General features: G+C 52.9%; 111 protein-coding genes, 1 tRNA gene and 6 pseudogenes (1 of these 118 running past the window's edge). 30 read left to right on the forward strand and 88 right to left on the reverse strand.

What is annotated here, in order from left to right:
* The 7 genes from MON37_RS10870 to MON37_RS10900 all read right to left on the reverse strand — a co-directional run.
* A protein-coding gene (locus MON37_RS10870) for a hydrogen peroxide-inducible genes activator (RefSeq protein WP_003742769.1) crosses the window boundary here: on the reverse strand, positions 1 to 195 show its 5' portion. The gene continues 726 nt to the left of window position 1, outside the view; only the first 195 of its 921 coding nucleotides appear in the window; it begins with the start codon at positions 193 to 195; its stop codon lies off the left edge, out of view.
* A gap of 3 nt (positions 196 to 198) precedes the next feature.
* A complete protein-coding gene (gene minE, locus MON37_RS10875) occupies positions 199 to 474 on the reverse strand; it encodes a cell division topological specificity factor MinE (RefSeq protein ID WP_003742768.1) in 276 nt (91 codons plus the stop codon).
* Positions 475 to 477: 3 nt separating this feature from the next.
* Positions 478 to 1,293 (reverse strand): septum site-determining protein MinD, encoded by an 816-nt coding sequence (gene minD / locus MON37_RS10880; protein WP_039406013.1) that lies wholly within the window; start codon positions 1,291 to 1,293, stop codon positions 478 to 480.
* A gap of 27 nt (positions 1,294 to 1,320) precedes the next feature.
* Positions 1,321 to 2,025 (reverse strand): septum site-determining protein MinC, encoded by a 705-nt coding sequence (gene minC / locus MON37_RS10885; protein WP_039406010.1) that lies wholly within the window; start codon positions 2,023 to 2,025, stop codon positions 1,321 to 1,323.
* A gap of 224 nt (positions 2,026 to 2,249) precedes the next feature.
* On the reverse strand, positions 2,250 to 3,761 hold the full coding sequence (gene lysS / locus MON37_RS10890; RefSeq protein WP_039406007.1) for a lysine--tRNA ligase: 1,512 nt from the start codon (positions 3,759 to 3,761) through the stop codon (positions 2,250 to 2,252).
* A gap of 178 nt (positions 3,762 to 3,939) precedes the next feature.
* The gene (aldA, locus tag MON37_RS10895; RefSeq protein WP_039406004.1) at positions 3,940 to 5,382 is read right to left on the reverse strand and encodes an aldehyde dehydrogenase; all 1,443 of its coding nucleotides are present in this window, start codon (positions 5,380 to 5,382) and stop codon (positions 3,940 to 3,942) included.
* 151 nt (positions 5,383 to 5,533) lie between these two features.
* Positions 5,534 to 5,609 (reverse strand) — tRNA-Lys (locus MON37_RS10900).
* Positions 5,610 to 5,794: 185 nt separating this feature from the next.
* Here MON37_RS10900 and MON37_RS10905 point away from each other — a divergent pair.
* Complete coding sequence (locus MON37_RS10905) at positions 5,795 to 6,226, forward strand: Ag473 family lipoprotein (RefSeq protein WP_039406002.1); 432 nt, start codon at positions 5,795 to 5,797, stop codon at positions 6,224 to 6,226.
* A 125-nt stretch (positions 6,227 to 6,351) separates the two neighbouring features.
* Positions 6,352 to 7,134 carry an indole-3-glycerol phosphate synthase TrpC gene (gene trpC, locus MON37_RS10910; RefSeq protein ID WP_039406000.1) on the forward strand — a complete coding sequence of 261 codons (783 nt, stop codon included), beginning with the start codon at positions 6,352 to 6,354 and terminating at the stop codon, positions 7,132 to 7,134.
* A 271-nt stretch (positions 7,135 to 7,405) separates the two neighbouring features.
* Here the strand turns inward: trpC and MON37_RS10915 are convergent, their stop codons facing one another.
* From MON37_RS10915 to rsmI, 9 genes are all read right to left on the reverse strand, one after another.
* Entirely contained in the window at positions 7,406 to 10,243 is a 2,838-nt protein-coding gene (locus MON37_RS10915) for a valine--tRNA ligase (RefSeq protein ID WP_039405996.1), read from the reverse strand.
* Positions 10,244 to 10,379: 136 nt separating this feature from the next.
* Positions 10,380 to 10,673, reverse strand: a complete 294-nt coding sequence (locus MON37_RS10920; protein WP_242883671.1) for a helix-turn-helix domain-containing protein — start codon at positions 10,671 to 10,673, stop codon at positions 10,380 to 10,382.
* Between the two features lie 403 nt (positions 10,674 to 11,076).
* Positions 11,077 to 11,568: a hypothetical protein gene (locus tag MON37_RS10925; protein ID WP_039405990.1), complete on the reverse strand. Its 492-nt coding sequence runs from the start codon at positions 11,566 to 11,568 to the stop codon at positions 11,077 to 11,079.
* Positions 11,569 to 11,639: 71 nt separating this feature from the next.
* Positions 11,640 to 12,449, reverse strand: coding sequence for a zinc transporter ZupT (gene zupT / locus MON37_RS10930; RefSeq protein ID WP_039405987.1), 810 nt, complete (start codon positions 12,447 to 12,449; stop codon positions 11,640 to 11,642).
* Between the two features lie 260 nt (positions 12,450 to 12,709).
* Positions 12,710 to 13,240: an alpha/beta hydrolase gene (locus MON37_RS10935; RefSeq protein WP_039405985.1), complete on the reverse strand. Its 531-nt coding sequence runs from the start codon at positions 13,238 to 13,240 to the stop codon at positions 12,710 to 12,712.
* A gap of 10 nt (positions 13,241 to 13,250) precedes the next feature.
* Entirely contained in the window at positions 13,251 to 13,595 is a 345-nt protein-coding gene (locus MON37_RS10940) for a hypothetical protein (RefSeq protein ID WP_039405982.1), read from the reverse strand.
* Positions 13,582 to 14,361, reverse strand: a complete 780-nt coding sequence (locus MON37_RS10945) for an exodeoxyribonuclease III (RefSeq protein ID WP_039405973.1) — start codon at positions 14,359 to 14,361, stop codon at positions 13,582 to 13,584. Before MON37_RS10945 ends, MON37_RS10940 begins: the two co-directional genes overlap by 14 nt.
* Positions 14,362 to 14,459: 98 nt before the next feature.
* Positions 14,460 to 14,831, reverse strand: a complete 372-nt coding sequence (locus MON37_RS10950; RefSeq protein WP_039405971.1) for a DUF488 domain-containing protein — start codon at positions 14,829 to 14,831, stop codon at positions 14,460 to 14,462.
* A gap of 67 nt (positions 14,832 to 14,898) precedes the next feature.
* Complete coding sequence (gene rsmI, locus MON37_RS10955) at positions 14,899 to 15,786, reverse strand: 16S rRNA (cytidine(1402)-2'-O)-methyltransferase (protein ID WP_039405969.1); 888 nt, start codon at positions 15,784 to 15,786, stop codon at positions 14,899 to 14,901.
* Between the two features lie 55 nt (positions 15,787 to 15,841).
* On the opposite strand from rsmI, the gene MON37_RS10960 reads away from it, so the two are divergent.
* The 6 genes and pseudogenes from MON37_RS10960 to MON37_RS10985 all read left to right on the forward strand — a co-directional run.
* Positions 15,842 to 16,189 carry a YraN family protein gene (locus MON37_RS10960; protein WP_003760451.1) on the forward strand — a complete coding sequence of 116 codons (348 nt, stop codon included), beginning with the start codon at positions 15,842 to 15,844 and terminating at the stop codon, positions 16,187 to 16,189.
* A 4-nt stretch (positions 16,190 to 16,193) separates the two neighbouring features.
* Complete coding sequence (locus tag MON37_RS10965; RefSeq protein ID WP_019270777.1) at positions 16,194 to 16,787, forward strand: phosphoheptose isomerase; 594 nt, start codon at positions 16,194 to 16,196, stop codon at positions 16,785 to 16,787.
* A 72-nt stretch (positions 16,788 to 16,859) separates the two neighbouring features.
* Positions 16,860 to 17,471 (forward strand): BON domain-containing protein, encoded by a 612-nt coding sequence (locus tag MON37_RS10970; RefSeq protein ID WP_039405963.1) that lies wholly within the window; start codon positions 16,860 to 16,862, stop codon positions 17,469 to 17,471.
* A 69-nt stretch (positions 17,472 to 17,540) separates the two neighbouring features.
* Positions 17,541 to 18,155 carry a hypothetical protein gene (locus MON37_RS10975; RefSeq protein WP_039405960.1) on the forward strand — a complete coding sequence of 205 codons (615 nt, stop codon included), beginning with the start codon at positions 17,541 to 17,543 and terminating at the stop codon, positions 18,153 to 18,155.
* Between the two features lie 109 nt (positions 18,156 to 18,264).
* Positions 18,265 to 19,044 carry a type I methionyl aminopeptidase gene (map, locus tag MON37_RS10980; RefSeq protein ID WP_003768885.1) on the forward strand — a complete coding sequence of 260 codons (780 nt, stop codon included), beginning with the start codon at positions 18,265 to 18,267 and terminating at the stop codon, positions 19,042 to 19,044.
* A gap of 77 nt (positions 19,045 to 19,121) precedes the next feature.
* Positions 19,122 to 19,235 (forward strand): annotated as a pseudogene (locus MON37_RS10985) (IS5/IS1182 family transposase); the annotation flags it as partial.
* A gap of 24 nt (positions 19,236 to 19,259) precedes the next feature.
* On the opposite strand, the gene MON37_RS10990 reads toward MON37_RS10985, so the two are convergent.
* A complete protein-coding gene (locus tag MON37_RS10990; RefSeq protein WP_003741993.1) occupies positions 19,260 to 20,030 on the reverse strand; it encodes a ParA family protein in 771 nt (256 codons plus the stop codon).
* A 211-nt stretch (positions 20,031 to 20,241) separates the two neighbouring features.
* Between MON37_RS10990 and MON37_RS10995 the strand changes: the two genes are divergently transcribed.
* Positions 20,242 to 20,553 carry a periplasmic protein gene (locus tag MON37_RS10995; RefSeq protein ID WP_039405955.1) on the forward strand — a complete coding sequence of 104 codons (312 nt, stop codon included), beginning with the start codon at positions 20,242 to 20,244 and terminating at the stop codon, positions 20,551 to 20,553.
* 74 nt (positions 20,554 to 20,627) lie between these two features.
* On the opposite strand, the gene pdxA is transcribed toward MON37_RS10995, so the two are convergent.
* Entirely contained in the window at positions 20,628 to 21,638 is a 1,011-nt protein-coding gene (gene pdxA, locus MON37_RS11000; RefSeq protein ID WP_039405952.1) for a 4-hydroxythreonine-4-phosphate dehydrogenase PdxA, read from the reverse strand.
* A 181-nt stretch (positions 21,639 to 21,819) separates the two neighbouring features.
* On the opposite strand from pdxA, the pseudogene MON37_RS12545 reads away from it, so the two are divergent.
* Both MON37_RS12545 and MON37_RS12310 read left to right on the forward strand, forming a co-directional pair.
* Positions 21,820 to 21,882, forward strand: a pseudogene (locus MON37_RS12545) (transposase); the annotation flags it as partial.
* 331 nt (positions 21,883 to 22,213) lie between these two features.
* Complete coding sequence (locus tag MON37_RS12310; protein WP_019270783.1) at positions 22,214 to 22,345, forward strand: hypothetical protein; 132 nt, start codon at positions 22,214 to 22,216, stop codon at positions 22,343 to 22,345.
* 352 nt (positions 22,346 to 22,697) lie between these two features.
* Here the strand turns inward: MON37_RS12310 and MON37_RS11005 are convergent, their stop codons facing one another.
* From MON37_RS11005 to MON37_RS11190, 38 genes are all read right to left on the reverse strand, one after another.
* Positions 22,698 to 23,663 carry an IS30 family transposase gene (locus MON37_RS11005; protein ID WP_242883620.1) on the reverse strand — a complete coding sequence of 322 codons (966 nt, stop codon included), beginning with the start codon at positions 23,661 to 23,663 and terminating at the stop codon, positions 22,698 to 22,700.
* A gap of 110 nt (positions 23,664 to 23,773) precedes the next feature.
* Positions 23,774 to 24,550, reverse strand: a complete 777-nt coding sequence (gene lpxA / locus MON37_RS11010; protein ID WP_039404531.1) for an acyl-ACP--UDP-N-acetylglucosamine O-acyltransferase — start codon at positions 24,548 to 24,550, stop codon at positions 23,774 to 23,776.
* An 85-nt stretch (positions 24,551 to 24,635) separates the two neighbouring features.
* Entirely contained in the window at positions 24,636 to 25,085 is a 450-nt protein-coding gene (gene fabZ / locus MON37_RS11015) for a 3-hydroxyacyl-ACP dehydratase FabZ (protein ID WP_003741990.1), read from the reverse strand.
* 124 nt (positions 25,086 to 25,209) lie between these two features.
* Positions 25,210 to 26,253, reverse strand: a complete 1,044-nt coding sequence (gene lpxD, locus MON37_RS11020; RefSeq protein ID WP_039404529.1) for a UDP-3-O-(3-hydroxymyristoyl)glucosamine N-acyltransferase — start codon at positions 26,251 to 26,253, stop codon at positions 25,210 to 25,212.
* 195 nt (positions 26,254 to 26,448) lie between these two features.
* Entirely contained in the window at positions 26,449 to 26,952 is a 504-nt protein-coding gene (locus MON37_RS11025) for an OmpH/Skp family outer membrane protein (RefSeq protein ID WP_372338583.1), read from the reverse strand.
* A gap of 162 nt (positions 26,953 to 27,114) precedes the next feature.
* Positions 27,115 to 29,514 (reverse strand): outer membrane protein assembly factor BamA, encoded by a 2,400-nt coding sequence (bamA, locus tag MON37_RS11030; RefSeq protein WP_003758915.1) that lies wholly within the window; start codon positions 29,512 to 29,514, stop codon positions 27,115 to 27,117.
* 4 nt (positions 29,515 to 29,518) lie between these two features.
* Entirely contained in the window at positions 29,519 to 30,859 is a 1,341-nt protein-coding gene (rseP, locus tag MON37_RS11035; protein ID WP_039404523.1) for an RIP metalloprotease RseP, read from the reverse strand.
* A gap of 211 nt (positions 30,860 to 31,070) precedes the next feature.
* Positions 31,071 to 32,255, reverse strand: a complete 1,185-nt coding sequence (gene ispC / locus MON37_RS11040; protein WP_039404520.1) for a 1-deoxy-D-xylulose-5-phosphate reductoisomerase — start codon at positions 32,253 to 32,255, stop codon at positions 31,071 to 31,073.
* Positions 32,256 to 32,376: 121 nt separating this feature from the next.
* Entirely contained in the window at positions 32,377 to 33,171 is a 795-nt protein-coding gene (locus MON37_RS11045; protein ID WP_039404517.1) for a phosphatidate cytidylyltransferase, read from the reverse strand.
* Positions 33,172 to 33,173: 2 nt separating this feature from the next.
* On the reverse strand, positions 33,174 to 33,920 hold the full coding sequence (locus MON37_RS11050; protein ID WP_003758925.1) for an isoprenyl transferase: 747 nt from the start codon (positions 33,918 to 33,920) through the stop codon (positions 33,174 to 33,176).
* Between the two features lie 57 nt (positions 33,921 to 33,977).
* On the reverse strand, positions 33,978 to 34,535 hold the full coding sequence (gene frr, locus MON37_RS11055; RefSeq protein WP_003758927.1) for a ribosome recycling factor: 558 nt from the start codon (positions 34,533 to 34,535) through the stop codon (positions 33,978 to 33,980).
* A gap of 256 nt (positions 34,536 to 34,791) precedes the next feature.
* The gene (locus tag MON37_RS11060; protein ID WP_039404510.1) at positions 34,792 to 35,760 is read right to left on the reverse strand and encodes a TerC family protein; all 969 of its coding nucleotides are present in this window, start codon (positions 35,758 to 35,760) and stop codon (positions 34,792 to 34,794) included.
* 80 nt (positions 35,761 to 35,840) lie between these two features.
* A complete protein-coding gene (locus MON37_RS11065; RefSeq protein WP_016686900.1) occupies positions 35,841 to 36,290 on the reverse strand; it encodes a CopD family copper resistance protein in 450 nt (149 codons plus the stop codon).
* A gap of 54 nt (positions 36,291 to 36,344) precedes the next feature.
* The gene (locus MON37_RS11070; RefSeq protein WP_039404506.1) at positions 36,345 to 37,490 is read right to left on the reverse strand and encodes an FUSC family protein; all 1,146 of its coding nucleotides are present in this window, start codon (positions 37,488 to 37,490) and stop codon (positions 36,345 to 36,347) included.
* A 122-nt stretch (positions 37,491 to 37,612) separates the two neighbouring features.
* On the reverse strand, positions 37,613 to 38,896 hold the full coding sequence (locus MON37_RS11075) for an FAD-binding domain-containing protein (protein ID WP_039404503.1): 1,284 nt from the start codon (positions 38,894 to 38,896) through the stop codon (positions 37,613 to 37,615).
* 536 nt (positions 38,897 to 39,432) lie between these two features.
* Positions 39,433 to 40,557: a glutamate 5-kinase gene (proB, locus tag MON37_RS11080; RefSeq protein ID WP_039404500.1), complete on the reverse strand. Its 1,125-nt coding sequence runs from the start codon at positions 40,555 to 40,557 to the stop codon at positions 39,433 to 39,435.
* Between the two features lie 54 nt (positions 40,558 to 40,611).
* Positions 40,612 to 40,911, reverse strand: coding sequence for a DUF2818 family protein (locus MON37_RS11085; protein WP_039404497.1), 300 nt, complete (start codon positions 40,909 to 40,911; stop codon positions 40,612 to 40,614).
* 128 nt (positions 40,912 to 41,039) lie between these two features.
* Entirely contained in the window at positions 41,040 to 42,515 is a 1,476-nt protein-coding gene (nuoN, locus tag MON37_RS11090) for an NADH-quinone oxidoreductase subunit NuoN (protein ID WP_039404494.1), read from the reverse strand.
* Positions 42,516 to 42,524: 9 nt separating this feature from the next.
* Positions 42,525 to 44,021 carry an NADH-quinone oxidoreductase subunit M gene (locus MON37_RS11095; protein ID WP_039404491.1) on the reverse strand — a complete coding sequence of 499 codons (1,497 nt, stop codon included), beginning with the start codon at positions 44,019 to 44,021 and terminating at the stop codon, positions 42,525 to 42,527.
* A gap of 108 nt (positions 44,022 to 44,129) precedes the next feature.
* Positions 44,130 to 44,591, reverse strand: coding sequence for a type II toxin-antitoxin system VapC family toxin (locus tag MON37_RS11100; protein WP_039404489.1), 462 nt, complete (start codon positions 44,589 to 44,591; stop codon positions 44,130 to 44,132).
* A complete protein-coding gene (locus MON37_RS11105; RefSeq protein ID WP_039404486.1) occupies positions 44,591 to 45,763 on the reverse strand; it encodes an AAA family ATPase in 1,173 nt (390 codons plus the stop codon). Before MON37_RS11105 ends, MON37_RS11100 begins: the two co-directional genes overlap by 1 nt.
* Positions 45,764 to 45,866: 103 nt before the next feature.
* Entirely contained in the window at positions 45,867 to 46,187 is a 321-nt protein-coding gene (locus tag MON37_RS11110) for a cupin domain-containing protein (protein ID WP_039404483.1), read from the reverse strand.
* Positions 46,188 to 46,411: 224 nt separating this feature from the next.
* Positions 46,412 to 46,717: a chorismate mutase gene (locus MON37_RS11115; protein ID WP_039404480.1), complete on the reverse strand. Its 306-nt coding sequence runs from the start codon at positions 46,715 to 46,717 to the stop codon at positions 46,412 to 46,414.
* A gap of 197 nt (positions 46,718 to 46,914) precedes the next feature.
* Positions 46,915 to 48,939 carry an NADH-quinone oxidoreductase subunit L gene (gene nuoL / locus MON37_RS11120; protein WP_039404477.1) on the reverse strand — a complete coding sequence of 675 codons (2,025 nt, stop codon included), beginning with the start codon at positions 48,937 to 48,939 and terminating at the stop codon, positions 46,915 to 46,917.
* Between the two features lie 177 nt (positions 48,940 to 49,116).
* On the reverse strand, positions 49,117 to 49,653 hold the full coding sequence (locus MON37_RS11125) for a hypothetical protein (protein WP_039404474.1): 537 nt from the start codon (positions 49,651 to 49,653) through the stop codon (positions 49,117 to 49,119).
* 5 nt (positions 49,654 to 49,658) lie between these two features.
* The gene (nuoK, locus tag MON37_RS11130) at positions 49,659 to 49,964 is read right to left on the reverse strand and encodes an NADH-quinone oxidoreductase subunit NuoK (protein ID WP_002215628.1); all 306 of its coding nucleotides are present in this window, start codon (positions 49,962 to 49,964) and stop codon (positions 49,659 to 49,661) included.
* Complete coding sequence (locus tag MON37_RS11135) at positions 49,961 to 50,632, reverse strand: NADH-quinone oxidoreductase subunit J (protein ID WP_039404433.1); 672 nt, start codon at positions 50,630 to 50,632, stop codon at positions 49,961 to 49,963. Before MON37_RS11135 ends, nuoK begins: the two co-directional genes overlap by 4 nt.
* Positions 50,633 to 50,643: 11 nt before the next feature.
* A complete protein-coding gene (nuoI, locus tag MON37_RS11140; protein WP_002216341.1) occupies positions 50,644 to 51,123 on the reverse strand; it encodes an NADH-quinone oxidoreductase subunit NuoI in 480 nt (159 codons plus the stop codon).
* 79 nt (positions 51,124 to 51,202) lie between these two features.
* Complete coding sequence (gene nuoH / locus MON37_RS11145) at positions 51,203 to 52,279, reverse strand: NADH-quinone oxidoreductase subunit NuoH (protein ID WP_039404290.1); 1,077 nt, start codon at positions 52,277 to 52,279, stop codon at positions 51,203 to 51,205.
* Between the two features lie 2 nt (positions 52,280 to 52,281).
* The gene (gene nuoG / locus MON37_RS11150) at positions 52,282 to 54,543 is read right to left on the reverse strand and encodes an NADH-quinone oxidoreductase subunit NuoG (protein WP_039404288.1); all 2,262 of its coding nucleotides are present in this window, start codon (positions 54,541 to 54,543) and stop codon (positions 52,282 to 52,284) included.
* Between the two features lie 214 nt (positions 54,544 to 54,757).
* Entirely contained in the window at positions 54,758 to 55,108 is a 351-nt protein-coding gene (locus MON37_RS11155) for a hypothetical protein (RefSeq protein WP_141752699.1), read from the reverse strand.
* Positions 55,109 to 55,128: 20 nt separating this feature from the next.
* The gene (nuoF, locus tag MON37_RS11160) at positions 55,129 to 56,424 is read right to left on the reverse strand and encodes an NADH-quinone oxidoreductase subunit NuoF (RefSeq protein ID WP_039404282.1); all 1,296 of its coding nucleotides are present in this window, start codon (positions 56,422 to 56,424) and stop codon (positions 55,129 to 55,131) included.
* 114 nt (positions 56,425 to 56,538) lie between these two features.
* Positions 56,539 to 56,850 carry a DUF1801 domain-containing protein gene (locus MON37_RS11165; protein WP_052242800.1) on the reverse strand — a complete coding sequence of 104 codons (312 nt, stop codon included), beginning with the start codon at positions 56,848 to 56,850 and terminating at the stop codon, positions 56,539 to 56,541.
* A gap of 165 nt (positions 56,851 to 57,015) precedes the next feature.
* Positions 57,016 to 57,489, reverse strand: a complete 474-nt coding sequence (gene nuoE, locus MON37_RS11170; protein ID WP_003741945.1) for an NADH-quinone oxidoreductase subunit NuoE — start codon at positions 57,487 to 57,489, stop codon at positions 57,016 to 57,018.
* A complete protein-coding gene (gene nuoD / locus MON37_RS11175; protein WP_009310869.1) occupies positions 57,489 to 58,745 on the reverse strand; it encodes an NADH dehydrogenase (quinone) subunit D in 1,257 nt (418 codons plus the stop codon). The genes nuoE and nuoD overlap by 1 nt, the downstream gene beginning before the upstream one ends.
* Positions 58,735 to 59,328: an NADH-quinone oxidoreductase subunit C gene (locus tag MON37_RS11180; RefSeq protein ID WP_039404276.1), complete on the reverse strand. Its 594-nt coding sequence runs from the start codon at positions 59,326 to 59,328 to the stop codon at positions 58,735 to 58,737. The genes nuoD and MON37_RS11180 overlap by 11 nt, the downstream gene beginning before the upstream one ends.
* A 13-nt stretch (positions 59,329 to 59,341) precedes the next feature.
* Positions 59,342 to 59,824, reverse strand: a complete 483-nt coding sequence (locus MON37_RS11185; RefSeq protein ID WP_003677002.1) for a NuoB/complex I 20 kDa subunit family protein — start codon at positions 59,822 to 59,824, stop codon at positions 59,342 to 59,344.
* The gene (locus tag MON37_RS11190; protein ID WP_003741940.1) at positions 59,815 to 60,171 is read right to left on the reverse strand and encodes an NADH-quinone oxidoreductase subunit A; all 357 of its coding nucleotides are present in this window, start codon (positions 60,169 to 60,171) and stop codon (positions 59,815 to 59,817) included. Before MON37_RS11190 ends, MON37_RS11185 begins: the two co-directional genes overlap by 10 nt.
* A gap of 359 nt (positions 60,172 to 60,530) precedes the next feature.
* Between MON37_RS11190 and MON37_RS11195 the strand changes: the two genes are divergently transcribed.
* Complete coding sequence (locus MON37_RS11195) at positions 60,531 to 61,148, forward strand: tellurite resistance TerB family protein (RefSeq protein ID WP_039404261.1); 618 nt, start codon at positions 60,531 to 60,533, stop codon at positions 61,146 to 61,148.
* Positions 61,149 to 61,237: 89 nt separating this feature from the next.
* On the opposite strand, the gene MON37_RS11200 is transcribed toward MON37_RS11195, so the two are convergent.
* The 5 genes and pseudogenes from MON37_RS11200 to MON37_RS11215 form a co-directional block, all read right to left on the reverse strand.
* On the reverse strand, positions 61,238 to 65,446 hold the full coding sequence (locus tag MON37_RS11200; protein WP_039404258.1) for a translocation/assembly module TamB domain-containing protein: 4,209 nt from the start codon (positions 65,444 to 65,446) through the stop codon (positions 61,238 to 61,240).
* Positions 65,447 to 65,784: 338 nt separating this feature from the next.
* A complete protein-coding gene (locus tag MON37_RS11205; RefSeq protein ID WP_039404255.1) occupies positions 65,785 to 66,279 on the reverse strand; it encodes a GlcG/HbpS family heme-binding protein in 495 nt (164 codons plus the stop codon).
* A gap of 187 nt (positions 66,280 to 66,466) precedes the next feature.
* A complete protein-coding gene (locus MON37_RS11210; protein WP_039404253.1) occupies positions 66,467 to 67,312 on the reverse strand; it encodes a mechanosensitive ion channel family protein in 846 nt (281 codons plus the stop codon).
* Positions 67,296 to 67,457 (reverse strand): annotated as a pseudogene (locus MON37_RS12550) (hypothetical protein); the annotation flags it as partial. The gene MON37_RS11210 and the pseudogene MON37_RS12550, both read right to left, overlap by 17 nt.
* The gene (locus MON37_RS11215; RefSeq protein ID WP_039404250.1) at positions 67,397 to 69,235 is read right to left on the reverse strand and encodes an autotransporter assembly complex protein TamA; all 1,839 of its coding nucleotides are present in this window, start codon (positions 69,233 to 69,235) and stop codon (positions 67,397 to 67,399) included. The gene MON37_RS11215 and the pseudogene MON37_RS12550, both read right to left, overlap by 61 nt.
* Before the next feature lie 298 nt (positions 69,236 to 69,533).
* Between MON37_RS11215 and sstT the strand changes: the two genes are divergently transcribed.
* Positions 69,534 to 70,757 (forward strand): serine/threonine transporter SstT, encoded by a 1,224-nt coding sequence (sstT, locus tag MON37_RS11220; RefSeq protein WP_039404247.1) that lies wholly within the window; start codon positions 69,534 to 69,536, stop codon positions 70,755 to 70,757.
* 218 nt (positions 70,758 to 70,975) lie between these two features.
* Here the strand turns inward: sstT and MON37_RS11225 are convergent, their stop codons facing one another.
* Entirely contained in the window at positions 70,976 to 71,962 is a 987-nt protein-coding gene (locus MON37_RS11225; RefSeq protein WP_242883674.1) for a Slam-dependent surface lipoprotein, read from the reverse strand.
* Between the two features lie 222 nt (positions 71,963 to 72,184).
* Between MON37_RS11225 and MON37_RS11230 the strand changes: the two genes are divergently transcribed.
* The 3 genes from MON37_RS11230 (at position 72,185) to purB (ending at position 74,782) form a co-directional block, all read left to right on the forward strand.
* On the forward strand, positions 72,185 to 72,586 hold the full coding sequence (locus MON37_RS11230) for a helix-turn-helix domain-containing protein (protein ID WP_039404244.1): 402 nt from the start codon (positions 72,185 to 72,187) through the stop codon (positions 72,584 to 72,586).
* 131 nt (positions 72,587 to 72,717) lie between these two features.
* Complete coding sequence (locus MON37_RS11235; protein ID WP_039404242.1) at positions 72,718 to 73,311, forward strand: YdcF family protein; 594 nt, start codon at positions 72,718 to 72,720, stop codon at positions 73,309 to 73,311.
* 100 nt (positions 73,312 to 73,411) lie between these two features.
* Positions 73,412 to 74,782 (forward strand): adenylosuccinate lyase, encoded by a 1,371-nt coding sequence (purB, locus tag MON37_RS11240; RefSeq protein ID WP_039404240.1) that lies wholly within the window; start codon positions 73,412 to 73,414, stop codon positions 74,780 to 74,782.
* Between the two features lie 541 nt (positions 74,783 to 75,323).
* On the opposite strand, the gene truC is transcribed toward purB, so the two are convergent.
* The gene (truC, locus tag MON37_RS11245; RefSeq protein ID WP_039404537.1) at positions 75,324 to 76,031 is read right to left on the reverse strand and encodes a tRNA pseudouridine(65) synthase TruC; all 708 of its coding nucleotides are present in this window, start codon (positions 76,029 to 76,031) and stop codon (positions 75,324 to 75,326) included.
* A gap of 186 nt (positions 76,032 to 76,217) precedes the next feature.
* Between truC and MON37_RS11250 the strand changes: the two genes are divergently transcribed.
* Together MON37_RS11250 and rsgA are read left to right on the forward strand one after the other, a co-directional pair.
* Positions 76,218 to 76,946, forward strand: coding sequence for an LOG family protein (locus MON37_RS11250; RefSeq protein WP_039404238.1), 729 nt, complete (start codon positions 76,218 to 76,220; stop codon positions 76,944 to 76,946).
* 276 nt (positions 76,947 to 77,222) lie between these two features.
* Complete coding sequence (rsgA, locus tag MON37_RS11255; protein ID WP_039404237.1) at positions 77,223 to 78,089, forward strand: ribosome small subunit-dependent GTPase A; 867 nt, start codon at positions 77,223 to 77,225, stop codon at positions 78,087 to 78,089.
* Between the two features lie 95 nt (positions 78,090 to 78,184).
* Here the strand turns inward: rsgA and MON37_RS11260 are convergent, their stop codons facing one another.
* A complete protein-coding gene (locus MON37_RS11260; protein WP_039404235.1) occupies positions 78,185 to 80,047 on the reverse strand; it encodes a ribonuclease catalytic domain-containing protein in 1,863 nt (620 codons plus the stop codon).
* A 226-nt stretch (positions 80,048 to 80,273) separates the two neighbouring features.
* A pseudogene (locus MON37_RS11265) lies at positions 80,274 to 80,387 on the reverse strand (IS5/IS1182 family transposase); the annotation flags it as partial.
* A gap of 105 nt (positions 80,388 to 80,492) precedes the next feature.
* Between MON37_RS11265 and MON37_RS11270 the strand changes: the two are divergent.
* Positions 80,493 to 82,262: an acyl-CoA dehydrogenase family protein gene (locus MON37_RS11270; protein ID WP_039404234.1), complete on the forward strand. Its 1,770-nt coding sequence runs from the start codon at positions 80,493 to 80,495 to the stop codon at positions 82,260 to 82,262.
* A 67-nt stretch (positions 82,263 to 82,329) separates the two neighbouring features.
* Here MON37_RS11270 and dinG read toward each other — a convergent pair whose 3' ends face one another.
* On the reverse strand, positions 82,330 to 84,480 hold the full coding sequence (gene dinG / locus MON37_RS11275; protein ID WP_039404233.1) for an ATP-dependent DNA helicase DinG: 2,151 nt from the start codon (positions 84,478 to 84,480) through the stop codon (positions 82,330 to 82,332).
* 138 nt (positions 84,481 to 84,618) lie between these two features.
* Entirely contained in the window at positions 84,619 to 84,885 is a 267-nt protein-coding gene (locus MON37_RS11280) for a DUF3079 domain-containing protein (RefSeq protein WP_003766405.1), read from the reverse strand.
* Between the two features lie 204 nt (positions 84,886 to 85,089).
* On the opposite strand from MON37_RS11280, the gene MON37_RS11285 reads away from it, so the two are divergent.
* From MON37_RS11285 to MON37_RS11300, 4 genes and pseudogenes are all read left to right on the forward strand, one after another.
* Positions 85,090 to 85,680: a sigma-70 family RNA polymerase sigma factor gene (locus MON37_RS11285; protein WP_039404232.1), complete on the forward strand. Its 591-nt coding sequence runs from the start codon at positions 85,090 to 85,092 to the stop codon at positions 85,678 to 85,680.
* 18 nt (positions 85,681 to 85,698) lie between these two features.
* Positions 85,699 to 85,869, forward strand: coding sequence for an anti-sigma factor family protein (locus MON37_RS11290; protein ID WP_003779645.1), 171 nt, complete (start codon positions 85,699 to 85,701; stop codon positions 85,867 to 85,869).
* A gap of 6 nt (positions 85,870 to 85,875) precedes the next feature.
* Positions 85,876 to 85,989, forward strand: a pseudogene (locus tag MON37_RS11295) (IS5/IS1182 family transposase); the annotation flags it as partial.
* 394 nt (positions 85,990 to 86,383) lie between these two features.
* Positions 86,384 to 86,902, forward strand: a complete 519-nt coding sequence (locus MON37_RS11300; protein ID WP_039404231.1) for a c-type cytochrome — start codon at positions 86,384 to 86,386, stop codon at positions 86,900 to 86,902.
* Positions 86,903 to 87,066: 164 nt separating this feature from the next.
* On the opposite strand, the gene MON37_RS11305 is transcribed toward MON37_RS11300, so the two are convergent.
* From MON37_RS11305 to MON37_RS11325, 5 genes and pseudogenes are all read right to left on the reverse strand, one after another.
* Positions 87,067 to 87,399, reverse strand: coding sequence for a zinc ribbon domain-containing protein YjdM (locus tag MON37_RS11305; RefSeq protein WP_003741903.1), 333 nt, complete (start codon positions 87,397 to 87,399; stop codon positions 87,067 to 87,069).
* An 89-nt stretch (positions 87,400 to 87,488) separates the two neighbouring features.
* A pseudogene (locus MON37_RS11310) lies at positions 87,489 to 87,608 on the reverse strand (IS5/IS1182 family transposase); the annotation flags it as partial.
* 49 nt (positions 87,609 to 87,657) lie between these two features.
* The gene (locus MON37_RS11315; protein WP_039404230.1) at positions 87,658 to 88,383 is read right to left on the reverse strand and encodes a septal ring lytic transglycosylase RlpA family protein; all 726 of its coding nucleotides are present in this window, start codon (positions 88,381 to 88,383) and stop codon (positions 87,658 to 87,660) included.
* A 150-nt stretch (positions 88,384 to 88,533) separates the two neighbouring features.
* Positions 88,534 to 88,998, reverse strand: a complete 465-nt coding sequence (trmL, locus tag MON37_RS11320) for a tRNA (uridine(34)/cytosine(34)/5-carboxymethylaminomethyluridine(34)-2'-O)-methyltransferase TrmL (protein WP_039404228.1) — start codon at positions 88,996 to 88,998, stop codon at positions 88,534 to 88,536.
* 63 nt (positions 88,999 to 89,061) lie between these two features.
* The gene (locus tag MON37_RS11325) at positions 89,062 to 89,799 is read right to left on the reverse strand and encodes a ComF family protein (RefSeq protein ID WP_039404535.1); all 738 of its coding nucleotides are present in this window, start codon (positions 89,797 to 89,799) and stop codon (positions 89,062 to 89,064) included.
* Between the two features lie 13 nt (positions 89,800 to 89,812).
* Here MON37_RS11325 and bioH point away from each other — a divergent pair, with 13 nt between their 5' ends.
* Together bioH and MON37_RS11335 are read left to right on the forward strand one after the other, a co-directional pair.
* Positions 89,813 to 90,559, forward strand: a complete 747-nt coding sequence (gene bioH, locus MON37_RS11330; protein WP_039404225.1) for a pimeloyl-ACP methyl ester esterase BioH — start codon at positions 89,813 to 89,815, stop codon at positions 90,557 to 90,559.
* A gap of 321 nt (positions 90,560 to 90,880) precedes the next feature.
* Entirely contained in the window at positions 90,881 to 91,669 is a 789-nt protein-coding gene (locus tag MON37_RS11335; protein ID WP_039404223.1) for a class I SAM-dependent methyltransferase, read from the forward strand.
* A gap of 41 nt (positions 91,670 to 91,710) precedes the next feature.
* On the opposite strand, the gene MON37_RS11340 is transcribed toward MON37_RS11335, so the two are convergent.
* Positions 91,711 to 92,688: an IS30 family transposase gene (locus tag MON37_RS11340; protein ID WP_242883676.1), complete on the reverse strand. Its 978-nt coding sequence runs from the start codon at positions 92,686 to 92,688 to the stop codon at positions 91,711 to 91,713.
* A gap of 344 nt (positions 92,689 to 93,032) precedes the next feature.
* Positions 93,033 to 94,601, reverse strand: a complete 1,569-nt coding sequence (msrAB, locus tag MON37_RS11345) for a bifunctional peptide-methionine (S)-S-oxide reductase MsrA/peptide-methionine (R)-S-oxide reductase MsrB (RefSeq protein ID WP_039408639.1) — start codon at positions 94,599 to 94,601, stop codon at positions 93,033 to 93,035.
* A gap of 145 nt (positions 94,602 to 94,746) precedes the next feature.
* On the opposite strand from msrAB, the gene ftsY reads away from it, so the two are divergent.
* Positions 94,747 to 96,198, forward strand: coding sequence for a signal recognition particle-docking protein FtsY (ftsY, locus tag MON37_RS11350; RefSeq protein WP_039408641.1), 1,452 nt, complete (start codon positions 94,747 to 94,749; stop codon positions 96,196 to 96,198).
* Positions 96,199 to 96,321: 123 nt separating this feature from the next.
* Here ftsY and MON37_RS11355 read toward each other — a convergent pair.
* The 6 genes from MON37_RS11355 to recQ all read right to left on the reverse strand — a co-directional run bounded on the left by MON37_RS11355 (position 96,322) and on the right by recQ (position 102,151).
* Positions 96,322 to 97,114, reverse strand: a protein-coding gene (locus MON37_RS11355; protein WP_242883678.1) for an IS5 family transposase whose coding sequence is annotated in 2 segments (ribosomal slippage) — positions 96,322 to 96,849 and positions 96,851 to 97,114 — 792 coding nt in all. Because the reading frame shifts where the segments join, the coding sequence is not laid out codon by codon here.
* Between the two features lie 70 nt (positions 97,115 to 97,184).
* Entirely contained in the window at positions 97,185 to 97,871 is a 687-nt protein-coding gene (locus MON37_RS11360) for an HvfC family RiPP maturation protein (protein ID WP_039408985.1), read from the reverse strand.
* Positions 97,861 to 98,703: an HvfB family MNIO-type RiPP peptide maturase gene (locus tag MON37_RS11365; protein ID WP_003755855.1), complete on the reverse strand. Its 843-nt coding sequence runs from the start codon at positions 98,701 to 98,703 to the stop codon at positions 97,861 to 97,863. The genes MON37_RS11360 and MON37_RS11365 overlap by 11 nt, the downstream gene beginning before the upstream one ends.
* Positions 98,704 to 98,810: 107 nt before the next feature.
* The gene (locus MON37_RS11370; protein ID WP_003755853.1) at positions 98,811 to 99,122 is read right to left on the reverse strand and encodes an HvfA family oxazolone/thioamide-modified RiPP metallophore; all 312 of its coding nucleotides are present in this window, start codon (positions 99,120 to 99,122) and stop codon (positions 98,811 to 98,813) included.
* A gap of 81 nt (positions 99,123 to 99,203) precedes the next feature.
* Complete coding sequence (locus MON37_RS11375; protein ID WP_039408982.1) at positions 99,204 to 99,659, reverse strand: HvfX family Cu-binding RiPP maturation protein; 456 nt, start codon at positions 99,657 to 99,659, stop codon at positions 99,204 to 99,206.
* A gap of 179 nt (positions 99,660 to 99,838) precedes the next feature.
* Positions 99,839 to 102,151, reverse strand: a complete 2,313-nt coding sequence (gene recQ, locus MON37_RS11380; protein ID WP_039408979.1) for a DNA helicase RecQ — start codon at positions 102,149 to 102,151, stop codon at positions 99,839 to 99,841.
* Positions 102,152 to 102,535: 384 nt separating this feature from the next.
* On the opposite strand from recQ, the gene MON37_RS11385 reads away from it, so the two are divergent.
* Positions 102,536 to 102,982: a surface-adhesin E family protein gene (locus MON37_RS11385; RefSeq protein ID WP_003755842.1), complete on the forward strand. Its 447-nt coding sequence runs from the start codon at positions 102,536 to 102,538 to the stop codon at positions 102,980 to 102,982.
* 191 nt (positions 102,983 to 103,173) lie between these two features.
* On the opposite strand, the gene MON37_RS11390 is transcribed toward MON37_RS11385, so the two are convergent.
* Both MON37_RS11390 and purD read right to left on the reverse strand, forming a co-directional pair.
* Entirely contained in the window at positions 103,174 to 103,743 is a 570-nt protein-coding gene (locus MON37_RS11390; protein ID WP_039408976.1) for an L-threonylcarbamoyladenylate synthase, read from the reverse strand.
* Positions 103,744 to 103,953: 210 nt separating this feature from the next.
* Positions 103,954 to 105,225, reverse strand: coding sequence for a phosphoribosylamine--glycine ligase (gene purD / locus MON37_RS11395; protein WP_039408973.1), 1,272 nt, complete (start codon positions 105,223 to 105,225; stop codon positions 103,954 to 103,956).
* 158 nt (positions 105,226 to 105,383) lie between these two features.
* On the opposite strand from purD, the gene MON37_RS11400 reads away from it, so the two are divergent.
* Positions 105,384 to 105,701 carry a DUF4298 domain-containing protein gene (locus MON37_RS11400; protein WP_039408970.1) on the forward strand — a complete coding sequence of 106 codons (318 nt, stop codon included), beginning with the start codon at positions 105,384 to 105,386 and terminating at the stop codon, positions 105,699 to 105,701.
* Between the two features lie 52 nt (positions 105,702 to 105,753).
* Here MON37_RS11400 and MON37_RS11405 read toward each other — a convergent pair whose 3' ends face one another.
* The 5 genes from MON37_RS11405 to MON37_RS11425 all read right to left on the reverse strand — a co-directional run bounded on the left by MON37_RS11405 (position 105,754) and on the right by MON37_RS11425 (position 109,991).
* Positions 105,754 to 106,365: an IMPACT family protein gene (locus MON37_RS11405; protein ID WP_039408967.1), complete on the reverse strand. Its 612-nt coding sequence runs from the start codon at positions 106,363 to 106,365 to the stop codon at positions 105,754 to 105,756.
* A 62-nt stretch (positions 106,366 to 106,427) separates the two neighbouring features.
* Positions 106,428 to 107,363, reverse strand: a complete 936-nt coding sequence (locus tag MON37_RS11410) for an electron transfer flavoprotein subunit alpha/FixB family protein (protein ID WP_039408964.1) — start codon at positions 107,361 to 107,363, stop codon at positions 106,428 to 106,430.
* Positions 107,364 to 107,373: 10 nt separating this feature from the next.
* Positions 107,374 to 108,123 carry an electron transfer flavoprotein subunit beta/FixA family protein gene (locus MON37_RS11415; protein WP_039408961.1) on the reverse strand — a complete coding sequence of 250 codons (750 nt, stop codon included), beginning with the start codon at positions 108,121 to 108,123 and terminating at the stop codon, positions 107,374 to 107,376.
* A gap of 215 nt (positions 108,124 to 108,338) precedes the next feature.
* Positions 108,339 to 109,319 carry a lipopolysaccharide heptosyltransferase I gene (gene waaC / locus MON37_RS11420; protein WP_039408958.1) on the reverse strand — a complete coding sequence of 327 codons (981 nt, stop codon included), beginning with the start codon at positions 109,317 to 109,319 and terminating at the stop codon, positions 108,339 to 108,341.
* 36 nt (positions 109,320 to 109,355) lie between these two features.
* A complete protein-coding gene (locus MON37_RS11425) occupies positions 109,356 to 109,991 on the reverse strand; it encodes a nicotinamidase (protein WP_039408955.1) in 636 nt (211 codons plus the stop codon).
* A gap of 114 nt (positions 109,992 to 110,105) precedes the next feature.
* Between MON37_RS11425 and tsaA the strand changes: the two genes are divergently transcribed.
* Entirely contained in the window at positions 110,106 to 110,780 is a 675-nt protein-coding gene (gene tsaA / locus MON37_RS11430) for a tRNA (N6-threonylcarbamoyladenosine(37)-N6)-methyltransferase TrmO (protein WP_039408952.1), read from the forward strand.
* Between the two features lie 99 nt (positions 110,781 to 110,879).
* Here tsaA and gap read toward each other — a convergent pair whose 3' ends face one another.
* Complete coding sequence (gap, locus tag MON37_RS11435; RefSeq protein WP_039408949.1) at positions 110,880 to 111,884, reverse strand: type I glyceraldehyde-3-phosphate dehydrogenase; 1,005 nt, start codon at positions 111,882 to 111,884, stop codon at positions 110,880 to 110,882.
* Between the two features lie 569 nt (positions 111,885 to 112,453).
* Between gap and lpxC the strand changes: the two genes are divergently transcribed.
* Positions 112,454 to 113,368, forward strand: coding sequence for a UDP-3-O-acyl-N-acetylglucosamine deacetylase (gene lpxC / locus MON37_RS11440; protein ID WP_039408946.1), 915 nt, complete (start codon positions 112,454 to 112,456; stop codon positions 113,366 to 113,368).
* Positions 113,369 to 113,501 lie beyond the last annotated feature (133 nt).

The following is a 113,501-nucleotide window of genomic DNA, read 5'->3' on the forward strand; positions in this document are numbered from 1 at the left end:
AACGATGCGCTCGCCCGCTTCGGTGGTGATGATGTCGTTGCTGCTGCGGTCAAACAGGGATACCGACAGCTCTTCCTCCAGCTTTTTGATGGCAATGGAAAGGGTGGGCTGGCTGACAAAGCAGCGGCGTGCGGCACGTCCGAAATGACGCTCCTGCGCGACGGCTACGATGTAACGCAATTCGGTCAAGGTCATGTGTTAAGCCTTTTTCTGTTCCGTTTTTTGTTCAGGCAGGGTGATGTTCAATTCGAGAACATCCATACCGTCCTGCTTTTCTTGGGAAATGCGGATGTCGTCCAAAGAAACGTTGACGTATTTGGACAATACTTCCAGCAATTCTTTGCGCAGGGTCGGCAGATAGTCGGGGGCTTTCCCTTCTTGCGCGCGTTCTTGAGCAATGATGATTTGCAGGCGGTCACGCGCGACGGCGGCGGTTTTCGGCTTTCTGCCGAACAACATATCTATTAATGACATGGCTTAGCCTCCGAACAGTCGTTTGAAGAAGCCTTTTTTCTCAGCTTCAAGGAAACGCATTTCGCGGTTTTCACCCAAGAGGCGCGCGATGACGTCTTTGTAGGCTTCGGCAGCGGAAACGCTGTTTTGGTGGATGACGGGTTCGCCGGCATTGGATGCTTGCAGGACGTTTTGCGATTCGGGAATGACACCGATGAGCGGGATGCGCAGGATGTCGCAAATATCTTGTACGGACAGCATTTCGCCTTTGTTGACGCGTTCGGGAGAATAGCGGGTAATCAGCAGGTGTTCTTTGACCGTACCGCCTTGTTCGGCTTTGCGGGATTTGCTTTGCAGGATGCCCAAGATACGGTCGGAGTCGCGGACGCTGGATACTTCGGGGTTGGTTGTAACGATGGCTTCGTCGGCGAAGTAGAGTGCCATCAATGCGCCCTGTTCAATACCGGCGGGAGAGTCGCAGATGATGTATTCGAATCCCATTTTGTCACTGCTCAATTCCTGCATGACTTTCTCAACGCCTTCACGGGTCAGTGCGTCTTTGTCGCGGGTTTGCGATGCAGGCAGAATGAAGAGGTTTTCGCAGTTTTTGTCTTTAATCAGTGCCTGGGTGAGCGTGGCTTCACCCTGGATGACGTTAATCAGGTCATACACAACGCGTCGTTCGCAACCCATAATCAGATCGAGGTTACGCAAACCGACGTCAAAGTCGATAACGGCAGTCTTGTGGCCTCGCAATGCCAATCCGGCTGCAATACTGGCGCTGGTCGTGGTTTTACCTACGCCGCCTTTACCTGATGTTACTACGATGATTTTTGTCACGATATTTCCTTTCAAATTTTGGAACGGTTAATCTGTGTCGATTGCGCTGATAACCAAACGGTTGTCTTGCAATGAAACCTGTACGGCTTTTTTGTGCAGGTGGTCGGGCAGGTCTTGTTCGAAATTGCGGTAGATGCCCGCTACGGAGACCAGCTCCGCCTGCATGGAGTGAATAAAGATGCGCGCGTTGGTGTTGCCTTTCGCGCCTGCCAGCGCCCTGCCGCGCATGGGTGCATAGACGTGAATGTTTCCGTCGGCAATGAGTTCCGCACCTTCACTGACGATGCCGGTTACGATAAGGTCGCCGTTTTCCGCATAAACCTGCTGTCCGGTGCGGACGGGGGTGCTGATGAGGACGGTCGGGTTATTGATGACGGTTGCCTGAACGGGGGCAGGCTCTTGGTTGATTTTGGGTTGTTGCGGCTCGGATTTGTCGCTGCGGCTGAAAACCAAATGATAACGTGCAGCAAAAGACGACCAACTTTCACTTTCATGGCGCAGCCCTAAAATCTGCATGCCATAACGGGCAAAAAGGGTCAGCATGGCTCCGATGTCCAATGACTCGGGATGATCGAAATCCTGTACGTCTAAAACAAAAGGAACAATATCCAATTCTTGATACTGACCGGCGCGCTGGCGCAAAAATTCTTCCAGTTCGGTCAAGTCTGCGGTATGCAGGTGAATAGCCAGTACGTCAAGCCGGGCTGACTTTATGTCGAAGGCGGGTTTCATAGTGAGTAAATCATAAAATTTTTTAATTGTATAAGTTTACCGTGTAAATCTTGGCTATTCAATCCGTTTGGGTCGTCTGAAGTGAAATTTCCCATTCTCTTCTGAATTTCATGAGAAATCGATATAGGTTAATCAAAGTTACAAAGTGGTACAAAAACGACAAAGGTCGTCTGAAAACCAATTTTCCGGTTTTCAGACGACCTTTTCTTTATTATCTGCCTACCTTATTCGGGACGCATCTGCGGGAACAAAATCACGTCGCGGATGGTTTGCGAATCGGTCAGCAGCATCACCAGGCGGTCGATGCCGATGCCGCAACCGCCTGTCGGCGGCAGGCCGAATTCCATCGCGCGGATGTAGTCGGCATCGTAGTGCATGGCTTCGTCGTCGCCCGCGTCTTTTTGCGCCACTTGCGCTTTGAAGCGTTCGGCTTGGTCTTCGGGGTCGTTCAACTCGGAATAGCCGTTTGCCAGCTCGCGGCCGACAACGAACAATTCGAAACGCTCAGTCAGACCTTGTTTCGTATCCGAAGCGCGTGCCAACGGGGAAACTTCGACCGGGTAATCGACGATGAAGGTCGGGTTCCACAGTTTGCCCTCGGCACAACCTTCAAACAGGGCAAGCTGCAGGCTGCCGATGCCGGGGGACGGCGGCAGGCTTTCGCCGTGTTTGACGATTTCTTTTTTCAGCCACTCCGCATCGTTCAACTGCTCGTCGGTGTAGTGCGGATTGTATTTTTTGATGGCTTCGAGAATGGTCAGGCGTTCGAACGGGCTTTCCAAATCGACTTCTTTGCCGTTGTAGCTGATTTTCGCCGTGCCGTTGACCGTGCGCGATGCGTTGCGGATGATGTCTTCCGCCATCTGCATCATGCGTTCGTAGTCGGAGAAAGCTTCGTAGAATTCAATCATGGTGAATTCGGGGTTGTGGCGCACGGACATGCCTTCGTTGCGGAAGCTGCGGTTGATCTCGAACACGCGCTCCAAACCGCCAACCACCAAGCGTTTCAGATACAACTCGGGGGCAATGCGCAGGTAGAGCGGGATGTCCAAAGCGTTGTGGTGGGTCACGAACGGTTTCGCCGTCGCGCCGCCGGGAATCGGGTGCATCATCGGAGTTTCGACTTCGAGATAATGCTCGTTCACCATGAAATTACGCACGGATTGGATGATTTGGCTGCGTTTGATAAACGTATTGCGCGATTCTTCGTTGGCAATCAAATCGACGTAGCGTTGGCGGTATTTGGTTTCCTGATCGCTCAAGCCTTTGTGTTTGTCGGGCAGCGGGCGCAGGGATTTGGACAGCAGGCGGATGTCGGACACGCGCACGGTCAATTCGCCGTGGTTGGTTTTGAACAAAGTGCCTTCCGCGCCGACGATGTCGCCCAAGTCCCAATGGTTGAAATCGTCCAAAACTTCCTGACTCACGCCTTTGTTGTTCAGATAAAGCTGGATTTGGCCGGTCACGTCTTGGATGGTGGCAAAGCTCGCCTTGCCCATTTGACGCTTCAGCATCATGCGGCCGGCAATTTTGACGGGAACGGCTTGCGGGTCGAGTTCTTCTTTGCTGATTTCGCCGTATTGGGCGTGCAAATCGGCGGCAAAGCTGTCTCGCTTGAAGTCGTTGGGATAGGCAATGCGCTGTTGGCGGATGTTGTGCAGTTTTTCACGGCGCAGGGCGATGATTTGGTTTTCGTCCAACTGCGGCTCGGTTTGCGGATTGTTTTGTTCGCTCATGGTGTTTTCCGGAAAAATAAATCAGGCGCAATCTGTTTCAGACGACCTGATTGAATCACAAAATTTGCGCATATTTTACGCGATGTCGGTGTTTTTTTCTATAAAGGCAAAAATGCCGCCCGAAACCCGAAAATCGGTTGCAGGCGGCATTTCGTTTAACTGAGGCTAATATCGGCAGTTAAATATTGGTTTCCAGATAAACGACTTGGGTTTGCAGATATTCTTCCAAACCGTGTTTGCCGTCCGCGCCGCCGATACCGGATTTTTTCCAGCCCGCATGGAAGCCCTGCATGGCTTCGAAGTTTTCGCGGTTGATGTAGGTTTCGCCGAATTGCAGGCGGCGGGTGACGTAGAAGGCTTCGTTCAGGTTGGTGGTGTACACGGAGCTGGTCAGACCGAATTCGCAGTCGTTTGCCAAGGCGATGACTTGGTCGAGCGTGTCGAAAGTGGCAACAGGCAGGACGGGGCCGAAGGTTTCTTCCTTCATGATGTCCATGTTGTTGTCGGTGTCGGTCAGCAGGGTCGGTTCGAAGAAGTAGCCGCGTCCTTTGGCGCGTTTGCCGCCGCAGACCAGCGTCGCCCCTTGTTTGATGGCGCGTTCCACTTTTTCGGCAACGGCTTTGACGGCGCGCTCTTCAATCAGCGGACCCATTTCCAGCGCGCCTGCTTCGGCTTCGGCAGGGTTGCCGTAGCGCACACCTTTCATGGCGGCGGTCATTTTTTCAATGAACGCGTCTTTCAGGCTGCTGTGGACATAGACGCGCTCGGCGCAGTTGCAGATTTGACCGGTGTTGCCGACGCGCGAAGCCAAGATGGATTTCACTGCCAAGTCCAAATCCGCGTCTTTCAAAACGATGGCAGGCGCTTTGCCGCCGAGTTCCAACGAGACTTTGGTGATGTTGGCGGAAGCGGCTTCCATCACTTGGCGGCCTGCTTCGACGGAGCCGGTCAGGCTGACCATATCGACTTGCGGATGGGCGGACAGGGCATTGCCGATTTCCGCGCCGGGGCCGTTCACGACGTTGAACACGCCTGCGGGCAGTCCGACCGCATCGACGATTTCGGCGAAGATGTGGCAGTTGATCGGGGTCACGCTGCTGGGTTTGACGACGATGGTGTTACCCGTGACCAAAGCAGGGCCCATTTTGCGGGCAATCAGGAAGAAGGGGAAGTTCCACGGCAGGATGCCTGCCACGACGCCCAACGGACGTTTGAACAATAAAATATTTTCGCGCGGGCGGTCGCTTTGGATGATTTCGCCTTCGTAACGGCGCGCCCATTCGGCTTGGTAATCGAGATAGTCGGCGGTGAACATGACTTCCACGCGCGCCAAGTCTTTGGTTTTGCCGCCTTCAGCAACGATGGTGTCGGTCAGCTTGTCGGCGCGTTCACGTATGCCTTGGGCGATTTTGCGCAAATACGCGCCGCGTTCGACCGCAGGCAGCCGCTCCCATGCCGGTTGCGCCGCACGCGCCGCCGCTACGGCGCGGTCAACGTCCGCTTTGCCGCCTTTAGGTTCGCGGGCGATGGCCTCTTCGGTGGACGGGTTCAATACATTGCGCCATTCGCCGTTGAAATCGTTTTCAAAGCGTCCGTTGATGTACATGGCCAATTGTTTCATTTTAAGTTCTCCTGTTGTTGTAGTCGCGTGTAGTTTTAGTCTATGCTTAAATTGCCTGGCATACAAGTATATTTAGCATATTTACAGGGGAAGTAGATTATTCCGGAGAACATAAAAAAAACCTGCTTTTTTCAAAGCAGGTTTTGATATTTGGTGGGTCGTGAGCGATTCGAACGCTCGACCAACGGATTAAAAGTCCGCTGCTCTACCGACTGAGCTAACGACCCGACAAGCTATGAATTATATTGGCCGACATCCTGCTCGTCAATAAGTTTTTTGAATTTTTTTTCAATAAAAGTAAACAGCCTGTTATTTACCGTTAAACTGCCCTATTTTACTGGTCCGTTATGTTATGATTCCCACGCCTGCCTGAAAAGGGGTAGGTGTTTTCCAGATTAAGAAAGGATAAAACATGAAAAAATTACTGATTGCTGCGATGATGATGGCCGGCTTGGCTGCATGCTCTCAAGAGGCCAAACAACAAACCCAAGAGGCTGCTTCTGCCGTAGCTTCTGATGCCAATGCTGCCGCTTCCGAGGCAAAAGATGCGGCTGATAAAGCAGTCTCCGACGTTAAAGATGCGGCTGCCGATGCCAAAGATGCTGCTGAAAAAGCTGTTTCCGATGTTAAAGATGCGGCTGCCGATGCTAAGGCAAGTGCAGATAAAGCTGTCTCCGACGCTAAGGAAACCGCAGATAAAGCCTTATCAAATGCAGCCGAAGCCACAGGAAAAGCAGTTGAAGAAGCTGCCAAAGATGCAAAAAATGCTGCTAAAGATGCTTTAAACAAAGCCGCCGATGCAACTCAAGATGCTGCGGACAAAATGAAAGACGCTGCCAAATAATTGTTTGGGTTTCGTATCAACAAGCCGTCGGAAAGATTCCGTACGGCTTGTTTTGTTTACCTCGTTTTATTTTTCAGGCGACCTCTTGTGTTAAGATGACGGCTTTGCCGTGCAGGAAACCTGTTATGACCGATATTCTGAATAAAATCCTTGCAACTAAAGCCCAGGAAGTCGTCGCCCAAAAAGCTTCTGTCTCTTTGGATGAAATGAAAAAACAGGCAGATGCTGCCTTGCCCGTGCGCGGGTTTTTTGACTCTATCCGTACCAAACACGAGCAAAACCGCCCTGCCGTCATTGCTGAAATTAAAAAAGCCAGCCCGAGCAAAGGACTGATCCGCCCAGATTTCCATCCTGCACAGATTGCCCGTGCCTATGAAAATGCCGGAGCTGCGTGCTTGTCGGTATTGACTGACGAACAATATTTCCAAGGCTCTCCCGAATATTTGAAAGCGGCACGTGTGGCAGTCGGGCTTCCCGTTCTACGAAAAGACTTCATCATCGATGAGTATCAGATTTATCAGGCGCGTGCCTGGGGGGCTGATGCCGTCTTACTGATTGCCGCCGCGCTGGAGCAAGAGCAATTAGGACATTTCGAAGCAGTAGCCCATCAATTAGGCATGAGCGTATTGTTGGAGCTGCATGATGCTTCAGAATTGGAAAAATGCCGAAACCTGACAACACCCCTATGGGGCGTAAACAACCGCAACCTGCGGACATTCGACGTATCTTTACAGAAGACTCTGGATTTACTGCCTGCGCTGACAGGTAAAACCGTCGTTACCGAAAGCGGCATCCGCGGCAAATCCGACGTGGATTTTATGCGCAGCCACGGCATACATACCTTCTTAATCGGCGAGACCTTTATGCGTGCCGACGATATTGAAGCAGAAGTGCGGAAGCTGTTTTAAGGTTTCATATTGCGGAATCATGTAAAAGGTCGTCTGAAAACAGATTTTGGTTTTCAGACGACTTTTTCTTCAAACTCAAATAACGGGCAAAACATTCCTTATATCCGAATAAAAACTCAGACGGCGTCATTCCAATCCACGCCATACCAATAATCCCGTTCCTCAAGAAACTTGCCGTATGGGTTCTGCCTGCAAGGATAATAAAAAAGAGGTCGTCTGAAAACCTGAAACCAAGGTTTTCAGACGACCTCTGTAATTGTTCACCCAACAATCAGTCTTTCAACTTCGCCAACTGATTTTGAACTTTCGCCATTTTGTCTTCCAACTCCGCCAAATCGGCTTTGTCTTTTTCCACCAGATGCGCGGGGGCTTTTTCGGTGTAGCCGGGTTTGGAGAGTTTGGCGTTGAGTTTGTCCAAGGCTTTTTGCAGCTTCTCGGCTTCTTTGCTCAAGCGGGCGGTTTCGGCGGCTTTGTCGATTTCGACTTTCAGCATCAGGCGCGCGCCGTTGCAGACGGCGACGGGGGCGTCTTCGCTTTCGGGCAGGGCGGCGACTTGCTGTGCTTCGGTCAGTCGGGTCATCATCGGCAGGTATTTGAGGTAGTCCGCCAGGTCGTCCGTGCTTTCGACAAACAGCGGGGCTTTTACGTTGGGCTGGATGCCCATTTCGCCGCGTAGGTTGCGGACGGCGCCGATCAAATCCTGCAACACGGTCATTTGCTCGAAGGTCGTCTGAACAATTTGTTCGCGGTCGGCTTCGGGGAAACGGGCGAGCATGATGCTGTCGGCGGTTTTCGCGTCGCACATGGGGGCGACGGTTTGCCAGAGTTCTTCGGTGATGAACGGGATAATCGGATGCAGCAGGCGCAGGGCGGCTTCGAGTACGCGCAATAAGGTATGGCGTGTGGCGCGTTGGCGGCTGGCGCAGCCGGTTTGGAGCTGTACTTTGGCGAGTTCCAGATACCAGTCGCAATAGTCGTTCCACACGAAGCTGTACAGGGTTTCCGCAGCCAAATCAAAGCGGTAGGTTTCATAGGCTTGCGTAACCTGTTCGATGGTCTGATTCAGACGACCTATGATCCACATATCGGGGAAGGAGTAGCCGCGCGGTTCGGTGGCGGTTGCGCCGTAACCGCAGTCTTGGTTTTCGGTGTTCATCAAGACAAAGTTGGTAGCGTTCCAGATTTTGTTGCAGAAGTTGCGGTAGCCTTCGGCGCGTTTGAAGTCGAAGTTGACGCTGCGCCCCAAGCTGGCGTAGCTCGCCATGGTGAAGCGCAATGCGTCCGCGCCCATGCTGGGGATGCCTTCGGGGAAGAGTTTTTTCGTGGCTTCTTCCACTTTCGGCGCGGTTTCGGGTTTGCGCAGGCCGGTCGTACGTTTTACCAGCAGCTTGTCCAAGTCGATGCCGTCAATCAAATCGACAGGGTCGATGACGTTGCCTTCGGATTTGGACATTTTTTTGCCTTCGTGGTCGCGCACGATGCCGTGGATGTACACGTCTTTAAACGGTACTTTGCCGGTGAAGTGGGTGGTCATCATAATCATGCGCGCCACCCAGAAGAAGATGATTTCGTAGCCGGTAACCAAGACGTTGGACGGCAGGAAGGCTTTGAGTTCGTCGGTTTCAGACGGCCAGCCGAGCGTGGAGAACGGCACGAGCGCGGAGGAGAACCATGTATCCAATACGTCTTCTTCGCGGGTCAAGCCTGTTTTGCCGGCTTGTTTTTCGGCTTCTTCCTGATTGCGGGCGACGTACACATTGCCTTCGTTGTCATACCACGCAGGGATTTGATGGCCCCACCACAGTTGGCGCGAAATACACCAGTCTTGGATGTTGTTCATCCATTGGTTGTAGGTATTGACCCAGTTTTCAGGGATAAAACATACCGCGCCGCTATCAACGGCTTTTTTGGCTTTGTCGGCCAGGCTCAAACCTTTGAACTCGCTGTCAGGCTCGCCTCCGTTTGGGGTGGCGGACATGGCGACAAACCATTGGCTGGTCAGCATCGGCTCAATCACTGAGCCGGTGCGGTCGCCTTTCGGCGTCATCAGCGTGTGCGCTTTGATTTCGACCAAGAAGCCTTGTTCCTGCAAATCGGCAACCATTTGTTTGCGCGCGGCAAAGCGGTCTAAGCTTGCGTATTTTTCAGGCAGGGCAAAGCCTTGTTGCGCTTCGCCTTTGAAGTTGAACACTTCGGCGTTTGCCAGCACTTTGGCTTCTAAATCGAACACATTAACCAAGCGCGTGTCGTGGCGTTTGCCGACTTCGTAGTCGTTGAAGTCGTGCGCAGGCGTGATTTTCACGCAGCCGGTGCCGAAGTCTTTTTCAACGTATTCGTCGGCAATCACGGGGATGGTGCGGCCGGTCAGCGGCAGGATCAATTCTTTGCCGATCAAATGGGTATAACGTTCGTCTTCAGGATTGACGGCAACGGCAACGTCGCCCAGCAGCGTTTCGGGACGGGTGGTCGCCACGATAACGGCTTCGGCGGGATTGTCCGCCAGCGGATAGCGGATGTGCCACATAGAGCCTTGTTCTTCCACGCTTTCCACTTCCAAATCCGATACCGCCGTACCCAAAACCGGATCCCAGTTTACCAAGCGTTTGCCGCGATAAATCAAGCCCTGTTCATACAGGCGTACGAACACTTCGGTCACGGTTTCGGCGCGCACGTCGTCCATCGTGAAATACTCGCGCGTCCAGTCGGCAGAGCAGCCCACGCGGCGCATTTGTTGGGTAATCGTGCCGCCGGAAACTTCTTTCCATTCCCACACTTTTTCCAAGAATTTTTCACGACCCAAGTCATGACGGGACACGTTTTGCGCGGCAAGCTGGCGCTCAACCACGATTTGCGTGGCGATGCCCGCGTGGTCGGTGCCCGGAATCCAGGCGGTGTTGCAGCCTTTCATGCGGTAGTAGCGGGTCAAACCGTCCATAATGGTTTGGTTGAAGGCATGGCCCATGTGCAGCGTGCCGGTTACGTTGGGCGGCGGCAGCTGGATGGAAAAAGACGGTTTGGTCAAATCCATATCGGGCTGGAAATAACCTTGGGTTTCCCAGTTTTGATAGTGTTTGGATTCGATTTCGGCGGGATTGTATTTGTCTAACATGGTAAAAAATGCTGTCTGTAAAAGGGTTTGCGGGCAAACGTCTGTTTAAAAAAATAATTGCGGATTATAGCGCAAAAAGGTCGTCTGAAACGGAATATCGTTTCAGACGACCTTTTTGAAACAAATCGAAACGGGCTTATTTGCCTTTGTCGGATTTGGCTTCTTTTTTCAGGGAAGCGTACAACTCAGGGTCGCGGTTTTTCAGCAGGGAGGCAATCGCCAAATCGTCGCGGTTTACTTTTGCCAAGTCAACGCGTTCGATGTGCACCAAGCGCAGCAGCTCGCGTACAGGTTCGGGCATATTGCGGCCGGATTCGTAACGTGAACCACCGGATTGGGTTACGCCGATACGGCTCCAAAAGTCCATTTGGTTCAAACCGAGTTTTTTGCGGATATCGCGGATGTTGTCAATTTTCTCAAACGACTTCATGAAAATTCCTTTTTCTTCTGTATTGTTTGTTGATAAGCAAGAATCTGCTTCTCAGCATCGGGATGCGGAAGCTTTCAACACAGACCAATCGTTACACGAATGACAATCGGCTGCGCGATAGAAAACTATCTATACTGAATGTTTAGACAGTATATTCGAAAGAAGTTTTGTCAGATTCTTGATAATTTGCAAAAATATTTCCAAGTCAAATAATTTCAACACATTTTTCTTTATAAATCAGAAATATATATTTTAAGCATCAGCAATATTTTACAAAAATAAACAATCCAAACAGGAATATTGCACCCGTAATTATCAATTTATCATAATATTTTGCACAAAAAATACGCAATAGAACCATATTCCAATGCGTATTTTTAGCTATTCGGTCCCAAAACGCTGCCTAGCGTTTTCTCGGATAAAAGGCAATCGGCTGGACGATGGCGCGTGTCAGCTGTTTCGGCAAGGTCATCATTGCAATCATCCACACGCCCACCGTGTAACACAATATCCCGCCGTTACGCATCCCTCCCAATGCGGTACTGCCTAAAACTGCCTCCAGCATCAAGCAAACGGCGGCAGCCGCACAAGCTGCCATGCCGGCGAGAAACAGCGCATGGCGGGCATATCTGCGCAACATTTTTTTCAAAGCCGCTTTGACCAAAACGGCAGCAATCAGGAGGTTAAAAAAGAAAAACACGCCTGCAACCAGCCACACTGCCGAATCGTTCCAGCCTTTCGCCACGGACCATCCGCCATCCTGCCGACCAAACAGCAATCCGCCGCCGCCCGCTATCATGGAGAAAACATCATGAATCAATAACGCCAGCGGCAATGCGGCAAAAATCAATGCCGTCAGCAAAGGCCGATAAGGTTTTTCCTGTTCGAGATACATCATGCCGTTCCAAAATCGAAAACAACGGCAATTATAGAACAATCGCTTCAAAGCATCAGCCTGAAGCGGAATCAAAAATGGAACAACACCAAACTCAAGGCAATCACTGCCATGCCGGACGTCAAGCCGTAAACGGTTTCGTGCCCGTCGGAATAACGCTTGGCAGCGGGCAGCAATTCGTCCAACGCAAGGAACACCATCACACCCGCAATTACGCCGAACACCGCGCCGAACACGAAAGGCGATAAAAACGGCTTGAGCATGGTGTAGCCCAAAACCGCGCCCAAGGGTTCGGCCAGTCCTGAAGCGAGACAGGCGAGGACGGTTTTTTTGCGGTTGCGGGTGGCGAAATAAACGGGCGCGGCAATGGAAATGCCTTCGGGAATATTGTGTATCGCAATCGCGAGCGCCAGCGGCATCCCGACGGCGGGATTTTCCAGCGTGGCGAAAAACGTTGCCAAACCTTCGGGAAAATTGTGCGCGGTAATCGCAAACGCCGCCATCATGCCGACGCGGGCGATGTGGCGGCGTTTGTTTTCCTGAAAGGCGGGGTCGTGCGGGTCGAGCGTTTCATGCGGGTTCGGCACAAGGCGGTCAATTAGCGCAATCGCCCCCATGCCTGCCAGAAAAGCCAGCGTCGCGGCGGCGAAGGCTTTGTCTTTATCGTAAACCTGCCCGAAGGCTTCGCTGGATTTGTTGAAAATCTCCGTCAGCGACACATACACCATCGCCCCGCCCGCGAACGCCAATCCGAACGACAATACGCGCGGGTTGGGCGTTTTAGAAAACATCACCAGCCCGCTGCCCAATACGGTAAACAATCCGGCGGCAAGGGCGATGCCGAAGGCGGTGATAAGGTTGGGCAAGGCAATATCAAGCATGAAAATCGGTTCTTCAGTGAATGTAATGCCATCAGGCTAACACATATTTCCACAAAAGAGAATAGTTATTATTTTCATAAATAAAGATTAAGATGGAAAAATATTGAAACTGTCATTCCCTACCCGCTTACGCAAAGGCGGCTGCGCAGGCATGACGGCACAGACTTTTCATTTCACTTTAACGTAACAAAAAGGTCGTCTGAAACCTGATTTCCGGTTTCAGACGACCTTTTCTTCTTTAATCCTTACAAGCGTTTTACTCAACTCAAGAGCATTTCCTGTATCAGCTTCATGCCCCATTGCCAGCCGCCGAGTGCGCCGTTGAGCGTGCCGGAGTGCGGCGACAGGAGGAGGCGGGCGTTCCACAGGTTTGCCCGCTCTTCCGCCCAGTTGCGCGGCGTGCCGTTTTGTTCGGCGATGACAAGCGCGGTGCGGCAGGGGCAACGGACGCGCCGGAGGGTGTGTATTTCATCGTCGGGGAATGCTTCGGGGCGCGGCGAGACGAGGATGATGTTGACGATTTTTTTCTGCGTCAGGATGTCGGTTTGGTAGAGCCAAGCCAAAAAGGCGGATACGCCTGCGCCGTGGGCGACGACGGCGATGTGTTCGCCGCTGATGCCTTCAAACGCTGTTTTAATATTTGCCTGCCATTGGGCGACGCTTTGGCTGGCGGAAGCGGCAGCGGTTTGGACGACGGGATAGCTGACCGCCCAGCGGTCTATCCACATTTCCGCTTCGTCCGCGTCGCGTATCAAGAAAAGCGTCAGGTCTTCGAGTTCGAAAGTTCGCATTTCAGACGACCTATTTGAGCAAATCTTTGAGCGTAAAGGTAATCAAGAGTGCGGCAGGGACGCTTAAGATGGCACAGGTGGCGAGGCAGATCAGGATGTTGGCAATCAACCGCCAGCCTTTCCAGCCGAAACACTTGGCGGCAATCATGAGGCAGGGCAGTGAAAACAGCAGCCACACCACCGCCCAAAGCGGATTGGCGCGGGTCATTTCAACCCAGCCGGACATCCGCGCCAGCATGAATATCGTCCACACCAGCATAGGCAGTACAAACGCGGCGACCACCCATGCCGCACCTATGCCGGTTTTACCGTTCACATTCCAATCGTATTTGCCGAAAACTTTATTGGGCAGCATAGTCGTACTCCACGACCAAAGGTGCATGGTCGGAAAATTTCTCGTCTTTATAAACATGTGCGGACACCGCTTTGGCGGCGAGTTCGGGCGTAACCATCTGATAGTCGATGCGCCACCCGACATCTTTCGCATACGCCTGCCCGCGGTTGCTCCACCAAGTGTAGCCCGGATCGTCGGGATAGAGCGTGCGCCACATATCCGTCCAGCCGAGCGTATGGATGACTTTGCCTATCCATTCGCGTTCTTCCGGCAGGAAGCCTGAGTTTTTCTGATTGCCTTTCCAGTTTTTCAGGTCGATGTTTTGGTGGGCGATGTTCCAGTCGCCGCAGACGACGATGTCGCGCCCCTCCGCCTTCATGGCTTCAAGCATGGGATAGAACGCGTCTAAAAAACGGTATTTCAATTCTTGCCGCTCCGGCGCGCTGGTGCCGCTGGGCAGATAAAGCGAAATCACCGACAGCTTGCTGAAATCGCAGCGCACAAACCGCCCTTCCCTGTCGAATTCTTCAATGCCCATACCGATTTGCACATTGTCAGGCGCGCGTTTGCTGTACACCGCCACGCCGCTGTAACCGCGTTTTTCGGCGCAATGCCAATGGCCGTGCATCCCGTGCGGATTTTTCATTTCGTCGGACAAATCGGCTTCCTGCGCTTTGAGTTCCTGCACGCAGACAATGTCCGCGCCCGATGCGGCGATGTATTCGTAAAATCCTTTTTTGTAGGCGGAGCGGATGCCGTTGACGTTGGCGGAGATGATTTTCAGCATAATTTTGTGCTTTGGAATATTGGTTTAAGGAAAAAAAAAACGGATTGTAACCGATAGCGGCAAAGGTCGTCTGAAAAACAGGTTCGGACAAATCCATCCTATTCCCGATACTCAAACGCCGCACCTAAAAACTGGGCCAACGCCGAAACATGGGAACGCTGCGGATTCTTGACGGCGGTCAGCAGCCATACCCTGCCGTTTTGCTTCTCCAACTCAAGCAGGCGGGACACGGCGCGCTGTTGCACCCCGCCCTGCAATTCTTCGTGATAGCGCGTAACGAAGCCGTCGAAATTCTGCTCCGGGTTTTCATGATACCAACGGCGCAGGGCGGCACTCGGCGTAATGTCTTTGAGCCAGAGGACGGAGGCAAACTTTTTCTTCGTCACCCCGCGCGGATAAAGGCGGTCGATAAAGACGGCGGTTTGTCCGTCTGCGGGGAGGTAACGATAAATGCGTTGTACGGTAAACATCGTTTTTCTGCTCCTATATCTTGGGTTCAATCAAACGGCACCGAGTCCTTTCAGACGACCCCCACCTTCAAACGTCGTCTGAAACCCGTTTCCACTCCAACGCCAAATCATACAAGGCTTTTTTGCCTTCGCCGGTAATTTTGGCGGCAAGTTCGGCGGCCTGTTTGGTAGGCAGTTCGGCAGCGAGGATTTTCATAACGTTTTGGGCGGCATCGGGCAAGGTATCGTGTTTTTCACGGGGCGCAGGATGGAGGATGAGAACCATTTCGCCGCGCGCCTGATTGCCGTCGTTTTTCAGGGTCGTCTGAATTTCAGTAACCGTGCCGCTGAGGAAGGTTTCGAAGGTTTTGGTGATTTCTCGGGCCAGGGTCAGGCTGCGTTCGGGGAAGAGAGCCGCCATGTCGGCAAGGGTGGCTTCGATGCGGTGCGGGGTTTCAAACATCACAACGGGGAAATCAGCCTGCGCCCATTTAGCAAGCAGCTTCTGCCGTTCGCCGGATTTTGGCGGCAGAAAGCCGTTGAAGTAGAAATTGGGTTCGATAACGCCTGCGACGCTCAATGCACCCATGACCGCGCTCGCGCCGACAACGGGGACGACCTTGAACCCTGCCTCGCGCACGCGGCGGGCAAGTTTCGCACCCGGATCGCAGACGGCGGGCGTACCTGCGTCGGAAACTTGTGCGACAGTGAGGTCGTCTGAAAGATGGTTGATGATTTTGTCCGCCATTTGCTGTTCGTTATGCTCGCGCACGCTGACGAGTTTGCCCTGTATGCCGTATGCGCTCAGAAGCTGTGCGGTAACGCGCGTATCTTCGGCGCAGATAATGTCGGCTTTTTGCAGGACGGCGAGTGCGCGCAGGGTGATATCCGCCAAATTGCCGATGGGCGTGGCGACAACGTATAATGTCCGTTTTTCAATACTGTCGGCGGCTTTTTGAAGGTGTTTTTGAAACATGGCTTTATCAGGTCGTCTGAAAACAATATAACGATATTATACGGGGTAAACTTCCATGCGTCTGAACCACAAACAAGGGGTGGCGGGCGAAGATGCCGCGCTGGCGTTTCTTCTTTCGCAAGGCTGCAAACTCGTGGCGCGCAACTGGCACTGCGCTTACGGCGAAATCGATTTGATTGTCAAAAACGGTAACATGATTCTGTTTGTTGAAGTAAAATACCGCAAAAATCAGGGTTTCGGCGGTGCCGCATACAGTATTTCGCCGTCTAAGTTATTGAAACTGCAACGGTCTGCGGAGTATTATCTGCAACAAAACGGCATGACGGATAGCGCGTGCCGCATCGATGCGGTGCTGATAGAAGGAAACCGCCCGCCCGAATGGATAAAGAATATTACAGGTTGACGATATGACGACATTACAAGAGCGCGTTGCCGCCCATTTCGCCGAAAGCATCCTTGCCAAACAGGAAGCCGAAAAAGTATTGGTCGAGCCGACTGCTCAAGCAGCGGAATTGATGCTGCAATGCCTGATGAACGACGGCAAAATTTTAGCCTGCGGCAACGGCGGTTCGGCTGCCGACGCGCAGCACTTCGCCGCCGAAATGACCGGACGCTTTGAAAAAGAGCGCATGGAACTTGCCGCCGTCGCGCTGACGACGGACACTTCCGCGCTGACCGCCATCGGCAACGACTACGGCTTTGATCATGTATTCAGCAAACAAGTGCGCGCGCTCGGACGTGCCGGCGACGTTTTGGTCGGCATTTCCACCTCCGGCAACTCCGCCAACGTTATCGAAGCCATCAAAGCGGCACACGAACGCGATATGCACGTCATCGCCATGACCGGCCGCGACGGCGGCAAAATCGCCGCCATGCTCAAAGACACCGACGTACTGCTCAACGTCCCCTACCCGCGCACCGCCCGCATTCAGGAAAACCATATCCTGCTGATACACGCCATGTGCGACTGCATCGACTCCATGTTGCTTGAAGGAATGTAAGCCTTTTTTCAGACGACCTCTTTTAAAGGTCGTCTGAAACATATCCGCCGAACTCATCATCAAGGAAAAAATATGAACATCAAACGCCATACCGCACCCGTTCTGACCGCCCTCCTCCTCAGCCTGACACTCAGCGGCTGTGTCGGCGTACTCCTCGGCGGCGCGGCAGTCGGCACCAAATCCGCCGTCGACCGCCGCACCACAGGCGCGCAAACCGACGACAACGTAATGGCGGTACGCGTCGAAACCACCGCCCGCTCCTACCTGCGCCAAAACAACCAAGCGCAGGGTTACACCCCCAAACTCAACGTCGTCGGCTACAACCGCCACCTGCTGCTGCTCGGACAAGTTGCCACTGAAGGCGAAAAACAATTCGTCGAACAAATCGCCCGCGCCGAGCAAGCCGCCGAAGGCGTGTACAACTACATCACCGTTGCCTCCCAAGAACGCACATTCGGCGACGTAACCAACGACACATGGGGTACATCCAAAGTCCGCACCGCCCTTTTAGGCCTCAAACCCGCCACACAGGCTCGTGTCAAAATCGTAACTTACGGCAACGTTACTTACGTCATGGGCGTACTGACACCTGAAGAGCAAGAGCAGGTAACCCGCCGCGTCAGCACCACCGTCGGCGTACAAAAAGTCGTTACCCTGTATCAAAACTACACCCAACCCGAATAACGCAGCCTTAATCCAAAGGGCGGGAACAACATCCCGCCCGTCCCCATCCACCTTTTCACACATCGATCTATGTCCAAAAAACAAAACGAATCTTTCCAACTCAAACCTAAACACCTTATCCGCGCCGCTTTCGTCATTTCCATCATTGCCGTCGGCGCACTGATTGTTGGCGTTATCGGTACGCTCAATACCAAACCCGACACCAGCAACACCCAATCCGCCCAAACCGCGCCCAAAGACGAAGGTGTGGAAGTTTGGCGTCCGAACGGCACCGTCGAACCGAAAAAAATCATAGTAGGCTCTGAAGACGAAACAAACGAACAAGAAAAAACCGCTTCTCAAAACCCCGTTATTCCGCCACAAAACCAATCCGAAAACCGTCGTGCCAAAGCACAGCCTGACAATAAGAAAAATAAAGATAAAAACAACGACCAGCACGACCAAATACCGCCCGCGCAGACAGAAACAGCGGAAACCAAAGCCAAACCTGCCCAAAGTACCCCTGCGGATCAGCCACAGGCCCAAGCCCCTGCCCAGCCTGCCAAAACCGAAGTTCACGAAACGAAGGGCGAATCCAAACCCGCACCGCAACCCGCTCCCAAGCCGGCTCAGCCTAAACCCGCTCAACCTAAACCGGTTCAGCCCAAACCTCAGTCCAAAGATGTCATGGACAATCTGTTTTAACCAGACAACCCGCCGGCCTGCGGCCGCCTTATCCGTAATCTGCATCCTCTTCCCTTTCAGACGACCTTTGTGCCGCAACAAGGTCGTCTGAAACCATCAAGGAAACAACATGAACGAAATCATCATCAAAACCCCCGAAGAAATCGAGAAAATGCGCGAACTGGGCAAACTCGTCGCCGAAGCCCTCGACTACATCGGACAATTCGTCAAACCCGGCGTAACCACCAACGAAATCGACAAACTCGTTTACGACTACCATGTCAACGTCCAAGGCGGCTATCCCGCTCCTTTGCACTACGGCAACCCGCCCTACCCCAAATCCTGCTGCACCTCCGTCAACCACGTCATCTGCCACGGCATTCCCGACGACAAGCCGCTCAAAGAAGGCGACATCATCAACATCGACCTGACCATCAAAAAAGACGGCTTCCACGGCGACTCAAGCCGTATGTTTACCGTCGGCAAAGTCTCCCCCATCGCCCAGCGCCTGATTGACATCACCCACGAATCCATGATGGCGGGCATCGCCGCCGTCAAACCCGGCGCGACCTTGGGCGACATCGGCTATGCTTGCCAACAAGTTGCCGAAAACGCAGGCTACTCCGTCGTACAAGAATTTTGCGGCCACGGCATCGGACGCGGTTTCCACGAAGCCCCGCAAGTTCTGCACTACGGCAGGAAAGGACAAGGCGTCGTCCTGAAGCCCGGCATGATTTTCACCATCGAGCCGATGATCAACCAAGGCAAACGCCACCTGCGCATCCTAAACGACGGCTGGACAGTTGTAACCAAAGACCGCTCCCTCTCCGCCCAATGGGAACATGAAGTTTTAGTGACAGAAACCGGCTACGAAATCCTGACCATCAGCCCTGCCACCGGCAAACCCTAATCTGTCAAACCATCCCGCTTTCAAAGCAAAAAGGTCGTCTGAAAACTTGGAAATCAAGTTTTCAGACGACCTTTTAGCGTTATAGTGGATTAAATTTAAATCAGGACAAGGCGACGAAGCCGCAGACAGTACAGATAGTACGGCAAGGCGAGGCAACGCCGTACTGGTTTAAAGTTAATCCACTATATCTTCCAGACTTTATCTTTCAGGCTAACTCAACCTTTAGTACGTTCCAACAGTTCTTCCGCCAAGGCGAGGTAGGCTTTGGTGCCTTTGGCGTTGGCGTCGTAGGCGAGTGCGGGCATGCCGTGGCTGGGGGCTTCGGCGAGGCGGACGTTGCGGGGGATGACGGTTTGGAACATCAGGTTGCCGAAATGTTGGAAAAGCTGTTCGCTGACTTCGACGACGAGGCGGCTGCGGCTGTCGTAGAGGGTGCGGACGATGCCGGTGATGTCGAGGCGCGGGTTAATTGCCTGACGGATTTTGCGCACGGTGGCGATGAGGTCGGAGATGCCTTCGAGGGCATAGTATTCGCACAACATGGGGACGATGACGCCGTTGGCGGCGACGAGTCCGTTGAGCGTGAGCAGGGTCAGCGAAGGGGGGCAGTCGATGAGGACGAAGTCGTAGTCGTTTTCGACGGTTTGCAGGGCGTTTTTGAGGCGGATTTCACGGGCGATTTCTTGCACCAGCTCGATTTCGGCACCGGCAAGCGCGCGGTTTGCGCCGAGTACGTCGTAGCTGCCGTCCCCGCTGCGGACGACGGCGGTTTTGATGTCGGTATCGCCCAATACGACTTGGTACACGCCTTCTTCGAGGCGGGCTTTGTCTATGCCGCTGCCTGTGGTGGCGTTGCCTTGCGGATCGAGGTCGATGACGAGGACGCGTTTGCCTTTGGAGGCGAGCGATGCCGCGAGGTTGACGGTGGTGGTGGTTTTGCCGACGCCGCCTTTTTGGTTGGCGACGGCGAGGATTTGTGCGCTCATGTTTTTGCTGCTGTCGGATGGATTAATGGCGGAATTTTAACGTTTTTTGCTTGAAATGGGTATAAGGTCATCTGAAAAGGAGGCGGTGGCGGGCAGGGACGTTTTATAGCGAATTTTCTTTAAATCAAGACAAAACAAGGTAATGCTGCGCCGATTTAAAGTGAACTTGCTATACAATATGCCGTTTTTTTAACTGCCCTAGAGATATACCATGAAAAAATCTTTCTTTGCCCTGTTGCTTGCCGTTGTTTTGCCTGCGGCCAATGCGGCTTCGGTTGCCGAATTGAAGGAAAGAATCGAGGTTTTGGAAGCCCGCGTCGCCAGTTTGGAACGCATTATCTTATCGGGTTCGCGCAACCCGAACCGTATTTATGTGTGCAGCGTCAAGCCGTTCCAAAAGTTGTTTGAGGCCTCGGGGAAAAACGAATGGGAAGCGCGCCGCGCCGTCCGCCGTGCCTGCAATGCGGAAACTTCAGCGATGTTCTGCGAAGATTCTGCCATCCGTTGCGAAAAATACGAATAACGGGATTTGAATAAAAAGGTCGTCTGAAACGGAATCGGGTTTCAGACGACCTTTTTAACGGCATTCCGTCTTGTTTAACGCTGTTTTTTGCGGATTTCTGCCGCCATTTCCAAAGCGGTGCGGACTGCTTCAATCAGGCTGCCGGAGGCGGCTTTGCCTGTTCCCGCCAAATCCAGCGCGGTACCGTGGTCAACGGAGGTACGGATAAATGGCAGTCCGAGCGTAATGTTGACGCCTTGTCCGAAACCAGCATATTTCAACGTCGGCAGACCTTGATCGTGATACATCGCCAAAACGGCATCGGCATCTTTCAGCAAAAACGGCTGAAACACCGTGTCTGCGGGATATGGGCCGCTGGCGTGTATGCCTTCGCTTTTGAGGCGGGCCAGCGCAGGGATGATGATGTCGGCTTCTTCGTGTCCCAAATGTCCGCCCTCGCCCGCGTGCGGATTCAATCCGGTAACCAGGATATGCGGTTGGGCAATGCCGAATTTGTCGCGCAAATCGGCGTTCAAAATACGGACGACAGACTCGACGAGCGGCTGTGTTACGGCATCGGCGACCGCGCGCAGCGGTAAATGGGTCGTAACCAAAGCGACGCGCAGCCCGTCGCCTGCCAACATCATGACGACTTGTTCCGTCTGACTTTTTTCGGCGAGGTATTCGGTATGTCCGCTAAAGAATCCTCCAGCCGCACCTGCATCATTAATGATGCCTTTGTGCAGCGGCGCGGTTACCATGCCGTCGAATATGCCTTCGGTAATGCCTTGATATGCCGTGTCCAGCAGTTGCAAGACATAACGCGCATTGGCGGGATTGAGCCTGCCTGCTTCGCAAGGAGCGGCAAGCGGAATATGCAAAACTTCCAATTCCCCATGGCACAACGGGACTTTATCGGCATTACCTGATACAAAATCCCGCAAGACAACGTTTTTACCCAACATCTCCGCCCGCTGCGCCAATAGGCCTTTGTCGCCCAAAACGACGGGGCGGCACAGCAACTCGGCAAACGCCAAATCCAAACAAATATCGGGACCGATACCGGCAGGCTCGCCGGAGGCAACTGCTAATACGGGAAGGGACATGATGTGATTCCTTAATCTGGATAAAGGTCGTCTGAAAGTGGTTGATGGGGATTTCAGACGACTTTTGTTTTCATCTTTGCAATGTAGGGCGGATTCCAATAAGACCCCGCCATCCCGTCATACCCACGCGCGGGAATGACGGCAGAGTCCGTATCAAAAAACGAGTAGATCAACCCTATTGTATAGTGGATTAAATTTAAATCAGGACAAGGCGACGAAGCCGCAGACAGTACAGATAGTACGGAACCGATTCACTTGGTGCTTCAGCACCTTAGAGAATCGTTCTCTTTGAGCTAAGGCGAGGCAACGCCGTACTGGTTTAAAGTTAATCCACTGAGACCTTTGCAATAACATAGGTTACTAAAATTTTATGCTCAATCTCATTTTCAAAATTCAAAACCTTTCTGATTTTTCCTACTTTTTGCTCAATATTAGGAAGGTTTTAGTCAATTGAAAATTTTTTTGGAGCATTTTTATGCGTAAAATTTCGTTAATAGACTATTTTTGCAAAGGTCTCCCACTATATTATTGGGTTTCAGACGACCTCCCCTCCCATCCAACCAAAGGAAACCCGCATGAAAAAATTCTTCTTCCTCACCACCGCTCTCCTGCTCCTCAACGCCTGCGCCGCCCAATCCGGACAAGGCAGCTCTGCACAAGTCTATGGTGAAATCAAAGGCGGCGTAGAAAGCAGCCACGTCCACTAAAGCGGGCGGAACAGCAGGCACTTGGTTCATTTAAAAAATGCCGCGCCCAAAATCATCTGTTCCTAAAATACGCATGATCAACATCGTGCCAACAAATCAAAAGGTCGTCTGAAACTTGGTTTCCCAGTTTTCAGACGACCTTTTCGATTAGATGGAAGACAGAATCTTGCGCCACCGCCATTCCCACGCCAAACGTGGAAAGGACAAGGCAAATGTTACGAAAACAACGTCGTCTGAAACGGCAAACCTGCAAACTTTTCAGACGATCTTGGTAAGGTTTGTCGGATCAAAAAACCGTCGTTAAAGCGGTCAGGTTTTCAGACGACCTTGGATTCGGATTTCAAGTGCAACACTAGGGTACCAGTGGTTGGAACAGATTCAAGAATAAAACACTTGGCGTTTCGTAGCCAAGTGTTTTTCTCGGCCGGTGGTTCAACTCATCTTGAACCCTGCGTATCTCCCGATCGCTGATGTTTCGGAAATCGGTTTGTTTGGGGAAATATTGCCGGATGAGTCCATTGGTGTTCTCATTCAGCCCTTTCTCCCAAGAATGGTAAGGGCGGCAAAAATAGGTTTTCGCCTTCAATGCTTTGGCTATTTTGGTGTGTTGGTAGAACTCTTTGCCGTTATCCATGGTGATGGTGTGGACTCTGGCTTTATATGCCTTTAATACCCTAATGGCCGCCCGGGCAGTGTCTTCGGCTTTTAAGTTCTTTAATTTGCAGATGATGGTGTAGCGGGTAGTGCGTTCGACCAAGGTCAATAACGCGCTTTTCTGATTTTTGCCGACGATGGTGTCGGCCTCCCAATCGCCGATGCGGGTTTTCCGGTCGACGATAGCAGGTCGGTTCTCTATGCCGACGCGGTCGGGCACTTTGCCTCTGGTCCATGTGCTGCCGTAGCGTTTGCGGTAGGGTTTGCTGCATATTCTGAGGTGTTGCCACAAAGTGCCGCCGTTGCTTTTGTCTTGGCGAAGGTAGCGGTAAATGGTGCTGTGATGGAGTGTGATCCCGTGGTGTTTGCGTAAGTAAGCGCATACTTGTTCGGGACTGAGTTTGCGGTGGATAAGGGTGTCGATGTGTTGAACCAGCTGCGAATCGAGCTTATAGGGTTTTCGCCGGTGCTGTTTGGTCAGCCGGCTTTGCTTCTGTGCTTTTTCGGCGCTGTATTGCTGTCCTTGGATGCAGTGCCGCTTGATTTCGCGGCTGATGGTGCTTTTGTGGCGGTTGAGCTGTTTGGCGATTTCGGCGATGGTGCAGTAGCGGGACAGGTATTGGATATGGTATCGTTCGTCTTGGGTCAGTTGTGTGTAGCCCATGGCAATCTTTCTTGCAGGAAAGGCCGTATGCTACCGCATACTGGCCTTTTTCTGTTATGGAAAGTTGCACTTCAAATGCGAATCCGCCGACCTTCAGGCAGATTCCGTCTTCAGCGGATAATCCCGCGCGTGGATTGGGCGAAGAAGTCTTTGAACACCGCCAACTCGGCCTGCGTTTCGGCGCGGCGGAGGATGTCGGCTTTGGCTTCTTCAAACGGGATGCCGCGGTGGTAGATGGTTTTATACACATCTTTGACGGCGGCGATCTGCTCGGCGGTGAAGCCGTTGCGGCGCATGCCTTCGCTGTTGATGCCTGCGGGTTCTGCGCGGTAGCCTGCCGCCATGAAGTACGGCGGTACGTCTTTGTGTACGCCTGCGGCAAAGGCGGTCATGGCGTAGTCGCCGATTTGGCAGAACTGGAACACCAGCGTGTAGCCGCCCAAGACGACGTAGTCGCCGATGGTAACGTGTCCGGCGAGGGAGGCGTTGTTGGCGAAGATGGTGTGGTTGCCAATGACGCAGTCGTGCGCGAGGTGGCAGTACGCCATAATCCAGTTGTCGTCGCCGACGCGGGTTTCACCGATGCCGGTTACCGTGCCGAGGTTGAAGGTGGTGAATTCGCGGATGGTGTTGCCGTTGCCGATAATCAGCTTGGTCGGCTCGTCGCGGTATTTTTTGTCCTGCGGAATTTCGCCGAGGCTGGCAAATTGGAAAATACGGTTGTTTTCGCCGATGGTGGTGTGTCCGTTGATGACGGTATGCGGACCGATTTCGGTGTTCGCGCCGATTTGGACGTTGGGGCCGATGACGGTGTACGCGCCGACTTTGACACTGGAGTCAAGTTCGGCTTTGGGGTCAATGACGGCGGTCGGGTGGATGAGGGTCATGTTTTTCCTTTCCTGTCGTGTTGCCGCGAAGATGCGCGACGGCAACAGGTCGTCTGAAACTTTCAGACGACCTTTTTCTGAACACTCAAACCACGCGTTTGGCACACATGATGATGGCTTCGACGGCGACTTGTCCGTCCACTTTGGCGACGGCGCTGAATTTGCCGATGCCGCGTTTGTTGGTCAGCAGCTCGACTTCGAAAACGAGTTGGTCGCCGGGGATGACTTGGCGTTTGAAGCGGGCTTCGTCTATGCCGGCGAAGAAGAAGAATTCGTTTTCTTTGCGGCCGCCTTCGCTGAGGATGGCGAGTGTGCCGCAGGCTTGCGCCATGGCTTCGATGATGAGTACGCCGGGCATGACGGGCAGGTCGGGGAAATGGCCTTGGAACTGCGGCTCGTTCATGGTGACGTTTTTAATCGCGGTCAGGGTTTTCATGGACTCGAAGGCGGTGATGCGGTCGAGTTGCAAAAACGGGTAACGGTGGGGAATGAGTTTTTGGATGTCTTTGGCTTCGATGGGGAGTTGTACGTCCATGTTCGTCGTATTCCTTGATATTTCGGGGTTGGCTGGGCGGTTTCATCGCGGGGGCTTTAAAACGGCAGGCTTTGCCGCTTTGTTGGGATTTAAAGCGCATCCGCCATGTAAACCGATTGTGGGGTTATTCGTCTTTTTCGCTGTCGCTCAGACGGTTTTCCAATGTTTTGAGGCGTTTGTTCATTTCGCTCAGGCGGTGGATGTAAACGGCGTTGCGCGCCCATTCTTTATGGGTGGACATCGGGAAGATGCCGGCGAGGTGTTTGCCGCTTTCGGTAATGCTGTGGGTCACGGACGTGCCGCCGCCGATGGTGGTTTTGTCGGCGATTTCGATGTGTCCGACCGTACCGACGCCACCGCCGATGATGCAGTAGCTGCCGATGGTAACGCTGCCTGAGATGCCGGTTTTGGCGGCGATGACGGTGTGCGAACCGATTTTGCAGTTGTGTCCGATTTGGACTTGGTTGTCGATTTTGGTGCCGTTGCCGACGGTGGTGTCGCTCATCGCGCCGCGGTCGATGTTGGTGTTCGAACCAATTTCTACGTCGTCGCCCAGCGTTACCGCGCCGGTTTGCGGGATTTTAAACCATAAATCGCCGGCGAAGGCGAGTCCGAATCCGTCCGCGCCGATGACTGCGCCGCTGTGGATTTCGACGCGGTTGCCCAGTGTGCAGCCGTAATAAACGACGGCGTTGGGATGCAGGACGACTTCGTCGCCCAGTTTGCAATCGTGTTGGACAACGGCATTTGCCAAGATGCGGCAGCCTTCACCAAGCACGGTGTTCGCGCCGATGTAGGCGTTTGCGCCGATTTCGCAGCTTGCAGGAACGGTCGCACTTTCCTCGACGACGGCGGTCGGATGGATGCCGCCGCGCGCTTTGACGATGGGCGAAAACAGGCGGGCGACTTTGGCGAAATAGAGATAGGGGTCGTCGGCGACAATCAGGTTGCGCCCTTCAAATTCGTCCACTGCTTTGGCAGAAACGATGACCGCACCCGCGCTGCTGTCGTGGACTTCGGCTTTGTATTTCGGATTGGCGAGGAAGCTGATGTGTTCCGCCTGCGCGTCTGCGAGCGGGCGCACGGCGGCGACGGAAATGTCCTTGCCGCGCCATTCGCCGCCAAGCTGCGCTGTGATTTGGGACAGGGTGTAGGTTTTTGAAGTCATGATGTTTCGTAAGCTTTGGGATGAGGTCGTCTGAAAGGGACGGCGGGAGCAGTCGGACAGAACGGTTTGCCTAAAACGTATGCCGGCAGGAGTGATAAGACAGGTAATTATATCGTTTATTGGATTTTCAGACGACCCTTCGCTTGAAAGAGGTCGTCTGAAAACAGGTTTGCTGTATCTCGTTCAGCCTTCCGATTAACGCGTATTCAGGGCTTTAATCACGCTGTCGGTAATGTCGTAACGCGCGTTGACGTAAATCACGTCCTGCAAAATGACATCGTAGCCTTCGCGTTTGGCAAGATCGACGATGATGCGGTTGGCGTTTTGCTGGAGGGCGGCAAATTCTTCGTTGCGGCGCAGGTTGTAGTCTTCTGCCAGCTCCGCCTGTTTCTTGCGGAACTGCTGAACCAGCTCGCCCCAGCGTTTTGCCGCAGCTTCACGCTCTTTGCCCTGCAATTTGCCTTCGGACAGGGATTTTTCGAGCTTCTCGCCCTCTTGCTGCAATTTCTGCAAAGCGTCCTGACGGCTGCGGAATTCTTTTTCCAAGGTCGTCTGAATGCGTTGCGCCTGCTTGGACTCAAGATAAACGCGCTCGGTATTGATAAAGCCGATTTTCTGTACGGCTTCCGCCGCCGCAGCTTGGTTCATCAACCCGAAGCCCAATAAAGCCGCGCCGCCGAGGCGGAAGGCGTTGGCAATGATGTTCATCTGGATTTCCTTGATTTTGTATCCCGCCAATCAGCGGGATGACGGTTTGTTTTTAAAAAGAGGCAGAATGCCCTGCCCCTTTTCCTTCAGGTCGTCTGAAAACGTTTGACCGCATAGGGATGTCAGTTTTCAGACGACCTTTTTCTGCCTACGTCAGAATGTGGTACCCAATTGGAACTGGAAGCGTTGGATTTCGTCGCTGTCTTTTTTCTTGATCGGGTAGGCGTAGCTGAACTTCATCGGACCCAGCGGCGAGAGCCAGGTTACTGCCGCACCGGCGGAGTAGCGCAACTCTTCCTTGAAGGTCGATTTGTGGGTCTTGCCTAAGCCGTATGGGTTTTGAGCGGCATTGTTGGTGTAGTAGGTATTGCTGCTGCTGTCGTTATAAGTTTTGCCATCCCATACGCTGCCCGCGTCGGCAAACAGACTCAGACGGACGGAGCGGGAGTCTTTGATGCCCGGCATCGGGAACAGCAACTCGGCGGAAACGTTGGCTTTTTTGTTGCCGCCGTAGCTGATTTTCTCGCCGTATTCGTCATAAACTTTCGGACCCAGCGTGCCGCTCTCGTAACCGCGTACGGAGCCTAAGCCGCCGCCGTAGAAGTTTTCAAAGAACGGCATAGTTTTGGTTTTGCCGTAACCGTTGCCGACGCCGACTTCGCCGCCGAGCATCAGGGTAAAGTCTTTGGTCAGCGGGAAGAACCAAGTTTGATTGTGGGTCAGTGTGTAGTATTGCAGGTCGCTGCCCGGCAGGGCGATTTCACCGTTGATGCCGGTCATGTAACCGCGGGTCGGCCACAAGGCGCTGTCGGTTTTATTGCGTCCCCAGCCGATCGTACCTTTGTACAGCCAGCCTTTGAAGCTGCCCACGCCGTCCGTGCCTTTACCATATTGGTTGATAAAGTCGGCATAACGTTTAGGCGCGCCTTTGTAGGTATTCACGGTCAGGTGTTCCGCCGCCAGACCCAAATTGACGCGGTCGTATTCGGTAACGGGGATGCCCATGCGCACGCCCGCGCCTGCGGTGGTGGTTTTATATTGTTTCGCGCTGGAAGAGGCTTTACGCGGGTCGTAAGACTTGCCGTAAATATCGTAACCGAGGCTCACGCCGTCGGGTGTGAAATACGGATCGGTAAACGACAGCGAGCCGTTCAGCGTGGTTTTACTGCGTGAGGCGCGCAGGGAAACGGATTTGCCCGTACCGAACAGGTTGTCTTGGGAAACGCCCACAGACATGACCAAGCCGGTATCCTGAACCCAGCCCGCGCTCATATCCAGCGAACCGGTAGAACGCTCGTTCACGCTCATGTTCAAATCGACTTGGTCGGGCGTATTGGCAACCGGTACGGCATCGAATTGTACGTTGTCAAAGTAGCCCAGCAGCTCGACACGCTCTTTGGAACGTTGCAGCTTGGAAGTGTCGTAAGGCGCGGATTCCATCTGACGCAATTCGCGGCGCACGACTTCATCACGGGTTTTGTTGTTGCCGGTAATGTTGATTTCGTTCACATAAATTTTGCGGCCGGGTTCGACATTCAGGACGAAATCGACAGTTTGAGTCTCGGCATTAGGCACTGGCTGAACGTTGACTTCGCTGAACGCGTAGCCTGCCGTACCCATGCGGTTTTGAATGGCTTCGAGCGATTTGACCATTTGGGCGCGTTCGTACCATTTGCCCTTCTTCATGGTCAGCAGTTTTTGCAGCTCTTCTTTCGGCACTTCGCGGGTGTCGCCTTCTATGCGCACGTCGCCCCAACGGAAGCGTTCGCCCTCGTCAACCGTGATTTTGATGGTTTGTTTGGTTTTGTCTTCGTTGGTCTGGATGTCGGTATCCAGAATGCGGAAATTGAAATAGCCGTTGTTTTGGTAGAACTCGCTGACGCGCTCCATGTCTTGCGAGAATTTCTGCTCGTTAAACTGGTTGCTCTTGGTCAGCCAAGTCCACATGCCGCCTTCGCTCAAAGACATTTGTTTCATGAGCTTGCGGTCGGAATAGACTTTGTTGCCTTCAAATTCGATGTCGGTAATCTTGGTGGTTTTACCCTCATCAATGGCGATGTCGATGGAAACGCGGTTACGCGCGAGTTTGGTAACGGTCGGCGTGATTTGGACCGACTGTTTGCCGCGGCTTTTGTATTCTTCCTTCAGGCTGGCGACAGACTGGCTCAGCGTGGCCGGATTGAAGTATTGGGATTGCGCCAAACCGAAGGATTCAAGGTTTTTCTTGATTACATCGTTTTGCAGCATTTTCGCGCCGGTGATGTTCAGCGTGCTGATGGTCGGGCGTTCGATAACAGTCAGCAAGACCTGATTGCCCATGGTCTCTACGCGGACATCGTCAAAAAAACCGGTCGCATACAGACTTTTGATGATTTCTTCGCTGCGTGCGTCGCTGAATTGGTCGCCGACTTTGACGGGCAGGTAGTTGAAGACCGTACTCGGTTCGGTGCGCTGCAAACCTTCGACGCGGATGTCTTGAATGGTGAAGTCGGCAAACGCCAAAGGCGACATGCCCAATACCATCAAAGCAGAAGCAATCTGTTTCAATTTCATAAAATTATCCAAACAAACGGTTGATGTCATTAAAGAAAGCCAGTGCCATCATGAACAGCATGGCAGCCAGTCCGAGGCGCAGGCCGATTGCCTGTATGCGCTCGCTCAAGGGCTTTCCGCGTATCCATTCGGCAGTGTAGAACACCAAATGCCCGCCGTCCAATACGGGGATGGGCAACAAGTTCAACACGCCTAAACTAATGCTGACCAACGCGAGGAATTCCAAATAGCTTTGAAATCCCAGCTGCGCCGTTTTTCCGGCGACGTCGGCAATGGTCAGCGGGCCTGAAATATGGTTCAGGGAGGCATTGCCTGTAATCAGTTTTCCGAAGAATTTTACCGTCATCCAAGCGTTGTTGACGGTTTTGTCCCAGCCCATCGCAAATGCTTCTGCGACAGACGGCTTATATTCGCGCTTGATTTCTTTTGTCCACGCTTCGTCGCCCTGAGGACCGAAGCCTACCCTGCCGACCAGCGTTCTGTCGGGTTGCTGGATACTGTCGGGGCGGATGGTCGTCTGAAAAGTTTTACCGTCGCGCTCATAAATCAATTCGATTTTCTTGCCCGGGCTTTGGCGTACGATTTCCACCCATTGCTGCCAAGTCTCGATGTCTTGTCCGTCGGCACTGATCAGCTTGTCGCCTTTTTTCAAACCGGCTTTTTCAGCCGGGCTGTTTTCTGTCACTTCGCCGACATGGGTGGTGATTTTAAAAGGCGACAACCCGATATAGCCTTGGTTTTTCGCAATTTTACCTGCTTCAGGCGTACCGGCGGCATCGATAATCCGCATGGTTTCTTGCCCCGAGGTCGTCTGAACGGCAACATTTACCTTGCCTGACTCGATGTTCAACACGATTTCTTGCTGGGCTTTTTCCCACTCGCCGACGTTAACGCCGTTAACCGAAATAATTTTGTCTCCGGGCTGAAAACCGGCTTTGGCGGCAATGGTATTTTGCTCGACCATGCCGACGTAAGGGCGGATTTCGGTAACGCCGAAGGAAAAACTCAAGCCGTAAAGCAGAACCGCCAGCGCGAGATTGGTCAGCGGGCCTGCGGCGACGATGGCGATGCGTTTGGCGGGATGCTGCTTGTCGAAGGCGTAAGGAAGGTCTGCCTGCGCCACTTCCCCCTCGCGCGTATCAACCATTTTGACATAGCCGCCCAACGGGATGGGTGCCAAACACCATTCGGTATCGCCGCGCTTTCTGCTGAAAAACGGTTTGCCGAAGCCGACGGAAAAGCGCACAACCTTGACGCCGCATAAGCGGGCGACGATGTAGTGTCCGAACTCGTGCAGGCTGACCAAAATCAGGATGGCGAAAATAAAAGCTAGAAGGGTTTGCAAAAGAATCTCTCTGGTTGGGTATGGGTTGACGTTGCCGATGTTTCAGACGACGTATCAAGGCAGGGGTCGTCTGAAAAGCATTCGCAATGTGTAGAAAATATTATTGGCGTTATTTTGCCGATTATAAAGTCAGTCTGCCGTTTTGTCCGCCACACATGACGGATGGGCGGGTTTTCAGACGACCTGTCATTTTTTATCGTTGCGGCACGTTTTATCCCAATGCGGCGATAAACTCCTGCGCCTGTCTGCGGGTAACGGCGTCTTGCGCCAGCAGGTTTTCGATGTTGCCGAGGTCGTCTGAAAAGTTTTGTGCGAGACAGTGGGCGACGGTTTTGGCAATGTCGGTAAACTTAATCTGTCCGTCTAAGAAGGCGGCGACGGCGGCTTCGTTGGCGGCGTTCAAGACGCAGGGTGCGGCTCCGCCCGCGTTCATGGCTTCATAGGCAAGCTTCAGACAAGGGAAGCGGTCAAAGTCGGGCTTTTGGAAGGTCAACGCAGACAATGCGTCGAAATCCAGATCGCCGACACCCGAATCGATGCGCTCGGGCAAGCCCAAACAATAAGCGATGGGCGTACGCATATCGGGATTGCCCAGTTGCGCCAGCACGGAGCCGTCGCGGTAGCGCACCATGCTGTGTATCACGGACTGCGGATGGATGACGACTTCGAGTTTATCAGGCGGGCAGTTGAACAGCCAATGCGCTTCAATCAGCTCCAAACCTTTGTTCATCATGGTGGCGGAATCGACGGAGATTTTGCGCCCCATGCTCCAATTAGGGTGTTTGACCGCTTGCGCGGGCGTAATGCTGTCGAACGTGCCTAAATCGGCCGTCAGAAACGGGCCGCCGGAAGCGGTCAGGATAATCGAACGGATGCCGTGTTCGTTCAGACGACCTGTGTAATCGCGCGGCAAAACTTGGAAAATGGCGTTGTGTTCGCTGTCGATGGGCAACACTGCCGCGCCGTTTGCGCGGGCGGTTTCCATAAACAACGCGCCGGAAACCACCAGCGTCTCTTTGTTCGCCAGATAAATAGTTTTGCCTTTTTGCGCCGCCGCCAGCGCGGAAGGCAGCCCCGCCGCACCGACGATGGCGCACATGACACCGCTGACTTCGTCGGCAGACGCCACATCAACCAATGCCTGCGCGCCGTGTAAAACCTGCGTCGCCGCACCGTCGCGTTTCAACAGGGCTTCAAGCCGGGCGGCGTGTTCGGCATCGGCAACGACGGCATATTCGGGGCTGAACGTCCGGCATTGAACCGCCAGTTTCTCAACCTGCTTATGCCCCGCCAGCGCAAATACGCGGAATTTTTCGGGGTGGCGGGAGACAACGTCCAGCGTGCTTTCGCCTATGCTGCCGGTACTGCCTAATATGGTCAGGACTTGTGGTGTCATGGTGCGTTCTTTATGTACTGCTTTCGGATTTCAGACGACCTTTGGGCTTGAGGTCGGAAAGGTCGTCTGAAAACGCTTATTCGATATTGTGTTTGATGTGTTCCAACGATTTTTAACCGCTTCAGAACAAGCTTTCAAAGGCGGCATAGACGCTGATGACGGCAATCAGGCTGTCCACGCGGTCAAACACGCCGCCGTGTCCGGGCAGCAGATTGCTGCTGTCTTTGATGCCCGCCGCGCGTTTGAGCCAGCTTTCCAACAGGTCGCCGCATACGCTGACAACAGTCAACACCAAACCGATTAACACGGTATTGAACCAGCCTGCGTCAAACGTGAGCCAACCAGCCCACCACACCACAGTCATGTACACTGCCACGCAAATCGCGCCGCCGATTGCGCCTTCCCAGCTCTTGCTGGGGCTGACGGTCGGTGCGATTTTGTGTTTGCCGAACGCTTTGCCGCTGAAATAAGCGCAAACATCGGCAACCCACACCAAACCCATCACGGCGAGCAGCGACAAGGCGTAATCGGGATGAGGACGCAGGGACATGAGTGCGAACCAAAACGGCATGACCAAAAGCCAGCCGACGGTATAAGCCTGCCAGCCGCCGTTCAATTTCCATTTGAATTTCAGCCACAAAGGCATAACGACCAGCCAAAACGCCAAAACGGCGTACCAGACGATATCCGGCAGCGTCCAACCGCCTGCGTAGGCGATGACGCCGAACACCAGCGTCGCGGCGAGATAATGATTGGTTTTCAGTTTTTCCAATCCGCTCATGCGGGCGTATTCCCACAGCGTAACCAGGGAAATCAATCCGCAAAATGCCGCCCACAGCCATTGCGGCGCGTAAAACAGCATACCGAGCATCAACGGCAGCATCCACAGCGCCGTGATAATCCGTTGTTTCAACATTTTTAACCCCTTTGCTGCTCTACCGGCAGCTGTTCCGAAGTGCGGCCGAAGCGCCGTTCGCGTTTTTGGAACGAGGCGACAGCATCGTCCAAGGCTTTGCTGTCAAAATCGGGCCACAGGGTATCGGTAAAATAAAGTTCGGCATACGCCATCTGCCAAAGCAGGAAATTGCTGATGCGCGTTTCGCCGCCGGTGCGGATGAACAAATCCGGCTCCGGCGCATCGCCCAGCATCAAGTGTTTCGCCAGCGCATCTTCCGTAATCTCGGATACGCCTTCGGCAATCAGTTTGTTTGCCGCCTGCAAAATATCCCAGCGGCCGCCGTAATCCGCGGCGATGCTCAGGGTCAGGCCGGTATTGTTCGCCGTCAACGCTTCCGCTTCTTCGATGCCTTGCAGAATCTGCCGGTTGAAGCGTTCGCGGCTGCCCAACACCTTCAGGCGCATATTGTTTTCGTGCAGACGGCGCACCTGTTTTTGCAAAGCCTGCAAAAACAGCCCCATCAGGAACGACACTTCGTCTTCGGGGCGGCGCCAGTTTTCAGTCGAAAAGGCAAACACGGTCAGATATTGCACACCCAGTTTGGCGCAATGCTTCACCATATTTTCCAACGCGTCCAAGCCGCGTTTGTGCCCCATCACGCGGGGAAGGAAACGCTTTTTCGCCCAACGGCCGTTGCCGTCCATAATCACGGCGATATGCTTCGGAACCGAAGTATGTTCCAAAATGGTCTGCGTGCTGCTCTTCATATCTGCCTTTCGCAGCGCGGCGGTTCAAAGGTCGTCTGAAACGCCGCGGACAAGGGTTTAAATCGCCATCAAATCTTCTTCTTTGGCAGCCAGCGTTTTGTCGGCTTCGGCGATGTATTTGTCGGTCAGTTTTTGAACCGCCTCTTCGCCGCGACGTGCTTCATCTTCGGAAATTTCTTTGTCTTTCAAGAGTTTTTTGATGTGATCGTTTGCATCGCGGCGCACGTTGCGGATGGACACGCGTCCTTCTTCCGCTTCGCTGCGTACGACTTTAATCAAATCTTTACGGCGCTCTTCGGTCAACATAGGCATAGGCACGCGGATCAAATCGCCGACGGCTGCCGGGTTCAGACCCAAGTTTGAATCGCGGATGGCTTTCTCGACTTTGGCCGCCATATTGCTTTCAAAAGGTTTCACGCCGATGGTACGCGCGTCCAGAAGCGTCACGTTGGCAACTTGGCTGACCGGAACCATGCTGCCCCAGTATTCGACTTCCACTTGGTCCAACAGACCGGTATGCGCACGGCCGGTACGCACTTTCGCCAAATTCTCTTTCAGCACTTCTACCGAGCGCTGCATTTTGCTTTCCGCTGTTTTTTGAATATCGTTAATCATTTTCTGCTTTCAAATAAGATACTGAATTTAAAACCTCGCTCGGACGCATGACCATCCGAACGGCAAATCAAGCTGTTAACTGCGCATAGTACCGTCATTCGGCGATTCCGACAAGGCAGGGGCGGTTTTGGGCCTTGTTTCTTAACTGATATTTAAATGCCGTTACAAATAGGATGTATAGAGGGCTGCATCAGCAAAAAAGGTCGTCTGAAAACGGTTTTTCCGCTTTCAGACGACCTTCCTTTATCCGCCAAACTTATTTCTGCTGCTGACGCGTGTACACCAGCGATGTAAGGATGGATGCGCCCAGTGCGCCGAAGACGACGGAGAGGGAAATGGAGATGGGGATGTGCACCCAGTGCATAATCAGCATTTTGATGCCGATGAAGCTCAAGACGAAGGCGAGGCCGTATTTGAGGAAGATGAAACGGTCGGCGACATCGGCAAGCAGGAAATACATGGCACGCAGCCCGAGTATGGCGAAGATGTTGGAGGTGAGGACGATGAAGGGGTCGGTGGTTACGGCGAAGACGGCGGGAATGCTGTCCACGGCGAAGATGACGTCGCTCAACTCTATCATGATGAGGACGAGCAAAAGCGGGGTGGCGATGCGCTTGCCGTTTTCGACAGTAAAGAATTTTTCGCCTTCAAACTGATGGCTGACGGGGATGACTTTTTTAAGCCAGCCCAAAATCTTGTTTTGCGAGAGGTCCTCTTCTTCGGATTCCGGTTTCATCATATGGATGCCGGTATAGACGAGGAATGCGCCGAAAATGTAGAGAATCCATTCGAACCGCTGCACCAGTGCCGCGCCGATAAAAATCATGAGGGCGCGCAGGACGATGGCGCCGAACACGCCGTAAAGGAGGACGCGGTGCTGGTATTTCGGGGAAACTTTGAAGTAACCGAAAATCATCAGGAAAACAAAGATGTTGTCAACGGCAAGGGATTTTTCGAGGATGTAGCCGGTGAAAAATTCGAGGGTTTTTTCTTTGGCAACGACGGCGCCGTAAAGGGGGTTGCCTGCCAGCTCGAAATAGAGCCAGCCTGCGAAGGCACAGGATACGGCGATCCAGACGCAACTCCAGGCGACGGCTTCTTTGACACTGACTTTATGCGCGCCGCTTTTTTTAAGCGAGAGCATGTCGATGATGATCATGATGAAAACGGCGGCGAAGAACACGCCGTAGAAAAGGGGGGAGCCGACGGAAGGGTGTTCGGTCATGTATTCGGATTCCTTGTGATGAGGTGGTTGGATGGTGGCTTTTCAGACGACCCGTCGGGGAAAGGTCGTCTGAAAACAGCTTACCAAGACAAGTAAAACATGGCTTTAGCGAAAAATACGATAAACAGCATATGGGAAAATACGACGGCGTGGATGTATTTGGACCAGCCGACGGTCAGGGTGTGCCGTGCCATTTTGACGACGGCGATAGCGAAATGGACGAGGACGCTGACTGCCAACAGGATTTTGAGGGTAAGGAGCGTACCGAATGAGGTGGCGAAGGGTTGGCTCAAAAAGGGCAGGTATCGGTTGAATACCATGACGATGCCGCTGATGAAAAGCGTAATGACGACGGGCGGCATAACGCGGACGGCGCGGTAGGACATGGCGCGTTCGACTTCTCGGCGCGATTCGCGTGAGACGCGGCCGGTGTGCATGACGGACAAAACCAGCATTTCGAAAAATACGCCGCCGACAAAGGCGATGGCGCAATAGAGGTGGATGATGTGGGCGATGGCGTAGAGACTCATGACCGTGTTCCAAGTGGGATATTCGGGTGAAATTGTATCATCAGTCGGACGTTTTCAGACGACCTCTTCTTCCAAATCGCCTTCGCGGGTTTCGCGCAGGTGTTCACGCAGGCGTTGGAGTTCGTGTTTGTCCAGCCACTTGCGGCGGCTGCGTTGCAGGAGGATGACGAGTGCGGAGATTTCGTTGCGCATATTGGTGCTGAGCCAGAGGAAGCCTTGCCATTCGTAATGGAGGCGGGCAGCGAGTTTGCCCAGCTCGGGATTGATGGAGGTGTCGATGCGGATGCGGCGGGCGTAGTGGCCTTTGATGAGGCGGACGGTCAGGCGCAGGTCGCGTTGGAGGCGGTTGAAATGGCGGTCGAGCAGGCGGATTTCGTGTTCGTTGAGGGTAGGGGCTTGCAGCTTGGCGGCGGTGGTGAGGAGCAGCTCGGTGGTGTTGACGATTTTGCGGTGGGCGTGCTGCATGGCTTCCATCATGGCGGGGCTGATGTGGCTTTCGCCTGATGTAGCAGCGAGGTGGCTGCGGCTTTTGACCATGCGGGCGTTGATTTGGCGCATTTTGACCATGTTTTGCTCCAGCCGCTCGCGGGTCATGCGTTTGCCGTTGCTGATTTCGGCAATCATTTTGCCGCATTCGGTCAGGTTGTCGGCAAGCATAAACCGCCACATGAGCGTGGAGCGCAGGGGAAGGAGTTTGGCGGCGACAATGGCGATGGCGGCGCCGATCAGGACGTTCATGGCGCGCATAAGCCCGCTGTCGAGCCAGTTGTTGCTGTTGTCGCCGATGAGCATGCACATGGTCAGTCCGGCAAGCATGGGGACGTAGCCGTTTTTGCCGACCGCCGCCCAACCTGCGGCTGCGCTGGCGGTGCCAACGGTCAGGTAAAAGAGAATGCCGCCGTGGAAGTAGTGCTGGTTGAGCCACAACAGGGTCAAACCCGCGCCCAAGCCGATGACGGTGCCGAGCATACGTTCGACGGCTTTGGAGTAAATCGCGCCTTGAAATTGGAGCATGCCGAGTACGACGAATACGGTCATGCCTATCCATTCGCCGTGTTGGAGGTGGAGGAGTTTGGCGAGCAGGGTGGCAAACAGTACGGCCAGTCCGAGCCGGACGGCGTGTATGAGGCGGCGGTAGCGGTAGCGTTCGTAGGAGTTGAGCCAGCGTTTGACGAAGCGTTCGCGTTGTGAGGCGTTCATGATTGGGCTATCTTGTTGAGATTTTTGGGTTTATCGGGCGGTATTGTAACGGGAATCAGGCAATACGGACAGGATGGAAGGCAAGGTCGTCTGAAACCCCCAATACTGCTTTTAGACGACCTTTAAGGCGCGACGACGGGCAGCGGATAGCCGTGTGCGTCAATTTCAGACGAGGCGAGCCACGGGGTATGGACGAGGTTGACAGGCAGGTGCGCCAATTCGGGGATGTGGCGGCGGACGAATGTGCCGTCCGGATCAAGCCGGCGGGCGGTTTGGATAATGTCGATAGAATGCCGGCAGGCGTTGCGGGCAGCGGTTTGCCAGTTGCCCACGTTCAGCGCGGGGTCGAAATCGGTTTGTTGCTCGGCAAACCAAACAATGCCGTGTTCAGATGGTTGATGCAGGATGCCGCACAAAAATTCTGCCGTCAGGGAGCGCAGGGCGGGATGCAGCCAGCCGCTCGATTTCAGGCTGCGCATGGCGGCATCGATGAGCGGGAAACCTGTTTTCCCTTGCCTCCAGCATTCCGTCAGGTCGTCTGAAAACGTTGCAGACACGGCAGCAGATTCAGGCTCGATGCGGGCGCGGTGGTAAGCAAGCTGCTGATAGAAATCGCGCCGTATCAAATTGTCCAACCAAGCATCTGCGCCCTGCCCTGCGGCTTCAGTCGCCAACACGCGCGGCGAAATGCAACCTGCGCTCAAATACGCGCTCAAGCGGCTGGTGCCTTTTCTGGCAGGGAAATCCTTCATAATCGGATAAAACCCGATATTTTCTTCAAACTGCCGCCATTGTTTGTCCGCTTCATCTTCTCCGCCGCGCTGCGCAGAAACCATATCCTGCTGCCCGTTCCACGCAGGAAATGACGGCATTTCAACAGAGGCCGTCTGAAAAATTTCAACGCATCCGCCTCCCGCATCCTGCCCGCCGAACCGCTGCCGAAACAAAGCCAGCCACGCTTCTTTATAATGCGGGAAGTCGGTGTAAGGCGCGCCGTGACTGCCCATGATTTCTGCCTTGGCGAATATGGCACGGTCGTTAACACGCTCGAACGCAACGCCTTGTTCATCCAAAATCCGCCAAATGCGGTTATCTTGCCCGATTTCAGGCGACGTATAGGCTTCGTCTGCAATTACGGTCTGAACATTCAACCGCGTCGCCAAAGCAGGCAATTCTTCCACACGGTTCACCACATACAAAGCCACGCCGCGCGCCGCCAGCGATCTATGCAAAGCCGCTGCCGCCTGATAATGAAACCAATCCTGACGCGGATTGGGGATTTCAGACGACCCCTGAGCCACCCACACGCCTGCCACAGGCAATCCCCGCTTCACGGCGGCGGACAACGCGGCGTTGTCGCGTATGCGCAGGTTGCGGCGGAACCAGACCAATGTATGTGCTTGCATGGCGATGTCGTCTGAAAGGGATAAGGCGTTTGATTTTAGCAGAAATTTTGCGAGGACAAGGCGGACGGTTTTCAGACGGCCTTTAGGCAGATAACAGATAAAGTGGATTCGGAATAACGCAGCTATAGCAAACATACTTAACTTTAAATCCGGCATGCCATCAAATTCTGTCATTCCCGTGCAGGCGGGAATCCATCGTGAAACTTGAGAAACCTTGATTTGAAAAACAGTTTCTGGGTTTCAAAAATGGATTCTCGCCTGCGCGGGAATGACGAAAACCGATAATTTGCGTATCGAAAATAAAGTCATTTAGCTAAATGTTCATCCACTATCGTTTTAACCGGGTTCGAAGCGGCAAATCGAATTTCCAAAGCCGACATTTCATCGTCGTGAAGAAGCAGGGAAAACCTCAACCTCTCCACCGAATACGGATATCCGGCCTGCAATCTGAATTTGTCTGCCCAAACAAACCAAAGGTCGTCTGAAACCGCATTTTTGAGTTTCAGACGACCTTATATATTTACTTTTCCCCTTCCCTACCAATGCGACGCCATATTGTCGCGGTGGATGAGTTCGTCTTCGTGGGCGTAGCCTAATTTTTCGGCGATGCGCTCGGACGGGGTTTGCAGGATTTTGGCGGTTTCGCCGCTGCTGTAATTGGTGAGGCCGCGGGCGATTTCTTTGCCGTCGGTATCGAGGATGGCGACGAGTTCGCCGCGGTGGAAATGTCCGTCCGTGCGGATGCAGCCGACGGGCAGCAGGCTGGCGTGCTGTTCGGTCAGGGCTTTTGCCGCGCCGCTATCGACGGTCAGGCTGCCGGCGGTTTGGACGTGTCCGAGCAGCCATTGTTTGCGGGCGGCGACGCGGCTGTGTGCGCTGGTAAAGAGCGTGCCTATGCTTTCGCCTTGTTTGAGGCGGACGAGGACGTCGGGTTCGCCGCCCCATGCGACGACGGTGGCGGCTCCGCTGAGTGCGGCGCGTTTGGCGGCGGTGACTTTGGTGTACATGCCGCCGGTGCCGACGCTGCTGCCCGCACCGCCCGCCATGCTTTCGAGGTCGGGATGGTCGGCTGCGATGGTCGGAATCAGTTTGGCTTGCGGATTTTTGCGCGGGTCGCTGTCGTACAGGCCTTTTTGGTCGGTCAGAAGGACGAGTGCGTCGGCTTCGATGAGGTTGGTCACGAGCGCACCGAGGGTGTCGTTGTCGCCGAGTTTGATTTCGTCGGTGGTAACGGTGTCGTTTTCATTGATGACGGGGACGATGCCTTTGGACAACAGGGTTTGCAAGGTGCTGCGGGCGTTGAGGTAGCGGGTGCGGTTGCTCAAATCGTCGTGGGTGAGCAGGATTTGGGCGGTGCGGATGCCGTGCGGTGCGAACGCGTTTTCGTAGGCTTGGGCGATGCCGGTTTGCCCGACGGCGGCGGCGGCTTGCAGCTCGTTGATGGCGGTGGGGCGTTTGCTCCAGCCCAGCCGTTTGATGCCTTCGGCGATGGCGCCGCTGGAAACGAGGACGGTTTGCACGCCTTGTTTGCCCAGTTCGGCGATTTGTGCCGCCCAACGGTCGAGTGCGGCTTGGTCTATGCCTTTGCCGCCCGCGGTAACGAGGCTGGAGCCGACTTTGACGACAAGGGTGCGGATGTTGGAGAGATTTTGCAGGGACATGGTTTTTCTCGTTTGTTCGGGGTGGCGGGATAGGCGGGAGGTCGTCTGAAAAGCTTATTCGCGGTTGCGCGCGTGCCAGAAATAACGCCATACGAAACAAGGGAAGGCGAATATCAGGTAGAGGCAGACTACGGTGGCGTAAAATTCCCAGTCTTGATGCTGAACCGCGCCAGCGCGGGATTCGAGAATGTAGGCGAGGACCGCGGTCAGGATGAAGCCTGCCGCCAATTCGACGAGGTGATGCCCGATATGTTTGCGCTTGAGCTGGAATACACCGAAAAATTTGGTGGTAACGAAGGGGGCATTGGCGAAGATGAGTGCCAATACCAAAAGGATGTACATGGATGCGGTCATGATGTATGTGTCTTTCTGTTTTCAGACGGCCTCTTTGATTCAAAAGGTCGTCTGAAAAAACAATCTTGGGCTGCGTATCTTAACAAAAACGGCAGCCTCTGACACGGCTGCCGTTTCGGTTCATCACTTTACAAGGTGTTTTCCAAAGCCCTAGCACACCAGTCAATCACCGTTTGCGGCATGATGCCCCACAAAATCAGCAGGAACGCGTTGACGCTTAGGAAGAATTTGGCGGCATAGTTGCTGCCGACGGGTTGGTCATGGGTAGATTCGTCGAAATACATCACTTTGACCACGCGCAGGTAGTAGAACGCGCCGATTAACGACATCACCACGGCGAACACGGCAAGTACGATGTATGTGCTGCCCGCCATGGCGGCGTTTTGGGCGGTCGATGCGCTCAACAAAGCCTTAATCACGCCGAATTTGGCGTAAAAGCCCATCAGCGGCGGAATACCCGCCATTGAGAACATCGCCAACAGCATCAGGAAGGCAAACCAAGCATGGCGTTGGTTCAAACCTGCCAAGTCTTTGATTTCTTCGCACTCAATATTGTCGGTGGACAATACCATCAATATGCCGAAACCGACCGCCGCCATCAGCGCGTAAGTAATGGCGTAATACAAACCCGCCGCGAAACCGACCGCCCCCGCCATAAACGCCAGCAGGATGAAGCCCATATGCGATATGGTGGAATAGGCGAGCATACGTTTGATGTTGGCCTGCATGATGGCGGCGAGGTTACCGATCAAAAGCGATGCCACCGCCAACACGGCGAACATCTGCGACCAGTCGTGATGCACCGTTCCCAAACCGGTAACCAAGATGCGGAAGGCAAAGACGACGGCGGCAATTTTCGGCGCCGTACCGACAAAGGCGGCAACGGATGTCGGCGCGCCGTGATACACGTCGGGCACCCACATATGAAACGGCACCGCGCCCAGTTTGAACGCCACCGCCACGACGATAAACACCAGCCCCAGTTTCAACAGCCATTCGTTGGCAAGCTCGCTGTACGACGACGCCAAAACAGTGGCGAATTCGAGCGAACCCGTCGCGCCGTAGACCATCGAAATGCCGTAGAGCAACAGGCCGGAAGCCAGCGCGCCCAAGACGAAATATTTGAGCGCGGCTTCGGCGGAGCGACCGGAATCGCGGCGCAGCGCAATCATGGCATAAAGCGACAGCGACAAAAGTTCCAAACCGATATAGGCGGTCAGGAAATGCGCCGCACTCACCATCACGCTCATGCCTAACAGGGCAAACAACGACAGAGTATAAAACTCGCCTTTAAAAATACCGCGCGCCTGATTATAGGGCTTGCTGTAAATAAACAGCCCGAAGGTCAGTCCGTACAACACCAGCTTGGACAGGCGCGACATACCGTCGGCAATATACATTCCGTGAAACGCCAACGTACTGCCTTGCTCCCACACCGCCAGTTGCGTAACCGCCACGATAATGACGGTTCCCAAGCTCATCAGATGGGTCAGATAGCGGTTTTCATCGCTAATCCACAAATCTGCCAGCAATACGGCAATCAGCAGCGCAAACAGCACGATTTCGGGCATGGCAGGCATTAAGTTCAAATCAATCAAGTTCATTCGCACACCTCAAATCTTGCTTTGCGCCACATGGGCAATCAAATCGTTTGCCGCCTGATGCACCACTTCGATAAATGCCTGCGGATACAGGCCCATACCCAATACCGCAACCGCCAAAATCGCCAGAATCGCAAATTCGCGGCAGTTGATGTCTTTCATATCGGCAACGTGCGGATTGCCGACCGCGCCGAAAATCACGCGCTTATACATCCACAGCGTGTAAGACGCGCCGTAAATCAGCGTCAGCGCCGCCAGCGCGCCTACCCAGAAATTCACTTTGACCGCGCCCATAATCACCATAAACTCGCCCACGAAGCCCGAAGTCGCCGGCAGACCCGCGTTCGCCATCGCAAACAGCATCATAAACGCCGCAAACTTGGGCATCACGTTCACCACGCCGCCGTAATCGGCGATATTGCGCGTGTGCAGGCGGTCGTACATCACGCCGATACACATAAACATCGCCGCCGACACGAAACCGTGCGAAATCATCTGAATGACCGCGCCTTTCAACGCCCAGTCGTTCAACTGGCCGTTAATGAACAAGAACATCCCCAAGGTAACAAAACCCATATGGCTGATGGACGAATACGCCACCAGTTTTTTCATATCGGTCTGCACCAGCGCGACCATACCGATATACACCACCGCAATCAGGCTCAACACAATGATGACCGGCGCGAAATAGCGCGACGCGTCGGGCAGAATCGGCAGGATGAAGCGCAAAAAGCCGTATGCGCCCAATTTCAGCGTAATCGCCGCCAACACCATCGAACCGCCCGTCGGCGCCTCAACGTGGGCATCCGGCAACCAAGTGTGCACGGGGAACATCGGCACTTTCACCGCAAACGACAGGAAAAACGCCACAAACAAAAGCTGTTGCACGCCCAGCGGAATCTGTTTGATGTTTTGGAAATCCTCAATCGAAAAGCCGCCGACTTGGTAAGACAGATACACAATCGCCACCAGCATCAGCAACGAACCCATCAGCGTATAGAGAAACAGCTTCACCGACGCATACACGCGGCGCGGACCGCCCCATACGCCGATAATCAGGTACAGCGGAATCAGCATACCCTCGAAGAACACATAAAACAGCAGGGCATCCCGCGCCGAAAACGCGCCGTTAATCAGGCCCGACATGATTAAAAACGCCGCCATATACTGCGCCGGACGCTTCTGAATCACTTCCCAACCCGCCAGCACCACCATCAACGTGATAAACGCGTTCAGAATGACAAACAGCACCGAAATACCGTCCACCCCCAACGAGTAGTTGATCCGCAAAAGCGGAATCCACTCGTGGAACTCGGTAAACTGATAGCCGCCGCTCAAACGGTCGAAACCCGTAAACAAGGGCAGCGTTACCAAGAAACCGGCAAGCGCACCGATTAAAGCGAGCACGCGGGCAAGTGGCGCACGGCTGTCCGGCCCCGTCGCCAAAACCAGCACGCCCGCAGCGATGGGTATCCATATTGCCAAGCTGAGTAGGTAGTTGGAAAACATAGTGGTTAACCTGTGGTTAAAATAAAAATATAGTTGTGTGGGTTGGTTTTTCAGACGACGTTTTAAGAGGTCGTCTGAAAAAGGCTGTTCAGGCTTCTGCTATTTATCTCAAGCTAATTCTGCCGAATCTTCCAGCCTCATTCTTTCATGTAAATCTTTAATCTTATTAACATCGGTATCGTGGGATAAGATTTCTAAATTATTCACACTGGCAGTCGCATAATGAAACATATCGAATTTACGTTTTTCTAAATTCTTCGGCGTCTTATCACGTTCGGCTTCAAACTTATCAAAGCGGTACAGATTACTTGCCAAATCAGAAACATTCTGTGTAATGTCCAAAGATTCAAACTGTGCCAAAACACCGGTCAATCGAGACAATTTTTCAGATTTTCCCCAATCCACACCGCGCAAAACTTCATAACGGATAAGCGGGGTAATCACAAAACGATTGTCATCCTGTTGCAACTTTTCCGCCATATCGCTCAATACGGCTTTCCGCTTTTCTTCGTCACTGTCATCATCCGCCAAATAAACCAAGTAATTGGTATCTAAAAGATAAACCGTCATTATTTATCTCCTAATCCGCCCAATTCCTGACGTACCAATTCCAATAAGGCTTTTTTTGCCTGTTCTTGATCACGTTCTTGGACGCGTTCTATCTTCTTCTTATTCAAATCCACGCCGAATGCTTCGTTGAGCAAATCCACAAAAGAAGCATTACTTGGATAGTCAATCATCTCGCCATAGACCACACCGTCCTCCTTGCTACGTACCAAACGGTAGGCTTCTCCCTGCTCCAACTGACTGATGACTAAAGACGAATGCGTGGTAATGAAAAACGTTGTGTTCGGAAACAATTTTTTCAGCAGCGGTACAATTTTGATCTGCCATTCGTTGTGCAAATGGCTTTCTATTTCGTCAATCAGCACCACGCCGCGCACATTGGCAATTTGCTGCTCGTTGGTAAAGTAACTGTATCCCGCTACAATAGATTGGATAATCTTCAAAAGAGAAGTAAAACCGCTGGATAAATCGGAAAGTTCGCGCTTTTGATTTTCTATTTTGATAAAGACACGGTTATTACCTGAAATTTCCAAAAATTCGGGGTCTATGCGGTTGTCGATTTTATTGAGCAAGGACAGCAAAGTATCGATTTCAATTTTACGGTTGTCTTCTTTCGACTGATACGGATTGGCGGATTGTGCCCGCTGAATAATCCACTCTTCTAGATTGGTATCCATATTTAAGGATTTGATTCGGGGTGCGCTATAATCACTTTCAAAAACAGAAAACAATTTCTTGAAATATCGATTTGCACGTTCCTTAAAATCTCCCAGTGGCTGACTGGAAAATTCTGCTCTTGTTATGCCCCCTCTATTTTGTGCCGCCAAATAAACCAAGGGAAGTTGGTGCTGATACCCTGAAAACAAAATTTCATGCCGAAAGCTGAATCCATTATTACTGCCTGTCGAAAATCGTTGTAAATCTTCAGCCCCAATAGGTAATAAAACCTTTTTCCAAGGCATCACATCCAAATTTACCCATCCCCCCTCTTTTTTTGCCGTGAAATAGGTAAACAGCAATACTGTAAACAAACATTCCAAAAATTTGGTCTTACCCACACCATTCTCGCCAATCATCGTATAAACACGCTGATTGGGTTGGAAATCTACCTGCATCGTGCCGACACCGGTTACATGCTCAAAACGAACCGTACCGTCAAACAGTCGTTTATCCATATTATCTGCCCTTCTATTTTTCAGACGGCCTGATTATCTGAAATGTCAGATGTCGTCTGAAACTCTAATCTGTTGCCGCCTGAAACCTTCTTTTCAGACGACCTCAAACGCTGCCTTCTTTCTCGATCACCAAAATCCGCGCTTCGCCGCACGGATGGGTGACGTGTTCCGTGCCGATTCCTGCGTAGAAGATGTCGCCGCTTTTCAACCGAACAATGTGTTCTTCGCCGTTTTCTCGGTAGTGCATATCGACTTCGCCGTCCATCACGGCAAACACTTCCTCGCCGTCGTTGACGTGCCATTTGTAGGGCTGGTCCGTCCAGTGCAGGCGCACGGTAGTGCCGTTCATATTGGCGATGTCGAGTGCGCCCCATTCGCGGGAAGCAGTAAATTCGGCGGAGCGGATCGTGTGCGTGTCGGGCATTTTCGCGCCTCTTTGATTCTGTATCTAGATAAACCTGTCGATACAACTGTTTATTAAATCCCGTCATTCCCGCGCAGGCGGGAATCCAGAACGTAGATTTTAGGAAGCCTTTTTCCTTGACAGGTTTATACGCCGATAGGTCTGGATTCCCGCCTGCGCGGGAATGACGACGGTCGGCAAATTCCGTATCTATCCAAGTAAATCAATTATGACCGAAATGTTGGCTACGCCCCGTCGGTACGGTTGGTTTCCATCTCCAGTTTAATGAACGCATCAATCATACTGCGCCAAACTGCTTCGGCTACTTCGGGCGACAAACCAGCCTTTTCGGCATAGGCGCGGCGCGAGGCAATCACTTGCGCCACCCGTTCGGGCGCGGAAACCGCCTGCATATCGTTTTTAGGTTTCAGACGGCCTGCCTGCCGTACCAGCTTCTGCCGGCGGGCGAGCAATTCTATTAATTCCTTGTCCAAACCGTCGATGGCTTCACGGACTTCGTCTAGGGTTTGCGGTAATTTGTCTTTAACCATTGTTTCTCGTGTTTCCTTTTTCAGACGACCTAAACGTCGTCTGAAAATCTCATTTTTACCTGAACAATCCCGATGAACCCGACACGCTGTACTATTTTCTTTTTCATGTCGGATACAAGTATCCGACCTACAACTTGAATGTTTGTTTTCAGACGACCTCTACACCAATTATGAACAGGTCGTCTGAACCCCCGCCTTTATCTGAACAATCCCCAGAAAGTCATGCCGAGCAGGACCAATACGCCGAACACCATAGCAGCGGCGTAGGTGTAGATAAAGCCGGTTTGGACTTTGCGTATCTGAGCGGCAATCGCGCCGACCAGTTTGGCGGTGCCGTTGACGATGCCGTTGTCGATAATGGCGGTATCGCCGACTTTCCAGAAGAAGTTGCCCAATGCGCGCGTGCCTTTGGCGAAGACGTTGAAATACAAGGCGTCGAGGTAGTATTTGTTTTCAAACAAAACGTAAACCGGACGGAACGCCTGCGCGATTTTGGCGGGCAGGTGTGGCAGTTTGACGTACAAAAGCCATGCGCTCAATACGCCTGCGGTAGCGAGATAGAGGACGGGCGAATGCAGGCTGTGCGACACCATCGCCAATGCGCCGTGGAACTCTTCCTTCATGATGTGCATGGTCGGATGCGCGTCGGCGTTGACGAAAATCACGTCTTTGAAGAAATCGCCGTAGAGCATGGGTTCGATGGCGATGTAGCCGATGATGACGGACGGAATCGCAAGCAGAATCAGCGGCAGAGTAACGACCAGAGGGCTTTCGTGCGGATTGTCGTTTTTGCCCAAGCCGTGATGCTCTTCGCCATGATGATCGTCATGATGCTCAGGCAGGCTGCGCCATTTTTCTTCGCCGTGGAACACCATAAAGTATTGGCGGAACGCGTAAAACGCGGTAACGAACACACTGGCGAGGACAGCGAAATAGGCAAATCCGCTGCCCGGCAGGGTGCTGTATTTCGCCGCTTCAATAATCGAATCTTTGGAGTAGAAACCGGAGAAGAACGGCGTACCAATTAGCGACAAGTTACCGATCAGCATGGTCAGCCAAGTAATCGGCATGTATTTTTTCAGATTGCCCATGTGGCGCATGTCTTGGTCGTGGTGCATACCGATAATCGCGCTACCCGCCGCCAAGAACAGCAAGGCTTTAAAGAAGGCGTGGGTCATGACGTGGAACATCGCCACGGAATAGGCGGACGCGCCCAGAGCCACGGTCATATAGCCCAGTTGCGACAGGGTGGAATACGCAACCACGCGTTTGATGTCGTTTTGAATCACGCCCAAGAAGCCCATAAACAGAGCAGTAATCGCACCAATCACCATAATGACCGACAGCGCGGTGCTGCTCATTTCGTAAATCGGCGACATACGCGACACCATAAACAGACCCGCCGTAACCATCGTCGCGGCGTGAATCAACGCAGAAATCGGCGTCGGGCCTTCCATCGAATCGGGCAGCCAGACATGCAGCGGGAACTGCGCCGATTTACCCATCGCGCCCACAAACAATAGCAAACAGGTTACGGTAATCAACGACCATTCCACACCGGGGAAGAGCTGGATAGTGGCATTTTGTACGTTGGGCAGATAGGCGAATACGTCCTGATAGCGCAGGCTGCCGCCAAAATAAGCAAGCACCAAGCCGATACCGAGCAAAAAGCCGAAGTCGCCGACGCGGTTGATCAAAAAGGCTTTCAAGTTGGCAAAAATCGCGCTCGGACGTTTGAAATAGAAACCGATCAAGAGATACGACACCAAGCCCACCGCTTCCCAGCCGAAGAAGAGCTGGATGAAGTTGTTGCTCATAATCAGCATCAACATGCTGAATGTAAACAAAGAAATGTAGCTGAAGAAGCGTTGGTAGCCGACTTTTTCATCGTGCATATAGCCGATGGTATAGATATGTACCATCAGCGATACGCCGGTAACCACGACCATCATCATCGCCGTCATCGTATCGACCAAGAAGCCGACGGAAAAATCCAAACCGCCCATCGTCAGCCAAGTATAGACATTCTCGTCAAACTTGGCGCGGCTGCCGTCGATAAAGCCCCACAGCACATAAGCCGACAGCACGGCGGACACCGCCACGCCGAGTATCGTAACCGTATGCGCGCCGGCACGTCCGATTTTATTGCCGAACAAACCCGCAATCAGCGAGCCTGCCAAAGGCACGAGGGCAATGATGAGATATAAAGTCATGTCGTTCATTTTGGATGAACCTTTTTGATTTAAAAATCTATGTTTGTTTTGTCGGTCGGATTCCCTAATCCGACCAATCTACTTTGTCTTGGTTTTCAGACGACCTCACGCCATAAGGCAGGTTGTCCAACCTTAAATTTTCTTCTTTACAGGCTTCAGATTTTCAGCCAAACCGTGCGACAGCATTCAAATCCGATAAAGCTGCCTGTCTTGGCAACGCGCCCTAATCGCTTTAGTGATGATGTCGTGGGGATCTGCCAATTTGAAACCGTTCCTGCCCAAGTCCAAGCGGTCAAGGTCAGTCAGCATTATTGTATCCAAAACCACGCCTGTTTCAGGTCTACGGTATTCCACCGCAATGCCTTGACAGCCTCTTGTATGAACTTGATACACAGAGCGTATCCATGCGTATTTCACCTTTCCCGCCCCACAGCCGTGTATGCAATAAGACAAACCGTCTTCGTCCAAACGTATGAATTCCCGAACTCTGCCCGTATTGCGGCGCGAATTTTGCCACATCTTCCATCCGGCAATCCCGATACCCGCACACAAAACCGACAATAAGCCAAACAGCCAGCCCAACCGCCCCGCCCATGCAAACGCAAACCACACCAGCCAAGTCGTCAGGAAAAACGGGACAGCAACCCAGCACAAAACTAAAAGCGAACGCGGCTTAAACACCCATTGCTCGATATTCGCTTGATCGGTTTGTTCAGACGGCATCCGCCCTACCCTTTCAATTCGTCCAAATCGGCAACATTAATCGTTTGTCGGTTGCGGTACACTAGCACCATAATCGCCAAACCGATGGCGGATTCGGCAGCAGCGACGGTCAATACGAAGAATACGAAAATCTGTCCGGCGGTATCGCCCAGATGCTGCGAGAAGGCGATAAAGTTGAAGTTTACCGCCAAAAGCATCAGCTCGATCGACATCAGCAAGACCAGCACGTTTTTGCGGTTCATAAAGATGCCCATCGCGCTGATACCGAACAGGAGCGCGCCCAATACCAAATAATGCGTCAAGGTAATCATGCTTTGCCCTCCTCTTTCGGCTTGAGGTCGTCTGAAACTTCGTTTTCTTCCGCAGATTCGGTTTGCGGTTTCACGGCTTCCATTTTCACCAAGCGCATACGGCCTTGGTCGGCGCGCACTTTAACTTGGTCGGCAGGATCCATGCGTTTCGGATTGGTGGTTTTACGGTGAACCAGCGCAATCGCCGCCACCATACCCAACAGCAGCAATACCGCCGCCAGCTCAAACGGCAGCAGGTAGTCGGTATAAATACGGCTGCCCAAATCGCGGATGTTGTTGTAATCCGCAGGAATGTCTTTCATCAAACCAAATGCGGCAAGGTCGGTTTTCGGGTTGACCAGAATCAGAATCAGCGCAACCGCCAACAGCGTACCGACCACACCGGCAACAGGCGCATGACGCCAGAAACCGGCGCGCATTTCCTCGATGTCGATATTCAGCATCATCACGACGAACAGGAACAGCACCATCACTGCGCCGACATACACGACCACCAGCGTAACGCCCAAAAACTCCGCCTGCATCAGCATCCAAATCATCGCGCTCACGCAGAAGGTCAGCACCAGATGCAAAGCGGCATGGACAGGGTTTTTCGCAGTAACGGTACGCAGCGCACCGTATAGGACGATGGCGGCAAGGATATAGAACAGAATCGCGGAAAAAGTCATTCGTCTGCTCCTTAGCGGTACGGCGCGTCAGCGGCTTTGCGCTTGGCGATTTCGGCTTCGTATTTGTCGCCGATTGCCAAGAGGATCGGCTTGGTCATGTGCAAGTCGCCTTTTTTCTCGCCGTGGTATTCAAAAATATGGGTTTCCACAATCGCATCGGTCGGACAGGCTTCTTCGCAGAAGCCGCAGAAGATACACTTGGTCAGGTCGATGTCGTAACGCTTGGTGCGGCGCGTGCCGTCTTCGCGTTCTTCAGATTCGATGTTGATCGCCATTGCCGGACACACCGCCTCGCACAATTTACACGCGATGCAGCGTTCCTCACCGTTCGGATACCGCCGCTGCGCGTGCAGACCGCGGAAACGCACAGACTGCGGCGTTTTCTCTTCGGGGAAATAAATCGTGTCTTTGCGGGCGAAAAAGTTTTTGAGCGTTACGCCCATGCCTTTGACGAGTTCGCCGAGCAAGAAAGTTTTTACTAAATTAGCCATATTCTGTTCCCTCAAAACAGGGATTCCGTTAAATATTCAAAACTGCGTTTTCAGACGACCTTGATACGTCGTCTGAAACTTATTTCCACAAATTCAGCGGCGAAATCATCCACACACCCAAAATCACGATATAGGCGAAGCCGATGGGAATCAGCACTTTCCAGCCCAAACGCATGATTTGGTCGTAGCGGTAGCGTGGGAAGGTTGCACGAATCCACAGATACCAGTACAGCACAGCCGCCATTTTCACGAACATCCAGAATGCGGAAGGCGTGCCGATAATGCCCCAGCTTTGCGGGAAGGGGGACAGCCAGCCGCCGAGGAACATCAGCGATGTCAGCGCAGCAATCAGGATCATGAAAATGTATTCGGCGAGGAAGAACAGCGCGAACGCGAAGCCGGAATATTCGACGTGGTGGCCGGCAACGATTTCAGACTCACCCTCTGCCACGTCAAACGGCGCGCGGTTGGTTTCGGCAACGGCGGAAATCAGATAGACGATGAAGATGGGGAACAGCGGCAGCCAGTTCCACGAGAACACAGAACCGCCCGCGATGCCTTTTGCCTGCGCGGCAACGATGTCGGAGAAGTTCATGCTGCCCGACACCATCACGACGCACACCAGCGCGGCACTCATGGCAATCTCGTAAGAAATGCTTTGTGCGGAAGCACGCATTGCGCCCAAGAACGAATATTTGGAGTTGGAAGCCCAGCCCGCGATGATCACGCCGTAAACCGACAGCGAGGTAATCATCAGGATGTACAAAAGGCCGATATTGATATTGGTCAGCACCCATTCTTCGTTGAACGGAATCACTGCCCATGCCGCGAAAGACGGGGCGAGCGACATAATCGGACCGATGTAGAACAGGGCTTTGTTTGACAGCTTCGGACGGGTAACTTCTTTAAACAAGAGTTTGAACACGTCGGCAAACGGCTGAATCAGACCCCACGGACCGGTTACGTTCGGACCGACGCGAAGCTGCATAAAGCCGATGACTTTACGTTCGAAATAAGTCAGGTAGGCGACGGTTAGAATCAGCGGAATCAGGATAATCACGATTTTGACGATGACGGACACCACCAAGCCCACGGTGATGCCCAAATCGCCCAGACCGAGCGTTGCGGCAAAGAGGTTTTGGAACCATTCCTGCATAATCAAGCTCCCGCCAGTTCAATAGTGTCCATCAACGCACCCAGCACGGCATTTTCGGTATGCAGCGGCAGATGCACCACGTTTTCAGGCAGTCCGGCATCGGCTTTGACCATCACGGACACGCCTGCGCCGTTTTGTTTGGCGACGGCGGTTTGTCCGTCTTGCAGGCCTAAGCGCGCCAAAGTGTTCGGATTCACACGCGCGGACGGCATGGCGGCATGGCTGGTCGCTTGTAACGGCTCGGAACGGCGCACGATGGCATCGGTGTGATAGATGCCGACTCCGCCTACGCGCACGAGGCGGCTTGAGGTCGTCTGAAAATCTTTTTGAGTCGATGCGGCGCGGTTGTTCAGTTTGGACGGCAGACTTTCCGCATCCAGCGCATCTTTCAGAATCGCGGCGGTATCGTGGTATTCAAAACCTTTCAGGTCAAACAGGTTGCCCAATACGCGCAACACTTTCCACAGCGGACGCGAGTCGCCGAAGCCCTGAACGACGCCGTGGAAGGATTGCAGACGGCCTTCCATATTGATGAAGCTGCCCGAGGTTTCGGTAAACGGGGCAATCGGCAACAATACGTCGCACACGTCCAGCAGCGTTTCGCTGACAAACGGTGTAAACGCCATCACGCTTTTTGCCTGTTTCAACGCGGCTACGGCTTTTGCACCGTCCGCCGTATCGATTTCCGGTTCGACGTTGAGCAGCAAAACTGCCTGTTTCGGCGCATTTGCCATTTCGGCAACGCTCTCGCCCGAGTTCACGCCCAATACATCCGCACCAACGCTGTTAGCAGCCTGCGGCAGAATACCCAGCACCGCGCCGGTTGCGTCCGCCAGCTCTTGCGCAGCGGCATAAATGGCGGCGTAATCGGGATGGTTTTGCACTTCCGCACCCAAAATCACCGCTGCTTTTTCAGCGTTTTTCAAGCTGGCGGTAATTGCGTGTTCCGCATCGGCAGACAGGTTTTTCAGACGACCTGCCCACTCGTCGGGATGCACCGCTTCCTGAGCCAGAAGCGGCATCAGCAATTCTTCCTTGCTGCTTGCCAACACGCTCAAGGCCATGCGTTCTTTGGCGGCACGGCGCAGGCGGGCGGTCAGAAGCGGCTGTTCTTTGCGCAGGTTCGCACCGACCACCAGTACGGCTTCGTTGTCCGCCAGCGATTCGATACTTTGTCCCAGCCATTGTGCACCATTGAGGTCGTCTGAAAGACGTTTGTCCAGTTGGCGCAGGCGGGTAGCGAAGTTTTTAACACCCAAGCCATTAGCAAATTTTTTCGCCAGATACAGTTCTTCGACCGTATTCATCGGATTCGCCCAAATGCCGACTTGGTTTTGGTTGCCGTCTTTGGCGATACATTCAATCGCGCTGCGGACATATTCCAGTGCGGTTTTCCAATCTACGTCCATCCACTCGCCGCCCTGTTTGATTTTCGGGTTTTTCAGACGGCTTTCGTGATACAGGCCTTCATAGGCAAAACGGTCGCGGTCGGACAGCCAGCATTCGTTGATGGCTTCGTTTTCCAACGGCAATACGCGGCGGACGGTATGGTCTTTGGTTTGCACAATCAAGTTGCTGCCCAAAGCGTCATGGGCGGAAACGGATTTGCGGCGGTTCAATTCCCAAGTACGCGCGTTGAAACGGAACGGTTTACTGGTCAGCGCGCCGACGGGGCACAAATCGATGACGTTGCCCGACAGCTCGGTTTCCACCGCTTTGCCGATAAAGGGCATGATTTCGGAGTGTTCGCCGCGATTCGCCATCGCAATTTCCTGCAGGCCGGCGATTTCTTCGGTGAAACGTACGCAGCGGGTGCAGTGAATGCAGCGGCTCATTTCCTCGGCGGAAACCAAAGGTCCCATGTCTTTGCCGACGACGGAACGTTTTTCTTCGGTATAGCGGCTGGTGGTTTTGCCGTAGCCCATCGCCAAATCCTGCAACTGGCATTCGCCGCCTTGGTCGCAGGTCGGACAGTCGAGCGGATGGTTGATGAGCAGGAACTCCATCACGCCTTCCTGCGCCTCTCGGGCTTTTGCCGAATGCGTACGCACAATCATGCCGTCTGTAACCGGCGTGGCACAGGCGGGCAGAGGTTTGGGGGCTTTTTCCACATCCACCAAACACATACGGCAGTTGGCGGCGATGGAAAGTTTTTTGTGGTAACAGAAATGCGGGATATAAGTACCGAGCTTGTGCGCGGCTTCAATCACCGTCGCACCCTGCTCCACAGATACCTGTTTGCCGTCGATTTCGATTTGTAACATGGTTCGTTCCTAGTTACGGATTCTTAATGAAGATTTTTGTTGCAGGTCGTCTGAACGGGTTTCAGACGGCCTTTGCTGTGTGTTGTGTGTGTTTAGGTGCTGCTTGGTTTTTATGGCGGCCGATTCAGACGGCCTTTTTCATTTTTTGTTGGGTCTCGACCCAACCTGCCTTGCTACCTTTGATTTTTGTTGGGCCGAGACCCAAGCTACTTTGCTAATGATTCAGCAATGATGACACATCTATTTCTGGTTGCTCATGCAACTTGACACATTTCGAAGAGTTGTAAATATCAATCAGAGTTTCAATTTGTCCTTCAAAAGACTGCCCTTCTAAGTTCATCTCATCACGGACTTCTTGTCCAAGATACATGGCATCACGAGCTGAACCTTGTATATTTTTTTCTTTTGTGTACTGCTCCATTTTTTGCGAGATCATTTTTAATGCTGCACCTTGCTCAAGCTGGTTTGCAGCAATACCACATTTCATAAAAGTCTTTAAATCATCATGCTCAGAAGAACAACCAAATAACAATCCAGTTAGAGCAATCAATACCAGTTTCTTCATTTTTATATTTCTCATTACGTTCAACACCACTTGTGCCCTTTCATCGGCTTGCCGTGTTCAATGTAATGCACAAATTCATCACGGAAATGCTTGGTAAAGCTGCGGACGGGGAAGACGGCGGCGTCGGCGAGGGCGCAGATGGTGCGGCCTGCCATTTGGTTGCCGACGGAATCCAGCAAATCCAAGTCTTCCATGCGGCCTTTGCCTTCTACGATGCGGTGGACGATGCGGTAGAGCCAGCCGGTGCCTTCGCGGCAGGGGGTGCATTGGCCGCAGGATTCGTCATAATAGAAATAGCTTAATCGCTCAAGGGCTTTGACCATGCACACGTCTTCGTCCATCACGATAATCGCGCCGGAGCCGAGCATGGAGCCGGCTTTGGAAATCGAGTCATAGTCCATATTGGTCTGCATCATGATGTCGGCAGGCAATACGGGCGCGGACGAACCGCCGGGGATAACGGCTTTGAGTTTTTTGCCGCCGCGCATACCGCCCGCCATTTTCAGGATTTCGGCAAACGGCGTGCCTAACGGCACTTCATAATTACCCGGACGTTCGACGTGGCCGGAGATGCAGAACAGTTTGGTTCCGCCGGCATTCGGAATGCCTTTGTCGGCAAACGCCTGACCGCCGTCGCGGACGATAAACGGTACGGAGGCGAAGGTTTCGGTATTGTTGATGGTGGTCGGCTTGCCGTACAGGCCGAACGAGGCGGGGAACGGCGGTTTGAAGCGCGGCTGGCCTTTTTTGCCTTCCAGCGATTCGAGCAATGCGGTCTCTTCGCCGCAAATGTATGCGCCGTAGCCGTGGTGGGCGAAGAGTTCGAATTCGAAGTCCGAACCTAAAATATTCTTACCCAAAAAACCTGCGGCGCGCGCTTGGTCGAGTGCGGTTTCAAAGCGTTGATAACCTTCGAAGATTTCACCGTGAATGTAGTTGTAGCCCGCTTTCGCACCCATCGCGTAACCGGCGATAATCATGCCTTCAATCAGGGCATGGGGATTGAACATGATGATGTCGCGGTCTTTGAACGTGCCCGGTTCACCTTCGTCGGTGTTGCAGACGACGTATTTTTCACCGGGGAAGGAACGGGGCATAAAGCTCCATTTCAAGCCGGTCGGAAAGCCCGCACCGCCGCGCCCGCGCAGACCGGAGGTTTTGACTTCGTCAATCACGTCGGTTTGCGAGATGTTTTCGGACAGGATTCTACGCAGCGCGCTGTAACCGCCGCGTTTGACGTATTCGTCCAATGTCCAGCAGTCGGGATTGGCGGTATCCACTTGGTCAAAAATCACGCCTGATTGGTAAATAGCCATGTTGCTTGCTCGGGGTTGTTTGGTTTGGGTTTCAGACGGCCTTGGTCATGTAGCGGGCGGCCTTGGGTTTTTGTTGGGTCTTGACCCAACCTGCTTTGTTTTCAGACTGGCATTTTATTCTGCTGCTTTTTGCGCCAATCGCAAGTAATTTGTTAAATGCTTGTTTTCTATATCTTCAAGCGTATGCAATTTCAAATGACGGCGGCCTTTACCTTTGCCTTCCAATAAACCGTGCGGGTCTGCCATCTCGGCACCACGGCCGAATTCCACGGTTACATGCTGCTTATAAACAAAAATGCCGCAAAACAGTTCGGGGGCTGCAAACAAAATGCCGCCATATTTCACTTCTTCGCCTACTGTATCCGCCAGCTGCCATATTTTCGTGCGCACGCTGTTGGCGATTTCATACAAGGCGGGATTACTCATTTGCCATTCATCCAGCAGTTTTTTACTTTTTGATCCATGGTCTTCTCCTAATTTGAACTTGCAGTATTTCCGTAGGTCGGATTCTTGAATCCGACATTTTGCCTCTTTATCCACTCTGTCGGATACAAGTATCCGACCTACGTTTAAATCGTCGTTTCAGACGACCTACTCCAACTCCGCCAGTTTCTTCTCAATCGCCTCTTCAGTCATAAAGCTGCACATGCTATGGTTGTTTACCAGCATAACGGGGGCATCGCCGCATGCGCCCATGCATTCGCCTTCGACTAGGGTGAATTTGCCGTCGGGCGTGGTTTCGCCGTAGCCGATACCGAGTTTTTTCTTCAGGTATTCGCCGGTATCCATGCCGCCACGGAGGGCGCAGGGCAGGTTGGTGCAGACGGTCAGTTTGTATTTGCCGACCGGCTCGAGGTCGTACATATTGTAGAAAGTGGCGACTTCGTATGCCTGCGCCGGCGTGATGCCGATGTAGTCGGCAACAAAGGCGATGGTTTCGGGGGCGAGCCAGCCTTTTTCGGTCTGGGCAATACGCAATGCGCCCATAATGGCGGAGCGGCGTTGGTCGGCAGGATATTTTGCCAACTCGATGTCGATTTGTTTTAAGGATTCTGCGGATAACATTATCGGTCAACCTCCCCGAATACGATGTCCTGCGTACCGATAATGGCAACGACGTCGGCGAGCATGTGGCCTTTTGCCATTTCGTCCATGCCTTGCAGGTGGGCGAAGCCGGGTGCGCGGATTTTCAGGCGGTATGGTTTGTTTGCGCCGTCTGAAATGATGTAAACGCCGAACTCGCCTTTCGGGTGTTCGACAGCGGTGTAAGTCTCGCCCTCGGGAACGTGCATACCCTCGGTAAAGAGTTTGAAATGGTGAATCAGGTCTTCCATGCCTGTTTTCATTTCGGTGCGTTTGGGCGGGGCGAATTTGTGGTTTGTGGTGATGACCGGACCGGGATTGACGCGCAGCCAGTCGGCGCATTGTTTGATGATGCGTACGGATTGGCGCATTTCTTCCATGCGGCAGAGGTAGCGGTCATAACAGTCGCCGTTAACGCCGACGGGGATGTCGAAATCCATTTGGTCGTACACTTCATACGGCTGTTTCTTACGCACGTCCCACTCCACGCCCGAACCGCGCAGCATCACGCCGGTAAAGCCTTTTTGCATGGCGCGCTCGGGGGAGACGACGCCGATGCCGACGGTACGTTGTTTCCAGATGCGGTTGTCGGTCAGGAGGGTTTCGAGTGTATCGATGTTTTTCGGGAAGCGCTCGCAGAAGGCGTCGATAAAATCGAGCATGGTGCCTTCGCGGGATTCGTTGAGCTGCTTCAATACTTTGGCGTTGCGGAATTTGCTGCTCTCGTATTTGGGCATAAAGTCGGGCAGGTCGCGGTAAACACCGCCGGGACGGAAGTAGGCGGCGTGCATACGCGCGCCGGAAACGGCTTCGTACAAGTCCATCAGCTCTTCGCGGTCGCGGAAGGCGTAGAGGATGGCGGTCATCGCGCCGATGTCGAAGGCGTGCGAACCAATGCCCATCAGGTGATTGAGGATGCGCGTTACTTCGGCGAACATCACGCGGATGTATTGGGCGCGGATTGGCACATCGATACCGGCAAGTTTTTCTACCGCCAAGCAATATGCCTGCTCGTTGACCATCATGGAAACGTAGTCCAGCCTGTCCATATAAGGCAGGGCTTGCAGATAGGTTTTGGTTTCCGCCAGTTTTTCGGTACCTCGGTGCAAGAGGCCGATATGCGGGTCGGCACGGACGATTTGTTCGCCGTCCAGCTCCAAGATCATACGCAATACGCCGTGCGCCGCAGGGTGTTGCGGGCCGAAGTTGATGGTGTAGTTTCTTAATTTATTGGCCACCGTAGTTCTCCTCACGGACGATACGCGGCGTGATTTCGCGCGGCTCGATGGTAACAGGTTGGTAAATCACGCGTTTTTGCTCTTCGTCGTAACGCATTTCCACATAGCCGGAAATCGGGAAGTCTTTACGGAAAGGATGTCCGACGAAGCCGTAATCGGTCAGGATGCGGCGCAGGTCGGGATGGTTGTTGAACATGATGCCGTACAAATCGAAGGCTTCGCGCTCGTACCAATCCGCGCTGTTGTAAACGGGAACTACGGATTCAACCACGGGGAAATCGTCGTCTGAAACCCAGACGCGCACGCGGATGCGCTGATTGTTTTTAACAGAAAGAAGCTGGCTAACAACGGCGAAACGTTTGCCCTGCCATGCTTCGTTTTTGTAAGTGCTGTAATCGACGCCGCACAAATCGACCAAAAGCTCGAAATGCAGTTCTTCATGGTCGCGCAACGTGGTCATCACTGAAATATAGTGTTCGGGCAGACACTCGACGGTAATCTCGCCCAAAGCGGAAATGACTTTGTTTGCCTGATTGCCCAAAACGCGGCTGACGGCATCGTATAAGTTTTGAATGCTTGCCATATCGTTCCCTACCCTACTCGTCCCGCGCGATGGTGGAAGTGCGCTTGATTTTTTGTTGAAGCTGCATCAGGCCGTAAATCAGGGCTTCCGCAGTCGGCGGACAACCCGGCACATAAACGTCTACCGGCACAACACGGTCAGCACCGCGCACGACGGAATAAGAATAATGATAGTAGCCGCCGCCGTTGGCACACGAACCCATAGACAATACCCAACGCGGCTCGGCAAGTTGGTCGTACACGCGGCGCAGGGCGGGCGCCATTTTATTGGTGAGCGTACCCGCCACAATCATCAGGTCTGCCTGACGGGGCGACGGACGGAAAATAATGCCGAAACGGTCAAGGTCGTAACGCGCCATACCCGCGTGCATCATTTCCACGGCACAGCAGGCCAAACCGAAAGTAACCGGCCACAGCGAACCGGTACGCATATAGTTCAGCACCGTATCCGCGCTGGTGGTGATGAAACCTTTTTTCAAAACGCCTTCTATTCCCATTCCAGCGCACCTTTTTTCCATTCGTAAACAAAGCCTACCGTCAGAACGACGATAAACACCAGCATAGACCAGAAGCCGTATGCGCCCAAATCTTTGAACACCACCGCCCACGGCAGCATAAACGCGACCTCCAAATCGAAGAGGATGAACAGGATGGCGACGAGATAATAACGCACGTCAAACTTCATCCTGGCGTTTTCAAAGGCTTCGAAACCACATTCGTAAGCCGCGTCTTTTTCGGCGTAGTGGTGTTTCGGACCTAAAATCGTGCCGAGCAGGATAAACAGCACGCCGGCCGCGAGGCCGACGAGGATGAATACGAGGACGGGAAAGTAACTGGCCAACATGGGTTTATGCCTAACTGGTTGACAGACAAATCTTAATATCCTGCTATTTTATCGAATTTCAAAATCCATTAAAAGGTAAATGTCGGTCAACCTGCAAAAAAATCTTAATAAATTCAATAAGTTTATGATAACGATTCTTATTTGTGTTTTGCTTCTTACCGTTTTATTTATCTCTTGCCGACAGTTCGCCATCCTTTTTGCAGGTAATGCCTAACGATCCAGAAACCCTGCCCGATTTGATTTTCAGACGACCTCCCCTATGCTTTATAAGCATTTGCATCCTTTAACACCTCCATGCCTTGTTTTAAGTCTGAATACCCATATGATTTAAAAACCCACCCTCAAAAAGGACAATCACAATGAATTTCAACAACCTGCTCAACCAAATTTTGGGAACGGTTCAAAAAAATAGCAAATCCGTCGCCGACAGCCCGCTTAATTCTTTCGGCGGCGGTGCATTAGTGGCAGGACTGGCTTCTATGCTGATGAAAAAGAAAAACACCAAAAAACTGGTCAAAGCCGGTTCGGTCGCAGCTTTGGGTTATATTGCCTACAAAGGCTATCAAAGCTGGCAGCAAAACCGCAACCAACCCGAATTGCCGCAACAAGCGTTCGAACCTGTCGGCCAACTTGCCGAAACACACAGCCGCGTCATCCTGCGCACCATGATTGCAGCCGCCGCATCGGACGGGTCGATTGATGAAACGGAAAAACAGGTTATTGCCCGTGAAAGCGGTACAGATGCAGAAACCGCCGCCTGGCTTGCCGCCGAATATGAAAGACCGGCAACAGTCGAGGAAATCGCAGCAGCCGTCGGCAACGATGAAGCTTTGGCCGCGGAAACCTATCTGGCGGCAAGATTGGTGTGTGCCGATTTATCCCGTAAAGAAATCGTGTTCTTAAGCCGACTGTCGCAAGCCTTGAAACTGGATGACCAGTTGGTGGAAAATTTGGAAAAGCAGCTTGATTTGGCTTGATAATAAGCAGGCAGACTTAAAAATATAAAGAAGGTCGTCTGAAAACCCTCAAGTGTGGTTTTCAGACGACCTTTTCCTTTCCGTCGGCGTTATTGCGTTTGCGCGGCTTTTTGTTTTTCCGCTTCTTCGATTTTTCGGTCGTTTTCGTAATCCGAACGGAAGAGCCTGTCGAAACGGATGGTGTATTTCAACTCGCCGCCGTATGAACGGCTGCCGACGCGGGCGACGGCTTGGATGGCGCGGGTGAGCTGGTACACGAGCTTGACGGACTGCTCGGCACTGGAAATACCGTATTCGTAACCTGCGTAGAGGTTGTTGGTAATCTGTTTGCCGACGGTCAGCACTTGTTCGGCGGGGTTGAGTTCGCCGGTTTGGGCGTTGCGGCTGCGTTGGCTGGTGATGCCCAAATCGTCCACCAGTCCGAGCCTGTCGTTGACTTGTCCGGCAAGGAGCGCGCCTGCAGCTGCGGAAAGGGCGGCATTGTCGCCGTCGCTGCCGCTGCTGGCGCGGTTGAGGATGAGCCAAGAGAGCTTGTCTTTTTCGCTCATCGCCTCTTTGGCAACGAGGGTCACGCGCGGATTGGAGAGGCTGCCGAGGACTTCGACGCCCGCACCGACGGGGGAAAGGCGGCGTTCGGCGCGGATATTCAGGTTGGGGTTGTTGAGCGGGCCGACGAAAGAAACCGTACCTTTGGTGATGTCGAGGTCTTGTCCGTAGGCTTTGTAACGGCCTTTAACGACTTTAACCGTACCGACGCCTTGGATGGCTTCACCCGGGCGGGAAGTGATGGTCAGCTTGCCGCCTATGGTGATGTCTGCACCATAACCGACGAAACGGATGTTGTCGTTGAGGTTGAGCGTCAGGTTGAGACTGATGGGCGTCACGGCGGCGGTTTGTTTTTTCTCTTCGCCCAACACGACGACATCGTCGTCCAACGAGGGCATGGAGGATTTTTGCGAACCGAACATACCGTAGTCGCTGCCCAACGTACCGTTGAGGATGAAGCCCCTGGCCTGGTTGTATTGCACTTTCGCGCTGCCGGAGAGGCGCAGGCGGCGGTTCGGACGGGAGAGGGTGTCGTATTTGTCGAAAACGACATCTACGTCAACATCCGGATCGGCGTTGGCAAGGTTGACGGAGCCTTTCAGCTCGAGCGTACCGCCTTTGTGGAACTTGAGGCTGTCGATAAGCCAGCGTTGTCCCTGCAAATGGGAACGTAAAACGCCGTTGTCGAGGATGAGGCCTTGGGTTTGGTTGCGGTAGTAGAGGTTTTCGCCGTTGAGCGTACCGGAAAACTGGGGATCGCTGACGCGTCCGCCAAGGCTGACGGCGGCATTCAGACGACCTTTGACGGTTTGTCCGACGGGCAGGAAGTTGCGGAAGACTTCGAGGTCGGCGACGTTGAGGTTGAGTTTGCCGCTCAAAGGCGCGGTGTCCATGCTGGCGCCCTGTCCGATGTTGACCGTACCTTCGGCTGTACCGTAGTTGCTGGTGCCGTTCAGGGTGGCGGCGATGGTGGGCGAACCGACGCGCCCGCCTATGGTGGCGGCGGCATTCAGACGACCTGTAATGCCTTGCGCGGTAGCGGGCAGGAAGGTTTTGATTGCACCCAAGTCGGGGACGTTGAGGTTGATTTTGCCGCTGACCGGCGCGTTGGCGATTTTGTTGCCGAACTGTTGGCTGATGCCCAGATTGGCGTTGACACTGCCGAAACGGGTATTGCCTTCAAGCGTGCTGTCGATGCGGCCGTTTTGGAAACGGGTGCGCAGGGCGAGCGCGCTCAAACCCAAGGGCATCTGTTTTTTCGGGTCTTTGTTCGGCAGGATGATGTCGCCGCTTTGGCGGTTGATGTTGAGGTAGCCGCGGGCGTTTTGGCTGTACGCCAAATCCCAATCGCCGCCGAGTACCAAGTTGTGTTCGACGGGGATTTTGACGAAGTTTTGCAGCTCGGTGATGTGCAGGCTTTGCGCACTGCCTTTACTGGTGATGCCGGTTTTTTTGTCCCAAACGAAGTTTTGCAGGTTGAGGCTGCCGCCCATCACGCTCCAGCGCGCCGCGCTCATGGAAACGCGCTCCGCGCCTGCTTCGAGGTTCATGCGGTTTTGCAGTTTGAGGTTGAACGCGCCGCCGATGTCGAGCGTGTCCACGCTGCCCTTCCACTGATTGAAGTCTTTGTTCAGACCGCCCGCCGCGTTGACTTCGAGTTTGTAAGGTTTGCCGTCCAACGCCATGCTGCTGCTGCCGTGTATGCGGTGTTGCGCACCTGTGCCGTTAAGGGACAGGTCGACCGCATCGATGACGGTCGCTCCGCCGGAAAGGGCGATGTGGCTGCCTTTTATGTCGGCGGCAAGCGGACGGTTGATGTCGGGCGTGCCTTTGAGTTTGAAGTCAAGCATGCGGATGTTGACGGCATCGCCGACACGCAGCGCACGCGCTTCGCCGGAGAGGTCGGCTTCGTAGGTTTTCAGCCCGCCCTTGAGGTCGCCTGAAATGTAGCCGCGCGTATTGAGCAGCCCGCCCAGTCCGAAACCGAAACGGGAAAGGTCGGGAGCGGTGATGTCGATGTTGAGGCGGTCGCCTTTTTTACCGAAGCTGCCGTTGGTTTTGACGATATTGTTGCCCAAACGCAAATCGGTTAGCGCGCGCGGGAGGTGTCCGGATTCGTAAACGACGTCGGCTTTGCCGCTGAGGGGGACGTTGTTTAACGTACTCGGCGCAAACTGCATTTTGCCGGCGAATTTTTCTTTCGCCAGTTCGCCTGAAAGATTGATGGTGCCGTTGACGCTGCCGGCGGGCAGTTTTGAGTCTAGGCGGGATGGATTGAACGCCTTGCTGGAAACATCGAGCTTGAGCAGGCGGTCTTTGAAGAGTTCGAGCGAACCTTGCGCCGTCAGTTCGCCGCCGTTTTGCGGCGCGACGCGGACGCGGTCGAGTTTGAGGGTGCGTTGACCGTGTTGTCTGTCAGTAACGAAGGACAGCAGGCCGGAGAGTTGCGCGCTGCCGCTTTCAAGATTCCAGTCGATAGCGGGCGAGGCGGTTTCGCCTTTGACGCCGATAAATCCGTTCCACTGACCGGCAACATTGGTGCGGACGAGGTCGTCTGAAACGAGGTTGTTCACATTAATCTTAAGCGCCAGCGCGTTTTTCACCGTATCGACCGTACCGGCGACATTGAACGAACCTTCCTCCAACAGCCCGATTTCAGACTCTTGGACGGTTACCACGCCGTTGTCGTTGATGGTGAAGTCCGCCAGAATGTTGCGCACCGGAATGGATTTTGCATCGGCAAAACCCGCCGCCTTGTTTTCCAAGTCGAGCGAGCCGTCCAACGCGATACCGTGCGTAAACGAAGGCACGACGGTCGCGTCAAACGTCAGGTTTGCCTTGGGCAGCGACGGCAGGAACGCGGTCGGATTGATGTTGAAACCCTTGATCAGCACCTCGCCGATCATCTTGTCCAACGAAGCGGCAAACGGATGCACCGTAGATTTCGCCGACAAATGCACATCGTCGCCGTCCAGCAGGATTTCAGTCTGTACGTCCTGCAAGCTGCCCCACAGACGCGCCTTACCCTCTATCATCTCGCCTTCCAGCTCGCCTTTCGTCTGAATCGTCGTATTGAGCGCAAACGGCTTCTCCAGCCCGACCACCGCTGAACCCGTCGAATTGCTCCACGGCGTATCGAGGGTTTTCAAATCCAAACGGTGTTCTTTCTGATCGTAATGGTATGCCGCATTCAGATGGTCGAGATAGGCCGTCTGCTTGTCAAAATTTTTGCCCACGCTGAGCCTGCCCGTCTCAAAACGGTCGATAAACACCAACACAGGCAAATCAATGCTCTCAGGCAGCCCTTTGGACGGCTTTTTCTCTTTCGGCGGCGTCGGCTTCGGCACGACCGCAATGTCGCCCGCCACAATTTCAGTAATGTGCAGGCTGCGCTGAAACAGCTCGGACGGCTTCCAATCAAAACGGAACGCGCTGATTTTCACATCCGCCCCATCCGTTTCAATCATCCACTTATCGCCGTGAAAACCCTTGACCAGCGTACCTTCCAGCGTTTCCGACGCAATCTTCACGCCAAACCAGGACGGAATCTTGTACAAACCGAAACGCAAACCCGATTCCGTCCCCACCAGCCAGCCGATAAAGCCCGCCAGCGCGCACACCAGCACAACCAACGTCAGCAACAGACCCCGCAACCAGCGCCTCTTGCGCTTGGGCGGGGTGGGTTGTGTTTCAGACGACGTAGGCACACTGTTTGGCGTTTCTTGGGCTTCTTGGACTGCTGTTTCGGACATCTTGGCTTTCTTGTATGACTTAACGGCTGCACAGGACTCCGCCGCACCCGACGGAATCAACTTTTCAGACGACCCCATATCAGGACAGGTCGTCTGAAAAAGGATAATCATATCCCATTGCAGCGAATTGTGCTTGGGAAAGACAGCATTTCAGGTTTCAGACGACCCCATATGCCCGAACGTCATGCCCGAAGCGGTAAAAATGTCAACAAATGCAAAAAGGTCGTCTGAAAAGACTGCGGGAGTTTAGACCCGCATTTTCAGACGACCTCTTCGTATTTCAACAACCCAACGCAAATCAATGAAAAGAAACGCGTCGGGTTGCCTCAAGCTGCGGCTTACCTGCCCGACAATACCGCCGCACCTGCTTTCGCGACGCTTTCGTCTTCATCGACCGAGCCGCCGCTCACGCCGACACTGCCGACGATAACGCCGTTTTTATCCACCAGCAGCACACCGCCGGGAAAAATCACCAAACCGTCGTTGGTCACCTCAATGCCGTAAAGCTCGCCGCCCGGCTGCGAAGCCTTGCCCAAATCGCGGGTGGACATATTGAAATAGCGTGCCGTTTTCGCCTTTTTCTGCGCAATATCGATGCTGCCGATAAACGCATCGTCCATACGCGCAAACGCCTTCAAATTACCGCCTGCGTCCATGACCGCGATATTCATCGGCACCTTGATTTCACGCGCCTTTTTCATCGAAGCCTGCACCACCGCCTGCGCCTGAGCCGTCGTCAAATCGCCCGGCAGCGTTTTGGTCAAACCCGTCGAAAACGCCGGCGCACCCAATGCCAAAGTACACAACAATGCAACTGATTTTATGCCGCGCATAACTGTCTCCTTGTATTGAATCAATGAAAGGTACTGCACTTTTGATTGTATGCCTGTCGGCGGGAACAATAAAGGTCGTCTGAAAACCATGAGACAGTTTTTCAGACGACCTCAGATGGGCTTTGGGTTTCAAACACCGTATGCCCGCGGTTTCAGCAGGTCGGATTCGCCAATCCGAAATTTACCCTTACCCCTGTTGTTGGATGATATGCACATCGCGCTGCGGGAAAGGAATATTGATATTGGCGGCACGCAGGTTTTCCACCACCTGCTCGTTCAATCCGAAGCGGAACGCGCCCAAATCGGCTTCGTTCGTCCACGCCCAAAGTGTAACTTCAATGGCGCTGTCGCCCAGGTTGGTAATAAATGTTACTGCTTCTTTGCCTTGGGTCTGCACACACAAGGGATGCTCGGTGGCGGCTTTCAAGACGGCGGCTTTGGCGGCCTTCAAATCGCAGGCGTAATCGACACCGACCACCACCTGCACGCGGCACAGCGGCATGGAGGAACGGTTGACGATGCTGTTGCTCATAACGACGCTGTTGGGCAGGATGACTTCTTCGTTATCCGGCGTACTCAGCGCGGTCTGCACCATTTTAATTTCGCTAACAAAGCCTTCGAAGCCGTTGACTTTGATGTAGTCGCCGACTTTAAACGGACGGAACAGAATAATCAGCGCACCGGCGGCAAAGTTCGACAGTTGGTCTTTCAGCGACAAAGCCACCGCCAAGCCCGCACCGCCGATTAAGGCGGTAACCGACGTGGTCGGAATGCCCAACTTGCCCAACGCGGCAATAATAATCAGGATTAACAGGCCGATATTAGCTACGTTGCCCAGAAAGCTCACCAGCGTTCTATCTACTTTGGCGCGGGTCAGCGCGGCTTTCATCAAAATAACGAGGCGGGAGGCTATCCATCTGCCGACAAAGAAAATCGCCAGCGCGGCAACGAGGTTGGTACCGAATGCCATGCCGGTTTCAACGAGACGTTCCCAGCCTGAGAATGAAGAGAGGTTTTCAAGATCGAAATTCATGATTTTTATTTATGGTTAAAGAATGGTTGGAAATTTGGATATTGATTGGTTTTGCAGCAAGCCTGCCCACATTTTCAGACGACCTTAAAACCTTGTGCCCAAGCTGATGTGCCAGCGTATTTTCTTGTCTTGGTGTCCGTAGGCGACGTCGAAGGAGAACGGGGCGACGGGGCTGAACCAGCGCACGCCGACGCCGGTACCGTGTTGCATACTCATGTTTTTGAAGTTGCTGGTAACGTCGCCGACATCATGGAAGACGGCGCCGGATACACTTTTGGTAATCGGGAACTGGTATTCGAGGCTGCCGACCAGTAATGCCCTATCGGGGAGGACGGAATTGTTCGGCCCTGCCAGACCGATGCTGTCGAGTTCGTAACCGCGGATAGAAGATGCGCCGCCGGTGCGGAACATTAAGCTGGAAGGCACGTTTTCACCTTCGCGGGCGTAAACGTAGCCTGCCTGCCCGCGGACGATGAAGGTGCCGAGTTTTTTGTTTTCGGGTGTGTAGAAATAGCCTGCGCGGGCGGTGGCGCGCGCCATGGTGGTGGAGGACAGGAAGTTGCCCAGCGTTGCGCCGATTTTGCCGTCGAGGTAGTAGCCGTTTTCGGGACGCAGCTCGGTTTCGATGTTTTGGCGTTTCCACGAGGCGGTCAGCATGGTGGCGTGGCTGCGGCCGAGGTCGTAATTGGTATCGGGTACTTTGCGGTCTTCGGTGATGAATTCGATACCGAGGCGCGATTCGATGCCGTTGCGGTCACGCACGCGCCAAATGCCGCTGGTCAGGGCGCGTTTTTCAAGGTTTTGGGTGGTCGAGCGGTTGTAGGACGTGTTGGTCGTCCAATATTTGCCTTCGCTGTTGCGCGGCTGGCTGATACCGGCGGCGAGGGTGGTTTCGTATTTGTCCATGTCCCAAACGACGGAGCCGATGTAGCCTTTGTTGAAGAGGTTGTAGTAGTCGTAACCGATGCGTCCGCCGAGGCCGTATTCGGAATCGTAGCGGATACCGGTTTCGAGTTTGTGGCGTTTGACTTCGGTAACGTTGACTTTGACGGGCACGCGGTCGCCTTGGAGGCGGTCGAAGTCGGCTTGAACGGATGCGCCGGAGTAATGTCCGTTTTGTTCGAGCGCTTGTTGGAAGTCGAGCAAGAGGTCGAGATCGTAGGGCGCGCCGGGTTTGAAGCGTGCCAGGCCGGCAACGACGTTTTCGGGATAGCGGCGGGTGCCGGTGATTTCAAAGTCGCCGAAATAAATGGGGCGGTTGCTTTCGACGATCACGTTCAGATCGGCGGTATTGTTGTTGGGATTGACGGTGGCTTGGGTGTTGCTGAGTTTGGCAAGCGGGTATTTTTTGCGGGTTACTGCGCTGAGGACGGAGGTTTTGCTGCCGCTCCAGCCGTCTTGGTCAAAGTATTCGCCAACGGGCTGCTGCCAGTTGAGCATGGCTTTTTGGTAATACTCGGCAAGGTTGTCGTCTGAAAGGATGTCGCCGAGGATGGCGACGCTGACGTTGTCGATTTTGGTGCGCGGGCCGGGATTGACGGCGACGGTGTAGCTCGAACCGTTGTCTTGGACATTGACGCTGCCGTTGAAATAGCCTTTGGTTTTGAGCATGGTTTTGACGTTGTCGGGCGCTTCTTCGGCGAGGAAGCCGACCTGCTCTTTGTCCAGTTCTTCGTCCTGCTGCTGGGTAATCAGCGGCAGGTATTCTTCGAGCATGGATTTGACTTCGCTGTTTTTGGTTTCGATTTTGACGGGAAACTTGGGCGTCAGTTTGCCTGCTTTGGCAGCCTGCTCGGATTGCCCGCCCTGCTTGAAGCCGGGAATCGGTTCGTAGTCTTCGGCACGCGGCAGGTCTGCTGCGGCTGCGTGTCCGTAGGCAAGGGCGAGTGAGGCAATCAGGATGGGCGAAGTCAGTCTGGTCATGGCAAAAAATGTTTCAACGGCAGAAGGGTTCTAAATTCTACCATTATTTTCAATCGGGTTTAAAACCCGCCCGAGACGGAGGGGTCGTCTGAAAAGGCGGATGCGCCTGCCTCTGTGCGACAGAAGCAAAACACATTAACTCCCTCCAATCCGAAAAATACAGCACAAACTGCCCAATTCTCTAAAAAATAAAGCATTTTCCGCCACAACAATCGATTTGATATGTAAACCTGCGCAATAATTGATATTTTCTTTTAAAATGCAACGTTTCTTAACACATAAAGTAAGAGGACATATCATGGCAAGTGGTAATCCACTGCTAAACGCAGTCAACCGTATCGGACTTGTCCCGCAAATCATCATCGGTTTGATGTTGGGCGTCTTGGTCGGTACCATCTCCCCGAAAGCAGGCTTGGGCGCAGGGCTGCTCGGCGAATTGTTCGTCGGCGCATTGAAAGCCGTCGCCCCCGTATTGGTGTTTGTCTTAGTAACCGCCGCGCTGGTGCAATACCGCAAAGGCGGCGAAGCCAAAATCAAACCCATCATTATTCTGTATCTCGTCGGCACATTTGCCGCCGCCGCAGTCGCCGTTGCCGCCAGTATGGCATTCCCGACCGCGCTGGTGTTTAAAGACGTAGCTACCTCCACCCTCGCCCCGCCCTCCGGCATCATCCAAGTCCTCAAAGAGCTTTTGATGAAGCTCGTGTCCAACCCGATTAACGCCATCGCACAAGCCAACTACATCGGCATTCTCGCATGGGCGTTGGTTTTAGGCTCTGCATTGCGCCACCACGGCTCCGACACCACCCGCCAAGTCGTCTCCGACCTCTCCGAAGCCGTTACCACCGTCGTACAATGGGTTATCCGCTTCGCCCCCTTGGGTATTTTCGGACTGGTTTCCCAAACCGTCGCCGAAACCGGCTTTGCCGCCTTCCTCAGCTACGGACGCCTGCTGGCAGTCCTGCTTGGCAGCATGGCATTTATCGCCCTCGTCGTGAACCCGCTCATCGTCTGGTCGCAAACCCGCAAAAACCCTTACGGACTGGTCTTCACCTGCCTGCGTGAAAGCGGACTCTACGCCTTCTTCACCCGCTCCTCCGCCGCCAACATCCCCGTCAACATGGCATTGGCGAAAAAACTCGGCTTACATGAAGACACCTACTCCGTCTCCATCCCGCTGGGCGCAACCATCAACATGGCAGGTGCAGCGATTACCATCACCGTCTTAGCCATGGCGGCCGCCTACACCAAAGGCATCGTCGTCGATTACCCCACCGCCCTGCTCCTGAGCCTCGTCGCCACTGTTGGCGCATGCGGCGCATCCGGCGTTGCCGGCGGCTCGCTGCTGCTGATCCCCGTCGCCTGCAGCCTCTTGGGCATCGACAACGACTTCGCCATGCGCGTCGTCGGCGTCGGCATGATTATCGGCGTTATCCAAGACTCCGCCGAAACCGCCCTCAACTCCTCCACCGACGTACTCTTTACCGCCGCCGCCGACTTAGGCAGCCGCCGCAAAGACTAGAGACTCGGTTGTTTCGCAAAAAGTTAAAAAGGTCGTCTGAAATTTCAGACGACCTTTTTTAATCTAAATTATGGATGAGCTTTAAGACATTGCCTCGTAGCTGCCATGTTCAGTTTCATCACTTCGGCTTTACCTTCAGTCATTGCTGTTGGGCAGGTTAGGTCTAAACTCATAGAATTACCCCAACCCACCCCAAAAGCTGCAAGAGTTTAAAGAGTTTAATGGATTGCGCCGCGTTCCGCGCTGAAGCTGGTGTTCAAACTTTCCAGTTGTCCGACAATTGCTTCACCTTGGAATGTTGCCTTACCTGCCACTTCTTCTGCTTTTGGTCCGTAAAACTTACCTTCATAGCGGCCTTCTACGGTACGAAACAGAATATTATCCTCACCTGCGGTTGCCCTACCTGAAAAACCGTTGCCTTTAATGTCGGTTTCTTTCAAGGAAATATCGCGACGGAATGCGCCAAGAACCCCTTTATTGATTGCCAAATCTCCACTGATTTTTTTACGTCCAAAGTCGGCATACAGGGTTGAGGTTCCGATATTCGTTACGTTACCAGAAATATTGTCATAACGGCTGGCATTACCCCTATATGTTGCAATACCTGATTTCGGCATATCGGCTGTACCGGTTTCCAAGCCAAAATAGAAAATGTCACGTTTCGGATCTTTAGATACGTTGTATGCGGCGGTTAAGGCTTTGGAAAGGGCAAGCCCTGTCAAACCACCGATTTGTCCGACATTTTCATCAATTAACTTCAATACGACACCATCAACAATTAATTGAGTAGCATCAGGTGCTTTTACCAATGCTCCGTTAAAGGTGTACCGGCGGTTGTGCCCTGATAATGTAGCAATTGTGTTCCCGTTGGTGTTTTTGATATCCAATCCTTCCAATTCCCCTTTGTGGAAACGATTTTTGTCAATAAAGAATCCAGTATTACTTAATTTTTTTTCCGTCGGTTTATCTTGTGTTGACGGCACGATCTCATTGCCTGATTTATTTTCGCTAACTTGTTCGGTTGTTTGTGATGCTTGTTGATCACTTTCTCTAGAATACTTATTCTCAGAGGACGAACCCGAGCTTACAGTATCAGGATTCACTGTCGGTGTCGGTGCAGCTGTCGGTGTCGTACCACCTCCTCCGCCTCCTCCGCAAGCTCCTAATAGAATTGCTGTCGCACAAAGCAAGAAAGATTTTTTCATTTGATATTCCTGTGTTTGAATATGAAGATGTATTGAAAAATGTAATAGCTAGTTATTGCCGACATTTTGCTTTACTAATTAATGCATAAATTTGCAAAGATATGCCATTCAGGATAATATATTTACCGCGCATCCCTTATCAATACCAATTATTATGCTTTAAGACCGTTTATCGGAATAATTTCCCAATTTTAATTACATTCGACTACAAGGAGGCTGTGAATGTCCGTCAATGACAAAATCCGTGCTTTGCGCGAGTTGAACAATTGGTCACAGGAAGATATGGCAGAACGGCTGAATATGTCGAAAAGCAGTTATTCTCGGCTTGAACGGGACGAGAGAAAATTGGATTTAGCAAAGTTGGAAAAGTTGGCGGCAATTTTTAAAATCGATATTGGCGAGTTGGTTGCTTCGGATGATAAAGAATTAGTTTTGTTGATCGGAACGAACAACAGCAACAATCCCGATTATGGGGCAAATGGGCAGATTACGATTGAACTCGAAAAACTAAAGCTAGGCTTGGAACACAGCCGTGAACTGCTGGCTCACAAGGATTTGCTGCTGGCGCAAAAGGATCGGGAGATTTCAGCTTTGCGGCAGTTGGTAGCGCAGCTGCAAAAGTAAGTTATTAAAGAATGGAAGGTCGTCTGAAATTTCAGACGACCTTTTGTTGTATGAATTTTGTAAAATTTAGGAATAATCGGAACCTGCCCGTACAGCCGCGTTCCAATTACTTTCATCTTTTTAGGACTCGGATGTTCAAAAAAGCCCTTGTTTTCATATTGGTTTTGTTCTTTACCGCCGCGCTTTTGCCGCTGTGGATTATGTGGCGCGATTTTTGGGTGTCGCGCTTGGATGCGGATACGGTGCGTCCGGCGGATACTGCGGTTGTGCTTTCGACCCGCTCTTATGAAGGAGGTCGTCTGAATCCTTGTTTGGTGGCGCGCGTTGAAGCGTCCGTCGAGCTGTATCGTGCCGGCAAGGTGAAGAAGCTGGTGATGTCTGGCGGAGTCAGCCGTGATTTGCAGTCCTCTGCGGGCAATATGCAAATGATTGCGGAGAAAATGGGCGTACCGAAGGCAGACATTATTCAGGAACGGGAAGCGGGCAATACGTTTGAAAACATCGTGTTCAGCCGAAAATTTATTGAAAACAGCCCGCGCGTCGTCATTGTCAGCGCCGGTTTTCATTTGGCGCGGGCGCGGATGATGGCGGACAAGCAGTGGCAGGGGCACGATATTCAGGTGTATGCCGCGCCGTTTTGTTCCGAGCCTTACGGCGGCTATGGTTTCACGGTATTGCGCGAGTCGGCGGCGTTTGTCAAAAACGCTTTGAAGGGAAGGTTGTAGTTTCAGACGACCCGAATGTATATCGTTAAATCATGTATAATTGCAAACAATTTGACTGTTTGATTTAACCGTTTGACCGACCTACCGACAGGACTCCGACATGATCAACCCTATCGCTGCACTTTCCCCCCTAGACGGCCGCTACGCCAAATCTGTTGAAGCATTGCGTCCGATTTTCTCCGAATACGGCCTGATGAGGGCGCGCGTCAAAGTCGAATTGAGCTGGCTCAAAGCCCTTGCCGCCGAACCGAAAATTACCGAAATTCCCGCCTTCAGCGATTTCACACTTGCCGAAATCGACAAAGTCATCCAAAATTTTTCATTGGAAGACGCAGCCGCCGTCAAAGCCATCGAAGCGACCACCAATCACGATGTCAAAGCCATCGAATACTGGCTTAAAGAACGCTTCGCCGGCGTACCCGAAGTCGCCGCCGCCAGCGAGTTTATCCACTTTGCCTGCACCAGCGAAGACATCAACAATCTGTCCCACGCCCTGATGCTGCAAGAAGCGCGCGAAACCGTCATCCTGCCCAAACTTGCCGAAATCATCGAAAAACTCACCGGCATGGCGCATGACCTTGCCGCCGTCCCCATGATGAGCCGCACCCACGGCCAGCCCGCCACACCGACCACCTTGGGCAAAGAAACCGCCAACATCGTGTACCGCCTGCAACGCCAGTTCAAAAACCTTCAGGCGCAAGAATTCCTCGGCAAAATCAACGGCGCGGTCGGCAACTACAACGCCCACATGGTCGCCTATCCCGACGTCGATTGGGAAACCCACTGCCGCAACTTCGTCGAAATCAGCCTCGGCCTGACCTTCAACCCCTACACCATCCAAATCGAGCCGCACGACTACATGGCTGAATTCTTCCAAACCCTCAGCCGCATCAACACCATCCTGATTGACTTCAACCGCGACGTTTGGGGTTATATTTCATTGGGTTACTTCAAACAAAAAGTCAAAGCGGGCGAAGTCGGCTCTTCCACCATGCCGCACAAAGTCAACCCCATCGACTTTGAAAACTCCGAAGGCAATCTCGGCATGGCCAACGCCGTATTAGGCTTTTTATCTGAAAAACTGCCCGTTTCCCGCTGGCAGCGCGACCTGACCGACAGCACCGTCCTGCGCAATATGGGCGTAGGCGTAGGCTATGCCGTATTAGGCTTCGCCGCCCACCTGCGCGGCCTGAACAAGCTCGAACCCAACCCCGCCGCGCTGGCCGCCGATTTGGATGCCACTTGGGAGCTGCTCGCCGAACCGATTCAAACCGTGATGCGCCGCCACGGCGTCGCCAATCCTTACGAAAAACTGAAAGACCTGACGCGCGGCAAAGGCGGCATCACGCCCGAAGTGCTGAAAGTCTTCATCGAATCGCTGGAAATCCCCGCCGAAGCCAAATCCCAACTGCTCGCCCTGACCCCCGCGCTGTACATCGGCAAGGCAGAAGAATTAGCGAAACGGATTTGATACCGTCTTAATGATTTGAGATTGAGTTGAAACAAAAGGTCGTCTGAAAACCAAGATTCAGGGGTTTCAGACGACCTTTCGTCATATTAAGAGTAGCGTGGGCTTTGCCCACGACTTTCAACCCGAACATCAGAATCCAATCATTTCTATTCATTCGTGGGCAAAGCCCACGCTACGGGCTTAGTTTTTGATACAGAACCCGCCACCAGCCGTCATTCCCGCACAGGCGGGAATCCATCGGAAATTTGAAGAAACAGGTGCTTGAAAAACATTTGCCGAAATTCAAAAATGGATTCCCGCCTGCGCGGGAATGACGACGACCGGTAAGTTGCATACCGAAAATAAAGTAATTCAGCTATACCCACAAAATAAATACAAGTACACACACCCAATTCAGACTGACAGACGGCAAATCCCGCGGGCAAAGCCCACGCTACGGGGTTGGCTTATCTCTCAAAGCGTGTTTTGATGAATAAAGGTCGTCTGAAACCCGTGTCCGGCTTTGCGGCATCACCAGCCCGCCTGTCACTCGACCTTTCGCTTAGGCTTCAAACGTACCCAGCCAAATCCGCCAGCTTTCGTCGGTGTCGGCGCAGATGGTCAGGGTTTCGCCGTTTTCGATGCTTTGGAACGAGAGGCTGCGGGCGTGAAGCATGAGGCGGGTGGTGCCGAGATGAGCGGCGGTGGCGTGGTTTTGGCGCAGGTCGCCGTAGTTGGTGTCGCCGACGATGGGGTGGAAGATGTGTTTCATGTGGCGGCGCAGTTGGTGTTTGCGGCCTGTGTGCGGGACGAGTTCTGCCCACGAGTAGCGCGAGGTCGGGTAGCGGGCGGCGGATTGGAAGGGCAATTCGGTGCGCGCAAGGCAGCGGTATCGGGTTTGGGCTTCTTGGAGGGTGGCTTCGGTTTGGGATTCGGCGATTTTGTCGGGCTGATATTTGAGGGGGTAGTCGATGAGTCCGTCGTCGGGCAAATATCCGCGCACGATTGCCCAGTAGGTTTTGCGTGTGGTTTTTTGTTCGAACTGCTGCGTCAGCAGGCGGGCGGCTTCGGGGTCGAGGGCAAACAGGAGGATGCCGGATGTGGGGCGGTCGAGGCGGTGGGCGGGATAGACGTGTTGTCCGATTTGGTCGCGCAGGGTCTGCATGACGAACTGTGTTTCGTGGCGGTCGAGCCAGCTTCGGTGGACGAGCATTCCGGCGGGTTTGTTGACGGCGATGGTGCGGCTGTCGCGGTAGAGGATGTCGAGCATGGCGGGATGTGGGCGGAAATGGGGGATTGTAACGCAAGCGGTCGCGGCTGAGACGGCAATCTTGAGGCAGAAACGCATGATTCGGTTCAAATAAGGAACACTTGCTGCCGTTCATGTTTGCGTTTTCAGACGACCTCGGGTTCTGTCGGTTACAATGTGGGGGTTTAACAAGATGAAGGAAAAACCGTGAGCCTGCTCAAAAAACTGCCCAAGCCTATGCTGACCGATGAGGCGCGCCGCGAGATTCAGGCGCGGGAGTCGTATCATGTTTTGAAGATTATTTCGGAATTTGTCGAAGCGGGCGAGGAGCTGCGGGCGATTCAGCCTGCGGTCAGCATTTACGGCAGCGCGCGCACGCCGGAAAACCATCCCGATTATGAATTTACGCTGCGGCTGGCACGCAAGCTCTCGGATGCCGGTTTTTCCGTCATTTCGGGCGGCGGGCCGGGGATTATGGAAGCGGCGAACAAGGGTGCGTTTGCGGGCGCAAGCCCTGCGGTGGGGCTGAATATCGTGTTGCCGCACGAACAAAAAGCCAATCCGTATCAGGATTTGTCCATCAAGTTCCAACATTTCTTCCCGCGCAAAGTGATGTTTGTGAAACACGCGGTCGCGTATGTCGTCATGCCCGGCGGCTTCGGCACGCTGGACGAATTGTTTGAAAGCCTGACGCTGGTGCAGACGGGCAAAACGCCCGACCGTCCGATTATCTTGGTGGGCAAGGATTTCTGGTCGGGCTTGTTGGACTGGATACGCAAAGAGCTGCTCGGGCGCGGGCTGATTTCGGAAGCGGATATGGATTTAATCCGACTGATTGACGGCGAAGACGAAATCATCGAAGAAATCTTCGCGCATTACGAAAACCGCTTGGAAGATTTTTCCGAAGGCGTCAACGCGTGGTCGCTTGGATTGTGACGGGCTGCGAGGTCGTCTGAAAACCTTCCGAACCTCGCGGGTTGAGCTGAAATCAAGACAAGCGGCAACGCCGTATCGGTTTCCAGTTAACCCGATATGTAGTGGATTAAATTTAAATCAGGACAAGGCGAGGCAACGCCGTACTGGTTTAAAGTTAAGCCACTATAGAATCGTTTCAGACGACCCCTGCCTATTTCGGTACAATACCTTTTCGCCGCAAGGCAGCCACGCCGCTGCGAACATTCCCTTTATCCACCCCACCCGACCCAACCGTTCATGACCGATACCGCCCAAATCATCACCAGCTACGGCCGCCGCTACATCGTGCGCACGCCCGACGGCAAAACCTACGAAGCCAGCACGCGCAAAAAGCGGGTGGACTTCGCCTGCGGCGACCGCGTGCATATCCAAACCGTCAACGCCGAACAAGCCGTCATCGAAGACTACCTGCCGCGCGAAAGCCTGCTCTACCGTCAAGACGCTTGGAAAACCAAGCTCATCGCCGCCAACGTCAGCCAGCTCCTTATCGTTACCGCCGCCGTTCCCTCGCCAAGCGAAGCCCTGCTGCAACGCGCCCTCCTTGCCGCCGAAGCCGCGGGTATCCAAGCCGTCATCATCCTGAACAAAGCCGACCTGCCCGAAACCGCCCTCTGGCGCGAAAAACTCAAATTCTACGAAACGCTCGGTTATCCCGTCATCGAAACCCGCGCGCTGGAAAACGCCGACGTCCTGCGCCCCGTCCTGCAAGGGCATACCAACATCCTGCTCGGACAAAGCGGCATGGGCAAATCCACCCTGACCAACGCCCTCTTGGGCAACCAAACCGCCCGCACCGGCGACATCTCCACCGCGCTCGACTCCGGCAAACACACCACCACCCACGCCCAGCTTTACGATTTAAACGAAGAAACCCAATTAATCGACTCCCCCGGTTTGCAAGAATTCGGGCTGCACCACCTAGAAGCCGCCGACCTGCTGCAATACTTCCCCGACCTGAACCACCTCGTCGGACAATGCCGCTTCCACAACTGCACCCACCGCGCCGAACCCGGCTGCGCCGTCAAAGCCGCCGTCGAAACAGGCGAAGCCAAACCCGAACGCATCGAGTTTTTGCAACGGATAACGGATGAATTGTTGAGATAGGGTAGGCAGTCGGAATTGTCTTTGTGAAATAAAAAAACGTCGTCTGAAAACTTGTAAAACAGGTTTTCAAACGACCTTTTTTCATAACGGCAAACTTACGCAACCGCAGGAGCGACGGCTTTCACATAGTTCAGCGCGATAAACTGCTTTTCGGGATCAAGCTCGGTGATTTTGAGCAGGACTTGCGATTTGGGCAGCGCGTCAAACGGAATACCGGTCGCGCGCGTTACCAGCGGCAGCCCCTCAATGCGGACGAGGTCTTCCTTGAGGATGGTAGCCGTCAGCTCGTTCGTGCCTTGCTGTTGCAGGTACACGAGGCTCCAGTAGGCTTCCATTTGGCGTTGGAAGTCGGCGTAGGCTGTATAGGCAGTATCGAAGTCGCGCAGCGCGGCGAAAAGCTCGGCATCGCTGTTTTGGTACAGCGTCTCGGCAGTGTCGTCTATCAGGCTGAGGAGTTGTTTTTGGTTGATGTAGTCGGCGGCGCGGCGCAGCGGCGAGGTGAACCAGCCGTAATGCTGTACGCCCATGCCGATGTGCGGCTCGGATTTGGTGCTCATGCGCACTTTTCCGGCGGGTTGCACGCGGAAGAGGCCGGGCAGGTCGTTATCATGGAGCATCTGCGCCCAAGTGCTGTTGGCGAGTATCATCATCTCGCTGACCAGCGTATCGATGGGCGAACCGCGTTCGCGGCGGACGACGGAGACTTTGCCTTCCTCATCCAATTCGATGCTGTAATCGTATTGCGGCGCGCGGTCGGATTCGTATTTGCCGCGTGCTTTTTGCAGGGCGACGGCAAATTGGTGCAACCAAATCAGGTCTTGATGATGGGCGAACATCATTTCACCGGCTTCGTCCAAGCCGGTTTCGGCGTTGAAATGCGGCTCGATGGCTTGGATGCGCAGGTTTTCGGCGATGTTGACGGCTTCGATTTTGCAGGTCGGCTCGCCGACGTTGAACTCGCCGTCCACATCGAAATAAATGCTGACGGCAGGACGGTACGCGCCCGCATCAAGGCTGAACGCGGCAATCCAGTTTTCGGGCAGCATGGTGATTTTTCCGCCGGGAAAATAGACCGTGCTCAAGCGTTCCATGATGTTTTTTTCCATTTTGTCGCCCGGTTTAACGGCGAGCGACGGCGCGGCGATGTGGATGCCGACGCGCTTCGTGCCGTTGCCCAAATCGGTCAGGCTCAAGGCATCGTCCACTTCGGTGGTTGATTCGTCGTCGATGGAAAAGGCGGTAACGTCGGCCTTGGGCAGGTCGGGCATTTCAGGAAGGGGGAGGTCGGGGAAACCTGTTCCTTTGGGGAAGTATTTGATTTCAAACCCGTCTTGCAGATATTGGGGGATGGACGTAATGCCGCCCGTCTTTTTCGCCAATTCGTAGGCGGAGGTTTTCAGCGCGTCGGCGGCTTTGGTAAAGGCTTTGTAGGTCAGCGACTGCTTGTCGGGAGCGTGCAGGATGGTTTTCAAATCCGCCGCGATTTCAGACGGCATCTCGCCGCGTTTCAAGGCTTCCGCCCAAGCGTCGATTTGCGCATCTTGCTGTTTTTTGCGTTCGATGGCGGCAAGCGCTTGTTTCAAAGTTTCTTCAGGTGCGGCTTTGAACACGCCTTTGGCTTTTTTGTAGAAATACATCGGCGCGGCGTAAAGTGCAATCAAGGTTGCCGCCAGCTCGGTTTTGGTCGGCGCATGGCCGTAATATTCTTCGGCAATCGCCTCGGCGGAAAATTCTTCTTCGCCGCATACTTCCCACAATAAATCGGTGTCAATGTCCGCCGCCTGCGCCTGCGCGTTCTCCAAAAACGCCGCCATATCGCCGTCGAACTCGGCAAAGACGTTGTTCGCCTTCACTTTGGTGCGCTTGCCGTGTTGGGTATCGACTTGGTAGGTGGCGTCGTTTTTTTGGACGATGGCGGCGACTTTGAATTGGCCGGACTCTTCGTAAAAGATATTCATGTATTGCTGCTGTCAGGTTGAAGTGGGAAACGGACGATTTTAGCAGATTCTTGTTGATAAAGACGGACAAAAGGTCGTCTGAAAAACTTGCCCTCCCCTTCTCATTTCATAGAAACCGCCTTTTCAGACGACCTTTGACGACTTTGACCGCGCTCAAAACTGCTGCGCTCCGCTCATGCTGCCCGATTTGAAATAATTTTTTTAAAAATAAAAGGATAGCCTTGCATAGTGGATTAACTTTAAACCAGTACCGCGTTGTCTCGCCTTGCCGTACTATCTGTACTGTCTGCGGCTTCGTCGCCTTGTCCTGATTTAAATTTAATCCACTATATTTTGCCTGAGGTCGTCTGAAAACCTGCGCTTTGCAAACCTGTGGTTTAGGATTAGTATAACTATACCAATTTATCCCAAATCCATTTCAAATCATTCACTTCGGAGAGATTCCATGAGCTACACGGCCCCTGTAAACGAATTGCGTTTCGGCATCCGCGTGCACGGCAGGTTGGACGAAGTCCTGCAACTGCCCCATGCGGAAGGTTTGGATGCGGAAACGGTGGATGCGGTGCTGGACGAAGCGGCGCGGTTTGCCTCGGAGCAATGGGCGGACACCAACCGCACCGGCGACCTGCACGGCGCAGGTTTTTCAGACGACGTGATTACCACCCATCCCGATTTGGCGCGTGCCTACTATGATTTCTGCGAAGCGGGTTGGGCGGGTTTGCGCGCGCCGGCGGAGTTTGGCGGGCAGGGGCTGCCTGCGGTCGTGTCGGCGGCGTGTGAAGAGATGTGGTGCGCCGCCAACCTCGCCCTGTCGCTGATGCCGATGCTGACGCTGGGGGCGGTGGACGCGCTGTTCAAACACGGCAGCGAGGAGCAGAAACAGACCTATCTGCCGAAAATGTGCAGCGGCGAATGGGCGGGAACGATGAATTTGAGCGAACCGCAGGCGGGTTCGGATTTGAACCATATCGCCACCCGCGCCGTACCGAAAGAAAACGGTGCGTATGCCCTCAGCGGGCAGAAAATTTTCATCACTTGGGGCGATCAGGAAATGACGGAAAACATCGTCCATCTGGTACTCGCACGCCTGCCCGATGCCGCGCCGGGCGTGCAGGGCGTGTCGATGTTTATCGTGCCGAAATATTTGGTGAACGCGGACGGCAGCTTGGGCGGACGCAACGGCGTGCGCGCCATCGGCATCGAACACAAGCTCGGCATACACGCCAGCCCGACCTGTACGATGGAGTTCGACAACGCCGAAGGCTATCTGGTCGGCAGGGCGGGCAAGGGTTTGGCGTATATGTTTACCATGATGAAAACCGCACGGCTGAACGTCGGCATCGAAGGGCACGCCGTTGCCGAACGCGCCTACCAAAACGCGCTCGCCTATGCGAAAGAACGCGTGCAAGGGCGCGACGAGACAGACGGTTCAGACGACGTAGCGATTATCCACCATCCTGACGTGCGCCGTATGTTGTTGATACAAAAGGCAACGCTCGCCGCCCAACGCGCCCTGTATCTGCGCGCCGCCGCCCTGACCGATTTTGCCGCCGCCTGCCCCGACAACGTATTGCGCAAAGAAGCGGAGCGCGAACTGGATTTCCTGATTCCCATCGTCAAGGCTTGGCCGACCGACAACGGCGTCGTCCTGACCAACCTCGCCATTCAGATTTACGGCGGCGCGGGCTACGTCGAAGAAAGCGGCGTGGCGCAATACCTGCGCGACGTGCGGATTACGCCGATTTACGAAGGCACCAACGGCATACAGGCCGCCGATTTGGCAGGGCGAAAAACCACCGGCAAAAACGGCGCGCTGCCCTTGAAGCTGCTCGCCGAAGGCAAAGAGCTGGCGGACAAACTCGCGGCCGCCGAACCCGTCGTCGCGCAGCAACTGGCGCAATCCATTGAAACGGCGGAACAAAGCATCGCCCGCATGGTCGGATACGCCGACCGTCCCGCCCTCGCTGCCGCCGCGTCCAACGCCTACCTGCAACAAATGGGGCTGACGCTCGGCGCCATCGGACTCGCCCGCGCCTACCTTGCCGCCGAGGCCGCCCAAGCGGAAGACGCTGACGGCTTCGGCAGCGGTTTTTACGCCGCGCAGCAACACAACGCCCGCGTCTATTGCGCCCACGTCCTGCCGCAGGTTTACGCCTGCGCCGCGCAGATTGAAAACGCGCAGGCATTGCTGGACGTGCCGTTAGAACTTTATTGACGGATACGGGTTTGAAAAAGGTCGTCTGAAACTGAAAATCTGGTTTCAGACGACCTCTTTATGGGTTTCAACCTATCCTTTTAAACGGCGGCAGGCTGGCTAGTAATTGTTGCCCGTACCGCTGCGTTTTGACGCGGTTGTCGAGGATGGTTACGCGGCCGTAGTCTTGTTCGGTGCGGATGAGGCGGCCGACGGCTTGGATGAGTTTGATGCCGGCTTCGGGGACGGTGATTTCGATAAAGGGGTTGCCGCCGCGCTGTTCTATCCAGCGGTTTTGGGTTTTTTCAATGGGGTTGTCGGGCATGGCGAAGGGGAGTTTGGCGATGATGACTTGCACGCAGGCGGTGCCGGGCAGGTCGAGTCCTTCGGCGAAACTGTCGAGTCCGAAGATGATGCTGGCTTTGCCGTCTTCTATGGCTTGGTGGTGTTTTTGCAGGAGGACGGCTTTGGGCAATTCGCCTTGTACGAGCAAGAGCGGCAGGTAGTCTTCGGGCAGGCGCAAGGCGACATCCTGCATTTGTTTGCGCGAGGAAAACAGGACGAGCGTGCCGATGGCTTCGGTGGGCGAAATGAGCTTGGGCAGCCATTCGACGATGGCGGCGGTGTGCGCGGCGGGGTCTTTGGGACTGGCGTGCACGGGCGGGATGTAGAGTTCGCCTTGCGCGTCGAAATCAAACGGGCTTTCTAGGGCGAGGGTGGTGGTTTCGGGCAGCCATTGCAGTCCGGTTTGGCGCAGGATCAGGTTGAAGCTGCCCAAGGATTGCAGGGTGGCGGAGGTCAACACTGCGCCTGCCGCGCGCCGCCACAGGCTGTTGGCGAGGTGGGACGCGCTGCTGATGGGGCTGGCGTTGAAAATGTAGTCGTTTTTGTCGTCGGCGCGGCGGGTTATCCATTTTGCCAGCGGTTCTTCGCCCTCGAGCGGGACGGTGGAGAGCAAGTCCCATGTAGCGGTGATTTGTTCGATACGGGCGCGGAATACGCCGAATTCGGTACTCAGGCGGTCGATTTGCGCGCTGTTTTGGTCTTTGTCGCGGCGGGCGGTGGACAATGCGTCGTTGAGGCTGTTGATGTGTTTGTAGAGGCTGCGGGCGGCGATGGCGGTGTTGGAAACGGTGGTTTCGAGGCCTTCTGGGATTTTGCCGTCTTCCCACAGCCAAGTCGGTTCGCTGTTGGTCCGTCTGTCGTTTTCAGACGACCCCAAGCCCAAAGACGGCTCTTCGGCAAGGTGGAACTGCCATTCGTGCAGGCTTTCGAGCAACGCGGCGGCGGCTTCGTCGGCAAAGTTCACCAACTCGCCTTTGTCGGTGAGTGCGGCAATTTTGCCGGTAACCTGCGGCAGTTTTTCCAACGCCCACACCGCTTGGTTCCACGAATGCTCGGCGGCAAACTGGCTGAGTGCTTTTTTGGGCAGGTGGTGCGCTTCGTCGATGCAATAGAAACTGTTTTCAGGGTCGGGCAAAATCACGCCGCCGCCCATGCTGATGTCGACCATCAGCAAATCGTGGTTGGTTACGACGACATCGACGGTTTCCAGCGTATCGCGGGCAAGGTAAAACGGGCATTCCGAGCGGTTTGGGCAGGCGGTTTTGAGGCAGCCGTAGTTGTCGTTGTTCACCTTCATCCAGATGGTGTCGTCGATTTTTTCCGGCCAAGTGTCGCGGTCGCCGTTGAACCGTCGGGCGGAAAATTCGTCAGCGATGTCGCGCAGCAGCTTCAATTCTTCGGGCTTGGGTTTGCTGTCCCACAAGACGGCGGGGGCTTCGAAACCGAGCAGGTTTTGCTGGGCGTTGCTTTGCGTCAGTTGGTAGAGTTTGTAAGGACAGAGATAGCGGCCGCGCCCTTTGGCAAGCGCGAAGGTCAGTTCCAAACCGCTTTTTTCAACCAAAAACGGCAGATCGCGGTCCACCAGCTGCTCCTGCAAGGCAACCGTCGCGCTGCTCACAATCAGCCGCTTGCCGCGCGTCTGCGCCATAATGCCGCCCGCCAGCAGGTAGGCAAGCGATTTGCCCACGCCGGTCGGCCCTTCGATCACGGCAATGCTCTCACCCTCGCGCTTGGGCGGCTCGCCGCCTTCTTCGCGCGTCAACGTCCGCGAAAAAGCGTTGGCAACCGCCGCAATCATTTCCCGCTGCGAAGCGCGCGGACGGAAACCGGGCAGGTTTTTGCCGATATTTTGGTAATGGTCGCGGATGGCGTTTTTTTCTAAATCGGTGAGCATCGAGGTCGTCTGAAAAGGTGGATTTGCTTATGAATTGGTTATTTTAGCATTTCTCGCGGACGGGTTCGGGAGAGATGGGAAAGGTCGTCTGAAAAGCATATTTTGGCGTTTTCAGACGACCCCTTAAGCTTGGCGGGATTAAGCCGTTTTGTTCCGCAACGGCAGTTTGATATGCGGCTTGGCAGGTTTGGGCGCTTCTTTCAAGCCCAGTTCGATTTGCTGCTCTTCGCTCAACAAATTGCTCCAGTCGCCTTTTTTATACCACTCGCGCCCGTCCAATTCGATGGGGTGCTGGATGCGCTCGCAGCCGTTGCCGCATTGCAAATCGTCTTCTTTACAATATTTGTCGCAACCCCAGCAGATGCGCTCCGGCGCTTTGGGGAAGATGGGGAATTTTTTTGCCATGGTGTGAAATCCTTGTTTTTATTTTCATGAAATTATAAATGATTCGATTGCGGCAGCTTGGTTTTTGTACGTCTTTTTACGCTGGACAGTTAAGAAATGTATAAGGTCGTCTGAAAGGCAGAGTCTGTGCGTTCGTCTGTTTAATCACACGCCTTTCCCATATCGGCGTAAAATCCGTACCCATTCATTCGATAATAATACATTATGCCCTTCCCCGAATTGACTGACGCCGAGCTTGCCGAATCCCGCAAGCTGCTCCTGCGTTTCGCCCGCATCCAGTTGCCCGACCGCCCCGATTTGGCGGAAGACCTTGTGCAGGAAACCATGCTTTCCGCCTACCGCGCTGCCGAAGGTTTTAAAGGTGATGCACAAGTGGGCAGTTGGTTGTTTGCCATTCTGAAAAACAAAATCACCGACTGCCTGCGCCAAATCGGACGGCAGCGCGAAGTATTCGCCACGCCTGCGGAAGAAATGTTGGACGAAATCTTTGAAGAGCGGTTTGCATCAGACGGACATTGGACGACGGACGGCCATCCGCAAACTTGGGCCTCGCCCGAAAAAACGTTGGACAACAAAGAGTTTCGTGAAATCCTGCAAACCTGCCTCTACCAAATGCCGGAAAACACCGCCCGCGTGTTTACCATGAAGGAAATCCTCGGCTTCTCGTCCGACGAAATCCGCGAGCAATGCGGCATCAGCACGTCCAACTACTACACCATCATGCACCGCGCCCGCGAAACCCTGCGCCAATGCCTGCAAATCAAATGGTTCGGCAATGCAGGACATGCCGGTTAAGCCCGTTAGGAAAACACGATGAACAAATGCCGCAAAACTGCCTACCTGCTCTCCAAAAAACAGGACGAAACCCGCCTGACCGTTCCCGAACGCGTTTTTCTGGGCAGCCACCTGCTGATATGCCCCCATTGCCGCGAATATAAAAAACAACTCGACCTTATTCAGAAAGCCATGAAAAAGATGTTTTGAAGCTGGCGGATAAGGTATAGTGGATTAAATTTAAATCAGGACAAGGCGACGAAGCCGCAGACAGTACAGATAGTACGACAAGGCGAGGCAACGCCGTACTGGTTTAAAGTTAATCCACTATAAAAAGGTCGTCTGAAACCTGATGTAGAGTTTCAGACGACCTTTTTGCATGAAAGAAAATAGGGATTGATTGGTTTGAGCATGAGTTGGGATGAAATGGCGCGCCCATAAAAAGCCGGCTTTTAAAGCCAGGATTTTGCAATTGAGCAGGATTTGGGCGGATTTAAAGGCATGGAAAACAAGGTTCAAACCGCCCAATAAGCCAGAGGCTATATAGGAATGGTTGTATAGGTGTCAACATTTTCTGCCTTTTTTCAAAACAAAATATGACTTATGCCAATATTTTTACTACAAACCACTACATCAGTGGGAACATGAAAATGATGTGTGTTAGAATTTTTTCAGCTGTTTTATAAAACAGTACCTTAACTAAAAAATTTAAGAAAGATAGAACATGAACAAACTACTAATTGCTGCGATGATGATGGCCGCTTTGTCGGCTTGTTCCCAAGAAGCCAAACAGGAAACTAAGGAAGCGGCTACTGCTGTTGCTTCCGATGTTAAAGATGCTGCCGCTTCTGCCGTTGATACCGTTGCCCCTGCTGTTCAAGAAGCAGCAAGCAAAGTAGAAGATACTGCCGCCAAAGCTGCTTCGGAAGTAAAAGACGCTGCTCCTGCTGAAGCCAAACCGGAAGAAAAACCGGCAGATGCCTCTTCCGCCAAAGTGGACGGCAAGGCCGTTTTCGAAGCCAGCTGTAAAATGTGCCACGGCGGTACCATCCCGGGCGCTCCTGTTGTCGGTAAAAATGACGATTGGGCTCCGCGTATCAAACAAGGCAAAGAAACCTTGCACAAACATGCACTCGAAGGCTTCAACACCATGCCGGCAAAAGGCGGCAATACCAGCCTGAGCGACGACGAAGTCAAAGCGGCGGTCGATTATATGGCCAACCAATCCGGTGCCAAATTCTAAACCGTACAAATCAAAACGCACCTTGCAATAAGGTGCGTTTTTTTATGGGAAAACAGCTTTAAAAAAGGCGAAAACCGTTTGAAAGCAACCCTTACGGAGACAAGTAGCTTTACAAACGGTTTTCAGGTCGGCCTAGCGACCCACCAACGATTATTATACCAATATCATGCTTTTTTGACAAACTCTGATTTCAAATTCATCGCGCTGCCGTCGATTTTGCAACCGATATTGTGGTCGCCTTCTTGCAGGCGTATGCCTTTCACCTTGGTTCCTTGCTTGATGACCATGGAGCTGCCTTTGACTTTGAGGTCTTTAATCAGGACGACTGTGTCGCCGTCTTGCAACACGGCGCCGTTGGCATCTTTGACGCTCAGGGTTTCTTCGGCGGCTTCGCCGTCGTTTTCCGTCCATTCAAACGCGCATTCGGGACAGATGTATTGGCTGCCGTCTTCGTAGGTGTATTCGGATTGGCATTGCGGGCAAGGTGGGAGGGACATGGTGGGGATTCCTTTGGTTGAGAAGCGGGGAATTATAGTGGATTAAAATAAAAATGAGACAAGGCGTCAACGTCCGCCGTGTACGGGTAGTATAGTGGATTAACTTTAAACCAGTACGGCGTTGCCTCGCCTTGCCGTACTATCTGTACTGTCTGCGGCTTCATCGCCTTGTCCTGATTTAAAGTTGATCAACTATACCTATGCTTCAATACAAAACGACCTGTCTTGCAACAGGTCGTCTGAAAACACGGATGCGGCTTAGAGGGACAGCGAAGCTGCCTGAATCAGACCGCGGGCTTTGGCTTCGGCTTCGGCGGCACGCTCTTGCGAGGTGAACGGACCCATTTTGACGACGTATTCGTAGTTGCGTTTCTCCAGGGAAACTCTCGGGCTCATCATGCCGGCAGAAAGGTTTCTCGCCGCCTGGTTCATATAGGCTTGCGCTTCGCGCTCGGTACCGAAGGATTTCAAATCGACGAAAATGTCTTTGCCATCATAAACTTGGGTGCTTTGACCCGGTACGATTTGTTCGACTTTGACATGTGCCGTGCCTTGGTTGATGAAACCCAATTGCTGGGCGGCGGCTTTGGACACGTCGATCACGCGGTTGCCGTGGAAAGGACCGCGGTCGTTGACGCGGACGATGACGCTTTTACCGTTTTTGGTATTGGTCACACGGGCGTAGCTGGGAATGGGGAGGGTTTTGTGGGCGGCGGTCAGAGCGTTCATATTGTAACGCTCGCCACTGGAGGTTTTACGGCCGTGGAACTGGTTGCCGTACCATGAGGCGTTGCCGGTTTGGCTGAAGTTGGATACTTTGGTCATCGGCGTGTAGCGTTTGCCGGCGACTTTGTAGCTGCGGTTGGCTGAGGAACTCAGCTTCTCGGCGCGGACGATGGAGTCGGCAGAGGCGGAATGAATGGAAAGAATACTGATTGCAACGGCAGTCAGGGTGGAGAAAAGGGTAGTTTTAGATAAAGTCAAAACGTAGTCCGTTCTTGAGTTGATAACGCGGCGGGATGGCTCCCAGGCGGTTTCAGACGACGTATCGGCGGTTTGACAAAAACCAAGCTGTTGTCGGACAGTATGGCCTTGGTTTTTGTCAAACGGCTCTGGGAGACTCCCCAGCGGATGTTATACACCGCCTGCGTAACCGTTTTGCCGCCATGCTTCAAACAGAATCACGGCGACGGTGTTGGAAAGATTCATGCTCCGACTGCCGGGCTTCATGGGCAGGCGCAGCTTTTGCCCTTGGGGCAGGGTGTCGAGGATTTCGGCGGGCAGGCCTCGTGTCTCGGGGCCGAACAAAAAGACATCGCCCTCAACAAAGGAAACTTCGTCGGGATGGGTTTTGCCTTTGGTGGTCAGCGCGAAAATGCGGCGGCCTTCCAGGGCTTTGAGACAATCTTCGAAATTCTCGTGTACCGTCAGTTTTGCAAACTCGTGATAATCCAAACCTGCGCGCTTCATTTTTGCCGAATCCAGCGGAAAACCGAGCGGCTTGACCAGATGCAAATCGGCTCCGGTGTTGGCGCACAATCGGATGATATTGCCCGTATTGGGCGGGATTTCGGGTTGGTACAAAACTATGGTAAACATATAAATCAATCACTTATAGAGGGGCATAATGCCGAAATGTTCCGCAGGTGTCAAAAACTTTAGCTATTTTTTCATTGGCGGACGCGCCAAACTCCAGCAAAAAATCTTGCCTGCGCCTGATTTTTTCAGCGTCCGCGCCAGTTCGTTCAGCGTCGAGCCGGTGGTGAATACATCGTCGATTAACAAAATATTACAGTTTTTCGAGATATGACCATTGATTTCAAAAGCATTTTTTATATTGCGAACCCTGTCTGCGCTTTTCAGCGTACTTTGCGGCTCGCGATGTCGTCTGAAAACCGTCTGCCGCGGCAGCAGCGTCCAGCCGTAATGTTCGGACAGAATATCCGCCAATTCCTCGCTTTGGTTGAAGCCGCGGTGCAGCCGCCTTTCTTTGCTCAACGGCACGGGCAGCACAAAATCGAAATGCTCTGTTTCCAGCCAGTCGGGCGCATGGCGGCGCATCAGTTCCGCCAGCGGACGACTCATGCCGAGGTCTGCCAAATGCTTCAACGCGCGTATCATACTGCTGACGGGCGGTTCATAATACAGCGAAGCCCACATCCGCTCAAATGCCGGCGGCTTCTTCTGACAGCCGCCGCACACCGCCCCGCCCTGTATAGTGCGGAAACACAAGGGACAACTGTTTGCCGCATCCGTAAAAAACTCTTCCAAGTCCGCCGCGCAGCCGCCGCAAAAACCGCCATACGGCCGGGTTTCGCACGCTGAAACCAAGGCGTGGCATAATACGCAACGGCTTTTGTGCCACCATCCCGCATTGCGCCACCAAGAAAACACATCCATAGAGAAAACAGCCATGCCGCACTCCGCCAAAAAAGTTTATCTGATACACGGCTGGGCAGCGAACCGCCACGTCTTCGACGACCTCATCCCGCGCCTAAGTGCCGATTGGGACATCCGCGCCCTCGACCTGCCCGGACACGGCGACGCGCCCTTTGCCGAAAACTTCAACATCGCCGCGATTGCCGAAGCCTTCGCCGAAGAAATCGACGCGCCCGCCCACATCCTCGGCTGGTCGCTCGGTGGCTTGGTCGCGCTCCATCTCGCCGCACGCCGTCCCGACAAAGTCCGCTCGCTCTGCCTGACCGCAAGTTTCGCCCGCCTGACCGCCGACGCGGACTACCCCGAAGGGCTGTCCAACCCCGCTTTGGGCAAGATGGTCGGCGCATTTCGGCAGGATTATGCCAAACATATCAAACAGTTTCTACAATTACAGTTGCTGCACACACCAAACGCCGCCGAAATCATCGGCAACATCCTGCCCGACCTCTCCCGCCACGGCGCACCGCCCGCCCTGCAAGCCGCGTTGGATGCCGTCAACCAAGCCGATGCCCGCCCCCTGCTTTCAAGCATCCAAGCCCCGTCGCTTTTGGTGTTCGGACAAAAAGACGCCATCACCCCGCCGCGCATGGGCGAATACCTCAACCGCCATCTGGCGGACAGCGAATTGGTATTGATGGAAAAAGCGGCACACGCCCCGTTTTTAAGCCACGCCGACGAATTTGCCGAACGCTACCGCGGCTTTGTCGAAAAGGTCGTCTGAAAAGGCATACTTTGATTTCTGTACAAATATGAATTTAGAAATTAAGGATTAAGGAAATTTTTCTATTTTTAATAGATTAAAATGGCAGAAAACCCGTTTCGTCATTCCCGCGCAGGCGGGAATCCAGAAGTTTGAAATGACGGTAATCTTTGAAGATTTCTGAAAACTAGAGGTCTGGATTCCCGCCTGCGCGGGAATGACGACATACGAGGATTAGGGTGGTTTTCGGAATACGGCATAAGAACATAGAACCGCCACTCCTATACAAACATCAATAACGGTACTACTCCTTCAAAAAAAGAAAAAAAGGTCGTCTGAAACATGAACCCCCAAGACAAACGCTGGCAAATCCACCGCCATCTCGCCCAAGACACCGACGAGCGGCTGCAAATCGTCCGCAACGCGCCCAAGCGCATCCTGCTGGTCGGTGCGGACGCGGACATCAGCCGCAGCCTGCTTGCCGCGCGTTATCCGAACGCGGTATTCGAAGAATACGACCCGCGCGCCGATTTCCTCCAAACCGCCGCAGCCGCGCGCAAAAGCGGTTTTTGGCAAAAGCTCACCGGCAAAACCGTCCCGCAACACTGCCAAGCCCTGACCGCCCCGCTGCCCGAAGCCTGTGCCGATATGTTGTGGGCGAACCTCAGCCTGCCACGCGCGGACGAAATTCTGCCCGTCCTGAAAAATTGGGCAAACGCTTTGAAAACAGACGGTTTATTATTTTTCACCCATTTCGGCCGCGACAGCCTGACCGAGCTGACAGGTCGTCTGAAAAGCGCAGGGATAGCCTGTGAAACGCCGACCTTAATCGATATGCACGACCTCGGCGACATGCTTGCCGACAACGGTTTCTACGACCCCGTGACCGATACCGCCAAGCTCGAATTGAGCTACCGCAAGGCGGCAACGTTCCGGCAGGACATGGAAACCTTGGGCTTGTGGCACGCCTTGAAATTCAGCGACGCCCAAGCGGCTGAAGCGTTTGTGGATAAGATTTTCGAAACCGAAGGCGGTCTGACCGTCACACTTGAAACCGTGTACGGCCATGCCGTGAAGAAACTGACACTGCCCGAGGGGGAAAACGTGGTGCGGTTTTATCCAAAAGGCTGAACGGTTTGGCGGAATGAATGAAAGGTCCTTGGATTCGGATTTCAAGTGCAACACCAGGGTACCAGTGGTTGGAACAGATTTAAGAATAAAACACTTGGCGTTTCGTAGCCAAGTGTTTTTCTTGGCCGGTGGTTCAACTCATCTTGAACCCTGCGTATCTCCCGATCGCTGATGTTTCGGAAATCGGTTTGTTTGGGGAAATATTGCCGGATGAGTCCATTGGTGTTCTCATTCAGCCCTTTCTCCCAAGAATGGTAAGGGCGGCAAAAATAGGTTTTCGCCTTCAAGGCTTTGGCTATTTTGGTGTGTTGGTGGAACTCTTTGCCGTTATCCATGGTGATGGTGTGGACTCTGGCTTTATATGCCTTTAATACCCTAATGGCCGCCCGGGCAGTGTCTTCGGCTTTTAAGTTCTTTAATTTGCAGATGATGGTGTAGCGGGTAGTGCGTTCGACCAAGGTCAATAACGCGCTTTTCTGATTTTTGCCGACGATGGTGTCGGCCTCCCAATCGCCGATGCGGGTTTTCTGGTCGACGATAGCAGGTCGGTTCTCTATGCCGACGCGGTCGGGCACTTTGCCTCTGGTCCATGTGCTGCCGTAGCGTTTGCGGTAGGGTTTGCTGCATATTCTGAGGTGTTGCCACAAAGTGCCGCCGTTGCTTTTGTCTTGGCGGAGGTAGCGGTAAACGGTGCTGTGATGGAGTGTGATCCCGTGGTGTTTATGCAGGTAGGCACATACTTGTTCGGGACTGAGTTTGCGGCGGATAAGGGTGTCGATGTGTTGAACCAGCTGCGAATCGAGCTTATAGGGTTTTCGCCGGTGCTGTTTGGTCAGCCGGCTTTGCTTCTGTGCTTTTTCGGCGCTGTATTGCTGTCCTTGGATGCAGTGCCGCTTGATTTCTCGGCTGATGGTGCTTTTGTGGCGGTTGAGCTGTTTGGCGATTTCGGCGACGGTGCAGTAGCGGGACAGGTATTGGATATGGTATCGTTCGTCTTGGGTCAGTTGTGTGTAGCTCATGGCAATCTTTCTTGCAGGAAAGGCCGTATGCTACCGCATACTGGCCTTTTTCTGTTATGGAAAGTTGCACTTCAAATGCGAATCCGCCGTTGTCTGAAAACTTGAAAATCAGGTTTTCAGACGACCTTTCTTCCTTAGCTGATTCATTCAACTTTCAATACGCCTATTCCCATCGGCTGTCATTTTCCGCAGGCTGGAATCCAGAGGCTTGAAATGACGGAAACTGCGAAACATTTCTGAAAATGATGGTATGCACGTTTCTTATTTCGATTCACTAAAATTTGCGGGCCGGGCATTCATACCCGACCCGCCGTTTTCAGACGACCTTTCGTGCTGTCGCACCTTTATTTCACTTTGCCTTTCAACGCGCCGTAGCCTGCGGCGTCCATTTGTTCCAGCGGGATGAATTTCAGGCTCGCGCCGTTGATGCAGTAACGCAGTCCGCCTTTGTCTTGCGGACCGTCGGCGAAGACGTGTCCCAAGTGCGAATCGGCGGCATGGCTGCGCACTTCGGTGCGGCGCATGTTGTAGCTGAAATCGTCGTGTTCGGTAACGGCGGCGGCGTTAATCGGGCGGGTGAAGCTCGGCCAGCCGCAGCCGGAATCGAATTTGTCGGCGGAAGAAAACAAGGGTTCGCCGCTGACGACGTCCACATAAATGCCGGGTTTGAACAGATGGTCGTATTCGTGGCTGAAGGCGTATTCGGTCGCGCTTTTTTGGGTCACTTGGTATTGCTCTTCGGTCAGGATGCGTTTGAGTTCGGCATCGCTGGGTTTTTTATACGTTGCTGCGTCGAAGCCTTTGCCTTGCGGGGTGGCTTTGGTTTTGCCCGGCAGCGGTTCGTCGGCTTTGCGGATGTCGATGTGGCAATAGCCGTTGGGGTTTTTAATCAGGTAGTCCTGATGGTATTCCTCGGCGTCGTAGAAGTTTTTCAGCGGCTCGTTTTCGACGACGAGGGGCTGTTGGTATTTTTGCTGCTCGCGTTTGAGGGCGGCGGCAATGACGGCTTTTTCGGCGGGGTCGGTGTAGTACACGCCGCTGCGGTATTGCGTGCCGGTGTCGTTGCCTTGTTTGTTGAGGCTGGTCGGGTCAACGACGCGGAAATAGTATTGCAGGATGTCGTCGAGGCTGAGTTTGTCGGCATCGTAGGTCACTTTGACGGTCTCGGCATGGCCCGTATCGCGGTAGGACACGTCTTCGTAACTCGGATTTTTCGTTTTGCCGTTGGCGTAGCCGGATACGGCGTCCACCACGCCGTCGATTCGTTGGAAATAGGCTTCCAAGCCCCAGAAGCAGCCGCCGGCGAGGTAGATGGTGCGCGTATTCATGATTTTTGAATCCTTTTTCTGTGTGTCGGGTTTGTAGAACGCGTTTTTCAGACGACCTAAATCGGCATTCGGGTCGCGGATTAACGCCAATGCCTGCGCTTCGTTGATGCTGCCTTTAACGATGCGCTGTACGTCGCCGTCTTTACCGATTAACGCCCACGAGGGATAAACACTGATATTCAGGCTTTGGGCGATGGTGCCGCCGTTGTCGGTCACGACGGGCAGCTTGGGATAGTTCAAACCGGCATACCATTTCTGAAAGTCGCCGTCTTTTTTCTCATGCAAAAAGCCGGGGGAGGCGACGGTAATCAGGTTGGCGGAACTGAACCGCTTGTCCTGCGCCCATTTTTCGGTCTGCCCCAATTCGGACAGACACAAAGGACACCAGCTTGCCCAGAATTTAATCAGGGTGGGTTTGTCTTTTTTCAAATAAACGCTGGCGGGGCGGTTGTCCGCGGTTTTCAAAGTGGACAAAGTGTGCGGCACGGTCGCGGCTTCGGCATCGGCGATTTTGGGCGAACAAGCGCCCAGCGCAAACAGACAGCCGAACTTGGCGCAAAGGGAAAAGAAAGTACGAGGTTTCATCTCTATGTTTCCTGTGTGGACGGTTTGTATCATTAGACGTTGAAGATGCCAAAACCTTACAGCCTGGATTTTCAGACGACCTTGCCGCTTAAAATACGCTACAATACGCTCTATTTCAAGTTTCTAAAATTAAAAGGAAAATTCAATGTTCAGCTTCTTCCGCCGCAAGAAAAAACAGGAAACGCCCGCTCAAGAAGAAACCCGCATTCAGGAAACCGCCGCCGAAGCCGTAGAACGCGCCGAAGCAGGCGTTTCGCAAACGCTTGAAACGGTTCAGGAAAACATCGGCGAAAAAGCGGAAGAGCTGACGGCGGCAGTCGAAACGGCGGTAGAAAGTGCAAAAGAGCGCGCCGAAGAAATCCGCGAGACTGTGGTTGAACATGTTTCCGAAACGGTCGGACACGTCCGCGAGGCAGTCAGCGAAACGTCGTCTGAAACGGTCGAACAGGTGGAAGAGCGTGTTGAAGCCGTCAGCGAAACCGTTGCCGAAAATGTTTCCGCAGCGGTAGAACACGTCCATGAAGCGGTCAGCGATGGGTCGTCTGAAACCGCAGAAGCTGTCGAAACCGTAGAAATTCAAGCTGAAGCCGCGCCTGCAACATCCGAAGAACATTCCGTAGCAGCCTTTGAAAATACAGCCGTCGCAACGTCGTCTGAAACCTCCGAACCGTCCGAAACCGAACCCAAACTCGGCTGGGCGGCGCGTTTGAAACAGGGTTTGACCAAATCGCGCGATAAAATGGCGAAATCGTTGGCGGGCGTGTTCGGCGGCGGGCAAATCGACGAAGACTTGTACGAAGAGCTGGAAACCGTGCTGATTACCAGCGACATGGGCATGGAAGCGACGGAATACCTGATGAAAGACGTGCGCAACCGCGTCAGCCTCAAGGGGCTGAAAGACGGCAACGAGTTGCGCGACGCATTGAAAGAAGCTTTGTACGACTTGATTAAGCCGTTGGAAAAACCGCTGGTCTTGCCCGACACGAAAGAGCCGTTCGTCATCATGTTGGCGGGCATCAACGGCGCGGGTAAAACCACTTCCATCGGCAAACTCGCCAAATATTTCCAAGCTCAGGGCAAATCCGTGCTGCTTGCCGCAGGCGACACCTTCCGCGCCGCAGCCCGCGAGCAGCTTCAGGCATGGGGCGAACGCAACAACGTTACCGTCATTTCGCAAACCACGGGCGATTCCGCCGCCGTCTGCTTCGATGCCGTCCAAGCCGCCAAAGCGCGCGGCATCGACATCGTGCTGGCCGACACCGCCGGCCGTCTGCCCACGCAGCTTCATTTGATGGAAGAAATCAAAAAAGTGAAGCGCGTGCTGCAAAAAGCGATGCCCGACGCGCCGCACGAAATCATCGTCGTCCTCGATGCCAACATCGGGCAAAACGCTGTCAACCAAGTCAAAGCCTTTGACGATGCGCTGGGGCTGACGGGGCTAATTGTGACCAAACTCGACGGTACGGCAAAAGGCGGCATCCTTGCCGCGCTTGCCTCCGACCGCCCCGTCCCCGTCCGCTATATCGGCGTGGGCGAAGGCATAGACGATTTGCGCCCGTTTGACGCGCGCGCTTTTGTGGACGCGTTGCTCGATTGATACCGCCGCATGGTAAAACAGTAAACAAGAAGGTCGTCTGAAAAGTTTTCAGACGACCTTTTTCTTTTTGAAGCTGTCCTAGTAAATACGGCAGCCTGCTAATACATTGCTCTTAGAGCGTGTTCATAGTCTTCGTAGCAGGACTCCCAAGAAAGCCAAAGCTACCATTTGCAGACTGGTACTCAACTTACGCTCGCAGTTTTTCCAAAGCCGCCTGTTCTTTTCCAACCAGGAAAAGCTGCGCTCTACTACCCATCGCTTCGGCAATACTGCAAAACGGTGCAATTCGTTTCGTTTGGCAATCTCTACCTCCGCACCAATCAACTCCTGTACCGACGAAGCAAATGCCTTACCCGTGTAACCACCGTCAGCAAGGATTTTTTGTATCGCACCAAGATTATCCCGCCCACGTTCCAATGCCACCAGGCAGCCTTTTCTATCCGTAACATCCGCCGTCGTTACCGCAAGGGCATGCGGCAAACCTTGCGTGTCAACCGCTATATGTCGCTTGATACCGCTAACCTTCTTGCCCGCATCGTAGCCTTTTTCCATGGCGGTATCCGTGTTCTTCACACTCTTCGCATCAATAATCAGGAAAGTAGTTGCTTCATGGCGCCCCTGCTTGCGGCGCTCCGCAACTACCTGATTTTTTTAATGCTTCCTCAAGGATGCTGATGCCACTCTCACGTGGTTCGGTCCATCTCTGGAAGTAGGAATGCACGGTGCGCCATTTGGGGAAGTCGCCCGGCAAAGCGCGCCAGGAGCAGCCAGTGCGTTGCAGGTAGAGAATGGCACAAAAGACATCGTACAAGTCCACCTGGCGTGGCGCTGTGCGTTTACGGGCACTTTCCAACAGGGGAAGGAGAGGCGCAAATTGCTCGCGACTGATATCGCTTGGGTAGGTTTTTCTGTTCATGCCGATAGTTTACAGCAGAGGCTGAGACAATGAACACGTTCTTAAAATGCGAATCTTGATTACCATCGGCTTATGCGGCAACCAAAATGCCTTGTTCCAGCCAGTCCGACCATTTTTGCGTTAAGGCATCCTGCCAGCCGTTTTCAGACGACATGAACTCTGCCAGCATGGCTTGCAGACCGTTCAGGGAGGTCGGCGTGTCTGCCAGCGTTTCCAGCAATAATGCGTCGAAATCGTCGAGGGTTTGGTACATCACGTCGTCTTCGCTGTCTCGCCACATCAAAACGGCGGTTTCCACCGCCTGCAATTCGTCGGTAACGTCGTAATGGTAGCGGCGCACAAAGGCGGTGGGAGAAAGGGTGTACGCCAAATCGTCTGAATCGGCGGGCGAGGCTTGGCTGTCGGTTTGGGCGACTTCAGCGAGCAGTTGGGTATGTTCGAAGTCCATCAGTGCCAAGAGGTCGTCTGAAAGCGGCAGGCTTTGGCAGTATTGGAGGAATTCGCCGGCAATTTCTTGGAAATAGGGGGTTTGGGCGCGCGCATCTCGGATGAAGCCTTCTTTCAGACGACCCCATTCTCCGCTGTCGAGATATTGCGGCGTTTCGGTATAACAGCGGTCGATGAAGCTGTGGATATTGTTGTGTATCAGGCGGATATAGACGTTCAAGCGGTCTTGCGGCAGTCCGTCGGCGGCTTCGCCCTCGCGTATGGCTTGGGCAAAGCGTTGTTGATATTGGGCGGAGGTTTCAGGCTGCACGGCGGTATTCCTTTCCGGCGCGCGTTTGATATTCGGCGATTTTGGCGACTTCGGCTTCGAGTTCGGCAAAAGGCGGGAAATTGAAATCGCGTTCCAACAGGGTGGGCGGGATGGTCGGCAGCTTGGTGTAGGCGAGTTCGAGCAAGTCCCAAACGGTCGGTAAAACCGCCGCGCCGTGGGTATCAATCAATAATTCGGGCGTTTCGACGTCGTGTCCGGCGATGTGGATGTAACACACGCGCCCTGCGTCAACGTTTTCTAAAAAAGCCTCTGGCGACAACAGTCCGTGATTGACGGCGTTGACGTAGATATTGTTCACATCGAGATGAATGCCGCAGTCGGCCTCGCGTGCAACGGCATTGAGGAACTCGACTTCGTTCATTTCGGCAAGCGGGGAATGCAGGTAGTAGGAGGTGTTTTCTACGGCGATGCGGCAGCCCAATCGGTCTTGCACTTCGCGGATACGCCGCGCGGTATGCCGCACCATTTCTTCGGTGAAGGGCAGCGGCAACAGGTCGTAGAGATGACCGCCGTCGTGGCAGTAGCTCAAATGGTCGGAGAAAAACGTGCAATCGTAACGGCGCATCATTTCTTTGATTCCGTCTATCAAGGCGGTATCCAGCGGGGCTTGTCCGCCCAGCGACATGGATAATCCGTGCAACGCCAGCGGCAGCCGTTCCGCCACGCGGTCAAACTGTTTGCGCGCTCTGCCGCCCATTTTCAGCCAGTTTTCGGGTGCGGCTTCGATAAAGTGTATCGGGCTGTCGTCTGAAAGCGAGAGGAAGTCTTCCGCCAAGTCGCGGCGGTAGCCTAAGCCTGCGTGTTGAATCATGATGTTGCTCCGTTTTGGATGGTGTTCCGACGGTTTTGGTACGAAATTGCTGTCAAAATCAGATAAAAAGCCGCATTTATCAATAAAATGCGGCTTTTTGTTCTAAATTATTTAGAACCACATTTGCCTTCGCCGCATTTGCCTTCAACTGCTTTAGCTTTGGCTTTTGCTGCTTTGGCGTTTTTAGCGGGGGCTTTTTTCACGGTTGAACCGCATTTACCCTCGCCACATTTGCCTTCGCCTGCTTTAGGAGCAGCGGCACCGCATGAACCTTCAGCAGCTTTAGCCGCACCACAAGAGCCTTGGGCAGATTTTTGAACGCCTGCTTTGCTGCTTACCGGTTTGTCAGCGGCAACAACGCCGGCAGCCAAAGACAAAGACAAAGCACCTGCAAGGGCAGCGGCTACATTTTTTTTCATATTGATTTCCTTTTTAAAGTATCAAGTTAAACAGATTAAGAATTTGAGTTGGCGCGTTTAAAGTCCGCTCCACGACCTTTTTTATTGATTTCCGACGCGGCATTTCGGGCAAAAACGTTTTTTCAACAACGCATCCAACGATAAACAGCCCGCGCCTTGAAGCAGAATCGGGATTAAAACCACGATATAAATCAAAGCCATTTTATAGCCGTTGTCGCAGACATTATAACCCGCACCCGCATGGACTGCCGCCCACGCCACTGCCGTTACAATGATCAACCCTAAGGCGGACAGGCGGGTTGCCAATCCTAAAAGCAGCAAAACCGGAAAAACCAGCTCCGCCCACATCGCCAAGTTCCAATTTACGCTGTCGGGCAGCAGATAAAACGGAAAGGGGAATTGGTCATTGATTTCGGCAAACCAGTTTTCGCCGCTCCATTTCTGCATACCTGATTCCCAAAATTCGTAAGCGGCAAACAGGCGCAAAGCCAATAAACCTAAAGCCGATTGCCACGGGGCTGTCGTATTCATTTTCATGATAACCGTTTCATAAAATCATTTCATGCCCGATTAGACGCGGCAGTCTGAAAATGCTTACAAGCGAATTGAAAAAATTTTGTTTGTTATTGTTTTATAATGATATTAATATTCAGAAGGTCGTCTGAAAACCTTTATACAGGGTTTTCAGACGACCTTTTTCTGTGTCTTTTTAACGGTCAATCCGCCGTGCAGATTTCTACGATTTCTTCGCCGTATTGCTCCAACCATTCCCCGCTCACGCCCTCTATTTTAGAAAGTGCTGTCAAAGTTTGCGGTCGGGCTTTGGCGATGGCGCGTAAAGTCTGTTTTTTGGCGACGTCGTGCATCTCTCCACCTTCATATCGGGCGGTATCGAGACACCATTGGAACAGGCGGCGGGCGAGCTGGCGTTCTGCCTGTTTCGGCTCGGAAAGCCCGTCTGCGTAGGGGCGGCAGATGTCGAGTATTGCCTGCCCGTACTGGGCAATTCTTTCGCTGCCGATGCCGTAGATGCCGAGCAGGTCGGCTTCTTCGGCGGGCGTGAAGACGACGAGGTCGGTCAGGCTGATGTTGGAAAGGACTTTGCCCAAGGCGCATTGTTTGGCGGCTGCCTGCTCGGCACGCCAAGTTTCCAGCTTTTTCTGTAATTGCTGTTCGCGCTCGGTTTGGGGGGTGAATAGGGGTTCTTCGTTGCTCGTTTGCCCGCTTTGGTTTTCGGCTGCGTTCTCACAGACATTGAGAATGTCGATGCCGAATTTGTTGATTTTGGCCTCACCCAAACCATAGATTTGGTGCAAATCTTCCAGCGTTTGCGGCATTTTTTCGACGATGTCGCGCAGGGTTTTGTCGCCGCAGACGACGTAAGCAGGGACTTCTTCGGCATGGGCGCGCTGCTGCCGCCAATGCCGCAATGCCTGCCATAGGCGTTCTTCGCGTTCGGTACGCAGCCAGTTGTCTTTGGGCTTTTGAGTGGCGGCTTTTTCGCGGCGCAATGGGCGCAACATGACTTCGGTTTCGCCTTTGAGGACTTTTTTTGCGGCTTCAGTCAGTTGCAATGCCTGATATTGGGCGACGTTGACGGTGAGGTAGCCGAGGCTGATACATTGGCGGATGACGCTGCGCCATTCTTTGTCGGTTTGCCCGCTGCCGATGCCGAAGGTGGAGAGTTTGTCGTGGCCGTTGCGCCGTATCCAGTCGTCGCTTTTACCGCGCAGCAGGTTGATGATATAGCCGGCAGCAAAGCGTTGTCCGGCGCGATATACGCAACTGAGGAGCTTTTGTACGAGGACGGTGCCGTCGAAGCGTACGGGCGGATGCAGGCAGTTGTCGCAATGGCCGCAAGGGGCGGATTCTTCGCCGAAATGTTTGAGCAGGAGGACGCGGCGGCAGGCGGCGGTTTCGCAGACGGAAAGCATGGCATCGAGCTTTTGCATTTCAATTTGTTTCTGCACTTCGTCGCTGTTGCCTTCGGCGATGCGTTCGCGCAGCAATACCCAGTCGTTCAGTCCGTAACACAGCCAACTCACGGCAGGCAGCCCGTCCCGCCCGGCGCGGCCGGATTCTTGGTAGAAATGTTCGACGCTTTGGGGCATATCGAGATGGGCGACGAAGCGCACGTCCGGTTTGTCTATACCCATACCGAAGGCAACGGTGGCGACGACGATAATGTTGTCTTCTCGGGTAAAACGGCGTTGGTTTGCTTCGCGCACTTCCATGCTCAAGCCGGCATGGTAGGGAATCGCGTCCAATCCGTTTTCGCAGAGGAATTGGGCGATGTCTTCGACTTTTTTGCGGCTGAGGCAATAGACGATGCCGCTTTGCCCTTCCATTTCTTTGCGGATGAAGTCGAGAAGCTGCTTTTTGCCGTTGTTTTTTTCGATAACCTGATAATAGATATTCGGGCGGTCAAAGCTGGAGATGAATTCGGGCGCGTCTTCGAGATGGAGGAAATGTTTGATGTCGGCGCGGGTCGCCGCATCGGCGGTCGCGGTCAGGGCGATGCGCGGCACTTGCGGATAGCGTTCGGCAAGCAGCCCTAATTGCTGGTATTCGGGGCGGAAATCGTGTCCCCATTGGCTGACGCAATGCGCCTCGTCTATGGCGAAAAGGCTGATGGTTTGCTGATCGAGAAAACGCAGGAAACGGTCGGTAACGAGCCGCTCCGGTGCGACGTAGAGCAGTTTCAGACGACCTTGGGCGAGTTTGTCCGCCACCTCGCGGGCTTCTTCCACCGTTGTACTGCTGTTGACCGCTGCTGCTTCTATACCTGCGGCGTGCAGGCTCGCCACTTGGTCGTTCATCAGGGCAATCAGCGGCGAAACGACGATGGCGACGCCTTCGCGCATCAGTGCGGGAATTTGGTAACACAACGACTTGCCCCCGCCCGTCGGCATCAATACCAGCAGGCTTCCGCCGCCTGCCAATGTATTGACGACAGCCTCCTGCTTGCCGCGAAATTCGGGATAGCCGAATACTTCGTGCAAAATCTGTTGGGCGGAAGGCTGGGGCATGATGGTTCCGTAGGGAGGGAAAAGCGTTATTTTAGCGGTTTTAGACACTGCCTGCATGGGGGATATTTGAGTTGTCCACATGAGGTCGTCTGAAAACGGATTATGCTTGGTTGGGTATCGCAGATTGATTTTTGATTGAGACAAGATGGCGGAACTACCGACAATACGGATATGGGAAACTGGTTTACCCAATGCGTTACCGTTCTCTTTAATCTCCGGCAAAGCGGCGGCATACCGGTTTCCAGTCGATCGGCTAGAAAACCTGTTTTCAGACGACCTTTTCATTTTTTGGCGGTTTTAAGACTTTGCAAAGTCGATTTACTGCCCCGCCGTCTTCGCGCATAATACGGCAGTCTAATAATTTATCCTAAGCAACCAAAACTTATGAACATCAAACACTTTTCCCTTATTTCGACTTTATCGGCAGCCCTGCTCCTGAGCGCCTGTCAAACGACTACGACCACAAGCGGCGGCGTCAGCGGCAACTGGGACAACATCGGCACGATTTCCGACGGCAATATCAAAGTGGCGATTGATAAAAACAGCATCAAGAAAAACGGTACTTTGGTCACTTTCCGCGATAGAAAAACCGTATCGAAGATGAAAGAAGAACGTTTCGTCAACACGCCTGCCTACAAAACTGCCATTGGCGACTGGGAAATCCATTGCACCAACAAGACCTACCGCCTGACCGCTTTGCAGCTCCTCGACGAACACGGCAAAGAAATTTCCAAACACAGCTACACCGCGACAAATATCCGCCCCATGAGCGTGATGAACGGCACGATTACCGAAAAACAATTCGAAGCCGTATGCGGCAGCAAGCTCTAATACTCAACTTATCTACATACTTATCCACAAGATAGTCAAATCAAAAGGTCGTCTGAAAACCATGAATATGGGGATTCAGACGACCTTTTTGGTTTTCTCGGGAAAGTTATATTCAGGATTATCCACATTTTCTCAAATGAGTGGTTTATCGGTTCAAACCACAATTCCTAATCATCCCATCCATCCGATTTCTAACGCAAACGAACACCCGTTTCCCCATCAATAATCTGACTCGGCGACTTTTGTTTGCCGATTAAACCGCCGACTACCCATACATCTCTTCCAAACTGCCTTCTCACTTCCCGCTCCGTCTTACACGCGCGTTTGCCTGCGCGGTTGCACGAAGTCGAGACCAAAGGCGTTTTCAAAGCCTGACACAAGCGGCGCGCACCTGCATGGGCAGGAACCCTGACCGCCAACTTGCTGCGTCTTTTTCCGCGCAATGCGGGCAAAACGTCAGCAGCCGCAGGAAGCAGAAAGGTTTTGGGCGCAGGCCATTCGTTTCTGAGCATGGTTTGAATGTTTTCAGACGACCTTTTGAGTAGGGGCTGTAATTGCTCCAATTGGTTGCCAATGACAATCATGCCTTTATGTTGCGGTCTTTTTTTCAGATGAATCAGTCGGTTGAGCGCTTTAGGCAAGGTCGGGATACAGCCTATGCCGTAACAGGACTCGGTAGGATAGGCAACCAAGCCGCCTTTTTTAAGATGGGATTGCAGCTTGCGAAGCGTCGAAGCTGAAAGGATTCTGGGGAATAGCATGATAGGGAAGGTCGTCTGAAACACAATTATAGTGGATTAAATTTAAATCAGGACAAGGCGACGAAGCCGCAGACAGTACAGATAGTACGGAACCGATTCACTTGGTGCTTCAGCACCTTAGAGAATCGTTCTCTTTGAGCTAAGGCGAGGCAACGCCGTACTGGTTTAAAGTTAACCCACTATACGTTTTCAGACGACCTGTTTCTTTGATTAACGGTTGATTGCTTTGTCGGCAATGTCTTTACGGTATTGCATGCCGTCGAAGCTGATTTTTTCCAATGCGCTATACGCCTTGGCTTTGGCTTGAGCCACATCGTCGCCCAATCCTACGACGCACAATACGCGGCCGCCGTTGGTCAATACGTCGCCTTTCTCGTTTGCCGTTGTGCCTGCATGGAAAACTTTGCCGATTTGATTGGCAGTATCCAGACCGGAAATAACATCGCCTTTTTTAGGCGTTTCGGGGTAATTTTGTGCCGCCAGCACCACGCCTACGGCAGTTTGCAGGTTCCATTCCGCGGTTACGCTATCGAGTTTGCCGTCTATTGCTGCTTCGACCAAATCCGACAAGTCGCTGTTCAGACGACTCATAATCGGCTGGGTTTCGGGATCGCCAAAACGGCAGTTAAACTCAATCGTATAGGGTGCGCCGCTTTGATCAATCATCAAACCTGCGTACAGGAAGCCGGTGAACTCATGCCCTTCCGCTTTCATACCCGCTACGGTCGGCAAAATAATCTCGTTCATCGCGCGCTCGTACACGGCGGGCGTTACCACAGGCGCGGGACTGTACGCGCCCATACCGCCCGTATTCGGGCCTTTATCGCCGTCTAAAAGACGCTTGTGGTCTTGGCTGGTCGCCATAGGCAATACATGATTGCCATCGACCATGACGATAAAGCTCGCTTCTTCGCCTTGCAGGAAATCTTCAATTACAACACGCGCGCCCGCATTACCCATTTTGTTGCCCAGCAGCATATCGTCAATCGCAGCATGCGCTTCATCCAAAGTCATCGCCACAATCACGCCTTTACCTGCCGCCAAACCATCGGCTTTGATGACGATGGGCGCACCTTTCTGATTGACGTAATCATGTGCAGCATCGGCGTTTTCAAAAGTTTGGTATTGCGCGGTTGGAATGTTGTATTTCACCATAAATGCTTTGGCGAAATCTTTAGAACTTTCCAGCTGCGCCGCATATTGTGTCGGACCAAATATTTTCAGCCCTGCGGCACGGAAATCATCCACAATACCCGCCGCCAAGGGCGCTTCAGGTCCGACGACGGTAAAAGCAATATTTTCTTTACGGCAGAATTCAATCAAATCCTGATGCGCAGTCAAGGCGATGTTTTGCAACTTGGGTTCAATCGCCGTACCGGCATTACCGGGCGCAACAAATACTGTTTCCACTTTGGGCGATTGCGCCAATTTCCAAGCCAACGCGTGTTCGCGACCGCCATTACCGATAACCAGCAGTTTCATGCCATCTCCTTGACAAATATGTACTTTTAACGAAAACTCGACACAAGGGGACTTTTGTCCCGTTTGAAGAAATTTTGGTGGAATCAAACAAAGACCACTTCATTCCACTCTGCAACCTATTCAACTTATCCACAAAATTAAAAAAAGGGCAAACAACCATGCAAAAACGTATTGATGAAATCCAAAGCAAATACCGTGAATGGTGTCATCTACTACCGCAATTGAAAGAAGACATCCGGCGTTGGAAACATGCTGTCGCTTTGATTCGCGATATGGACAATTTTTATACCCACGAGTATCAGGCGTGCCATCAAGCCATTGAGGACGGGGCAGAACTGGATTTGAGTACGGAAGGCGAATACAGCATTATGAGTGAGGATGCGTTATGGAACGCGCTGGGCGAATTTCATCAATTAGCCTGGCTATATTTGCGCTCCAGCGTCGATGCCTTAGACAGATATACGCAAGAAGATTAATGAACGAAGAGGTCGTCTGAAATACCATCACAAAGCATTTCAGACGACCTTTTCATTCAAAAGGCTTTTCCGTATTTACTTCAATTTGCCGTGTATTCTTCCAAGCCGAAACACAGGCCTCATAATTTGCCAACGACAAATTTACCGTCAATCGGCAATCCAACTGTAAATCCTGCTCCAATATATCCGCCTGATATTGTTTAGCGATACGTATCGCTTCGTTCAAAAACGGATATTCACATTTCAGCCAAACGGTTTTTTCAATATTCTTTTCAACCACTTCCGCAACTGCTAACGCTTGGGCCGTTGCCTCTTTATACGCATGTATCAGGCCGGGAACACCCAATAAAGTACCGCCGAAATAGCGGACGACCACGACCAAAACATCGGTTACGCCCACCGAATCAATCTGCCCTAAAATCGGCCGACCCGCGCTTCCTGACGGTTCTCCATCATCGTTGGCACGGAATTGCATACCATCTACGCCTAAACGATAGGCATAGCACCAATGCCGCGCCTTATGGTGTTCTTCCTTTAACGGATCGAGATATTTTTTCACATCAGCCAATATCCGAATCGGATAGGCAAATGCAATAAAACGGCTGCCTTTATCTTTAAACTCAGCCTGCGTCGGGGAAGTAATGGTTTTATAAGTCGTAATCATGCTGAAATGTTTTCAGACGACCTCATTAACAACAAGGTCGTCTGAACGTTTCACGTGAAACATCAATTTTTCAATGCTTCTGTTAATTGCGGGACGATTTCAAATAAATCGCCAACCAATCCGTAATCGGCCACATTGAAAATCGGCGCATCGGCATCTTTGTTGATTGCGACAATGACTTTGCTGTCCTGCATACCGGCAACATGTTGAATCGCACCTGAAATACCGATCGCAAAATAGAGCTGAGGCGCAACCACTTTACCGGTTTGTCCGACTTGCACGTCATTTGGCGCATATTCGGCATCAACTGCTGCACGGGATGCACCAATTGCCGCACCTAAAACATCTGCCAACGGTGTCAGCACTTCATTGAATTTTTCCGCACTACCCAACGCACGGCCACCGGAGACAATGACTTTTGCCTGAGTCAGCTCAGGACGATCGGAATGGGAGAGCTGACGATTCACAAAACGGCTCAGGTTTTGAGCAGGGGTCGCTTCAACATTAACCGCCTCAGCATGACCACTTTGCGCTAGAGCTGCGTCAAAAGCTGTTGCACGGAAGGTCAGCACCAATTTTTCTGAATCGGCTTGCACGGTTTCAAATGCATTACCCGCATAAATCGGACGCACAAAAGTCGTGTTATCCACAATCTCAGTCAAATCAGAAATTTGCGGGACGTCTAATAAAGCGGCTACGCGGGGCAGAAGGTTTTTACCGAATGTGGTTGCCGTTGCTGCAACATAGCGGTAATCCGCTGCCAATTTGACAACCAGCGGAGCCAGTTCTTCAGCCAAACCTTCGGCATAATGGGCAGCATCCGCAACCAAAACTTTTTCCACACCCGCAACTTGTTTCGCGGATTCCACTACGGCCGATGCGCCGTTTCCGGCAACCAATAAATCGACTTTACCCAGTTTGACAGCAGCGGTAACGGCATGCAAAGTGGCAGGATTCAACTGTTTGTTGTCGTGTTCAGCAATAATCAATACGCTCATTTCAGTCTCCTCAAATCACTTTGGCTTCGTTTTTCAATTTTTCAACCAATTCGGCAACATTTGCCACTTTAACGCCTGCCTGACGCGCTTTAGGCTCGGCAAATTTCACCGTTTTCAAACGAGGTGAAATATCCGCAACCAAATCGGCAGGCGCCAGTTTTTCCAAAGGTTTTTTCTTTGCTGCCATGATATTGGGGAGTTTGACAAAGCGCGGCTCGTTCAAACGCAAATCCGCGCTGATAACAGCAGGCAGTTTTAGTGCGATGGTTTCTTCGCCGCCATCGATTTCGCGCACAATCTGCACTTCGTCGCCTTCAATTTGTACTTTGGACGCGAACGTACCTTGTGCCGCATTCAGCAAAGCCGCCAGCATTTGTGCCACTTGGTTGGCATCATCATCAATCGCTTGTTTGCCCAAAAAGAAAATCTGCGGATTTTCTTTGTCCGCAACGGCTTTCAGCAGCTTGGCAACTGCCAGCGGCTCCAATTTTGCATCGGTTTCAACATGAATGGCACGGTCGGCACCCATCGCCAAAGCTGTACGCAACGTTTCTTCGCATTTTTTCTCGCCCAAAGAAACCGCTACGATTTCGCTTACTTTTCCGGCTTCTTTCAAACGGACGGCTTCTTCCACAGCGATTTCGTCAAACGGATTCATCGACATTTTGACATTGCCGATATCCACATCCGAACCATCGGCTTTTACACGAACTTTGACGTTGTAGTCCACTACGCGCTTTACTGCGACCAGTGCTTTCATTGAATTCTCCTAAAAAGAACGTCGCTTTCACCATCCAGCGAAACCAAACCTTCTTCTCTATAAAATCAAATCCGTTTTTTCTTAAAAACGAATTCATTCAGAAATCTTTCAGATAATGATTGCCGATTATACCATTTTTAAAGCATTTACTCAGGCTGAAGGATATACATTCCTGTACTCAACAAACTGGAAAATGTCATGCCGCTATATCAGTTTCAGACGACCTTTGAGCCTTCATCAGCAGCCACACAATCCATCAACGTTTGATAAACCAAATCCGCAGTCGGAATCTGCCCGATATTGCCCAAATTTTTTGCAACAGCCGAAACTTGAACGCCTGTTTTAATCGGATCAGTATCGGTATAAATACCGACCACAGGTTTTTCCAAAGCATTTGCCAAATGCAGCAAACCGGTATCCACACCGATAATTCCGACCGCGTGTTTCAGCAGATACGCCGCCTGCAATAAATTCATTTTATCGCACACAATGGCAAATGGCAGTCCGTCTGCAATTTGTCCGGCACGCGTTTTTTCAGTTTCATTTCCCCATGGCAGGTAAACATTGCATTGTTGTTCTTCATTCAGCTTTTGCAGCAACGCCCGCCAGTTTTCCACAGGCCATAACTTACTGTCCCGACTGGTCGCGTGCAAAGCCGCATAATACGGCTGCTCTAAATTTTTCAGACGACCTGCTTCGGGAACGGTCAAACCGAATACCTGCGTTTCCGGCATCGCATACCCAAATACTTGAGCAAACAGTTCACGGTTGCGCCAAACAGCATTTTTCCCTTTCGGCACAGCATATGTTTTCGCATACGCCAACGCAGCCAACCCCTCGCGCGCGCTGTTTTTATCTAAACCATAAATAGGGGATTTTGCCATTTTGGCGAAACACGCGCTTTTAATCAGACCTTGACTATCCAATACAAAATCAAATGCTTCTTGCCGCAAAGCCTGTTTCAGACGACCTATTTCCTGCCAAGTTTCTGCTTGAAAAAGATGTTTGCGCCATTGCCGCCATTTCATCACATGGATTTTTTTCACAAACGGATGCAGGCGCGCAATATCCGCAAATCCAGCTTCACACAACCAATGAAGTTCCGCATCAGGAAATTGTCGCGCCAAATCTTCGATTGCGGGCAAAGTGTGAATTAAATCGCCCATACTGGACAAGCGGACAAGCAAAATTTTCATATTTAGGAAGGGTGTTTCACGTGAAACAATTTTAACTTATTGATTATTAATATATTTTTTAATTTCTTCAGCGTTTTTTAAGATAATAGCACCGGCAGAACGCATTTCCTGCCATGCCGTTTCGATGGTTTCCGGCGCAATGCCCCGACAAGCCGCTTCATTGACGATAACCTGCCAATTGCCGCCTTTGAGTAACTGCAAAACCGTTGTTTTCACACAATAATCCGTAGCCAACCCGCCGACAATGACCGTATCCGTATTTTGACAACGCAGCCATTCAATCAGCCCTGTGCTCAGTTTTTCCTCAATATCATGAAAACACGCGCCATAAGGATGCAATTCAGGATCAACGCCTTTCCAAACGCAATAATCGTATTCCTTGGCAGAAGGCAGTCCGTCCAACAATTCATAGCCGCGCGTACCGACCATCGCATGAGCCACCCAAGTCAAATCCGCATCGGGCAAACCTGTCGGCTTTAACATATCAACAGGGTTATCCACAAGCCATTTCGCTGCCGCATGATGCGCATCTTTCGTCATCACGCGCAAATCCGCCAAAGTGGCTTGGGCATTCAATTCTTCAACAATCAAATGCCCCTCGTTTACAGGCAGCTCTTTAGGACACAAAGGCGTAAAAGTTTTTTGTGCATCAACATCAATGGAAACAATCATCTCATCATTTCAAAGCGATTAAAATGCCCTGTATTATAACAAATTACTGCCCAAAAGCGGTAAAACCGGCTGTGATAAGATAACGTTTTTCCGAAAAACTTGTCCACAATCCTCATGACTTACACCATCGTCCCCATCGCCACCGCCCGCTCGCCCTACAAACAGAAATTCGGCGTCGCCCGCCAGCCCGGTTTGGTACCTGCCGCAGAAGTCTGCATCGAGCTGAATCCCGAATTTACCGCAGACAGCGTACGCGGATTGGAACATTTCGATTATGTGTGGGTAAGTTTTATTTTTCATGGCGTTTTGGATGAAGGCTGGGCGCAAATGGTGCGCCCGCCACGGCTCGGCGGCAAACAAAAAATGGGCGTATTCGCCACGCGCAGCCCCCACCGCCCCAATCATCTCGGACTGTCGCTCTTAAAACTTGAACGCATCGAAACCGGCAAACCCGTCCGCCTCTATTGCAGCGGTGCAGACCTGTTGGACGGCACACCGATTGTCGACATCAAACCCTACATCCCCTTTGTCGAATCCAAACCCGACGCCTCATCCGGCTTCGTCAGCGGCAAACCCGAAGAGCTTGAAGTCGTATGGCTGGAAAACATCGGCGCCGAAAATTTATCTGAAAGCACCCAAAACCTGATCAGCCAAAGCATAGCCCAAGATCCCCGTCCCGCCTATCAGAATATTCCCGAACGGATTTACGTCATGAATATAGAGGATTATGAAGTCAGGTTTCAAATTGAGGGAAACCGCGCGACGGTTATTGGGATAAGCGTTGTTTAAATTTAGTGATTGATTTCATTAAAAAAGGTCGTCTGAAAAAATTTTCAGACGACCTTTTCTCTTACTTATCCACAGACTGGCTTCCCAATCCGAAATCTTTTAGATTTTGCCTGCGAAGTATTCCAAAGTGCGGACGAGTTGGCAGGTGTAGGACATTTCGTTGTCGTACCAGGCGACGGTTTTCACCAGTTGTTTGTCGCCTACGGTCATCACGCGGGTTTGGGTGGCGTCAAAAAGCGAGCCGTATTCGATGCCGACAACGTCGGAAGAAACGATTTGATCTTCGGTGTAGCCGTAAGATTCATTGGCGGCAGCTTTCATCGCGGCGTTGATTTCTTCTTTGGTCACGGGGCGTTCGAGGACGGAAACCAATTCGGTCAGCGAGCCGGTGGCAACGGGGACGCGTTGGGCGGAGCCGTCGAGTTTGCCGTTCAATTCGGGGATAACCAGACCGATGGCTTTGGCGGCGCCGGTGCTGTTGGGCACGATGTTGAGCGCGGCGGCACGGGCGCGGCGCAAATCGCCTTTGCGGTGCGGCGCGTCAAGGGTGTTTTGGTCGCCGGTGTAGGCGTGGATGGTGGTCATCAGGCCTTCAACTACGCCGAACTCTTTTTGCAGGACTGCCGCCATCGGGGCGAGGCAGTTGGTGGTGCAGGAAGCGGCGGAGATGACGGTTTCGCTGCCGTCCAAAATGTCTTGGTTCACGCCATATACGACGGTTTTCACGTCATTGCCGCCGGGGGCGGAAATAACGACTTTGCGCGCACCGGCGCGGATGTGGGCTTCGGCTTTGGTTTTGCTGGTAAAGAAGCCGGTACATTCGAGGACGACGTCTACGCCCAATTCGCCCCAAGGCAATTCTTCAGGATTCGGATTGGCGAAGACTTTGATTTCTTTGCCGTTCACTACGATGGCATCGTCTTTCAATTCGGCAGTACCTTGGAAGCGGCCTTGGGTGCTGTCGTATTTGAAAAGGTGCAGCAGCATTTCGGCAGGGGTCAGGTCGTTGACGGCGACGACTTCGATGCCTTTGGCTTTTTCAATTTGACGCAATGCCAGACGGCCGATGCGGCCGAAACCGTTAATCGCTACTTTGATGCTCATTTTGATACTCCTGTCAGTAGGGAAAGGGATAAATTTCAATAAGGGCTATTGTAGCCTGAAATAAAACTACTACCTAGAATTACACGATGCTACTTTTAAAATGTTTGATTTAAATAAAAAAACCGTGAAATAGGTCGTCTGAAAACTTAGATTGGTACGGTTCGCCCCCATATTTGGGGATAAATTTTGGTTGTTTTTAAAATTAATATGTAATTATTTAAAAAAATGATGATGGTGATGAGTATATCCCCGTTTTGTGGATAACCTTATTACTGATTGTATAATCAAATTGTTGTATTCATTTAAAGGCTGCGTTCAAGTTTTGTTTTTTATGAGAATAAAGTCGGATAATCTGTAATCGTTTGAATATTTCTGTGGATAAAATCGGATTTTTCCACTCGGATTACACGGCATATTGTGGATAATCTTACCGTTACAAAGGGTCGTTTGAAAAATCTATGGTTCTGAAACACCTACATTAGCAAATACTATTAAAAATAATGGATTATTTTTTCCTTTTTATCGTATTATCCAAACATCAAACCAATTATTGAATAAGGAGGCGGTTTATGCTGCAACGAACTTTGGCAAAATCCATCAGCGTAACCGGCGTCGGGCTGCATTCGGGCGAACGGGTCGCGCTGACCCTGCACCCCGCGCCTGAAAACAGCGGGATTTCCTTCCGCCGTACCGATTTGGACGGCGAAATGGGCGAAACCATCAAACTTACGCCCTACCTCATCAACGATACGCGCCTGTCGTCCACCATCGTAACCGACAAAGGCGTGCGCGTCGGCACGATCGAACACATCATGTCCGCGCTGTCTGCCTATGGCATCGACAATGCGCTGATTGAGTTGAACGCGCCCGAAATCCCGATTATGGACGGCTCCAGCCTGCCGTTTATTTATCTTTTGCAAGATGCGGGCGTTGTCGATCAAAAGGCGCAAAAGCGGTTTTTGAAAATCCTCAAGCCTGTCGAAGTCAAGGAAGCGGGCAAATGGGTGCGCTTTACGCCGTATGACGGCTTTAAAGTGACGCTGACCATCGAATTCGACCATCCGGTTTTCAACCGCAGCTCGCCCACTTTTGAAATCGATTTCGCGGGCAAGTCCTACATCGACGAAATCGCGCGCGCGCGTACCTTCGGCTTTATGCACGAAGTGGAAATGATGCGCGCCCACAATCTCGGACTGGGCGGCAATTTGAACAACGCCATCGTGATTGACGACATGGACGTTTTGAATCCGGAAGGTTTGCGTTATCCCGACGAGTTTGTCCGCCACAAAATCCTCGATGCCATCGGCGATTTGTATATCGTCGGACACCCGATTATCGGCGCATTCGAAGGCTACAAATCCGGCCACGCCATCAACAACGCTTTATTGCGTGCGGTTTTGGCGGACGAAACCGCTTATGAATGGGTGGAATTCTCTGACGATGAGAATTTGCCATCAGCCTTCCACGAGCTGCCGGCGGCTTGAGATAAGACGGTGTAAAAAAAGGCTGTGGATAAACAATCATCCACAGCCTTTTTATTGAATAAAGGTCGTCTGAAATCTTGATTTTAAGTTTTCAGACGACCTTTCAAGCGAGACAACCATCTCCCGCCAATAT

Source organism: Morococcus cerebrosus (genome assembly GCF_022749515.1).
GTDB classification, from domain to species: Bacteria; Pseudomonadota; Gammaproteobacteria; order Burkholderiales; family Neisseriaceae; genus Neisseria; species Neisseria cerebrosa.

Excerpts from the sequence above, each read along its gene's own strand:
- minE (WP_003742768.1), bottom strand. The coding sequence starts at position 474 with ATGTCATTAATAGATATGTTGTTCGGCAGAAAGCCGAAAACCGCCGCC.
- minC (WP_039406010.1), bottom strand. The coding sequence starts at position 2,025 with ATGAAACCCGCCTTCGACATAAAGTCAGCCCGGCTTGACGTACTGGCT.
- lysS (WP_039406007.1), bottom strand. The coding sequence starts at position 3,761 with ATGAGCGAACAAAACAATCCGCAAACCGAGCCGCAGTTGGACGAAAAC.
- aldA (WP_039406004.1), bottom strand. The coding sequence starts at position 5,382 with ATGAAACAATTGGCCATGTACATCAACGGACGCTTTGAAAACGATTTC.
- MON37_RS10905 (WP_039406002.1), top strand. The coding sequence starts at position 5,795 with ATGAAAAAATTACTGATTGCTGCGATGATGATGGCCGGCTTGGCTGCA.
- trpC (WP_039406000.1), top strand. The coding sequence starts at position 6,352 with ATGACCGATATTCTGAATAAAATCCTTGCAACTAAAGCCCAGGAAGTC.
- MON37_RS10915 (WP_039405996.1), bottom strand. The coding sequence starts at position 10,243 with ATGTTAGACAAATACAATCCCGCCGAAATCGAATCCAAACACTATCAA.
- MON37_RS10920 (WP_242883671.1), bottom strand. The coding sequence starts at position 10,673 with ATGAAGTCGTTTGAGAAAATTGACAACATCCGCGATATCCGCAAAAAA.
- MON37_RS10925 (WP_039405990.1), bottom strand. The coding sequence starts at position 11,568 with ATGTATCTCGAACAGGAAAAACCTTATCGGCCTTTGCTGACGGCATTG.
- zupT (WP_039405987.1), bottom strand. The coding sequence starts at position 12,449 with ATGCTTGATATTGCCTTGCCCAACCTTATCACCGCCTTCGGCATCGCC.
- MON37_RS10935 (WP_039405985.1), bottom strand. The coding sequence starts at position 13,240 with ATGCGAACTTTCGAACTCGAAGACCTGACGCTTTTCTTGATACGCGAC.
- MON37_RS10940 (WP_039405982.1), bottom strand. The coding sequence starts at position 13,595 with ATGCTGCCCAATAAAGTTTTCGGCAAATACGATTGGAATGTGAACGGT.
- MON37_RS10945 (WP_039405973.1), bottom strand. The coding sequence starts at position 14,361 with ATGCTGAAAATCATCTCCGCCAACGTCAACGGCATCCGCTCCGCCTAC.
- MON37_RS10950 (WP_039405971.1), bottom strand. The coding sequence starts at position 14,831 with ATGTTTACCGTACAACGCATTTATCGTTACCTCCCCGCAGACGGACAA.
- rsmI (WP_039405969.1), bottom strand. The coding sequence starts at position 15,786 with ATGTTTCAAAAACACCTTCAAAAAGCCGCCGACAGTATTGAAAAACGG.
- MON37_RS10960 (WP_003760451.1), top strand. The coding sequence starts at position 15,842 with ATGCGTCTGAACCACAAACAAGGGGTGGCGGGCGAAGATGCCGCGCTG.
- MON37_RS10965 (WP_019270777.1), top strand. The coding sequence starts at position 16,194 with ATGACGACATTACAAGAGCGCGTTGCCGCCCATTTCGCCGAAAGCATC.
- MON37_RS10970 (WP_039405963.1), top strand. The coding sequence starts at position 16,860 with ATGAACATCAAACGCCATACCGCACCCGTTCTGACCGCCCTCCTCCTC.
- MON37_RS10975 (WP_039405960.1), top strand. The coding sequence starts at position 17,541 with ATGTCCAAAAAACAAAACGAATCTTTCCAACTCAAACCTAAACACCTT.
- map (WP_003768885.1), top strand. The coding sequence starts at position 18,265 with ATGAACGAAATCATCATCAAAACCCCCGAAGAAATCGAGAAAATGCGC.
- MON37_RS10990 (WP_003741993.1), bottom strand. The coding sequence starts at position 20,030 with ATGAGCGCACAAATCCTCGCCGTCGCCAACCAAAAAGGCGGCGTCGGC.
- MON37_RS10995 (WP_039405955.1), top strand. The coding sequence starts at position 20,242 with ATGAAAAAATCTTTCTTTGCCCTGTTGCTTGCCGTTGTTTTGCCTGCG.
- pdxA (WP_039405952.1), bottom strand. The coding sequence starts at position 21,638 with ATGTCCCTTCCCGTATTAGCAGTTGCCTCCGGCGAGCCTGCCGGTATC.
- MON37_RS12310 (WP_019270783.1), top strand. The coding sequence starts at position 22,214 with ATGAAAAAATTCTTCTTCCTCACCACCGCTCTCCTGCTCCTCAACGCC.
- MON37_RS11005 (WP_242883620.1), bottom strand. The coding sequence starts at position 23,663 with ATGGGCTACACACAACTGACCCAAGACGAACGATACCATATCCAATAC.
- lpxA (WP_039404531.1), bottom strand. The coding sequence starts at position 24,550 with ATGACCCTCATCCACCCGACCGCCGTCATTGACCCCAAAGCCGAACTT.
- fabZ (WP_003741990.1), bottom strand. The coding sequence starts at position 25,085 with ATGGACGTACAACTCCCCATCGAAGCCAAAGACATCCAAAAACTCATT.
- lpxD (WP_039404529.1), bottom strand. The coding sequence starts at position 26,253 with ATGACTTCAAAAACCTACACCCTGTCCCAAATCACAGCGCAGCTTGGC.
- bamA (WP_003758915.1), bottom strand. The coding sequence starts at position 29,514 with ATGAAATTGAAACAGATTGCTTCTGCTTTGATGGTATTGGGCATGTCG.
- ispC (WP_039404520.1), bottom strand. The coding sequence starts at position 32,255 with ATGACACCACAAGTCCTGACCATATTAGGCAGTACCGGCAGCATAGGC.
- MON37_RS11045 (WP_039404517.1), bottom strand. The coding sequence starts at position 33,171 with ATGTTGAAACAACGGATTATCACGGCGCTGTGGATGCTGCCGTTGATG.
- MON37_RS11050 (WP_003758925.1), bottom strand. The coding sequence starts at position 33,920 with ATGAAGAGCAGCACGCAGACCATTTTGGAACATACTTCGGTTCCGAAG.
- frr (WP_003758927.1), bottom strand. The coding sequence starts at position 34,535 with ATGATTAACGATATTCAAAAAACAGCGGAAAGCAAAATGCAGCGCTCG.
- MON37_RS11060 (WP_039404510.1), bottom strand. The coding sequence starts at position 35,760 with ATGACCGAACACCCTTCCGTCGGCTCCCCCCTTTTCTACGGCGTGTTC.
- MON37_RS11065 (WP_016686900.1), bottom strand. The coding sequence starts at position 36,290 with ATGAGTCTCTACGCCATCGCCCACATCATCCACCTCTATTGCGCCATC.
- MON37_RS11070 (WP_039404506.1), bottom strand. The coding sequence starts at position 37,490 with ATGAACGCCTCACAACGCGAACGCTTCGTCAAACGCTGGCTCAACTCC.
- MON37_RS11075 (WP_039404503.1), bottom strand. The coding sequence starts at position 38,896 with ATGCAAGCACATACATTGGTCTGGTTCCGCCGCAACCTGCGCATACGC.
- proB (WP_039404500.1), bottom strand. The coding sequence starts at position 40,557 with ATGTCCCTGCAAAATCTCTCCAACATCCGCACCCTTGTCGTCAAAGTC.
- MON37_RS11085 (WP_039404497.1), bottom strand. The coding sequence starts at position 40,911 with ATGACCGCATCCATGTACATCCTTTTGGTATTGGCACTCATCTTCGCC.
- nuoN (WP_039404494.1), bottom strand. The coding sequence starts at position 42,515 with ATGAACTTGATTGATTTGAACTTAATGCCTGCCATGCCCGAAATCGTG.
- MON37_RS11095 (WP_039404491.1), bottom strand. The coding sequence starts at position 44,021 with ATGTTTTCCAACTACCTACTCAGCTTGGCAATATGGATACCCATCGCT.
- MON37_RS11100 (WP_039404489.1), bottom strand. The coding sequence starts at position 44,591 with ATGACGGTTTATCTTTTAGATACCAATTACTTGGTTTATTTGGCGGAT.
- MON37_RS11105 (WP_039404486.1), bottom strand. The coding sequence starts at position 45,763 with ATGGATAAACGACTGTTTGACGGTACGGTTCGTTTTGAGCATGTAACC.
- MON37_RS11110 (WP_039404483.1), bottom strand. The coding sequence starts at position 46,187 with ATGCCCGACACGCACACGATCCGCTCCGCCGAATTTACTGCTTCCCGC.
- MON37_RS11115 (WP_039404480.1), bottom strand. The coding sequence starts at position 46,717 with ATGGTTAAAGACAAATTACCGCAAACCCTAGACGAAGTCCGTGAAGCC.
- nuoL (WP_039404477.1), bottom strand. The coding sequence starts at position 48,939 with ATGAACGACATGACTTTATATCTCATCATTGCCCTCGTGCCTTTGGCA.
- MON37_RS11125 (WP_039404474.1), bottom strand. The coding sequence starts at position 49,653 with ATGCCGTCTGAACAAACCGATCAAGCGAATATCGAGCAATGGGTGTTT.
- nuoK (WP_002215628.1), bottom strand. The coding sequence starts at position 49,964 with ATGATTACCTTGACGCATTATTTGGTATTGGGCGCGCTCCTGTTCGGT.
- MON37_RS11135 (WP_039404433.1), bottom strand. The coding sequence starts at position 50,632 with ATGACTTTTTCCGCGATTCTGTTCTATATCCTTGCCGCCATCGTCCTA.
- nuoI (WP_002216341.1), bottom strand. The coding sequence starts at position 51,123 with ATGGCTAATTTAGTAAAAACTTTCTTGCTCGGCGAACTCGTCAAAGGC.
- nuoH (WP_039404290.1), bottom strand. The coding sequence starts at position 52,279 with ATGCAGGAATGGTTCCAAAACCTCTTTGCCGCAACGCTCGGTCTGGGC.
- nuoG (WP_039404288.1), bottom strand. The coding sequence starts at position 54,543 with ATGTTACAAATCGAAATCGACGGCAAACAGGTATCTGTGGAGCAGGGT.
- MON37_RS11155 (WP_141752699.1), bottom strand. The coding sequence starts at position 55,108 with ATGAAGAAACTGGTATTGATTGCTCTAACTGGATTGTTATTTGGTTGT.
- nuoF (WP_039404282.1), bottom strand. The coding sequence starts at position 56,424 with ATGGCTATTTACCAATCAGGCGTGATTTTTGACCAAGTGGATACCGCC.
- MON37_RS11165 (WP_052242800.1), bottom strand. The coding sequence starts at position 56,850 with ATGAGTAATCCCGCCTTGTATGAAATCGCCAACAGCGTGCGCACGAAA.
- nuoE (WP_003741945.1), bottom strand. The coding sequence starts at position 57,489 with ATGTTATCCGCAGAATCCTTAAAACAAATCGACATCGAGTTGGCAAAA.
- MON37_RS11180 (WP_039404276.1), bottom strand. The coding sequence starts at position 59,328 with ATGGCAAGCATTCAAAACTTATACGATGCCGTCAGCCGCGTTTTGGGC.
- MON37_RS11185 (WP_003677002.1), bottom strand. The coding sequence starts at position 59,824 with ATGGGAATAGAAGGCGTTTTGAAAAAAGGTTTCATCACCACCAGCGCG.
- MON37_RS11190 (WP_003741940.1), bottom strand. The coding sequence starts at position 60,171 with ATGTTGGCCAGTTACTTTCCCGTCCTCGTATTCATCCTCGTCGGCCTC.
- MON37_RS11195 (WP_039404261.1), top strand. The coding sequence starts at position 60,531 with ATGAATTTCAACAACCTGCTCAACCAAATTTTGGGAACGGTTCAAAAA.
- MON37_RS11200 (WP_039404258.1), bottom strand. The coding sequence starts at position 65,446 with ATGTCCGAAACAGCAGTCCAAGAAGCCCAAGAAACGCCAAACAGTGTG.
- MON37_RS11205 (WP_039404255.1), bottom strand. The coding sequence starts at position 66,279 with ATGCGCGGCATAAAATCAGTTGCATTGTTGTGTACTTTGGCATTGGGT.
- MON37_RS11210 (WP_039404253.1), bottom strand. The coding sequence starts at position 67,312 with ATGAATTTCGATCTTGAAAACCTCTCTTCATTCTCAGGCTGGGAACGT.
- MON37_RS11215 (WP_039404250.1), bottom strand. The coding sequence starts at position 69,235 with ATGACCAGACTGACTTCGCCCATCCTGATTGCCTCACTCGCCCTTGCC.
- sstT (WP_039404247.1), top strand. The coding sequence starts at position 69,534 with ATGGCAAGTGGTAATCCACTGCTAAACGCAGTCAACCGTATCGGACTT.
- MON37_RS11225 (WP_242883674.1), bottom strand. The coding sequence starts at position 71,962 with ATGAAAAAATCTTTCTTGCTTTGTGCGACAGCAATTCTATTAGGAGCT.
- MON37_RS11230 (WP_039404244.1), top strand. The coding sequence starts at position 72,185 with ATGTCCGTCAATGACAAAATCCGTGCTTTGCGCGAGTTGAACAATTGG.
- MON37_RS11235 (WP_039404242.1), top strand. The coding sequence starts at position 72,718 with ATGTTCAAAAAAGCCCTTGTTTTCATATTGGTTTTGTTCTTTACCGCC.
- purB (WP_039404240.1), top strand. The coding sequence starts at position 73,412 with ATGATCAACCCTATCGCTGCACTTTCCCCCCTAGACGGCCGCTACGCC.
- truC (WP_039404537.1), bottom strand. The coding sequence starts at position 76,031 with ATGCTCGACATCCTCTACCGCGACAGCCGCACCATCGCCGTCAACAAA.
- rsgA (WP_039404237.1), top strand. The coding sequence starts at position 77,223 with ATGACCGATACCGCCCAAATCATCACCAGCTACGGCCGCCGCTACATC.
- MON37_RS11260 (WP_039404235.1), bottom strand. The coding sequence starts at position 80,047 with ATGAATATCTTTTACGAAGAGTCCGGCCAATTCAAAGTCGCCGCCATC.
- MON37_RS11270 (WP_039404234.1), top strand. The coding sequence starts at position 80,493 with ATGAGCTACACGGCCCCTGTAAACGAATTGCGTTTCGGCATCCGCGTG.
- dinG (WP_039404233.1), bottom strand. The coding sequence starts at position 84,480 with ATGCTCACCGATTTAGAAAAAAACGCCATCCGCGACCATTACCAAAAT.
- MON37_RS11280 (WP_003766405.1), bottom strand. The coding sequence starts at position 84,885 with ATGGCAAAAAAATTCCCCATCTTCCCCAAAGCGCCGGAGCGCATCTGC.
- MON37_RS11285 (WP_039404232.1), top strand. The coding sequence starts at position 85,090 with ATGCCCTTCCCCGAATTGACTGACGCCGAGCTTGCCGAATCCCGCAAG.
- MON37_RS11290 (WP_003779645.1), top strand. The coding sequence starts at position 85,699 with ATGAACAAATGCCGCAAAACTGCCTACCTGCTCTCCAAAAAACAGGAC.
- MON37_RS11300 (WP_039404231.1), top strand. The coding sequence starts at position 86,384 with ATGAACAAACTACTAATTGCTGCGATGATGATGGCCGCTTTGTCGGCT.
- MON37_RS11305 (WP_003741903.1), bottom strand. The coding sequence starts at position 87,399 with ATGTCCCTCCCACCTTGCCCGCAATGCCAATCCGAATACACCTACGAA.
- trmL (WP_039404228.1), bottom strand. The coding sequence starts at position 88,998 with ATGTTTACCATAGTTTTGTACCAACCCGAAATCCCGCCCAATACGGGC.
- MON37_RS11325 (WP_039404535.1), bottom strand. The coding sequence starts at position 89,799 with ATGGATGTGTTTTCTTGGTGGCGCAATGCGGGATGGTGGCACAAAAGC.
- bioH (WP_039404225.1), top strand. The coding sequence starts at position 89,813 with ATGCCGCACTCCGCCAAAAAAGTTTATCTGATACACGGCTGGGCAGCG.
- MON37_RS11335 (WP_039404223.1), top strand. The coding sequence starts at position 90,881 with ATGAACCCCCAAGACAAACGCTGGCAAATCCACCGCCATCTCGCCCAA.
- MON37_RS11340 (WP_242883676.1), bottom strand. The coding sequence starts at position 92,688 with ATGAGCTACACACAACTGACCCAAGACGAACGATACCATATCCAATAC.
- msrAB (WP_039408639.1), bottom strand. The coding sequence starts at position 94,601 with ATGAAACCTCGTACTTTCTTTTCCCTTTGCGCCAAGTTCGGCTGTCTG.
- ftsY (WP_039408641.1), top strand. The coding sequence starts at position 94,747 with ATGTTCAGCTTCTTCCGCCGCAAGAAAAAACAGGAAACGCCCGCTCAA.
- MON37_RS11365 (WP_003755855.1), bottom strand. The coding sequence starts at position 98,703 with ATGATTCAACACGCAGGCTTAGGCTACCGCCGCGACTTGGCGGAAGAC.
- MON37_RS11370 (WP_003755853.1), bottom strand. The coding sequence starts at position 99,122 with ATGAAAAAAAATGTAGCCGCTGCCCTTGCAGGTGCTTTGTCTTTGTCT.
- MON37_RS11375 (WP_039408982.1), bottom strand. The coding sequence starts at position 99,659 with ATGAAAATGAATACGACAGCCCCGTGGCAATCGGCTTTAGGTTTATTG.
- recQ (WP_039408979.1), bottom strand. The coding sequence starts at position 102,151 with ATGCCCCAGCCTTCCGCCCAACAGATTTTGCACGAAGTATTCGGCTAT.
- MON37_RS11385 (WP_003755842.1), top strand. The coding sequence starts at position 102,536 with ATGAACATCAAACACTTTTCCCTTATTTCGACTTTATCGGCAGCCCTG.
- MON37_RS11390 (WP_039408976.1), bottom strand. The coding sequence starts at position 103,743 with ATGCTATTCCCCAGAATCCTTTCAGCTTCGACGCTTCGCAAGCTGCAA.
- purD (WP_039408973.1), bottom strand. The coding sequence starts at position 105,225 with ATGAAACTGCTGGTTATCGGTAATGGCGGTCGCGAACACGCGTTGGCT.
- MON37_RS11400 (WP_039408970.1), top strand. The coding sequence starts at position 105,384 with ATGCAAAAACGTATTGATGAAATCCAAAGCAAATACCGTGAATGGTGT.
- MON37_RS11405 (WP_039408967.1), bottom strand. The coding sequence starts at position 106,365 with ATGATTACGACTTATAAAACCATTACTTCCCCGACGCAGGCTGAGTTT.
- MON37_RS11410 (WP_039408964.1), bottom strand. The coding sequence starts at position 107,363 with ATGAGCGTATTGATTATTGCTGAACACGACAACAAACAGTTGAATCCT.
- MON37_RS11415 (WP_039408961.1), bottom strand. The coding sequence starts at position 108,123 with ATGAAAGCACTGGTCGCAGTAAAGCGCGTAGTGGACTACAACGTCAAA.
- waaC (WP_039408958.1), bottom strand. The coding sequence starts at position 109,319 with ATGAAAATTTTGCTTGTCCGCTTGTCCAGTATGGGCGATTTAATTCAC.
- MON37_RS11425 (WP_039408955.1), bottom strand. The coding sequence starts at position 109,991 with ATGATTGTTTCCATTGATGTTGATGCACAAAAAACTTTTACGCCTTTG.
- tsaA (WP_039408952.1), top strand. The coding sequence starts at position 110,106 with ATGACTTACACCATCGTCCCCATCGCCACCGCCCGCTCGCCCTACAAA.
- gap (WP_039408949.1), bottom strand. The coding sequence starts at position 111,884 with ATGAGCATCAAAGTAGCGATTAACGGTTTCGGCCGCATCGGCCGTCTG.
- lpxC (WP_039408946.1), top strand. The coding sequence starts at position 112,454 with ATGCTGCAACGAACTTTGGCAAAATCCATCAGCGTAACCGGCGTCGGG.